This window comes from Rheinheimera sp. (genome assembly GCF_037442525.1).
Classification (GTDB): Bacteria; Pseudomonadota; Gammaproteobacteria; order Enterobacterales; family Alteromonadaceae; genus Pararheinheimera.
Map to the genome: position 1 here is coordinate 1 of NZ_JBBIQD010000013.1, position 97,714 is coordinate 97,714.

The 97,714-nt window shown below is 50.8% G+C and carries 87 protein-coding genes and 1 tRNA gene; 49 read left to right on the plus strand and 39 right to left on the minus strand.

Translation table 11 applies throughout. The annotated features are described in order from the left end of the window. Positions 1-629: 629 nt before the first annotated feature. From WKJ03_RS15510 to WKJ03_RS15520, 3 genes are all read right to left on the minus strand, one after another. A complete protein-coding gene (locus WKJ03_RS15510) occupies positions 630-851 on the minus strand; it encodes a hypothetical protein (RefSeq protein WP_337843145.1) in 222 nt (73 codons plus the stop codon). Positions 852-1,179: 328 nt separating this feature from the next. Then, positions 1,180-1,530 (minus strand): hypothetical protein, encoded by a 351-nt coding sequence (locus tag WKJ03_RS15515; RefSeq protein WP_337843146.1) that lies wholly within the window; start codon positions 1,528-1,530, stop codon positions 1,180-1,182. Positions 1,531-1,539: 9 nt separating this feature from the next. Next, complete coding sequence (locus WKJ03_RS15520) at positions 1,540-2,739, minus strand: phage/plasmid replication protein (protein ID WP_337843147.1); 1,200 nt, start codon at positions 2,737-2,739, stop codon at positions 1,540-1,542. A gap of 349 nt (positions 2,740-3,088) precedes the next feature. On the opposite strand from WKJ03_RS15520, the gene WKJ03_RS15525 reads away from it, so the two are divergent. Then, the gene (locus WKJ03_RS15525) at positions 3,089-3,439 is read left to right on the plus strand and encodes a hypothetical protein (protein ID WP_337843148.1); all 351 of its coding nucleotides are present in this window, start codon (positions 3,089-3,091) and stop codon (positions 3,437-3,439) included. Between the two features lie 23 nt (positions 3,440-3,462). Here WKJ03_RS15525 and WKJ03_RS15530 read toward each other — a convergent pair whose 3' ends face one another. Beyond that, on the minus strand, positions 3,463-3,834 hold the full coding sequence (locus WKJ03_RS15530) for a DUF3693 domain-containing protein (protein WP_337843149.1): 372 nt from the start codon (positions 3,832-3,834) through the stop codon (positions 3,463-3,465). 121 nt (positions 3,835-3,955) lie between these two features. Here WKJ03_RS15530 and WKJ03_RS15535 point away from each other — a divergent pair, with 121 nt between their 5' ends. The 8 genes from WKJ03_RS15535 (at position 3,956) to WKJ03_RS15570 (ending at position 8,411) form a co-directional block, all read left to right on the plus strand. Next, positions 3,956-4,396, plus strand: coding sequence for a hypothetical protein (locus WKJ03_RS15535; protein ID WP_337843150.1), 441 nt, complete (start codon positions 3,956-3,958; stop codon positions 4,394-4,396). Continuing rightward, the gene (locus WKJ03_RS15540) at positions 4,393-4,662 is read left to right on the plus strand and encodes a hypothetical protein (protein ID WP_337843151.1); all 270 of its coding nucleotides are present in this window, start codon (positions 4,393-4,395) and stop codon (positions 4,660-4,662) included. Before WKJ03_RS15535 ends, WKJ03_RS15540 begins: the two co-directional genes overlap by 4 nt. Further along, entirely contained in the window at positions 4,659-4,934 is a 276-nt protein-coding gene (locus WKJ03_RS15545; RefSeq protein WP_337843152.1) for a hypothetical protein, read from the plus strand. The genes WKJ03_RS15540 and WKJ03_RS15545 overlap by 4 nt, the downstream gene beginning before the upstream one ends. Before the next feature lie 202 nt (positions 4,935-5,136). Beyond that, a complete protein-coding gene (locus WKJ03_RS15550) occupies positions 5,137-6,192 on the plus strand; it encodes a phage/plasmid replication protein, II/X family (protein WP_337843153.1) in 1,056 nt (351 codons plus the stop codon). A gap of 14 nt (positions 6,193-6,206) precedes the next feature. Then, entirely contained in the window at positions 6,207-6,572 is a 366-nt protein-coding gene (locus WKJ03_RS15555; protein WP_337843155.1) for a DNA-binding protein, read from the plus strand. Positions 6,573-6,643: 71 nt separating this feature from the next. Further along, positions 6,644-7,027, plus strand: coding sequence for a hypothetical protein (locus WKJ03_RS15560; protein WP_337843156.1), 384 nt, complete (start codon positions 6,644-6,646; stop codon positions 7,025-7,027). Between the two features lie 128 nt (positions 7,028-7,155). Beyond that, the gene (locus WKJ03_RS15565; RefSeq protein ID WP_337843157.1) at positions 7,156-7,389 is read left to right on the plus strand and encodes a major coat protein; all 234 of its coding nucleotides are present in this window, start codon (positions 7,156-7,158) and stop codon (positions 7,387-7,389) included. A 17-nt stretch (positions 7,390-7,406) separates the two neighbouring features. Further along, complete coding sequence (locus WKJ03_RS15570) at positions 7,407-8,411, plus strand: hypothetical protein (protein WP_337843158.1); 1,005 nt, start codon at positions 7,407-7,409, stop codon at positions 8,409-8,411. A gap of 103 nt (positions 8,412-8,514) precedes the next feature. Here WKJ03_RS15570 and WKJ03_RS15575 read toward each other — a convergent pair whose 3' ends face one another. The 3 genes from WKJ03_RS15575 to WKJ03_RS15585 are packed head-to-tail and all read right to left on the minus strand — an operon-like array spanning position 8,515 to position 10,722. Then, the gene (locus WKJ03_RS15575; protein WP_337843159.1) at positions 8,515-9,579 is read right to left on the minus strand and encodes an ArsO family NAD(P)H-dependent flavin-containing monooxygenase; all 1,065 of its coding nucleotides are present in this window, start codon (positions 9,577-9,579) and stop codon (positions 8,515-8,517) included. 34 nt (positions 9,580-9,613) lie between these two features. Continuing rightward, the gene (gene arsH / locus WKJ03_RS15580) at positions 9,614-10,324 is read right to left on the minus strand and encodes an arsenical resistance protein ArsH (RefSeq protein WP_337843160.1); all 711 of its coding nucleotides are present in this window, start codon (positions 10,322-10,324) and stop codon (positions 9,614-9,616) included. A gap of 23 nt (positions 10,325-10,347) precedes the next feature. After that, on the minus strand, positions 10,348-10,722 hold the full coding sequence (locus tag WKJ03_RS15585; RefSeq protein WP_337843161.1) for a metalloregulator ArsR/SmtB family transcription factor: 375 nt from the start codon (positions 10,720-10,722) through the stop codon (positions 10,348-10,350). A 154-nt stretch (positions 10,723-10,876) separates the two neighbouring features. On the opposite strand from WKJ03_RS15585, the gene WKJ03_RS15590 reads away from it, so the two are divergent. The 9 genes from WKJ03_RS15590 (at position 10,877) to WKJ03_RS15630 (ending at position 18,744) form a co-directional block, all read left to right on the plus strand. Next, positions 10,877-11,302 carry an arsenate reductase ArsC gene (locus WKJ03_RS15590; protein WP_337843162.1) on the plus strand — a complete coding sequence of 142 codons (426 nt, stop codon included), beginning with the start codon at positions 10,877-10,879 and terminating at the stop codon, positions 11,300-11,302. A 17-nt stretch (positions 11,303-11,319) separates the two neighbouring features. Further along, on the plus strand, positions 11,320-11,667 hold the full coding sequence (locus WKJ03_RS15595; protein ID WP_132583480.1) for a metalloregulator ArsR/SmtB family transcription factor: 348 nt from the start codon (positions 11,320-11,322) through the stop codon (positions 11,665-11,667). A gap of 62 nt (positions 11,668-11,729) precedes the next feature. After that, positions 11,730-12,206 carry an arsenate reductase ArsC gene (locus WKJ03_RS15600; protein WP_337843163.1) on the plus strand — a complete coding sequence of 159 codons (477 nt, stop codon included), beginning with the start codon at positions 11,730-11,732 and terminating at the stop codon, positions 12,204-12,206. Positions 12,207-12,235: 29 nt separating this feature from the next. Continuing rightward, entirely contained in the window at positions 12,236-13,255 is a 1,020-nt protein-coding gene (gene arsB, locus WKJ03_RS15605; RefSeq protein WP_337843164.1) for an ACR3 family arsenite efflux transporter, read from the plus strand. Between the two features lie 34 nt (positions 13,256-13,289). Next, positions 13,290-13,775 (plus strand): tyrosine-protein phosphatase, encoded by a 486-nt coding sequence (locus WKJ03_RS15610; protein WP_337843165.1) that lies wholly within the window; start codon positions 13,290-13,292, stop codon positions 13,773-13,775. A gap of 91 nt (positions 13,776-13,866) precedes the next feature. Next, positions 13,867-14,868, plus strand: a complete 1,002-nt coding sequence (locus tag WKJ03_RS15615) for an ArsJ-associated glyceraldehyde-3-phosphate dehydrogenase (RefSeq protein ID WP_337843166.1) — start codon at positions 13,867-13,869, stop codon at positions 14,866-14,868. Positions 14,869-14,914: 46 nt separating this feature from the next. Next, positions 14,915-16,114 (plus strand): organoarsenical effux MFS transporter ArsJ, encoded by a 1,200-nt coding sequence (gene arsJ, locus WKJ03_RS15620; RefSeq protein WP_337843228.1) that lies wholly within the window; start codon positions 14,915-14,917, stop codon positions 16,112-16,114. A gap of 275 nt (positions 16,115-16,389) precedes the next feature. Then, entirely contained in the window at positions 16,390-17,874 is a 1,485-nt protein-coding gene (locus WKJ03_RS15625; protein ID WP_337843229.1) for a SulP family inorganic anion transporter, read from the plus strand. A 15-nt stretch (positions 17,875-17,889) separates the two neighbouring features. Then, positions 17,890-18,744 (plus strand): universal stress protein, encoded by an 855-nt coding sequence (locus WKJ03_RS15630; RefSeq protein ID WP_337843167.1) that lies wholly within the window; start codon positions 17,890-17,892, stop codon positions 18,742-18,744. 123 nt (positions 18,745-18,867) lie between these two features. Here the strand turns inward: WKJ03_RS15630 and WKJ03_RS15635 are convergent, their stop codons facing one another. Both WKJ03_RS15635 and WKJ03_RS15640 read right to left on the minus strand, forming a co-directional pair. Continuing rightward, positions 18,868-21,873: a Tn3 family transposase gene (locus WKJ03_RS15635; RefSeq protein ID WP_337843168.1), complete on the minus strand. Its 3,006-nt coding sequence runs from the start codon at positions 21,871-21,873 to the stop codon at positions 18,868-18,870. Between the two features lie 18 nt (positions 21,874-21,891). Next, positions 21,892-23,133: a site-specific integrase gene (locus WKJ03_RS15640; RefSeq protein WP_337843169.1), complete on the minus strand. Its 1,242-nt coding sequence runs from the start codon at positions 23,131-23,133 to the stop codon at positions 21,892-21,894. Between the two features lie 260 nt (positions 23,134-23,393). Between WKJ03_RS15640 and WKJ03_RS15645 the strand changes: the two genes are divergently transcribed. The 6 genes from WKJ03_RS15645 (at position 23,394) to tolA (ending at position 27,946) form a co-directional block, all read left to right on the plus strand. Beyond that, entirely contained in the window at positions 23,394-24,401 is a 1,008-nt protein-coding gene (locus tag WKJ03_RS15645; protein ID WP_337843170.1) for a DNA-binding protein, read from the plus strand. A gap of 25 nt (positions 24,402-24,426) precedes the next feature. Further along, entirely contained in the window at positions 24,427-24,636 is a 210-nt protein-coding gene (locus WKJ03_RS15650) for a hypothetical protein (protein WP_337843171.1), read from the plus strand. A gap of 104 nt (positions 24,637-24,740) precedes the next feature. Then, the gene (locus WKJ03_RS15655) at positions 24,741-25,709 is read left to right on the plus strand and encodes a hypothetical protein (protein ID WP_337843172.1); all 969 of its coding nucleotides are present in this window, start codon (positions 24,741-24,743) and stop codon (positions 25,707-25,709) included. Beyond that, positions 25,709-26,089, plus strand: a complete 381-nt coding sequence (locus tag WKJ03_RS15660; RefSeq protein WP_337843173.1) for a hypothetical protein — start codon at positions 25,709-25,711, stop codon at positions 26,087-26,089. The genes WKJ03_RS15655 and WKJ03_RS15660 overlap by 1 nt, the downstream gene beginning before the upstream one ends. Before the next feature lie 2 nt (positions 26,090-26,091). Continuing rightward, positions 26,092-27,321, plus strand: coding sequence for a zonular occludens toxin domain-containing protein (locus tag WKJ03_RS15665; RefSeq protein WP_337843174.1), 1,230 nt, complete (start codon positions 26,092-26,094; stop codon positions 27,319-27,321). A gap of 154 nt (positions 27,322-27,475) precedes the next feature. Next, positions 27,476-27,946 (plus strand): cell envelope integrity protein TolA, encoded by a 471-nt coding sequence (tolA, locus tag WKJ03_RS15670; RefSeq protein ID WP_337843175.1) that lies wholly within the window; start codon positions 27,476-27,478, stop codon positions 27,944-27,946. Positions 27,947-28,244: 298 nt separating this feature from the next. On the opposite strand, the gene WKJ03_RS15675 is transcribed toward tolA, so the two are convergent. Next, on the minus strand, positions 28,245-28,895 hold the full coding sequence (locus WKJ03_RS15675; protein ID WP_337843176.1) for a hypothetical protein: 651 nt from the start codon (positions 28,893-28,895) through the stop codon (positions 28,245-28,247). Between the two features lie 330 nt (positions 28,896-29,225). On the opposite strand from WKJ03_RS15675, the gene WKJ03_RS15680 reads away from it, so the two are divergent. The 3 genes from WKJ03_RS15680 to WKJ03_RS15690 all read left to right on the plus strand — a co-directional run bounded on the left by WKJ03_RS15680 (position 29,226) and on the right by WKJ03_RS15690 (position 31,341). After that, complete coding sequence (locus WKJ03_RS15680) at positions 29,226-29,513, plus strand: HigA family addiction module antitoxin (RefSeq protein WP_337843177.1); 288 nt, start codon at positions 29,226-29,228, stop codon at positions 29,511-29,513. A gap of 208 nt (positions 29,514-29,721) precedes the next feature. After that, entirely contained in the window at positions 29,722-30,324 is a 603-nt protein-coding gene (locus tag WKJ03_RS15685; protein ID WP_337843178.1) for a hypothetical protein, read from the plus strand. Positions 30,325-30,492: 168 nt separating this feature from the next. Continuing rightward, on the plus strand, positions 30,493-31,341 hold the full coding sequence (locus WKJ03_RS15690) for a hypothetical protein (RefSeq protein WP_337843179.1): 849 nt from the start codon (positions 30,493-30,495) through the stop codon (positions 31,339-31,341). A 255-nt stretch (positions 31,342-31,596) separates the two neighbouring features. Here the strand turns inward: WKJ03_RS15690 and WKJ03_RS15695 are convergent, their stop codons facing one another. The 3 genes from WKJ03_RS15695 to WKJ03_RS15705 form a co-directional block, all read right to left on the minus strand. After that, entirely contained in the window at positions 31,597-32,145 is a 549-nt protein-coding gene (locus WKJ03_RS15695) for a hypothetical protein (RefSeq protein WP_337843180.1), read from the minus strand. Between the two features lie 122 nt (positions 32,146-32,267). Further along, complete coding sequence (locus tag WKJ03_RS15700) at positions 32,268-33,953, minus strand: NAD-dependent malic enzyme (RefSeq protein ID WP_337843181.1); 1,686 nt, start codon at positions 33,951-33,953, stop codon at positions 32,268-32,270. 156 nt (positions 33,954-34,109) lie between these two features. Then, positions 34,110-34,538: an Lrp/AsnC family transcriptional regulator gene (locus WKJ03_RS15705; protein WP_337843182.1), complete on the minus strand. Its 429-nt coding sequence runs from the start codon at positions 34,536-34,538 to the stop codon at positions 34,110-34,112. 142 nt (positions 34,539-34,680) lie between these two features. On the opposite strand from WKJ03_RS15705, the gene WKJ03_RS15710 reads away from it, so the two are divergent. The 4 genes from WKJ03_RS15710 to WKJ03_RS15725 all read left to right on the plus strand — a co-directional run bounded on the left by WKJ03_RS15710 (position 34,681) and on the right by WKJ03_RS15725 (position 39,327). Beyond that, a complete protein-coding gene (locus WKJ03_RS15710) occupies positions 34,681-35,889 on the plus strand; it encodes an aspartate aminotransferase family protein (protein WP_337843183.1) in 1,209 nt (402 codons plus the stop codon). A gap of 57 nt (positions 35,890-35,946) precedes the next feature. Continuing rightward, complete coding sequence (gene astA, locus WKJ03_RS15715) at positions 35,947-36,978, plus strand: arginine N-succinyltransferase (RefSeq protein WP_337843184.1); 1,032 nt, start codon at positions 35,947-35,949, stop codon at positions 36,976-36,978. Further along, on the plus strand, positions 36,975-38,438 hold the full coding sequence (gene astD, locus WKJ03_RS15720) for a succinylglutamate-semialdehyde dehydrogenase (protein ID WP_337843185.1): 1,464 nt from the start codon (positions 36,975-36,977) through the stop codon (positions 38,436-38,438). The genes astA and astD overlap by 4 nt, the downstream gene beginning before the upstream one ends. 85 nt (positions 38,439-38,523) lie before the next feature. Beyond that, positions 38,524-39,327 carry a DUF1338 domain-containing protein gene (locus WKJ03_RS15725; RefSeq protein WP_337843186.1) on the plus strand — a complete coding sequence of 268 codons (804 nt, stop codon included), beginning with the start codon at positions 38,524-38,526 and terminating at the stop codon, positions 39,325-39,327. Positions 39,328-39,372: 45 nt separating this feature from the next. Here WKJ03_RS15725 and WKJ03_RS15730 read toward each other — a convergent pair whose 3' ends face one another. Together WKJ03_RS15730 and WKJ03_RS15735 are read right to left on the minus strand one after the other, a co-directional pair. Beyond that, positions 39,373-39,933, minus strand: a complete 561-nt coding sequence (locus WKJ03_RS15730; RefSeq protein ID WP_337843187.1) for a dienelactone hydrolase family protein — start codon at positions 39,931-39,933, stop codon at positions 39,373-39,375. After that, positions 39,930-40,784 carry an MBL fold metallo-hydrolase gene (locus WKJ03_RS15735; RefSeq protein WP_337843188.1) on the minus strand — a complete coding sequence of 285 codons (855 nt, stop codon included), beginning with the start codon at positions 40,782-40,784 and terminating at the stop codon, positions 39,930-39,932. The genes WKJ03_RS15730 and WKJ03_RS15735 overlap by 4 nt, the downstream gene beginning before the upstream one ends. A 176-nt stretch (positions 40,785-40,960) precedes the next feature. Between WKJ03_RS15735 and WKJ03_RS15740 the strand changes: the two genes are divergently transcribed. After that, complete coding sequence (locus WKJ03_RS15740) at positions 40,961-43,267, plus strand: methyl-accepting chemotaxis protein (RefSeq protein WP_337843189.1); 2,307 nt, start codon at positions 40,961-40,963, stop codon at positions 43,265-43,267. Between the two features lie 34 nt (positions 43,268-43,301). On the opposite strand, the gene WKJ03_RS15745 is transcribed toward WKJ03_RS15740, so the two are convergent. Next, a complete protein-coding gene (locus WKJ03_RS15745; RefSeq protein ID WP_337843190.1) occupies positions 43,302-44,762 on the minus strand; it encodes a M20 family peptidase in 1,461 nt (486 codons plus the stop codon). A gap of 36 nt (positions 44,763-44,798) precedes the next feature. Next, positions 44,799-46,049: an AraC family transcriptional regulator gene (locus WKJ03_RS15750; RefSeq protein WP_337843191.1), complete on the minus strand. Its 1,251-nt coding sequence runs from the start codon at positions 46,047-46,049 to the stop codon at positions 44,799-44,801. 238 nt (positions 46,050-46,287) lie between these two features. On the opposite strand from WKJ03_RS15750, the gene WKJ03_RS15755 reads away from it, so the two are divergent. Further along, positions 46,288-48,579: a TonB-dependent receptor gene (locus tag WKJ03_RS15755; protein ID WP_337843192.1), complete on the plus strand. Its 2,292-nt coding sequence runs from the start codon at positions 46,288-46,290 to the stop codon at positions 48,577-48,579. A 346-nt stretch (positions 48,580-48,925) separates the two neighbouring features. Here the strand turns inward: WKJ03_RS15755 and WKJ03_RS15760 are convergent, their stop codons facing one another. From WKJ03_RS15760 to WKJ03_RS15770, 3 genes are all read right to left on the minus strand, one after another. Next, positions 48,926-49,393, minus strand: coding sequence for a Dps family protein (locus WKJ03_RS15760; protein ID WP_337843193.1), 468 nt, complete (start codon positions 49,391-49,393; stop codon positions 48,926-48,928). Between the two features lie 177 nt (positions 49,394-49,570). Further along, complete coding sequence (locus WKJ03_RS15765; protein WP_337843194.1) at positions 49,571-51,175, minus strand: ABC-F family ATPase; 1,605 nt, start codon at positions 51,173-51,175, stop codon at positions 49,571-49,573. A 110-nt stretch (positions 51,176-51,285) separates the two neighbouring features. Beyond that, on the minus strand, positions 51,286-52,176 hold the full coding sequence (locus WKJ03_RS15770; RefSeq protein ID WP_337843195.1) for a DMT family transporter: 891 nt from the start codon (positions 52,174-52,176) through the stop codon (positions 51,286-51,288). 123 nt (positions 52,177-52,299) lie between these two features. Between WKJ03_RS15770 and WKJ03_RS15775 the strand changes: the two genes are divergently transcribed. From WKJ03_RS15775 to WKJ03_RS15800, 6 genes are all read left to right on the plus strand, one after another. After that, positions 52,300-53,751 (plus strand): PLP-dependent aminotransferase family protein, encoded by a 1,452-nt coding sequence (locus WKJ03_RS15775; protein ID WP_337843196.1) that lies wholly within the window; start codon positions 52,300-52,302, stop codon positions 53,749-53,751. 51 nt (positions 53,752-53,802) lie between these two features. After that, on the plus strand, positions 53,803-55,653 hold the full coding sequence (locus tag WKJ03_RS15780; RefSeq protein ID WP_337843197.1) for a GNAT family N-acetyltransferase: 1,851 nt from the start codon (positions 53,803-53,805) through the stop codon (positions 55,651-55,653). Continuing rightward, on the plus strand, positions 55,650-56,567 hold the full coding sequence (locus tag WKJ03_RS15785) for a histone deacetylase family protein (protein ID WP_337843198.1): 918 nt from the start codon (positions 55,650-55,652) through the stop codon (positions 56,565-56,567). The genes WKJ03_RS15780 and WKJ03_RS15785 overlap by 4 nt, the downstream gene beginning before the upstream one ends. 95 nt (positions 56,568-56,662) lie before the next feature. After that, positions 56,663-58,150 (plus strand): TrkH family potassium uptake protein, encoded by a 1,488-nt coding sequence (locus tag WKJ03_RS15790; protein ID WP_337843199.1) that lies wholly within the window; start codon positions 56,663-56,665, stop codon positions 58,148-58,150. Continuing rightward, positions 58,150-59,139 (plus strand): DUF4118 domain-containing protein, encoded by a 990-nt coding sequence (locus WKJ03_RS15795; RefSeq protein WP_337843200.1) that lies wholly within the window; start codon positions 58,150-58,152, stop codon positions 59,137-59,139. Before WKJ03_RS15790 ends, WKJ03_RS15795 begins: the two co-directional genes overlap by 1 nt. After that, positions 59,136-59,810: a response regulator transcription factor gene (locus WKJ03_RS15800; RefSeq protein WP_337843201.1), complete on the plus strand. Its 675-nt coding sequence runs from the start codon at positions 59,136-59,138 to the stop codon at positions 59,808-59,810. Before WKJ03_RS15795 ends, WKJ03_RS15800 begins: the two co-directional genes overlap by 4 nt. Before the next feature lie 817 nt (positions 59,811-60,627). Here WKJ03_RS15800 and gyrA read toward each other — a convergent pair. Continuing rightward, complete coding sequence (gyrA, locus tag WKJ03_RS15805) at positions 60,628-63,282, minus strand: DNA topoisomerase (ATP-hydrolyzing) subunit A (RefSeq protein WP_337843202.1); 2,655 nt, start codon at positions 63,280-63,282, stop codon at positions 60,628-60,630. Between the two features lie 189 nt (positions 63,283-63,471). Here gyrA and ubiG point away from each other — a divergent pair, with 189 nt between their 5' ends. From ubiG to WKJ03_RS15840, 7 genes are all read left to right on the plus strand, one after another. Then, positions 63,472-64,182: a bifunctional 2-polyprenyl-6-hydroxyphenol methylase/3-demethylubiquinol 3-O-methyltransferase UbiG gene (gene ubiG / locus WKJ03_RS15810; protein ID WP_337843203.1), complete on the plus strand. Its 711-nt coding sequence runs from the start codon at positions 63,472-63,474 to the stop codon at positions 64,180-64,182. Continuing rightward, entirely contained in the window at positions 64,176-64,841 is a 666-nt protein-coding gene (locus WKJ03_RS15815) for an HAD-IA family hydrolase (RefSeq protein ID WP_337843204.1), read from the plus strand. The genes ubiG and WKJ03_RS15815 overlap by 7 nt, the downstream gene beginning before the upstream one ends. 353 nt (positions 64,842-65,194) lie before the next feature. Next, a complete protein-coding gene (nrdA, locus tag WKJ03_RS15820; protein WP_337843205.1) occupies positions 65,195-67,483 on the plus strand; it encodes a class 1a ribonucleoside-diphosphate reductase subunit alpha in 2,289 nt (762 codons plus the stop codon). A gap of 71 nt (positions 67,484-67,554) precedes the next feature. Further along, positions 67,555-68,685: a class Ia ribonucleoside-diphosphate reductase subunit beta gene (gene nrdB / locus WKJ03_RS15825; RefSeq protein WP_337843206.1), complete on the plus strand. Its 1,131-nt coding sequence runs from the start codon at positions 67,555-67,557 to the stop codon at positions 68,683-68,685. A 1-nt stretch (position 68,686) separates the two neighbouring features. Beyond that, a complete protein-coding gene (gene yfaE / locus WKJ03_RS15830; RefSeq protein WP_337843207.1) occupies positions 68,687-68,941 on the plus strand; it encodes a class I ribonucleotide reductase maintenance protein YfaE in 255 nt (84 codons plus the stop codon). A gap of 163 nt (positions 68,942-69,104) precedes the next feature. After that, entirely contained in the window at positions 69,105-71,756 is a 2,652-nt protein-coding gene (locus WKJ03_RS15835) for a family 16 glycosylhydrolase (protein WP_337843208.1), read from the plus strand. Positions 71,757-71,826: 70 nt separating this feature from the next. Then, positions 71,827-74,778, plus strand: a complete 2,952-nt coding sequence (locus tag WKJ03_RS15840) for a TonB-dependent receptor (RefSeq protein WP_337843209.1) — start codon at positions 71,827-71,829, stop codon at positions 74,776-74,778. A gap of 55 nt (positions 74,779-74,833) precedes the next feature. Here the strand turns inward: WKJ03_RS15840 and WKJ03_RS15845 are convergent, their stop codons facing one another. From WKJ03_RS15845 to WKJ03_RS15925, 17 genes are all read right to left on the minus strand, one after another. Further along, positions 74,834-75,406 carry a YceI family protein gene (locus WKJ03_RS15845; RefSeq protein WP_337843210.1) on the minus strand — a complete coding sequence of 191 codons (573 nt, stop codon included), beginning with the start codon at positions 75,404-75,406 and terminating at the stop codon, positions 74,834-74,836. After that, positions 75,403-75,954 (minus strand): cytochrome b, encoded by a 552-nt coding sequence (locus tag WKJ03_RS15850; protein WP_337843211.1) that lies wholly within the window; start codon positions 75,952-75,954, stop codon positions 75,403-75,405. Before WKJ03_RS15850 ends, WKJ03_RS15845 begins: the two co-directional genes overlap by 4 nt. Before the next feature lie 170 nt (positions 75,955-76,124). Then, positions 76,125-77,042 carry a rhodanese-related sulfurtransferase gene (locus tag WKJ03_RS15855; protein ID WP_337843212.1) on the minus strand — a complete coding sequence of 306 codons (918 nt, stop codon included), beginning with the start codon at positions 77,040-77,042 and terminating at the stop codon, positions 76,125-76,127. A gap of 103 nt (positions 77,043-77,145) precedes the next feature. Further along, positions 77,146-77,676 (minus strand): YaeQ family protein, encoded by a 531-nt coding sequence (locus WKJ03_RS15860; RefSeq protein ID WP_337843213.1) that lies wholly within the window; start codon positions 77,674-77,676, stop codon positions 77,146-77,148. A 146-nt stretch (positions 77,677-77,822) separates the two neighbouring features. Then, on the minus strand, positions 77,823-78,005 hold the full coding sequence (gene rmf / locus WKJ03_RS15865; protein WP_337843214.1) for a ribosome modulation factor: 183 nt from the start codon (positions 78,003-78,005) through the stop codon (positions 77,823-77,825). 216 nt (positions 78,006-78,221) lie between these two features. Further along, the gene (locus WKJ03_RS15870) at positions 78,222-79,865 is read right to left on the minus strand and encodes a DUF3466 family protein (RefSeq protein WP_337843215.1); all 1,644 of its coding nucleotides are present in this window, start codon (positions 79,863-79,865) and stop codon (positions 78,222-78,224) included. Positions 79,866-79,878: 13 nt separating this feature from the next. Next, entirely contained in the window at positions 79,879-81,786 is a 1,908-nt protein-coding gene (locus WKJ03_RS15875; protein WP_337843216.1) for an ATP-binding cassette domain-containing protein, read from the minus strand. Between the two features lie 6 nt (positions 81,787-81,792). Further along, the gene (locus WKJ03_RS15880) at positions 81,793-82,017 is read right to left on the minus strand and encodes a glutaredoxin family protein (RefSeq protein WP_337843217.1); all 225 of its coding nucleotides are present in this window, start codon (positions 82,015-82,017) and stop codon (positions 81,793-81,795) included. Further along, complete coding sequence (rlmKL, locus tag WKJ03_RS15885) at positions 82,017-84,140, minus strand: bifunctional 23S rRNA (guanine(2069)-N(7))-methyltransferase RlmK/23S rRNA (guanine(2445)-N(2))-methyltransferase RlmL (RefSeq protein WP_337843218.1); 2,124 nt, start codon at positions 84,138-84,140, stop codon at positions 82,017-82,019. The genes WKJ03_RS15880 and rlmKL overlap by 1 nt, the downstream gene beginning before the upstream one ends. A 58-nt stretch (positions 84,141-84,198) precedes the next feature. Continuing rightward, complete coding sequence (locus tag WKJ03_RS15890) at positions 84,199-84,639, minus strand: YeeE/YedE family protein (protein WP_337843219.1); 441 nt, start codon at positions 84,637-84,639, stop codon at positions 84,199-84,201. Continuing rightward, positions 84,636-85,070, minus strand: a complete 435-nt coding sequence (locus WKJ03_RS15895) for a YeeE/YedE family protein (protein WP_337843220.1) — start codon at positions 85,068-85,070, stop codon at positions 84,636-84,638. Before WKJ03_RS15895 ends, WKJ03_RS15890 begins: the two co-directional genes overlap by 4 nt. Before the next feature lie 311 nt (positions 85,071-85,381). Next, positions 85,382-85,458, minus strand: a tRNA-Met gene (locus WKJ03_RS15900). A 130-nt stretch (positions 85,459-85,588) separates the two neighbouring features. Continuing rightward, positions 85,589-86,767 carry an SAM-dependent methyltransferase gene (locus WKJ03_RS15905; protein ID WP_337843221.1) on the minus strand — a complete coding sequence of 393 codons (1,179 nt, stop codon included), beginning with the start codon at positions 86,765-86,767 and terminating at the stop codon, positions 85,589-85,591. A gap of 48 nt (positions 86,768-86,815) precedes the next feature. Continuing rightward, complete coding sequence (locus WKJ03_RS15910) at positions 86,816-88,240, minus strand: DNA recombination protein RmuC (RefSeq protein ID WP_337843222.1); 1,425 nt, start codon at positions 88,238-88,240, stop codon at positions 86,816-86,818. An 18-nt stretch (positions 88,241-88,258) separates the two neighbouring features. Next, positions 88,259-88,678 carry a hypothetical protein gene (locus tag WKJ03_RS15915; protein ID WP_337843223.1) on the minus strand — a complete coding sequence of 140 codons (420 nt, stop codon included), beginning with the start codon at positions 88,676-88,678 and terminating at the stop codon, positions 88,259-88,261. A gap of 215 nt (positions 88,679-88,893) precedes the next feature. Then, positions 88,894-89,820 (minus strand): FAD-binding protein, encoded by a 927-nt coding sequence (locus WKJ03_RS15920; RefSeq protein WP_337843224.1) that lies wholly within the window; start codon positions 89,818-89,820, stop codon positions 88,894-88,896. Then, entirely contained in the window at positions 89,820-90,569 is a 750-nt protein-coding gene (locus WKJ03_RS15925) for an electron transfer flavoprotein subunit beta/FixA family protein (protein ID WP_337843225.1), read from the minus strand. The genes WKJ03_RS15920 and WKJ03_RS15925 overlap by 1 nt, the downstream gene beginning before the upstream one ends. Positions 90,570-90,781: 212 nt before the next feature. On the opposite strand from WKJ03_RS15925, the gene WKJ03_RS15930 reads away from it, so the two are divergent. Together WKJ03_RS15930 and WKJ03_RS15935 are read left to right on the plus strand one after the other, a co-directional pair. After that, positions 90,782-92,413 carry an electron transfer flavoprotein-ubiquinone oxidoreductase gene (locus WKJ03_RS15930; protein ID WP_337843230.1) on the plus strand — a complete coding sequence of 544 codons (1,632 nt, stop codon included), beginning with the start codon at positions 90,782-90,784 and terminating at the stop codon, positions 92,411-92,413. 353 nt (positions 92,414-92,766) lie between these two features. After that, entirely contained in the window at positions 92,767-94,818 is a 2,052-nt protein-coding gene (locus WKJ03_RS15935; protein WP_337843231.1) for a hypothetical protein, read from the plus strand. A 79-nt stretch (positions 94,819-94,897) separates the two neighbouring features. Here the strand turns inward: WKJ03_RS15935 and WKJ03_RS15940 are convergent, their stop codons facing one another. Next, positions 94,898-95,860, minus strand: a complete 963-nt coding sequence (locus tag WKJ03_RS15940) for an aldo/keto reductase (protein ID WP_337843226.1) — start codon at positions 95,858-95,860, stop codon at positions 94,898-94,900. A 257-nt stretch (positions 95,861-96,117) separates the two neighbouring features. Here WKJ03_RS15940 and WKJ03_RS15945 point away from each other — a divergent pair, with 257 nt between their 5' ends. Next, positions 96,118-97,530, plus strand: coding sequence for a DASS family sodium-coupled anion symporter (locus WKJ03_RS15945; RefSeq protein WP_337843227.1), 1,413 nt, complete (start codon positions 96,118-96,120; stop codon positions 97,528-97,530). Positions 97,531-97,714: the final 184 nt, after the last annotated feature.

Below are 97,714 nucleotides of genomic sequence, written 5' to 3' on the forward strand. Positions count from 1 at the left end.
ATCACCGCCATCACCCCCATCACCGCCATCACCGCCACACATAGAGCCAATGCAATCATCGTCATCATCTGGCGGGGTATCACACTCAGGGCCACCGCCACCCGTCAGGATGTCACAGTTGAGTGGGCAGTTCGCAGGGTCATTACCGGGAGCCGGGGAACCGTCAGAGCATTGAGGAGTGGGGCAACTCGACGGGAGCGCCGACGGAGGAAATTCAGAGCAGTCTTTTGATACAGGAGTGGAACCAACAACAAAGGACCAAACAGAATACCCAGACTTACAGCCCGCAGTCGTATGACAATAGGAATAATTAATCCTATTGCCGGAGTAAGACAGCAAAGTGCGCGAAGTGATGGAGCCACCAGTCAAATCCATACCGCTCAGCACCTCAAACACATACGGATAAGCCACGGAGGAATCGCAGGGGGCAGAGGTCAAAGGCAAAGCACTAGTGGGCCAATAGATAGCGCACATCTGTACACTATCAGCCTCTGAATCAAACGATAAAAAAAGCCCTAATAAAAGGGCAATTAGGGCTTTGAACTGCATGGAGTAGTCACCTTATGAGTCAAAAACAATCCAGAGACACATAAGGCTGACAATGATGTAAACATCGTCAGCCGTCATGATTAGCTAAAAATCGCAGCTTTAACCCACTTGAAAATCACGGCAGCGAAGGCGGCCGCAATCAGGGCACCGCCAACCAGCGAAATATCCCCGATGATTTCATCTTTCCAGTCACTAACAGCCTGACTGTCAACAGCCGCAAATACAGGGCTGGTGACAATACTGGCACCCACAACAACACCAGCCGCAGCCAGTTTCTGTTTGAAAATAGATAACTTTTTCATAGAGATTTACCTTTGATTGAGTAAGAAACGGACCAGCAATCGAATTCCCCAAGCTGTCAGAAGGGCCAAAATGATTGCTGGCAACATTTGGGAAAAGTCAGCCCAGGTGAGATACACACGCTGAACGACTTCGACCCAAATCAGGGGCTCAGGGCAGGTGCCGGAAATGGGTTCGACAGGGCACACCTGCTGGTACTGGGCCATTATTTTTTACCTGGGACTGGCGCAAAAAGGGAGTAACCAAAAGCCAGGCCGCAGACGAAGCAACACGCACCGAACAGCAACACGATACGGTTGATTTCGATAGATGCGACGTTGAAGTCCATGGTTAACTTGCCTTCAACTGCGCTTTAGGTTCTGGGATGGCAGCGTCAAAGACCGTGAAGGTCATTTGTTCAACGCCGCCTTTTTTAACGATTTCCATGACACCTTCAAACTCAGTCGGCTGAAGGTAGATGCGGGTAAAGGCCTCTTTAAGGCGTTTGGCCAGTGCGACGTTTGGCTTACCTGTGTCACGGACTATCAGGTTCACTTTTACGACTGGCGAACCAATGCCAACATTGTCATTGATGCCGGTGTCTCTGGTGTACGGGTTGCAGACTTCCATGTTGGCCCAGACCATATCGTTGGTAGCGCCTGCTGAAACGTTGATAGGGACGTAAGTTGCTTTGATCAGCATGATATTTCCTTAAGCGGCTTTACCGCCTTTAATGACGCCCAGAATGGGCGCGGTTGTGGCATGGCGATACCAGCTGGGCGCAGAGAAATCGTCCAGGGTGATAACGCGGTTACGTTTAATCATCGGCACAATGCTGCGCGACGGGTTGAACGGGACAGATATGTCTACACCCAGCTTCAAAAGACGGGCTCTGTGGACGTAGTACTGGCTGCTTTTTTTCATGGTGTCTAAGTCGAAGGACTGGCCCCCGTGGAGCCACTTCATCGCATAACACTCTGTTGCATTCGCGGCCTGACGCGACTTCACCACTTTCCTGTCAATGAGCTGGTCGGCAATGGTTTGATAGTCCACTGTTGATACCTCCAGCGTTTTGCACAATGTTTCCAGCGTTACCATTGTGTGGTGGTTCACCAGCTGTTCTAACGAGACAAAGCCGTAATAACACAGGTCATATCGGGACAGTTTCTTCCACTTCCATGAGTGCTCTTCACGCACTACACCAGAGGCCTGACACATTTCCTTGATATGACGGTAATACTCGCAATCGTCTTCATTAGCGCCGGTAAGGTTCCGGTTTTCTTTGTCGATAAGGTCGACGGCCTTTATATAAATCTTGGTGTAGTCCCAGCTGGAACCACGGCCACAACGGGAACCTGTCCATTCCAGGGTTGCACCGTTGGGGTATAAAAACGGCTTTTTGCCATTGGGCAGGGATAGGGTGGCGACAGCGCGCAAGAAGTCATACTCCTGCTGGTAACCAACGGCGTGATTTTTGGTGATATCTACGTGTTTAATCACGGCGCCGGTGTAATGTTTTTTCTGCTTCTGGTTTTCTTTACCCATCAGGAATTCAAAGCGGCCGGTAGTGAACGGGGGAATTCCGAGCTGATTTAACAGCCGGTTGTAAACCTGGACGCACTCTTCAATGGTGGTAAAACCAAACAAGTTTTCTGGGCGGCCAAAGCGGCTGGGATTGCCCTCGACGCGAACGCGCTGACCATCAACAGTGATTCTGATACTGGTGCTGTAGCTGGCCTGAAACTGCTCTTTGAATTTCTTCGGTCTGGCTTCGGTGGTTTCACCTGTGAGTTGGTCAAACTCCAGATACATGCGCTGACCGATGTTAATCATGTCGGGATGCACTTGCTCCATGACCAGGCGGTCAATGAACCAAGGGCAAAATTCGGTGATGCCAGGCGTTTTTTTCATGCGCCTGGACCTGTGGTTACGTGATTTTTGACGTAAGGGGCTGGTTCGGTACGTGAAAAGTTACGTACCTGGTGGCAGCAAAAGCAGCATTCATCAGCATAGAAAAACCCCTTGCAGTCAGTGCAGAACACTTTTAGCGGGTGCAGGTCTAAGGCTGCATCTGCCTGGTTCTGTGCTGAATGTAAGGGGTAGTTCGCCATAACTTCCTTGTACTTCCTGCCTAATGGGTAAAAGAGTTAACTTGTCGTTACTGACAAGTATTTTGATCAGGGGATTAGAGCTTGTCAAGCGAGACAAGTTTTAGGGTGCTAGAATCAGCGTCAAATCAAGAGGCTAGGTAAAAATGCAGATGCCAGAGAATTACAGTTACGCCCTAATTGAACTGTTCAAACAGAAGAAAGGCATAACAAAAAACCGTGATGTAGTTGCGCTACTGGACGGTATGAATGAGGGAAACCTCAGCAACATTAAAGCTGGGAATAGACACTTAACCCCAGAACAAGGTCTGTACATTGCAGAACAATGCGGACTGGACATTGGTGAAGTGTTGGTAAAACTGGATATGGAGCGGGCCAAGAGCCCAGCAGTACAAGAGGCGCTGTCTAGTCTTTTAAAGCGGATAGCGGGAGCCGTGGCAGTAATCAGTCTGAGCATGGGGCTGATAATGACACCGGTGAGTGAAGCTAAGGCTTCCGCATAATTTCAGATTTAACATAATGGGAATTATGCGATGTTTCGTGAACGCCTCAAAAACACTAGTTTTCCTGTGTTTTGATTAGGGCTGATGCTCAGGCCGACCGCGAACACTAACGCCAGTCCGTGGCCGAACAGCTTTTTTGCCAGTTCAGCCCATGCGGTTTTGCCTTGCTCGGTTTTAGCCGTTTCAGCAGATAGCCGCACCAAGACTTCTTGAATGTTCAGTTGGCACTGCTCAGCAATCCATACCGCTTGTTCTTCTGTAAGCCAATGCTTGCCAGATTTAATATCCGATAATCTGCCTTGGCTTAACTTTGGTATAGCTTTACTAGCCACCGTGTCGCTGCCGATTCCTGCAACTTTTTTATATTCCTGAACAAGCTCGTAGCTGTAGTTCATTTTTCACCCTGCCATTGACAATCACAAATTTGTGATTTTAAAATGTATCCACCAATCACATTTTTGTGATTGCCTGTAGACAAAAACCTGAATCCGTTGAGTATACACAAGGGCCGCAACCATGAACATCAACGAGTTAGAGCAACTTCACCAATCAGGCGCATTGCGTCGGGTGGCATTCCACAGAACTTTTAATCACCGTCAGCTGAAAGTGAATCAGGTCTTTGTCACTTTCGTTACCGAGCAAGCTTCTGGTAGCTATGGTGAGGTCACGTTTATGCTGGAACACTCGGCACTTACTTCGGAACTGCTGACCCGCCAACTGTTGGACAACGCTGGTGTGCCCTACTCCTTTTCTGACCTGACAGCTCCTTTGGGTCAACCGAACAACACCACCCCCGATGAACAGCACAGCGGCCCTACTCGGGGTGCTGGTGTTTCATTCATGAAGCCATGCGGGGTTTGTGGAAAACAAGATTTTGATGATTCCCGCAGCTGCATGAATCCAGCCGTTTACACAGCTGCTGGTGACTGGCATTGTTTATTGCAGGTGGCGTCATGAGTCGCCAAAAAGCCCCAGATTTGCCCGAAGTCATTTGCTTAGATGGTCGTAACCATTTTGTTTCATTGTTACGGCCAATTCTTGGTTTGCATGACGCTACCCCTACATTTCAAGCCTATGTATATACAGAAGTTATACAGCACTGTTCTCGTGCTGATATTCCTTTTCTTGAAATGACTGTGGCCGATTTATTGAATTGTACTGAGCTGGCTTCAGCTCGTTTTAAGTCTGACTTTTTCCCTCAATTGGTGGAGAAAAATTTATGAACCACATCATAGCCATTCGCCCCAATCAGCCAATAAAGCTGATCACCAAACGCGACAACCCCGCCGCTGCAAAATCCGTTGCTATTGGGTTGAATTTGCTTTCAGAAGAACAACGCCAAAACGCCATTTTTAAAGCTATTCCGTCAGGTTTTGCTTACTGCAACCTGTGCGGGAAGTGTGACAACTGGGATTCACCTGAAGGTTGCAAAAGCTACGTTAGCCCTCAGGACTGGGCCTGCACCCTTCAACCAACTGCACTGGTGGCTGAATGACTAGCCGCAACCAACCCTATGAAAGCGCCCAAAAACAGCGCGGCCTCGTCAAAGTTACCCTATGGGTTCCGGCGTCATCAGCGCCTGTTTTAAAGCTGGCCGTTAGTCTTTTAGTTGATAACCCAGATTTGTCTTTGTCCGTTTTACGGCACACCAAAACTGGTCGGTTTGTCAGCATAGAACAACCGTCACTGGTGACGCTATGAGCTTAATGATTGACTGGCAAACCTGCCTTATACCGTTACGCCATAAGCGCATTCACAACGGTCATTTGTTTAACGTCGATGCAGCTGGTGAGCTGCGCTGGGAAGTTGCACAGGCTCGTCAGCTACAAGGCTCCTACGAAAGCAGCTGTCAGGTTAAAAGCAATGACTTGGTGATGCTGCCGAACTGTAACCATGAACCGGAGTACGCAGACACTCTGTACCTGCATGGCAACCCGACCAAATTTCTACAGGGTCACAACATTGTAGGCACCTCAGACCTCAACCAGCTAACCCTTGCATGGGTGAAAGCTATTGGTAAAACCGTTGGTTTTGAAGTGGATGTTTTTACCGAAAAACGCATTTTGTCCGGCGACTACATAGTTAAGCGTTTGGACCTCAACGCAGCCTTTGAGCTGCCTTCATTTTCTGATGTACGGGCATATCTGGACGCCCAATCAGTAAAGACCAAAACCCGTCACGGCCGTTCTACGGTCAAGAAAGGAACGGTTTATTTCGGCCAGCATTCACGCCGTTGGTCCGTAAAGATGTACAGCAAATTTGAAGAAATTATTGAAGGGAAAAAGGGCCACAGAGTACCGCCCCAAATCCTGAATTCACCACTTGTTCCATGGACGGAAAACAAGGTGCGTATTGAGTTGGTGTTAAGGGCTGCCGAACTCAAGAAATTAGCCGGAACTGATGACGTAAAGGCCCTGCATCTTCTGCAAATTGGTTTGCAGAACATCTATCAAAATTACTTAGGCAGGCTAGATATGACCGCAAATATTCAACTCAAAGATGAGCAGCTTTTAAAACTGCCTCGCAAAGTCCAAGGCACGTACAGCCTTTGGTCACAGGGCCATGATGTTCGCTCAATGATGGCTGTCGCTACCTTTTACCGCCATAGGGATGAATTAAAACCCTTCGGTATTGATATTTCACTGCCGTATGACGGTGAAAGCAAAAGCTCCAACGTCGTTCCACTGCTGCGCGTTTTAGACGCCCAGCCTTGTTCAATTCCTGCTGATTTTCAGCGTTATATCGTTCATTAAGAAGGGTCGCAATCATGCAACAAATTAAATTCACTGGCTTAGCGTTAATCGGTACTTACATGGGTGTCAGACAGCGCCAAATCACTAATCGAGCAACAGGTGAGGTTTCTACCATTGCCGAAGCTGGTTTTTCTACTTTGCTGGATAACGGCTTTGGTGGCGTAACTGAAGAAATTACCATGGTCAGTCTTTCCAAGGCTCAAATGGTTGATGGCACCAGTTCAAAGCTGCAACCCTTTATTGGCAAATCAATCATGGTCCCTGTGTGGGTTCGTTCCTATCCGCTCCAGGGCGGAAAGGCTGGCCAGAACATTTACCTTTCAAACGACTGGCATTCACAGGTTGTTGTTCTTCAGGAACCAGCTGCCAAAGCCTCTTAACCCCGTTTCCTTTGCCCCTATCCGTCTGCCCCTTTTGGGGTAGATGGATAGGGCAAAGATAAGGCTAATCCATGAAATATTTAGTTTTTTTAGCACTCATCCTGTCAGGTCATGCGTTTGCTGAATGTTTTGTGCCAATTCCTCCGGAAAGCTCTTATATCCTGAATTGCCCATTTGATCCCGGCACTACTGGCGGCTATCCAAATCAGTGTTCTGGTGGCGGTCGGACATGGATAGATTTTACCGGCACTTTAGTTCCTACCATTGACCCACTTGAAACCTGTAGCGGTTACTGGATATCAACCGCTGAACAGGTCACCAGCGGTACTGGCGGTTCTGATACGTCCGCTCCTGTCGTTCAGGCAATAGAGCAATCAACTCTCGCAATCACAACCGCTTTGGCGTGTGTGTGTTTCTTCTTGGGACTCAATTCATGGGAGGCATCAGCTAAATGATTACTCCCGTCGAAACGTCTGCGTTCGTTATGGGTGCAGGTGCAATTGGGTGGTGCTTAGGTGCCACTTTCTACGCTTTCAGGCGCTTTGTCTGGAAGGCAATTAATTAAACCTTTAAGGAGTTCTATATGAACAATGCAATGAAATTACGTACAAAACTGGGTGTTGCCGCTGTGGCTATTGTTGGCGTGACAGCTCCTGCTCATGCCGCTCTGTCACAGGCCATTACTGATGCGTTTGATGCCGTCAGTTCTGATGCTGCTTCGATGGGCGATTTGGCTTGGCCTATCGTTGTTAGCATCACGCTGACCATCGTGGGCATCGGCCTGTTTAAGAAATTCATCGGCAAAGCTGCCAGCTAAGGCACAGAGGCCGCCGCATGAAATCAACGCTTCCTGCCAAGTTAGCCATCGTCTTATCGGTGGCCTCTTTTTACTCGCTTGCTGATTGTTCTTCTGTTGCTGGTAATTCAGTTTCTTCCATTTCTTTTTTTGGCTCCCAGTCATGCCCTAACACAACAGCTATGACTGTTTCTGGCGTCCAGTGCGCTTTAACAAAGGGTTCTGGCTTTAACTGTATTACAGAATCCAATGATTCTTTTGGCGGTCCTTACGTTTACACTGGTTCTGTGTATTCCGGTGATAATGGTGGTTCCTCTGGTGATGGTTCCATTAAACCCATCGGTTCCGGTGTGGAAAATAATTACGATATTGTGGGAAGTACAGCGTCTCCAGCGTCGTCAGGCAGTGTTGAGAATGCGTTCGTTCAAGCTCAGTCCCGTAATTATCAGATGTTAACGAATTTGCAGTCTAATCTCTTGTCGCGTATTACCTATGACAATTCCCAGCTTAAAAGTAAGGTTGTAAACGAATTAAGTTACACGCGCTCAGATATTCAATACCTTTCTGCTGAAGTTCGTGAAGCACGCAACGAAACCTTAGAATTGCATCAGTCAGCTATGCAATCTGTCGTTGATTCGTTGGCTTTACAAGATGAAACGCTTGGTTCTACATACGTCACTGCACAGGACACCTTGCGCGCAGTAAATAATTTAACTTCACAGACTGGCGGTTCTTTAAATGCTGTTAACCAGCAAATCGGCGGCCTTCGTTCTGACCTCGGACGTATTGAGGGTGGCATTGCACGTATTGAGGCTAATGCCGCCAGTAAATTCGACGTGTCTCAGAGTGAAAACAATATTACTTCACAAATGGGCGAGCAGTTCGGCCAGATAATGAGCGGCATTTACAGTACCTGGACACCTACCATTCAGAAAGTTGATGATGCCTATGCGGCTTTATCTGACCAGATTGCCAATGTTGCAGTTGGCCCTGATGCAGAGTTGCACGAAAAGGTTGATCAGGAGGGTCCAACGGGATTCTGAATTTTTTTCACAAAAAGTGATTTAAGTTATTGTTATAAATAAACTAAATCTGAGTAAAAACCTGTGATTTTGAGGTGTTTTGGCTACCCGAGCGTCTTTCAGCTTACTGACAAGATTGTCTTATATAGTCCACTAGCTTTGGAATATTGTCTCTGGCGCTCCGGCCTGCGCCAATCAATGTCGCTGAACCTGGACTCACCCAGTCTCCATACCCAAACAGCCAGAGTCTGGGTTCTTTTATTGCTTGTCCATCTTGGTTCAGCACTTTGCCATCGTCTTCCAGAATTCCTAATGCTGCCAAATGGCTTAGCTCAGGTTGAAAACCAGTGCACCAAATCACGGCATCAAACGCCTGTTCTGTGCCGTCCGACCATACAACACCTGTCTGTGCGAAATGGGTAAACATGGGCTTTGCTTTTAACACACCACGGTCTCGGGCTGCTTCTACGGGAGGCACCATGACGATGTCACCAATTCCTCCCACTGGCTGATCAGTCGTTTGGCCTGTGATCCTCGCCGTCGCACGTTCAAACAGCACCCTGCCATCGACCTCATCAGGCAGAAATTGAGGGGCTTCACGAGTGACCCATATTGCCGTTGTTACCTCGTCCAGTTCAGCAAAGATCTGGGCTCCAGAGTTGCCGCCGCCAACGACCAAAACGTTTTTCCCACGATAATACTCAACTCCTTTATAAGACGCTGAGTGGCACATTTCTCCTAAGAATGCCTTTGCCCCTGGTAGTTCTGGGACTACAGGATGGCTCCAGTTGCCTGTTGCACTGATCACTGTTTTTGCCAGCCAACTGTACTTGCCATCGCTCACCTTAAGACAGTTGTGTTGCGTATCCCGCAGCACAGTCTTTACGTGATGTGGCCTATAGATAGGTAACTGATAGCGTTTTTCATAACGCTCCAGATAGGCGATAACATCATTTCTGTGGGGGTAAACATCTGTTTTACTTGTCGAAAACAGGATACCAGGTAACGAGCTGTAAAGCGCCGGTGAGAACAATCTTAAGGATGGCCAGGTATGATTCCACGCGCCGCCTGCTGTCGCTTGGTTGTCCAGGATGATAAAGTCCAGACCAGCCCGGCGCAGGTAGTACCCCGCAGACAGTGCCGCTTGGCCACCGCCGATAATCACTACATCAAAGATTTTAATTGCCATAGTCAGCCCGTTTTCCCTTTGTACAAAGATGCCATCAGATAGATGCCTGGTTGACTCTTTTCATCAGCTCTTCAGCGGACTCTTTTCGTTCGGAGTATCTGTCTGTTAAGTAGTCACTGCGATCTCGTGTCAGAAGCGTGAACTTCACCAATTCTTCCATTACATCCACAATGCGGTCGTAATACGGCGATGGTTTCATCCGGTCGTTGTCATCAAACTCGTTAAATGCTTTTGCGACAGACGATTGATTAGGGATAGTCAGCATACGCATCCACCGTCCCAGTATGCGCATCTGATTGACGGTATTAAACGACTGGGAACCACCACAGACTTGCATTAACGCCAGCGTTTTACCTTGTGTAGGCCTGACCGCTCCCATCGACAAGGGGATCCAATCAATTTGCGCTTTCATGATGCTAGTCATTGCACCATGGCGCTCCGGTGAGCTCCAGACCATGCCTTCACACCACTGGGTCAGTTCCCGCAGCTCCACGACCTTTGGGTGAGATGTATCTTCAGCATCAGGCAAAGGCAACCCCCGTGGGTTAAACATCTTTGTCTCGGCCCCCATCGCCTCTAAAATTCGTGACGCTTCCTCTGCGGCTAATCGGCTAAATGATCGCTCTCTGAGTGATCCATACAGCAATAAAATACGTGGTTTGTGTGTCGCTGGCGTACCAGCAAAAACGAGCTCATTAGATGGTACGGTAAATACATCTGTTTTAATGTTCGGTAGATGATCCATAACATTCTCTTTTTCTTGAGGGTTTAACGACAACAGCCTGATGGCTCTAAAGGACAACAGAGACCATCTTTTTGAGCAGACGCTTGGTACTGGAGGCCAATGGCGGTTAGAAACTCACACAGGGGCGCTAAACGTTTTACGCCTAGTGAGTAACAAATGCGGGGGTGTTCAATTTCTCCCACCACCACTCCGGCCTCTTTCAGAATACGAAGGTGTTCGGAAACCGTAGATTGAGCCAGACCCAACTCCTGCGTAATTTCACCGCCGATACAGCTGCTTCGGCTGAGCAACAACCGAACAATCTGCACCCGCGCCGGGTGTGCAAGGGCCTTCGCTATTGTTGCCAGTTCTTCGTTGGACGCCAGTTCTGATGGCGATACTGTTTCTGTGTTTTCCATCTTCATCACTCAATATCGTTAATCGACGATTAACAGAGGCTAAGCGCCTTTTTATCCATTGTCAAATCACGATGGCAGCCCATCAGCGGCAAACAACTTATTGACATACGAAAAAACATATATATGATCCAGCGTATATCTTAAGGAGCACATGATGTCTAAACCACACCTAATCTTCATTTGTACGGAGAACTCCGCACGGTCATTGATGGCTGAAGCGATAGCAAAGCACAATTTTGGGGATCGCTTTGAAGTTGCAAGTGCAGGTACTGATCCCCAACATCCGGATATACGGGCGATGGAAGCCATCAAACGTCATGGCCTTTCTGTGGAAGGACTTCGCTCAAAATCGCTGGACGAGTTTGCGGGGCTGACTATGGACTACGCCATTATTTTGTGCAGTAAAGCAAAACAGGAATGCTCAGAAGGACTGCCTGCGAAACACATCATGGCGTGGGATTTTCCCGATCCTAAACTGGGAGCCTCTGACAAAGCCTATGACACCACCATGCATGAATTAAGTGAACGTATCAAAATGTTTGTATTGCTGTATGACAAACAACGCTCCGATAAACCGTAATGAAGTGTGAGGTCCTGATGGAACCACTAGAGTTCTTCAAACTGCTTGCCGATGAAACCCGTTTGCATTCCATGTTGTTAATTGCTCAAGAGGGCGAGTTGTGTGTCTGCGAACTCACCACAGCACTGAATGAGACACAGCCCAAAGTGTCCCGTCATCTGGCCATGTTAAGAAAATCTCATGTGCTGTTGGACCGCAGGCAAGGTCAATGGGTGTTTTACCGGCTCAACCCTGAACTGCCGCACTGGGCCAAGCAAGCCATTGTGCAGACACTTGAACAAAACCAGGTACTCATTCAACCCTTGATGAAAAGCCTGTGTTCCATGGGCGATAGACCTGAACGAGCGGCAGCCTGCTGCCCTTAGGATCTGTCTGCATAGATGTGCAACCACGAGGTGTGGTGCGTGTTGGTCAATCTGAGGTCACTATGAATATTCTGTTTTTATGTACCCACAATTCCTGTCGTAGCATTCTTGCCGAAGCACTCACCCGGCATCTGGCCCGCCAGTCCGGTCATGAAACACCCGTTGTTGTAGCAAGTGCAGGCAGTTCGCCGCGAGGCTTCATTCATCCGCTGACGTTGCAGTACTTATCACAGTGGTCAATCGCCACGGATGACCTTCAGAGTAAAAGTTGGGATGAGTTGACCGAGTTTCATCCAGATGTAGTGATCACGGTATGCGATCAAGCCGCCGGAGAATCCTGTCCTGTTTGGTTTGGCCGTGCAGTCAAAGGACATTGGGGCTTGCCCGATCCAACCCGTGCGGGTTTGACGCCAACACAAGTGGACACCGAGTTTCAGCTACTGTTGGACGTACTGACGAAACGGTGTGAGGCACTGCTGCGATTACCGCAGTTCGACCAGGCAGCCGTCGCTGCTATTGCCGACTCTTACCCGTTGTAAGCCAGACCGACTAAATTTGAGGAGTATTCATGGGCTTGTTTGAACGTTATTTATCGGTGTGGGTTGCCCTCGCGATGGCGGTTGGCGTGATTGCCGGCAATCTGGTCCCCGGTGTATTTCAGATGGTGGCGTCACTTGAATATGCACAGGTGAACTTCGTTATTGCCCTGTTTATTTGGGTTATGATTTACCCGATGATGGTGCAAATTGATTTTAGCGCCATCAAAGACGTCAGCAAAAAGCCCAAAGGTATCGTACTGACCTTAGTGGTGAACTGGCTTATCAAGCCGTTCACCATGGCATTGCTAGGCTGGTTATTTTTCCGTTACTTATTTGTCGATTGGGTCGATCCACAAACGGCAACAGAGTACATCGCAGGCATGATTTTACTGGGCGTGGCACCTTGTACTGCCATGGTCTTTGTCTGGAGTCAGCTGACCAAGGGAGATCCGAACTACACCCTGGTACAGGTCTCTGTGAACGATATCATCATGATTTTTGCTTTTGCTCCTATCAGTGCGTTGCTTTTAGGCGTCTCCGACATCACCGTGCCTTGGTCTACGCTGCTGTTATCCGTCGCACTGTATGTGCTGCTACCCCTGTTAGCTGGGGTCTGGACCAGACGCCTGTTTGCCAGAAAAAACATGGACGACTTGTCTGCATTACTTACGCAAATTAAACCCTGGTCTATCTTCGGCTTACTGGCGACCGTGGTCTTGCTCTTTGGGTTTCAGGCGCAAACCATTTTAAGTCAACCACTGGCCATTGTACTGATCGCTATCCCGTTGTTACTGCAAACCTACGGCATCTTTGCACTGACGTACCTGGCTGGCTACAAACTGCATTTACCGCACAACATCGCAGCGCCTGCTGGAATGGTCGGCGCAAGTAACTTTTTCGAGCTGGCAGTGGCCGTGGCTATTTCACTGTTTGGCCTGAACTCTGGCGCAGCATTGGCCACAGTGGTTGGTGTCTTAGTAGAAGTGCCGGTGATGTTGTCACTGGTATGGTTTGCGAACCGGACTCGCCACTGGTTTCAACTCAACTGATTAACCCTGTTTATGATCCAAGAAGGACAACACGATGTCACATCCCTATGACGAATTAGCGCTTGAAGGCGCAGCAGCCCTGATCTTCACCCCGTGCCCAGGCACCAAAGGCGAATCGCTCAATGCATCACTGCACACGTTAAAACAGGCCGGTGCATCCGCCATCATTACCTTAATGCCAACCGAAGAAATGGAACGTAATGCGGTTACAGATTTACCAGCACTCTGCGCAGAGCTTGGGTTGGCATGGTTTCAATGCCCGATTGAAGATGATCACGCGCCACTTTCAGACTTTGCAGCAGCCTGGCAGCAGTATGGCCCAGCGGTCCATCAGTTATTAAAAGACGGTAAAAAAGTCGCGATCCACTGCAAAGGCGGCTCAGGCCGGACCGGCTTAATGGCGGCTCAAATCATGGTAGAGCGTGGCGTTGAGAAAGAACGGGTCAAACAGCGAGTACAAGCACTACGACCCTTTGCATTGACGCTAAAACCTCATGAAGAGTATTTCAACGCGCTCTGAGCTATTAAATGATGCTCAGAGAAAAATAAATAGTACGTATGAACATCCGCCATGGCGAGAAAAGCCGCCAGTCGGTGATGAAGGAATGGATATGAAAATTAAGATCGGTATTAACGGGTTTGGTCGTATTGGCCGTTTAGCCTTGCGTGCGGCATTTGACTGGCCTGAGTTTGAGTTTGTGCAGATCAACGACCCTGCTGGGGATGCGGTAACATTTGCGCATCTGCTGAACTTTGACTCTGTGCATGGCCGCTGGCACCACGAGGCGACAGCAGATGGCAACACAGTCGTGATCCACGCACAACGTATTGCTGTGACACACAACAAAGCCATTGCAGACACGGACTGGTCGGGTTGTGATCTTGTGATAGAGGCCTCCGGCAAGATGAAAACCAAAGCACAGCTTCAGGCTTATCTGGATCAGGGGGTTAAACGGGTTGTGGTGAGTGCTCCTGTGAAAGAAGCCGGAGTCTTAAACGTCGTGATGGGTGTCAATCACCAGCTGTTTGATGCAAAGGCACATCCAATAGTTACAGCGGCCAGCTGTACCACCAACTGTTTAGCGCCGGTTGTGAAAGTCATTCATGAGCAGCTTGGTATTAAACATGGTTCGATCACGACCATTCACGATCTGACCAACACACAATCTATTTTGGATACGCCACATAAGGATTTGCGCCGTGCCCGTGCCTGTGGCAGCAGTTTAATTCCAACCACCACAGGCTCTGCCACCGCCATCACAGAGATATTCCCTGAACTCAAAGGCCGATTAAATGGCCATGCTGTCCGTGTGCCGCTGGCCAATGCTTCGTTGACTGACTGCGTATTTGAAGTAGAACGCGCCACCACCGCAGAGGAAGTCAATCAACTGCTGAAAACGGCGTCAGAAAACGAACTGAACGGCATTTTAGGCTATGAAGAACGACCACTGGTGTCTGTCGATTACAAAACCGATCCACGCTCAAGCATCATTGATGCCTTGTCCACGATGGTTGTGAACGGTACTCAGGTCAAAATTTATGCCTGGTATGACAACGAATGGGGGTATGCGAACCGTACTGTGGAATTAGCCCGGATGGTCGGTAAAGCATAAGGAGTATGGCGTGACTCATCAACCTCTGACAAAACCTGTGAACACACTGAGTACTGAGTTAAAGCAATACTTTGTTGTCACGGGCAATTACTGGGCCTTTACGCTGACCGATGGTGCACTGCGAATGTTGATCGTGCTGCATTTCTATCAGTTGGGGTATACGCCACTGGCCATCGCCTCATTGTTTTTGTTCTACGAGTTTTTTGGGGTGGTGACTAACTTGGTCGGAGGTTGGTTAGGCGCCCGGCTGGGCCTGAATAAAACCATGAATATTGGTTTATTTTTGCAGGTGTTTGCGCTGGCCATGTTACTGGTGCCCAGTGAGCTGTTGACCGTTGTCTGGGTGATGGCGGCACAGGCGATGTCCGGCATTGCCAAAGATCTGAACAAAATGAGTGCAAAAAGCTCACTGAAACTGCTTCTTCCGGACAGTGCTCAGGGCGCGTTATACAAGTGGGTGGCTATCCTGACCGGCTCTAAAAATGCACTCAAAGGCGTTGGCTTTTTTCTGGGGGGTGTCTTATTGACCTGGCTGGGCTTTCAGGGCGCGATTGCCGCAATGGCCGCTATGCTGGCGTTGGTCTGGCTGCTGAGTGTGCTGCTACTTAAAAAAGATCTTGGCAAAAGCTCATTCAAACCCAAATTCAAAGATCTGCTGTCAAAAAGCGCCACCATTAATCAACTCTCGGCTGCCCGATTGTTCTTATTTGGTGCGCGTGATGTCTGGTTTGTAATTGCGCTGCCGCTTTATTTGTCTTCCCAGTTCAGCTGGACTCATGCAGAGGTCGGTTCGTTTTTAGCGCTGTGGGTGATTGGCTATGGCGCTGTACAAGCCTTCGCTCCCTCTATCACAGGAAAAAAATCGGGCAAAGTGCCCAATGCAAGCACGGCGCTGCTCTGGGCGGGTTTACTGTGCAGCATCCCTTTACTGATAAGCATAGGGATGGCCTACACCCTTTATCCACTGTGGAGCCTGATCGGCGGTTTGATGCTCTTCGGAGCGATTTTTGCGGTGAACTCGTCTTTGCACAGCTACCTGATAGTCAGTTCTGCCGGACGGGATGGCGTCTCACTGGATGTCGGTTTTTATTACATGGCCAACGCGATGGGTCGTTTAATCGGCACGGTCTTATCGGGCTGGGTGTATCAGGCGCAAGGCCTACAAGCCTGTTTGTGGGTATCGAGCGCATTCCTTGGCTTGACGGTTATGATCACTTTACTGTTAAAAACATCGGATAAGATGTAATTCGAGATAGCGAACATACTTTGCTCGCTACATGGATCTGGCTGCGCACTTTTAAACTTTTACTGGCCTTTAGCTGCCTAAACCGCTAGAATGCCGCCCGAATTTTGAACAAAAGCAAAAAACAAGCCAAGAGGATGAGCCGGTGTAATTAGCGAACAACACAAAACAGATTTGCAAAATAAAGTTAGGTTTGAACCATGCGTGCAAACTTTAAATGCAATACCTGTGGTGTTTTGCTGGTTCATATCGGATTTCTAAAACTTAATGGATGTTTTATGCTTAATACTTTTAAGCAGCATTGGCTTTCCAATATCAAAGGAGATGTCTTAGCTGCCATCGTTGTTGCTTTAGCCCTCATTCCTGAGGCTATCGCTTTCTCTATCATTGCAGGTGTGGACCCTAAAGTGGGTTTGTATGCCTCCTTCGCTATCTGTGTTCTTATTTCCTTGACTGGTGCTCGACCCGGCATGATTTCAGCCGCAACTGGTGCTATGGCGCTGTTGATGGTTGTTCTGGTCAAAGAGCATGGCTTGCAGTATTTGCTGGCGGCAACGCTGCTGACGGGTATCATCCAAATTGTATTTGGTTTCCTGAAGTTAGGTAATCTTATGCGGTTTGTGTCCAGATCAGTGGTCACAGGTTTTGTGAATGCGCTAGCCATTCTTATCTTCCTCGCTCAGTTACCTGAACTCTCCGGTGAATACGGCTCCGTCACTGTGTATGGCTTAACCGCTTTAGGTCTGGCTATTATCTATTTGTTTCCCTATCTGACGAAAGCAGTCCCATCGCCACTGGTTTGTATCGTGGTGGTGACATCGGTTGCTCTCTATTTTGGTTTGGATGTACGTACCGTCTCGGATATGGGCGAATTACCGGATAGCCTGCCGATTTTCTTATGGCCTGAAGTACCACTGAACTTTGAAACGCTGAAGATTATCTTTCCTACGTCTATGGCATTGGCCGTTGTGGGTATTCTTGAGTCGCTGATGACCGCAACCATCGTGGATGATCTAACCGATACCAAAAGTAACAAAAACAAAGAATGTGTGGGTCAGGGAATAGCCAACATTGGCTCTGGTTTAATTGGTGGTATGGCTGGTTGCGCCATGATTGGCCAGTCAATTATCAACGTCAAATCAGGTGGCCGCACTCGTCTGTCCGCACTGCTAGCTGGCGTCCTCTTGCTGGTGATGGTGGTGTTTCTGGATGCATGGGTTGGCATGATCCCGATGGCAGCTCTGGTTGCCGTCATGATCATGGTATCCATTGGCACGTTCAGTTGGAGTTCGGTGAAGGATTTGAAAAAGAATCCGGTCAGTTCAAGCATCGTCATGGCTGCGACAGTAATAGTTGTTGTCGCCACTCATAACCTGGCGTGGGGTGTGTTGGTTGGCGTGATCTTAAGTGCAATATTCTTTGCTAATAAAGTCGGACAAATCCTTTATGTGGGGTCAGAACTGAGCAGCAACGAAAAACACAGAACCTACAAAGTTGTGGGTCAGGTATTTTTCAGTTCCGCAGAGCAATTTGTTGACTCCTTTGATTTCAAGGAAGCCATTGAATCGGTGCAAATTGATTTGAGTCGCGCCCACTTCTGGGACATTACCGCTATCAGTTCATTAGACAAGGTCGTGATTAAGTTCCGTCGTGAAGGTACAGATGTTGAGTTGCTTGGCCTCAATGAAGCCAGTGCCACTCTGGTGGACAAGTTTGCAGTACACAATCAGCCTGATGCAATAGAACGGCTGATGGGACACTAACGGGGAGTACATAAAATGACTAAAAAAGTAATAGCCGGTATTGACTCATCACCTTACGCAGAAGCCGTATGTGACTATGCAAGCTGGGCAGCACAACGCCTTAACGTGACCATGTCAGTGCTGCATGTGCTGAGCAAAACACAACAACAGGACACCAGCGATTTCAGTGGCAGTATTGGGCTCGGTGCTCAGGAAGCCTTGATGGAAAAGCTGGCTCAACTGGATGCCGAGCGCGGCAAGCTGGCGTTGGAGCGTGGTCGTATTATGTTGGATGCAGCTCGCGCCCGAGCTATCGCCGCAGGGGTTGAACAGGTTGAAGAGCGCTTACGCCATGGCGACTTTGTAGAAACTGCAATAGAACTGGAAGAAGAAACCCGTTTACTGGTAATGGGAAAACGCGGAGCCAGCAGCGCTGACGCTCATGGCCGATTAGGTTTACAGGTTGAACCTTTGATCCGGAACGTTCATAAACCAGTGCTCTTGACCCAACAGAAGTACAAGGAGCCTCAGAAGGTGATGCTGGCTTATGATGGCAGCGCGACGGCTCTTAAAGGCTTAGAAATGCTCGCCGGAAGCCCTTTAGTCAAAGGTTTACCTGTGCATTTGGTGATGGCAGGCGCTGATGTAGATGCAACAAGAATACAGATGGAGCAAGCGGCCAGCATTTTGCGCAAGTCAGGCTTCAACACCACCATAGCTATTGTTGCAGGTGAACCAGAAACGGTGCTGCATCAGTATCAGCTGCAACATGATATTGATCTGATGGTGATGGGCGCATATGGTCACTCCCGCATCCGGCAATTTATCGTGGGTAGCACGACTACGGCGATGTTAAGCCATGCCAAGTGTTCATTATTGATCCTGCGTTAACACCTCAAGGGTCAGACAACTGGCCCTTGTTTATTCAGATGCTATGGATTTATTGAAGGCGAATTTCTGCATCGCCCGATGCTCTACCTCTAACATCTTCAAAGTAACAAACAAATATGACCATCATGGTTTTATTTTTTCATTGGGGATCTCTAATTGATAAACCATCGGTTCGATCGGTCGATTTACGTCAATATTGTAGTCACCAAACCGATTGATATATGACGTCCAGTAAGGCGCGAGGCACCCAAGTTGCTCCTGTGTGATTTCGTGGCCTTCTGCTGTGAGCTGTTTTAAGATCTGTGTCATTTTCGCGGTGGTGTACAAAATCACCATATTGGCCACCAGTTGGTTGTATTTCACTATTTTTTGCTGCTCATAGCGGATGTTTTCAGCGATGATCCGCTCACCGCCAAAGAACAGCCATTTCTTGTACTGATGAAATTCTTCCGTCTTGTTGGTTTCAGCATGAATAGTCTGACGCATGATGGGGTCATCGATGTAGTTCAGCAAGAAGATAGTCCGGATCACCTTCCCAAGCTCTTTGAAAGCAAAATACAGTTTGTTTTTGCGGCTGTACGTGCCTAAACGTTTGAGCAGTGTCGAGGGGGTGATCCGTCCCAGCTTGATAGAGACCATCACCCGGAGCATATCGGGCAAGTATTTACGAATAAGCTCAAAATCAATACTGCCGCTAAACAGTGAGTCAATGTGCTGATATTTGGCGTTCTTGTCAGGTCTGAAGAACCGCAAGTCGTGAATATTGCGAATGCGGGGCATCAACTTGATCCCAAGGAGATGCGACAATCCAAATACGGTGTAGCTTTGCGCGTGAGTGTCGCCATGCAGTGTATCAGGCTGAATGTCTGACTCATTTTTTTGCAGAACATCAAGGATATAGACCCCTTCATAGGTGCCACATGGAATAAAGTGGCTGAACAAGGCAATGTACGTATCCGAGACATGGTAATAGCCGATCCCGCCATACCCGCCGTAGCGGATGTGATACTGAGACATCATGTTTTGTTCGTACAGATCCCATTTGGTGCCATCGGCGGAAGCATGACTGCCGTCCCCCCAGAATTTGGGCAAATCAAACTGATTGTACGCATTGATCACTTTGGTGATGGCCTTTTCCAGTTTGACTTCGCTGACCTGTTTGATATTCAGCCAGGCCACCTGGCGTGGACTTAGTCCTTTAATCGATCGGGCGGTCTGGGTTGGCCCAAGGTTACAGCCATAGCAAAATAAAGTCGTAATAAAGCGGTACTGCGGGTTATCCAATCGGCTTTTGTTGCCGGAGTGCGGGTAAATAATTTTATGCAGATCCAGCCAGTGCTCTGTATCTGTCAGGATATCGACGATACTGGTGGTCTCTAATTTTCCGGTGATCAGCTCCTTCAGTGCTTCCACTTCGTTATCCGGCCGTTCTTTTTTGCCTTTTTTCAGGCTCAGTCGTCCGGATTTGAGCGTTGCACTGTCGTTGGCTGGAAACCGGGCATCCACCCGTTGAGCAGTTTCGGTCAGCAAGGTTTTTAACTGTTCAATAAATTCATCCGGCTTATTCACCGGGAGTTCTATTTCCTGGGCGTACCGATCAATTTCCTGCAGGTACTCTTCGACGCTGACAAATTCTTCACGGTGGTCGTAATATTCCTGGCCATGAAGCACATGCAGATCCCCAGACTCCAATTCCTGCTTGATCAGTGTCCATATCGCCAGCTCCAGATACTTTCTGTGGTATTTCACATCGTCGCTGTCGTTCGTTGGCGTGACTTTAATAAGCTTCGCCCATTGGGCAGGAAACAGCGGTGTCGGATCGGCGTCGCAGTACTCCAACACCTGCTCTGCGGAAATAAACTCTTTATGACTGTTTCGAAGGGCCAGAAGCAGACGAAGTAATTGTAACGAGCTGTCATCACTGGTAGCGCTTTGCAGTTGCAGCACATCCAGGCAGCGGTACATCAATCCTCGTTTCAACCGGTACGAGGTCAGCATAAAGGGATAAAAGTTGTTTCCTGAGTACGCCAGGTATTCATCACACCGCGACATCACCAACGTACTGCCGGGTTTCAGTGCTTCCCCGACCGCATCCAAGCGCTCGGTCTCAGAGCTATCCATTTCATACGCCACCGTCACGGCCCGGAGTGTCTGGATCAGATCCGTGACTTTTTTCTGTTGCTTCAGGATGTACTCATCCAGATTTTTTTGGGCCAGGCTCTCCATCTGGCGCAACATCCGGATGAGCATATTGGTCACATCGTCTAAAGCTTTGCCTTTTTGGCCTCGGATCAACAGCACAGCCAGCGCATAGCGCTTGGTGGGTTTGAGTTCCCGCATCTCCCGTACATCCAACGCCTGCGCTTCCGTCAGAAATTGCTTCAGTTTGACCGCAGGGATATGCACGTCCGGCATTTTTTCGGACAAATCCAACAGCCAGGCGACATGCTGCAGGTAAAAGTTAATTTCCTTGGCACCGGGTTTCTTTGGCTCCCGCTTGAGCTGCTGCCAGGCACTGTAACTTTGCTCGGTGTCTTTTTGCAGTAGCGTATCGATGTGCAACCGAGCCTCGGTGCTGAGACCTTCGGCAATGGTCTTAAAGTAAGCGGTGTTTACCTGATTGCGCATGAGCCGGGCAATGCGTTGCAGCTCAGAAAAACCAGGCAGTTCGTAGCAAAAGCGAACCAGCTCTTCCAGCATCACGTTGATAATGTCGGAGACATTGTCTTTGGTTTGCGCTGCTTTTCGTGCCACGTCCATCAACCATGGTTCATCTTCATCGGTGTACCGCCGCACACCCCGATTGGCCCGAATGTCATCCAGTTGCTTATACCGGCTGGCGGCGGTGCTGTACGTGGACCACTCCGCTTCAGTGGGCAGGCTGTGGACCCCGGCAAATTTCATCAAAAAGCGGATCAGTGGCAGTGGGAACTCTTTGGGCACCACAAAGTAACCCATCCGCTGGAAAAGCTTCAGGTGAATGAGAAAGCCGAGTCGGTGCAAAGGCTTGCGATACGCGCTGGCCCAGCTCAGTTCAAGATCGGTCGGTCGATAATGCTTTTCGAGTAAACGAGCGCTGTACTGCGTATCTAAGATGGGATACGCCGTATCCTGATAACCACCTTGCATCCGATGCGAACTCCTTCATTAATCCCAATAACGTCCTGACGCTGGCTCCGTCAGGGTGATCTCAATCATGCACTGGTGATCCTGAGCCATGCGATAGAGGCTCGCCAGGAGGTCATCAATACGTTCATCCAGTTCCGCATCGTGAGCAACCTGAAATGTCAGACGGTAACGATGATCCACTTCATCAATGCACTCCGCTTTGAGTGGTTTGAGGCAAAAGCGGTCTATTTTTTGGCGGACTTTCACCGGATCACGGCTATTTTTGTGGTACCGCTGCAAGCTGTAGCGAAGTTCCAGCTCGTGTGTACTCAACGTCTGCACAGGTGCTGGCTCCACCTCTGTGGGAGTAGTAGGTAAAAACGGCACCGGGCTATCCATGTAACGCATGGCGGAATTCAGATCTTTCCAGCCCACGTATTCCATCAATGCCTTGAGCGACCAGCCACTTTGACCGGCCCATGTGGCAAAGCCGCGGCGTAAGGAATGGGCGCTGTAGAGTCCTGCATCGGCGACTCCGGCCGCGATGAAGTTTTTGCGCAGCAGTGGCACAATATTTTTTGCGGTCAATGCCGCGTTGCCCAGATGGCCCCAGCGGTTGATACTGCGAAATACCGGCCCCTCGGTCAGACCAGCCACCGCCAGATAACGCTCGAGGGCCTGTACAGGACACAGCTGGGCTAAGGCCGGTAATCGATAGACTTCTCCTCGGTTGGTGCGATCTGTTTTGCTTCGACGAAGATAGATCTGCAGTCCTTCCCCTTTGACTAGCAGAAGATGCTCCACTTCCATCCGGCACAACTCATCGCCCCGAAAGCCACGCCAGAATCCAACCAAGATAAAGGCCCGGTCCCGGCAGCAGCGCAGCAACTCCGGTTGCTCATTCCCTTTAATGGCCAGGGCTTCGCGCTGATCCAGACTCCGGACGATCTGAGCCAGCGCCTCCAGTTGCAGAGGTTTGGCTTGTTTTTCACGGACGGGATGCAATTCACGGATCCCTTTGAGCACCTTTTTCACCATCGGCGCTTTGGTCGGATCGACAAAGCCTTGCTCACGGTGCCAGGCCGATAAGCCAGACAGTCGCTGCTTGAGTGTGTTGAAGGTTAACGAGGGTGCGTAGTGGGCCAGGTAGCGGCAGATCTCCGCGCTGGTTGTCGGCAGTAGCCCCCCGAACTGGGTTTCAAAATGTTCAACCGCCGCTTGATAACTGCGTCGGGTGTTGTCCCTTGTCGCGGCCTGCAGATACTGATCAATGGTGTTCACTACGTGAGTCGATCCCCATAACGGTGCCGTTGCTTGTTTTTCGTACGCCCACTATACGGGCTCGCTTTGATGCTTCGCAAGGGATTCTGTACGGAGTCCAAAAAATACGTATGGCGTAGGCCTACAGTTGACGCGGCTTACAGCTTAACAAGTAATAATCCATAATTATTACTTGTTATAAATGATGAAATTTTGACTATTTTTATTTTTGATTTAGTATGTATATACATATTACGTATTAGTACGAAATGGAGTTAATCATGGCCAGAACCGGGATCACCAAAGACGATGTAAAAGACGCCAGACAACGGCTGATAGACGAAGGTCAGTCGGTTACGTTGGATTCGTTGCGTATTGAGCTGGGCAATACAGGTTCCCGGTCAACCATACAGCGCTGGCTCCGAGAACTGGAGAATGACGATTCGACCTTGTTGCAGGATGAACAGCTTCTGACGGAGACGATCCAGACGACGGTGCTGCAATTGGCCAGACGACTGCAGGAAGAGGCTTTGGCTAAAGTGGAACAAGCAGAGGCTATGCATAAAACTGCCCAAGCGAATTGGCAGATGCTGGCTGACAACCTGCGTACACAAATTCAGGATTTGACGGCGCAAACCGAAGACCTGCAGCGAAAGCTCTCATCGTCCGAAGATAGCAATAAAAAGCTTCAGGAAGCCAGACAGCAAGATGCACTCACCATGGCGGAACTTTCTGGTGAAAATGTCCATCTGAAGAGTCTGCTCGCCACCAAGGATCAGCACATTAGCTCTCTGGAAGACAAACATCAGCATGCCAGACAAGCACTGGAGCATTACCGTGCTTCTGTCCAAACGCAACGTGAGCAGGACGTACAGCGCCATGAACACCAGATCCAGCAAGTGCAGGCGGAGCTTCGCCTGGCGCAACAAACTGTGATGGTGAAACAGCAAGAAGCCAGCACTCTTCAGGCGCAGATACAACAATTAACCGCCACGCTGCAGCATGTAGAGACTACCTCCGCGCAGTTAAAGGAGCAGCTGGGTAGTATTCAGACCGAGCGCCGTCAATTGGAGCGTCAGCTGGAGCATCGGGATACACTGTATGCTGAGCTGCAAAAGGCATTTGATGCGAAATGCCACGATGTACAGCAATTACAGGCCCATGTTTCGAGCGTGAAAACACAGGAAACGACCTGGTTGCAGGAAAAAGCTGCATTAACCGCGTCCTTGGCCACTCAGCAGCAACTTTGGCAGCAGTTGTCACGTAGCGCTACGGCACCTGCATCCTGATCATTATTACTTTGGAGTTATATTTATGGCCCTGACGGATGAACAATCACAAGAACTAATGGACGCCATCATCGAGAAATGTGAAACCATGGAGCTATCGCCGGAGGAAATCATCGACGGTTTAGGACGGGCGCTCATGAGCGCCACTATGGCCTTTGAAAAACAGTCAGCATCCATAACAGTCGAAGGCATAGGCTACTGCGATGTTGTTTTAGAAACCGCAAGTTCACAGTGAGTATGAAGCCAAGACACCGAGTAAAAAGATGGGTTAAATCAATTTATATATTTAATAATATCAATACCTTAAATCACTTTTTGTGAAAAAAATTCAGAATCCCGTTGGACCCTCATCAGCTTCTGGCGAACTCTGGTGGCGGTACAGAGCCATCGCAGCCGGATACTGTTCTTCATGGCAAGGTCGATACCGTAAAAAATTCCGTTGATGAAACAAAGGGCTCTGTGGATGCGGTAAAAACTGCTGTAGAAGCGTCCACAGACCAGTTAAGTCAGTATCTGACAGGCATTCAGGATGCGATTGAAAATCAGGGTACAGGCGGTACGGGTGGTCCTGTGTCAGATTCTGGTACTCATGACAGGTTAGATGCCATCAAAACCGCTGTTGATAACGCCAAGGCAGCCACCGACTCTGTGGCAAGTGCTGTCAATGAGACTAAAACCGAATTAGCAGACTCCCTGCAAAACCTCCAAGCCAGTAACGAGGCCAGCGCCACAGAAGCGCAGAACCGCTTGAATGATATAAAAACAGCTGTCAGCGAAACCAAAAGCGCTGTTGATGCCGTTAAAACTGCAACAGATAGCGTTACAACTGCTGTTAATGGTGTCGGAGACAAAATTGATGGCATCGGCACCAAACTGGATGGTATTGGCGAAGCTCTTAATGGCGATCCTGACGCCGTTGCAGGTGCTGGACAAGGCGCATTAGACGGTTTGAACGATCAGCTTGATGAAATGGATGCTGATGACCATTGGACCAAGGTCTTTAACGATTTGATAGACGAGGCCAATAACGCTGTTAACGATACCGACTTTGGCGGTTATTCCAGTCCCGGCGATTTTTTGGAAAAATCAGGTCTGACTAAGCCGTCAGAAATAACCAAGATGGCTGATTTATCAGGTGCTGCCTGCGAGCCTTTGGAGTTTAATATTCACGGTAAAACCTATACTTATAACCTCTGCACGACCATCACCGAAATCAGAAATATTCTTTACTGGCTTTTTGCTATCTCTACGGCCTTTTTTGTTTATGTCCACTTCATGAGAATTCTGACCAGAGAGAGGTTAACTTAATGCCTTTTGTGCCCTTGATTTCCGCTATTACTGGCTTTTTCGCGTCCATGTTCATGGCTGTCTGGAATAAGTTGATTCGCTGGTATCTCACTGGCGGTCTGAAAATTTTCCTGATTTATGTCGCCGCTTGCACTGTGTTTTACAACTTAATTTCATGGCTTGTTAGTCAAATTAATGGTGCACTCGGTGATTTGTTATACGGCGTTCAGGTGCCTGATTATGCTCACCCCATTATGGCCGCACTACCGTCCAATACAGGTGCCTGCATCCAGATTTGTCTTGCAACTTATCTTGCCGGAGCTGCGTACAATCTCAGCAAAGAGGTAGCCAGATTTAAGCTCCGCATGACTGAAAAAGCAGCTGGTTTTAGTAAGGCGTAAAAATGCCCGTTTATGTCATCACCGGAAAGCTTGGCGCAGGTAAATCACTCGCCGCTGTAGGCAGAATTCAGGAGTATTTGCTTCAGGGCCGCAAGGTGGCCACCAATCTGAATTTATACCCTGAAAACCTGATGGACTATTGGAAGAAAAACACAGAGCTTTACCGCATTCCCAATAAACCTACAGTGCATGACCTGAACGCCCTGCCCCTTGGTCACGATGAAGATAAGCCCAACGACAGCCGCAACGGCGCTTTAGTGCTTGATGAATGCGGTACGTGGTTTAACAGCCGGAGCTGGAATGATAAAGACCGTGGTGCACTCATTGAGTGGTGCCGCAATGCCCGCAAAAAGCGCTGGGATATTTATTTCATCATTCAAGATGTGTCTGTAATGGATTCACAGGCAAGAGAGTCGTTTGCTGAACACGTTGTTTACTGCCGTCGTCTCGACAGGTTCAACATTCCGGTTCTTAGCTGGTTTGGTCAGAAAATTAAAATGCCAAAGATGCACTTGGCCGTAGTGAAATATGGTGACGGTGCTTATGCACCCACGGTAGATCGCTGGTGGTACAACGGCGCGAACCTTTATAACTGCTATGACACCGAACAGAGTTTTTCCGGCAATGATGAAATACAGGCATTGACTCGCTACCTACCCGCTTACTTTACGCATGGCCGCTATATAACCCGATGGGAGAAATTTAAAAATGACCTCAAAACTCAAAACTACGGTAAACGTCACTTTTTTTTAGCTGGGGCATTCGTGGCCGCTTTTGCTGTGAATGCCCTTGTTTTGGTTGATGCTCAGGAGCCTAAAAAAGGGCTTTGGACCTGCAACGCTGCTTACAAGAAACTCTTTGGTAGCTGTGATGCTGAGCCTATAGCGCCGTATGAGTATTATTATCCCAAGTCTGAGCTTGCCGGCAGTGAGGCACCGCCGAACGATGCAGGCAAAGCGTCTAAGACTGAGGGCAGTAAAAAAGGCCCAGACCCTGAACCAGAGTTTTATTACTCAGCTTCTGTTTTTGTCACTGGTAAAGGGTTTGAATACTATTGGGTGGATGCCGCTAATAATCCGGTAGAAATTGGACCGCATAAGGTGATGGCTCAGCTTACTGAATGCAGCTTTTTGGTTAAGATGGCGTCTGGCAAAGAATTGGTCGTCAGATGTGCCCCAAACCAGCCACAAGACACGAGGACAGCATTTAGCCCGATAGAGACTAAGTTTTAAAACAGAAGGCGACAGAAACGCATTGGGGCCGCTTACGGCCCCTTTGTGTTTTGGCGCAATTGCCACTGAGTTTATTGGAGCCGCGTAATCACCTTGTTTTCTTATTGGGTAATCTTCAGAATGGACTGAATTCTACGGACAGGACGCCACATTGATGTTATTCACCTCTTTGCTTTTTGCAGCAGCCGTTACCTCCACAGAACCACGTTTACGGATTGAAAAAATTGACCCAGATGGCAAAGTCACAGTAAGGGAAATTCCGAAAAAATCGCCTCCAAAGCCGTACACGGCCCCGCAAATGCAAGCAGAGACAGAAGTCATGCGCAAAGCCATACCTGGGCAGGCTCTCACCGAAAAGCAGCGTTATTTGGCAATGATAGTTGCCCAAATCCAGCAACATTGGTTCGTGGATGATGCTATGCGCGGTAAGGAATGCAGGGTTAATATGAAACTATCGCCGCAGGGGTATATTCAATCAGTGTCCGTTTTAGATGGTGATGTGCGACTTTGTAACTCAGCCATTAAAGCAATTGCATCAAGTGGTCCATTTCCAATGTCAAAAGACCCCGAAGTCTATGAAGCACTTAAAGATTTAACTCCTATCCTGAAACCAGAACTGCGCTGATAGATAATTTATTTTTCCCGTCAGCCCGAAGGGCAAAAGTGTAGTAATACTGCACTTTTTTCTCATTTTGATAAGATTTCACTACGTCCGCTTTTCTTTTTTGCCTTTCGCTCAAAACGCTTGCCCAAATAAGCAAAAAGGCCCATTATCTTTTCAGAATAATGAGCCTATGTTATTGATATTTAACGTAATTATGCAATTAAGCGCACTCAAGTATTAGTATCTAGTTCAGCCAATTCAGCACCGGCAATGCTTAAGGCGCATCAAGGCAATTACCGGTTAGCTCTTATACACCAGGTTAATTTGCAAGTATGTGTTTGCAGGCGGCGTATCGCTGTTCAAGTGGGATCTGTTGATAAAATTCACTTTCAACACCTGCAGCCAGGATACGTTTTTTATGACCTGTATTTGGGTCTTGAATGTAAGAACTGATGGTATGAGGACTGGCTTTATTTTCGTACCATGAAATATCAAATGCACATAAGTTTGGGAAAAAATACATGCTGTTATACGCAGGTACATTGGCGTGTATCCACCATGCTAATGATGTCCAATCACCAGTTTTTTCGAAATAGTCCAAATAGCGTGGGATCACAATGCAAGCCGTTGCTCCCATAAAACCTTGCTCATCGCGGCGATCCCAGATATGAGCAGCATAGTTGCTTTGATTGGTTGCGCAATTTGCGCCAAGCTCGTTTCCGAGCTGATTGACAGTGCAGCTACGAAAAGCCGAGCGTATATGAATACGGCCCCAAGCAGCTTGCAGTGGCTCAAGCACCTGTTCACAGAGCTGCCGACCAGCCTCGATGGCCAACTCCAAATCATCAGGAACATTGTTAATGCCATGCATCGCAGCCGTTTCCAAATACAAAAAATCGCGTAAGAAAAAATGTTTTGATAAACGAGTTCTGGCGAGGTTGTCCAAATGGGTGACTTTTGACTGTGACATAGTAACGGCCTTGTTATTGCTTTGTAGCGCAGAACATTAATCAGTTGGGCCTGTAACGGTACAATAAGTACCATATCAGAAATTTTATTGTTATGTGCCCTATCCTTCATATTTTATGGCTATCCACAGCAACGATATGTTATTGATATAGCGACAATTTAGTGCTGAGTTACAGCTTTGTGAATGTGCGGCCATATCAAACCCTTTGCTAATGCAGATTACCCTAAAATGTTGCGCCATGCGCACCGGTTCCGTTATAGATAACTGCAGCAGGAAGTTCGAACTGATTGATGGCGATGTGTATATCGTGAACTACGAGGATTATCACTGATGGCAACTATGTTTAATCCACCGCACCCTGGGGAGCTGATTGAAGAATCGCGGGAAGCCTTGGGGATTAGCACTCGCCGACTGGCACAAGCGCTGGACGTGAACCCCTCTACCCTGAACCGACTGATTAACGGTCAGTCCGATATGTCACCTGAAATGGCAATCCGCCTTTCTGCGGTGCTGGGGAGTTCAGAACGGGTCTGGATGGGAATGCAAGACGCCTATGACCTGTGGCACGCAAGGCAGAATGTGGACCTGAGCAAGTTACAGAAGCTCAGTATCGCCTGATAAAAATGCAGTTTGGCTGCAACGGGAAAAGGGACCCGATGCAGCCAAACCAGCTCTTGTGGCCCAGCAAGGCCACGGAAGCGAAGCGACCTACCAAGGGGCGACCGCCCCGCCGAAGGCGGGGCCTTCACTCTGCCGAACCGCTCTTTTCGAAAAGGGAAACTTTCATGTAGCATGTAGCAAAGAATTTCTAAAGGGAGTTCGATTTATGAACGAGCTATTCACTCAAGTTACTCAACGGGTTAAAACCCCTATTTCTGGCTATTTTTTTGTTTCTTTTGTCGCAATTAATTGGGACCCGTTATTTTATTTGTTTATGTATGATGTGCCCGTCCCTCTTCGAATAGAGTATATGCATGCGCACACAAATTTTCATTCAGCATTTTCATATCCTTTGTTGATTTCAATCATCTACTCTACCCTATACCCTTGGCTATTCCTCTTGATTCAATGGGCAACAAACTATTCATCTGAGTTAAATGAAAAAATATTAATTAATTCCGAGCTCAATAATTTGGAAAGTAGGCGAAGACTAGAAGAGTTGAGAGCTGATATTTTAAGGCAAAAAGAGAATGCAATCCTCGAGATGGCTTCAGTCGATAAGGCAGTAAATGAAATCAATGATGAAGATTCAAAAAATCAAGTTAAAGACCAGCTTGCAGACGTAAGGAATGAAGAAGGTTTCGCAAGCAAGAAAAATCTTTTGGTGCCTGAAATACCAAGGGTTTTTCAGAATAAAGCTATCAAATTTTTATCAACATTGCAAAGTCGAAAAATGGCCTTTATGAAAGTGAAGCCAATGTTATATTAGGATTTGGCGAGGTAAAAAATGAATACATCATTAAAGAGTTGGAAAGAAATAAATACTTATCGACAATAAGGCCGCTAGGTGATTTAAAAGAAAAGCTCAAGCTCACAACAAAATCTCAAAGAGTTTTGGTTTTCAATAATTTAATTGACTAAAAACAGGCAAAGTTAAATGAACCAAATATTATCAATACTTTTAAATTATTCACCATTAATTTTACTTAGTGCTGACACAGCCCATTCATTACCAACCGAAACGATATCTTACCCATTCTTAAAAGAATTAATTTTGAAAATGCTTGATTGGCAATTTCTTTTTTTTATTTTTTGCATTTATTTATATAATTCCTTACAGGCACCTTTAAAATCTTTGCTTGACAGATCAAACTTTGAAATAAGTTGGGGCGATAAAAAAATAAAAATTGGGGAATTGGAAGACAACATTGATAAAGAAATCATTCCAATGACTGAAAGACTTGATCTTCTTGAGTCCCAGCTTAAAAATGCACTGCTTGTCATAGATAACATTAATAAGCCTGCCGCTAGATCTCCAAAACCTAAAGAACCCAACACAACGGGCGGCACGCCCGAGGTACCCAACACAAAAGCATCTAAGGTACCCAACACAAAAGCGTCGATTTCATCTTCATCTGCCCCAACAATAGACCTTAAATTAACGCCTGGACTTAGCAAGAATGAAGGGTTCGTTATTGTACCTCCTGCATCACCAGCCAAGCCTAAATCTGTTGTTGCATCCGCTACATCACCAGCCAAGCCTAAATCTGATGCATCTCGTGTTATTGAGGTTCTTGCTGATCCTCGTTACCGTTATCGGACACTTGAAGGCATATCTGTTGCGAGCGGAATTAAAGAGGATAAAGTCTTAAAAATCTTATCCGAATCCCCAGGGGTCATGGTCAATAAATCTAAGAATGGTCAATCAATCTTCTCACTTGATCGTACATACCAGCGGAGACGATTTTTTTCTTCTATTAGAAAATTTCAAAATCACAAAAGTTAGCCCCGCAGGGTGCGCGCATAGTAATAGCGCACTCTTGTTTCAATTTGAAACAGAACTCAAATTTGACCACTGCTTTTAAAGCACAAAGCCCCGTATCTCTACAGGGCTTTTGTTTTTTACACCAAACTTTGAAATCAATTGACGCTAAGCCATTGATATTTAACTAAATATGTAAATTAAGCGCACTTGCTATAACAGATCTCTCAGGCATATCCTTCTGCAGGATTTGCCTGGGGAGCTGTGTTTATTGGCCCTTTAAAGCGTATAAACGCCGCAATGAATTTGGCTGTTTTTGTCGTCCAGTACCTGAATATTGTCGTAATCCAGGCCAGGTTCGGCGGCGCGGATCAGACCGGTGAAGCGGTCGGCGGCCAGGCCAATTTTTTGGCCTTGTTCGCTTAATTGATCGATGTCTGGCTGGTACTGCGCCACCAGTTTTTCAATGTCGCTGGCGATCAGTTGTTGCTGGGCGATTTTGCTTTGGTCGATCACTATTTTGCCGTCTTTGTGTTCCACCACGGGTTCACCCAGTTGTTTCATCGCAAGTTCGTGCTTTTTCATGGCTGCCTCAAAATCTTTCATTGGCAGTTCGAAGTCTTTCATATCGTCGCTCATCGCTTCTAACTGCTGATGCGCGGCCAGCTCTTCCTGGGTCATGGCGCGTTGCTTCACGACTTTGCAATCTTTGATAAAAGCCAGCTGGTTGCTTTGGGCTACTGTATTGTCGGCGTTGGCGCTGCTGCAGCCTGTCAGTGCTGCGGCTGTGGTCAGCACAAAAGTGAAGATAACTGGGTACTTGTTCATGGGGTCGCTCCGGTTTAGCTGCTGAGATAACTTTAAGTCGTTGCCAGCGGTCAAATAGTTGGGAGCCATCCAAAAAAAAGCCGGAATAATCCGGCTTCTTATTGATTTCTATTGAAAATTAATTAACGACTGATGCGCTTATAGCTGCGGTACTCTGGCTTCCAGAAGTTCTTTTCAATACGCTGTTGCAGCTCTTCATCACTGATTTCCAGCGCCAGCCCCTGCGCCATGGCCACTTTGGCCACTTCAAAGGCAATTTGTTTGGACAAGGCTGAAAGCTCAGACAATGGTGGCAGTAAGCCACCCTGCCCTGTATTGGCCAGCGGCGATGCGGCCGCCAGTGTTTCGCTGGCGGCACGCAGCATTTCATCACTGATTAAGCGGGCTTTTACGGCAATTACACCCAAACCAATACCAGGGAATATATAGCTGTTGTTGCACTGCGCAATTGGGTAGGTTTTGCCTTTGTAGGTCACAGGTTTAAACGGGCTGCCGGTGGCAATAATTACTTTGCCTTCTGTCCATTTAATCACCTGCTCTGGTGTGGCTTCCACCTGACGTGACGGGTTACTTAATGGGAAAATAATCGGCAATTCGCAGTGCTTTTTCATTGCGCTGATCACGGCTTCGGTAAACAAACCCGGCACACCGGACACACCAATCAGAATATCTGGTTTGGCACAGTTCATCACATCACGCAGTGACGCGTAGTCGCCACTGTAGCTCCAATCAGCCACGGCAGATTTGTGCTGCACCAACGCTTGCTGGAAGTCACGCAGGTCCGGCATGCCTTCGGTCAGCAGACCAAAGCGGTCCACCATATAAATCTGGCTACGTGCTGTCGCTTCATCCAGGCCTTCGACCACCATTTGCTGGATCACTTGCTCGGCAATACCGCAACCGGCGGAGCCTGCGCCAACAAACACCACTTTTTGGCTGGACAAGGCCACGCCTTTGCTGCGACAGGCGGCCAGCAGCGAGCCCACAGTCACAGAGGCTGTGCCCTGAATATCGTCGTTAAAGCAACAGTATGTGTCGCGGTAACGTTTTAAAATAGGCATGGCGTTTGGCTGAGCGAAGTCTTCAAACTGCACCATGGCTTCTGGCCAGCGGCGTTTCACTGCTTTCATAAAGGCGTCGATAAACTGCTCGTATTCTTCGCCGGTGATCCGCTTATGCTTAGAGCCCATATACACAGGGTCATTCAGCAGTTTTTCGTTGTTGGTGCCCACATCCAGCGTCACTGGCAAGGTATAAGCCGGGCTGATGCCACCACAGGCGGTGTAGAGCGACAGCTTACCGATGGAAATACCCATACCACCGACCCCCTGGTCGCCCAGGCCCAGCACCCGCTCACCGTCGGTCACCACTATCACTTTCACTTTGGATTTGGTCACACTACGCAGAATATCGTCCATGTATTCACGTTCGTTGTACGACACAAAAATGCCGCGGGCGCTTCGGTAAATCGCAGAAAACTTCTCACAGGCATCCCCCACTGTCGGGGTGTAAATAATGGGCAGCATCTCTTCCAGGTGTTGCTGCACCAGGCGGTAAAACAGTGTTTCGTTTTTATCCTGAATATTACGCAGGTAAATATGCTTGTTGATTGGCTCGGCAAAACTGGAGTACTGCATATAGGCGCGTTCCATCTGCTGCTCAATGGTTTCATAACGCGGAGGTAACAACCCAATCAGGTTAAAGGCAATACGCTCTTCTTTGGTGAAGGCACTGCCTTTGTTCAGTAACGGCGTTTCTAATAAAGCCGGGCCAGCATAATAAGTATACAAAGAGGGCTTGTTGCTCATGTTCACTACTCGTGATGGCGCAGTAGAGACTGCGGACGGAAATTGGCGGCGATCATAACAGCTCAGCCAGCCTGAGCAAGCCGATGGCGGCTAAACTGTGGTTATTTGACGACTTTTTATCTCTGGTCAGAGCTGTTAGGGCTGTCCAGCCTCAGCTTAACGCTTAAATTTAGTTTCCAGAATCACCGCCGAGTCGGTGCGTTCCACGCCTTCCAGATTACCAATGTCATCCAGCAGCTGGCTCAGCTGAGCGGTGTTTTGCGCCTGTAATACTGCAATCAGGTCGTATTCACCGCTGATGGCGTAAAGTTCCGAAATTTGCGGTATTTGTTTCAGTTCCACGTTGGTTTTGGTGGTCAGCTTCTGCTTCACTTTGATCGACACATGGGCCGATACCAGCGAACTTAAGTAGGCACTGCCGTATTGCAGCACATAGCCCTGGATCACGCCGATTTGCTCCAGCCGCTGCATACGGTTTTGCACTGTACTGCGCGACAGGTTCAGCACCCGCGCCAGGTCCGAGATGCTGGCACGGGCGTTGCTGCGCAGGATAGAAAGTAAACGTTCATCTTCTTCAGTAATCATTTTGATAATTTACTCCGTTAATTTGCTAAGTTTGCCCGGCAATTATGCCAAGAATGATACTGCACTCTGGTAAGTTCGGCCAATATAATGAAAGGAACTGGTCAAAATGCGGCCCCTGCCGCCTGTACTTAAGGACTACAAAATGCAAGTCAGCAGAAGTTTGTTTGATGAAGTGATGGTGCCGAACTATGCACCGGCCCCCATGATCCCAGTCAAAGGCCTGGGGTCACGTTTATGGGACCAGAGTGGTCGCGAATACATCGACTTTGCCGGTGGTATTGCGGTGAACTGCCTGGGCCATTGCCATCCGGCGCTGGTGTCTGCATTAAAAGAACAGGCGGACAAGCTGTGGCATTTGTCCAACACCATGACCAACGAACCGGCGTTATTGCTGGCCAAAGCGCTGGTGGACGCCACTTTTGCTGAAAAAGTCTATTTCGCCAACTCAGGTGCCGAAGCCAACGAAGCGGCACTGAAACTGGCACGGCGCTTTGCCAAAAACGAATTTGGCGAGCATAAAAGCCAAATCATCGCCTTTAAACAAGGCTTCCATGGCCGTACTTTCTTCACTGTGACAGTGGGCGGGCAACCCGCCTACTCCGACGGCTTTGGTCCTAAACCTGCCGACATAGTGCATGCAGAATACAACAACCTGGACAGCGTCAAAGCGCTGATCAACGACAATACCTGTGCTGTGATGCTGGAGCCGCTGCAAGGTGAAGGTGGCATTATCAAGCCAACAGCTGAGTTTATTCAGGGGGTGCGTGCACTTTGTGATCAGCATAAAGCCCTGCTGATTTTTGATGAAGTGCAGTCGGGTGTTGGCCGTACCGGCGAGCTCTATGCCTACATGGGCCTGGGCGTCACGCCAGACATTCTGACCACAGCCAAAGCGCTGGGTGGTGGCTTCCCTATTGGTGCCATGCTGACCACTACGGCTATTGCCAAACACCTGGTGGTCGGCACCCATGGTTCTACTTACGGCGGCAACCCACTGGCCTGTGCTGTAGGTTTAGCGGCATTTAACACTGTAAACACCCCGGAAGTGCTGCAAGGCGTCAAAGAACGTGAGCAGGTCTTCCGTGAGCATCTTATGGCGCTGAATGCCAAATACAATATTTTTACAGAGATCCGTGGTCAGGGCCTGCTGCTGGGTTTTGCGCTGAATGAGCAGTACCAGGGCAAGGCCCGTGATTTTATGCTGGCGGCGGCGGATGAAGGCTTGCTGATGCTGGTCGCTGGCACCAATGTGGTGCGGATGGCTCCGTCACTGGTGATCCCGTTGGAAGATATTCACCAGGGCATGGCGTTGCTGGACAAAGCCATTGCCAAACTGGTTGCCAAGGCCTGAGTTGACTATTGATAACAAGGCGGATTATCCCCGCCTTTGCAGGAACTAAACGCGCTTATGTTAGTGATCCGCCCTATCCGACAATCGGATTATCCTGTGCTGATGCAGATTGCTGAAGAATCTGGCGCGGGTTTTACCTCATTGCCGGTCAATGAGCAGAAGCTGAAAGCCAAAATTGCCCGGTCAGAGCAAAGCTTTGCGGCCGCCATCGACAGTCCTGGCGATCAGGGCTATCTGTTTGTGCTGGAAGACACCAGCACGGGTGAAATAGTCGGCACCTCCGGCATTGAAGCTTCGGTTGGCTTACAAACGCCTCTGTACCATTTCCACAAAAGCACTGTGGTGCACCATTCTAACGAGCTGAATGTGTTCAAACAGGTGGAAATTCTGACCATGTGTAACGATTACACCGGGGTCAGCGAAATTTGCACTTTGTACCTGCGTGACCATTACCGGCAGGGCCTGAATGGCCGTTTTCTGTCGAAAGTGCGGTTTTTATTTATGGCTGAGCATATGCAGCGGTTCTCCAAACTGGTGATCGCCGAGATGCGCGGCGTGGCCGATGAAACAGGCTTGCCGCCGTTCTGGAAATGGCTGCAGTCCTATTTTTTCAGCATCGATTTTCCAACCGCCGATTACCTGATTGGTGTCGGCAATAAAGGCTTTATTGCCGATTTAATGCCACGCCATCCTATTTACGTCAGCTTATTGCCGGAAACGGCGCAACAGGTGATAGGTGAAGTGCATCAGCAGACTAAACCTGCACTGAAACTGCTGGAAAACGAAGGTTTTTTCCATCGCGGTTATGTGGATTTATTTGACGCCGGCCCGACCGTGGAATGCCAGCTTCGTCAGGTACAGTCGGTGCAACAAAGCCAAAAAGCAAAAGTTCGGGTACAGCCTGTCACAGGCGGACATACGCTGGCTATTTGCAACAGCGCCACCGAAAACTTCCGTGCTGTATTTAGCAAAGATGCGGCACTTAATGACGCGCAGGAACTGCTGCTCAGCCCGGAACTGGCCGAAGCCCTGCAGGTTCAAACCGGCGATGACGTGCGTTTCCTGCCACTGGATAAGGTAACAGAATGATGACAGCCCCTATTCAATACATAGCTGGCCAGTGGCTCAGTGGCGAAGGTCAGGCCTTCCACTCTGTTAACCCGGCCACCGATACGGTAATTTGGCAAGGCCAGGCCGCTTCTGAGTTGCAGGTTGACCAGGCACTGACCGCCGCCCGTCAGGCGTTTTATCTCTGGTCGGCGCAATCGCTGGAGCAACGCCTCACTGTGGTCGAGCGTTTTGCTCAGTTGCTGCAGGACAACACTGAACGCATGGCCCGCGCTATTGCCGAAGAAACCGGTAAAGCCCTGTGGGAAAGCCGCACTGAAGTGGCCGCCATGATTGGCAAAATTGCCATCTCCAAACGCGCCCACAGCGAGCGGACCGGCACTGTCGAAAACCCAATGCCAGGCGCCAAAGCTTTTATCCGCCACAAACCTCATGGCGTGGTAGCGGTGTTTGGTCCCTATAACTTCCCTGGCCACCTGCCGAATGGTCATATAGTGCCAGCGCTGATCGCAGGTAACGTGGTGGTATTTAAACCGTCGGAACTCACCCCTATGGTGGCAGAACTGACAGTCAAACTGTGGGAACAGGCCGGCATTCCGGCGGGCGTCATTACGTTGCTGCAAGGCGAAGTGGCGACCGGCAAAGCGCTGGCAAGCCACCCGCAGCTGGACGGTTTGTTTTTCACCGGCAGCTCCAACACAGGGCACCTGCTGCACCAACAGTTTGCCGGCCAGCCCGGTAAAATTCTGGCGCTGGAAATGGGCGGTAATAACCCACTGCTGGTCAATGAAGTGGCCAATACCAAAGCTGCAGTGCATGACATCATTCAGTCGGCCTTTTTAAGCTCAGGCCAGCGCTGTACCTGTGCCCGTAAATTGTTTTTACCCAAGACGCCCAATGGCGACCAAATTCTGGCTGAACTGATTGCCGCGACCAACAGCATTGTGGTGGGCGACCCAATGGCTGAATCTCAGCCGTTTTATGGCAGTATGATTTCCGAAAAGGCCGCCGCTGCTATGGTCAAAGCTCAACAGCAACTGGTGGAGCTTGGGGGCAAAGTGCTGGTGGAACTGAGCGCCGATGGTGCTTTTGTCCGCCCTGGCATTGTGGATGTGACGGCTGTAGACGGTATTGCCGATGAAGAACATTTCGGCCCCCTGCTGAAACTGTACCGTTACGACAGTTTTGAACAGGCCATTGAGCTGGCCAATGCCACCCGATATGGTTTGTCGGCTGGCTTGCTGGCCGACTCGGCTGAGCATTACCAGCTGTTTTTCAGCCGTATCCGTGCTGGTATTGTGAATTGGAATAAACCTATTACCGGTGCCTCCAGTGCCGCACCTTTTGGTGGTATTGGTGCCAGCGGCAACCACAGAGCCAGCGCCTATTATGCGGCGGATTATTGCGCTTACCCAGTAGCTTCGGTGGAGGCCGACTCAGTCGCACTACCGGCCAGTTTAAGCCCCGGTTTATCGCTGTAATTTTGGATTTGGATCAATAAAACGCGCCGGCAGTTAAGTAACACTGCTGGCGACAAAAAACAACCATGTTACCCGGACTACTACTATGCATACCAACGTAAAAGACCTGTTTGACAACCTGTGGCAGAACTACCTCGAAGTGACCCCATCGGCGAAGAAAATCCATCAAATTTTGGGTTCAACTCAACAAGACGATGTGATTAACGACCATATTGCACTGCGTACTTTTAACATCGAAAAAGTGGGCCTGGACAAACTGGCGGCTCACCTGTTGGCGCTGGGCTACACCGAAGGTGGTGAATACCACTTCGAAGCCAAGAAGCTGTATGCCAAACACTATGAGCACCAGGATCCAAGCTTACCTAAAGTGTTTATCTCTGAACTGCTGCTGGAAAAATGCTCACCAGAGCTGCAGGCCATAGTGCGTCAGCTGGTGGATCAGATCCCGGCAGAGGCTGTGACTGCCGATAACTTCCTGTATTCAGGCCGTCACTGGCAAATCGACCAGGCCAGTTACGAAACCCTGCTGGCCGAAAGTGAATACGCAGCCTGGATGTCAGTCTGGGGTTACCGTGCCAACCATTTCACCGTCAGCGTCAATGCGCTGAGCAACTTCGAAACTCTGGAGTCGGTGAATCAGGCGCTGAAGGACGCCGGCTTTGCGCTGAACACCTCAGGTGGTGAAATCAAAGGCACGCCAGAGGTGTTGCTGGAGCAATCCTCTACCCTGGCCGACGAAGCACCAGTGCAGTTTACTGACGGCAGCCGCAAGATTCCGAGCTGCTTCTACGAATTTGCCCGTCGTTACCCTATGGCCAACGGCCAGCTGTATGGCGGTTTTGTTGCGGCCTCTGCCGATAAGATCTTCGAAAGCACCAATGTGCGTTAAATCCTGGCTTGCCTGAACACAGCCCTGGTCCAGTACCGGGGCTTTTTATTGGTCGGCTTCACCTAACCAGCTTCTGGCAAAGGACCAAAACTCAGTAGCCGCCTGAGCCTGATAATTGGCAGACAATGGGTTTACAAAGCCATGGGGCTGCCCGACAGTGCGGACGCTGAGATTGGCTTTCCCCTGCAGTTGGGCCAGCAGCTGGGGCATGGAGAAATGCGGTTCCTGCTGGCAAAATAACAGGCTCACCGGGCACTTAGGCTGTAATTCAGCGTAATCGCGGATCTGCCCACCATACAGGCCTAAAACAGCTTTGATCGGGAGTTGTTTTTCTGCCGCACAAACCCAGGCCGCGCTGGCACCAGCACTAAACCCCAATAACGTCACGTCGGTGGAACTTTGCTGCAGCAACAAATGCAGTTTGTGGTGATAAGCGGCCATGCCTCCTGCAGCCAAAAAAGCCTGATAAGCGGCCTGTTCATCGGCAAACGCCGGCATCTGGCACGCATAAGGCTGAATCACCTGATAAGCCTCAGTCAGCGAGTCCAGCGATTGCCGCAGCGCTGGCTGATCGCCGAAAATATCGGTCAGCACCCACAAGCTCATACCAAGTTGACCGGCAGTTTCAGATAGACTTTCCCTTCCTCAGGCGGTGGAAACTGCCCTGCTCTCATATTCACCTGCACCGAAGGCAACATCAGCTTGGGCATACTCAGGGTTTTATCGCGGTTTTGCCGCATTTCCACAAACTGTGCCTGGGTGGTGCCTTGTTTTAAATGAATATTCTGCGCTTTTTGTGCAGCCACAGTGGTTTCATAACTGAATTCAGTGCGGCCCGGCGCTTTGTAGTCGTGGCATAGAAACATCCGCGTGCTGTCAGGCAAAGCATACAGCCTCTGCACAGACTGGTACAAAGTGGCGGCATCACCGCCGGGGAAATCACAACGGGCCGAACCATAATCCGGCATAAAAAGCGTATCACCGACAAAAACCGCATCGGCCACCAGATAACTGACACAAGCCGGCGTATGGCCTGGGGTAAATAACACCTGAATTCTCAGCTCCCCCAAAGGCAACAGCTGGTTGTCGTCCAGCAGCAGATCAAAGCAACGGCCGTCCGGCGTCACATCAGTGGCATTAAACAGCGGTACAAAAATCTGCTGCACTTCACTGATGCGTTTGCCTATGGCAATACGGCCACCCAGTTTTGCTTTGAGGTAAGGCGAAGCCGACAAGTGATCGGCATGCACATGAGTTTCCAGCAACAACTGCAGCTGAAGCTGCAATGCCTGCACCCGTTCAATCCAGTGATCCGCCATCTTGTGTGCAGTGCGACCTGAAGGTGAATCAAACTCCAGCACAGGGTCAATAATAGCGGCCTGTCGGCTGCTACTGTCCCAAATCAGGTAACTATAGGTATTGCTGTCCGGGTCAAACGCATGCTCAAGCATCAACATAGGTAAGGTCCTCCACCGAGTTTTCTGCAGAGTAGCAAAAATCAAATATACCTGAAAAGCATAAGGTTATACCCTATGGCTATTTATAGACTTCGAAACTCCATCACGCTGTCATAAAAATTTAACAGTACCACTCCAAAATGCGGTCGCCTTTCCAAAAACTGTGCCGGAGTAGTATGAATATCGCACGTAAATTAACCCTTGGGGCTGGGGTGCTGGTGGTGTCGGCTGTCATGGTGTCGGCCACTCTGAGTGGGATTCTGGCCTTATCAGAAAGCTCCACAGCACTGAAAAAAGCAACAGAACAGCAGTTTCTTGCCTTAACTTCAGGCCGCCATAGTTTATTGACGCAGGAATTGGACAGCCAGAAACAATTACTCAGTGCCATGGCCAACAACCGTCTGACTCAGGACGCTCTGTACGCCTTTAAAAACCCCTTTGTGTCTTACCGTTATGAAGTACAGGCGCCATCATTGGAGGTGCTGAAACAACAGGTTGGCGACTGGTATCGGCAACAGTATCAGCCGTATTACCAGCAGCAAACTCAGGGGCAGCCTTTTGCACTGGACACCTACCTGGAACAGAGCAAGCTGGAAAACCTGTTGCTGCAGCAGTATTACGTGGTCACCAACGACAAACCGCTGGGGCAACAGTATTTATTGGACGACCGCAGTGATGGCTCTGTATACGGCCAGCAGCACCGCAAGTACCACCACAGTTTTCTGGAAATTCAGCAACGCTACGGCTACCAGGATTTAATGCTGGTGGATGCCGCCAATCTCAATGTGATTTACAACGTCACGAAAGGGCCGCTGTTTGCCAGCAATTTACAACAAGGGCCTTTTGCCAAAACAGAGTTGGCATCATTGCTCAGCCGCATGCAAAAAACACCCAAAGCAGGCCTGCAGATCTCAGCCATTTCGGCCTACCCTGGGTCTTTGCTGCAGCAGGTGTTGTGGCTGGCGGTGCCTGTGATGGCGCCGGGCAGTCAGGATCAGTTGTCCGGATTTCTGGTGGCGCAGTACCCGGTCAGCCGTTTTACCCAACTGATGACAGCAGGTCAGAAGTGGGCTGAACTGGGTTTGGGCCAAAGCGGTGACCTGTATTTAATCAACGACGAGCGCAAACTGGTCACCGAGCTGCGGCCCTATCTGGAAAACCCAACCGAATTTTTGCAACAAAATCCGCAATTCCAGGCCGGACCTTATGGTCTGGGCGGCATCAATAAGCTGGATTCGGCCGAAGCTGAACTGGCACTGCAAGGTCAGTCTGGCATTGCAGAGGTGACAGATTACCGTGGCAAAGCGGTGCTGAAAAGCTGGACTCCATTGCAGATTGGCACAGATCAGTATGCCTTGTTGGTGCAGCAGGACAGTGATGAAAGTTATGCGGCTGTGTCAGATATCCGCTGGTCCCTGATCCTCAGCAGCACCCTGGCGGTACTTGTGTTGGGGTTAGTCGTGATGTGGCTGGTGTATGTGGCGGCCCGTCGTTTTGCCAGCCCACTGCAGCGGCTGCACCAACAGATTGACGATGCAGCACAGCAGCACGATTTAACAGTGCAGTTTGCCCACCGCTCTGGCGATGAAATTGGCGCCATCAGCAGCGCCATGACCAGCCTGTTCCGCTCGTTCCGCGATTTAATCAGCCGGATCAGCAGTGCCACCGAACAAACAGCGTCAGCCGCCAGCCAGAACCTGCAAATCAGCCAGCTGTGCAAAGAAGCAGCGGAGCGACAAGGTGCAGATATGCAGTTGCTGGAGCAACAAAGTGAACAGCTGGACCGCCAGCTGCAGCAGTCTGCTGATGTGCTGCGTCTGTCCGCTCAGCAAGCCAGCCACGCCGCAGCACAGGCTGAACAAGGCTATGAAGACATAGAACAGGTGGCACTGAACATTCGCCAGCTGTCGGGTCAGGTCAGCAATTCCAGCCAGAGTATGTCGGCGTTGCGTGACGCAGCGACCGCCATTGTGTCGGTGCTGGACACCATCAAAGGCATTTCAGAGCAAACCAACCTGCTGGCGCTGAACGCCGCCATTGAAGCGGCCCGCGCCGGTGAACATGGCCGTGGTTTTGCGGTGGTGGCCGACGAAGTGCGGCATTTATCCGGCAGCACCCAACATGCAACAGCGGAAATTCAGCAGATGTTACGCCGCCTGATGAGCACTGTGGATGAAACCGCACTGGATTTGGCCAAAGAGCGGGAAAGTGCCGAACAATGCCTGCAAGGGTCGGAAAAAGCGCTGGGCGCCCTGTCGCAAATTCGCAGCCTGATTGGCTCCGTCGGGCAACAGAGTGCAGAGGTAGCCAGCAATGGCGAAGCACAGTACCAGGCCAATCAACGCCTGCGCGCCAAACTGACGGCGGTCAAACAAGCCGCTGAGCATACGGTCGCCTCGATGAACGAGTTGTACCACACCGCCACCTCGCAGGAGCGTCTGGCCGTGCAAATGCTGGAAAGCACCCGCACCTTCCGGGTTTAAATCAGCGGGGGCAGCGACGCCCCTTCGCTTTAGTTTATTCAGTGGTGGCCAGTAACAATTCGGCGTAAAACTGCACGGCTTTCACCAGATTGTCCTGGCTAATCCGCTCGTCTGTCCCATGAAAGCCGGTCAGATCCTGAGGCGTGACCACCATAGGCGCGTAACGGTAATTGGCCTGTGCAATGTCACTGTAAAAGCGGCTGTCGGTTGCGCCCAGAGTCAATCCGGGTACTGTCAGTACATCCCCATGGACTTTGCGGCTGACCTGCTCCAATAACCTGAACGCCTTGTTATCTGCAGCACTGACCGGGGACGCTTCCATGCCCCGCTCTGCCACCAGCCGGATACGTGGGTCCGCAATCACCCGCTCCAGATGCGCTATCACGGCTTCAACAGTGTCACGCGGATGAATACGCAAATTCACTGTCGCCCTGGCTTCAATCGGCAGTACATTGGATTTGACGCTGCCCGACAGCATGGTTGGTGCATAGGTGGTGCGCAGCATGGCATTCCCCGCAGGCATCTTTGCTAATTCGGCTTCAATCAAAGGGCCAAACAACCAGCTGTTAGCAACCAACAGACGCTGGGTAAAGCCCATGGCCGGAGCCAGACGCTGGTAAAACTGCAGCGGTAAGCCGTCCAGACTGGCTGGCAACTGGTGCTCCTTCAGCCTCAGTAAGGCCTGAGCCAGAATAGTCACTGCCGTCTCTCCTGGAGGCATAGAACTGTGGCCACCGGCAGCGGACGCCACCAGCTCGACATTCATGTAGCCTTTTTCGGCAATATTGATACTGGCGACTTTCTGACTGATCCCTGGCACCATGCCGTCGAGCACAAATGAGCCTTCGTCCAGGGTCCAACCCAACTGAATGCCTTGTTGCTTAAACCAATTCGCCACCGCTTGCGAGCCTTTGGTACTGCCAATTTCTTCATCATGGGTCAGCGCCAGGTACAGATCATGTCCTGGCTGCTGTTCCTGCCGCAGCAACCAGCTGACAGCTTCCAGCATGGCAATGGCAGAACCTTTGTCATCCATAGTACCGCGGCCCCAGATATAGCCTTCCGCAAGGGTGCCGGCAAATGGAGCATAGCTCCAGTTTTTTTCTGTCCCAGGGATCACAGGCACAACGTCGTAATGGGCTGACCAGAGCACCGGGGGACGGGCGCGGTCACGTCCTTTCAGATAAAACAGCAGCGTGTAGTCATTCAGGCGGGTCAGGCTGGCCTGTTGATGCAACTCTGGGTAGGTCTGTGCTAAAAAGGCGACAAAACCGTCAAAGGCGGCTTTATCCACCACGCCATGATCAAAGGAGATGGTCTTAAACTGCACCGCTTTGGACAGATTTGCAGCTAACTGAGCGGGATCTGGCTGAACCTTGCTGGCCTCTGGCACAGGCCAATCCGGCAAGGTCAAGGTTAAAGTACGGTACAACAACACCGCAACGAGCAGGCTCAGGCCCAAAAGTGCTGTGGTAAAAATTTGTTTGAGTGTCATAACAACCCTTGTCTATTGAGAATTAACAGCCGATTTTTAGCTCTGTGACCACTGCTGATCTTCCGGCTTTGCAAAATCATATGAGGCAGTCCCCTGCTGACGTTGTTCGCGAAACTGTTTAGGCGTCTGCTTTAAACGCTTTTTAAATTGGGCAAAGAAGGTAGAGTTGGAATTAAAACCAGACTGAAAACCAACGTCAGTCACCGACCAGTGGTCGTATTTCCTGTTCAGCAACAGACGCGCTGCTTCATCCACCCGATAGTTGTTAATAAAGTCATAGAAGCTCAGTCCGGCATGACCATTGATGGTCTCAGAGACATGGTGAGGAGTCTGCTCCAGCTGCTGCGCCAGCTCTGCTATTTTTAATCCGGCTTCCAGGTACGGCTTCTGGCTTTGCATCAGCTCCAGCAATTGCTGCCATAACTGCTCGGCCGCAGCTTTGGTCAGGCTGCTGGTCTGGTATTTACGATCCTGGCCCTGTAGTGGCATGGGCGCCCGTTGAGCCGTGCCCGACGAGTTCGCTTGCTGCGCCGTACCAAGCTGCAATGGCAGCTGGCGCAGGCCGAAGTAACTCAGCATAAATAAAGACACCAACGGCGCAAACGCCTGAATGCCAGCACCACTGATATACAAAGGAAAACCGGCCAGCACCAACAGCTCGGAGCCAAAGGACAACAACACGGCCGCGATAAACACCTGACACAACAGCCGTAACCACTGCAGCTGAATATGCTCAAGTGCGGAGTGCTGCTGCTTCAAACGCTGGTGGTGTTCGTGCAGTTGCTGCAGCGACAGGCCGCTGTAGGTGCCAATAGACAACCAGGCACTGAGCCGGTGCAGCCAGCGGTCGGCATAACTCTGGCTGCAACTGCTGTCTTCCATGCAGGACCACAAGCTGGGATCCGTTTGCGCCAAAGGCCACTGCAGCCACCATAACAGCGCCAATGCGAGCGCCGGCAGCAAATGCCAGCCCCAAAACCGAGGTAATGCCTGCTCTGGTTTGACCATCTTCAGCGTAAAAAAATACAACAAAGGCCCAAGCCACATCTGCAGCGACACCAGGGTATAAAGCTGCTGACGCCACTCCGGCTTTTCATACTGCACCAGATAAAACAATGCCAGTACGGCACAGACCGACGACAAAGCACCAAACCAGGCAAGTGCCTCCCTGTTATGCCGCCATAAGGACCAAAGCACGGCAAACAACATCAGACAAAGCAGCAATAACGCCAGCAGCATCAGGCTGACGGTATGCAGCTGCAACGGCTGATACAGCCATTGGATCATACAAATCTCCCTATTCCTTGTTTCATCAACTGGTCGGTCCTCACCGACTATAGGGTATTTATTTGCAAAGCCGCAATAGGCAAACCAAGCCTTATCCACGACTAAATGGCCCTGTTTTTCCGGATTTGCAAAGCCGGATGCGGTTTCCCCCCTGGTCTGGTTAAACAGAAACACCCCATAGCGGGTCATTCCAACCGCCATCCGAAGCGGCAACACAAAACTACCAGAGGAAGAAAGAATGCAACATCAGATGTTAAACGCCGGCCGATGGTCCCTGGCTCTGCTGCCACTCAGTCTGGCAGTCCACCAGGCGGTGGCTCAGGACAATCAGACTGAGCTGGAGGTCGAACGTATTATGGTCACAGCGCAAAAGCGTGGTGAAAATATGCAGGAAGTGCCCCTGGCACTCTCTGTGCTCAGCGGTAAAGAACTGGAACGGGGTAACTTGCAGAATCTGCAGGATTTACAATTCTCAGTACCGAACCTGTCGATGAGTGTGATGTCGGCTTTTACCACCACTGTGAATCTGCGTGGTATTCCTTCCAACCCTAACGGCGTATTTAACTCGGGCGCCAGCCCTGGTCTTGGTATTTATATTGACGGTGTGGTGTATTCCAGGCCTACAGGTTTTAACCAGGAGCTGAGCAATATTGAGCAGGTGGAAGTGCTGCGTGGTCCGCAAGGCACCTTATTTGGTCAGAACACCAACCTGGGGGTGGTCAGCATTACCACCAAAAAACCCAGTGGCGACACCGAAGCCAAGCTAAAGCTGGATGCCGGCAATTATGGCCTGAAAAAAGCCAATGCGTATGTCAGTGGCGGCCTGGTGGAAGGAGTACTGGCGGCCAGCCTTTCCGGTTTTACAGTAACGCGTGACGGCTACCAGTACAATCAGGCGGAAAATAACCGTTTTTTTGACGATGACCGTGACGGTGGCAGGGTTCAACTCAGATTCACCCCGACAAGCCCGCTGACGTTGGATATCAGTGCCGACTGGCTGAAAGATACCAGCACACCACCAGCCCGAAAACTGACCGACTATGCCGCAGGACTTGGTTACATTGGGGTGCTGAGCCAGCAGCAGGCAATTGCTGATCAGTTGGTGGACGGCGCTGACCAGGTTAAAGCCAATAAAGAAGACGCCTATGGCCTTCGCGACAATTGGGGCACAGACGCAACCTTAAATTATCGCTTTGACAGCGGCCATGAGTTTAAATCCATCAGCGCCCGCAAAGTTTATGATTCCTTATTGGCCAATGACGCGGACGGCACGTCGCTGCGACTGTCCAGCAGCATCGAATCGGAAAATAACCAGCAGTTCACTCAGGAATTTCAGCTGATTTCACCGACAGACAGCAGTTTTCGTTATGTGGCAGGCCTGTATTACCTGGATAACGACGCCGTCAACCTGCAGCGTTTTTTCAGCCCGACGGGCATCCAGGGCATTCCCACCGGCTTAACCGCCCCCTACCCGACCAGTTTCGCGTTACCGGCCAATTCGGGTGTCGAGATTGACGGCCAGGTGCAAACCCAGAGTTCAGCGTTTTTTACCAACCTGACCCAGGACCTGACGGAGCAACTGACCGCCTTTACCGGCCTGCGCTACTCCACCTTAGACAAAGACATGCAGTTTAGTCAGGGAGGCTACGAAACCAGCTTGCCCGGCTTTTATCTGCTGAACTATGTCGATATTCCACTGACCCGACAAAGCCAGAGCGATGACTTTTTATCCTGGACCACAGGGCTGAATTACAGCCTGAATGCTGATTTGCATTTTTACGGCAAAGTGGCCAAAGGCTTTAAAGAAGGTGGCTATAGCTTCCGGCCTCAGTCGGCCGCAGCTATCGGTGGTGATATTCATAATCCGCAGATTGGTTTTGGCCGTGAACAGGTGCTGAGTTATGAATTTGGCGCCAAGACGGACTTGTGGCAGCGGCGGGCCCGGCTGAACCTGGCAGCCTTTTACCTGGATTATCAGGATATTCAGACCCTGGTGGTGGACGACAATGGTGTCAACCAAATCGTCAACGGCCCCAGTGCAACCAGTCAGGGATTGGAAGCAGAGCTGACGCTAAAGCTGGCGTCGAACTGGAGCGTGAAATCCAGTCTGGGTTACGCCGACGCCCACTTTGACGAGTTCAGCAACTGCCATGCCGCCGACGACTGTTCGGGCAATCAGCTGCCGGGATCTGCCAAATGGACTGTGACGCTGGCGTCCCAGCTCGAATTGCCGCAATTGGGCAGCTGGGCGCCTTGTTGGGCCATTGATTCCAGCTACCGCAGTGCGATGTATTCCGAGTCACGCAACCTGGCCGCCACTCAGCTGGGCGGCAACCTGCTGGTCAATAGCCAGCTGGGACTGGTGTCGGACGACGGCCGTATTGAAGTGGCACTGTGGGCGAAGAACCTGCTCGACCGCGAATACCTGGTGTATCAGACCGACAAAGCCACCTCGGATCTGAATTTCAGTACCCAGATATCCGGTCCTCCCCGTACTTTTGGCGTCTCATTCAGTTACCATTTTTACTGACAAAAAAAGGGTCGGAGTTCCGCTAATGCCAGTCAGATAAAGCCCGGCCCAAAATCGCGCCCAAGACGCCGAAACTGCCGTCTAAGGGGGCATTCGCCAGGAGTTCGGGGCAGGAAAAGCAAAGGGGGTATCCAAAGCGAGGAAAGGCAAAGAACTAAGCTGCCCCTGTGAGACATGGATGTCGAACAACACGCTTCGCTGCCCCCCAGGGATGGGTTTACGGCGTGGCAGTGTGGGCTTTGCCTTTTCCGCTGCATCTGAACCCACTCGTGATTAGAGAAGCAGTTTTTGCATAAAAACTGCTTCTCTGACTGGCACTACGGAGTCCCGGCCTTTTTAGTACGGCTTAACCTAACAGGCTGCGTAACATCCAGGCGTTTTTTTCATGCACTTGCATGCGTTGGGTCAGTAAGTCCAGCGTGGGTTCATCTGAGGCTTTATCGGCGACCGGCACTATAGAGCGTGCCGTTCTGGCCAGCGCTTCCTGGCCTTTGACCAAATCTTTGATCATATCCACTGCGGTTGGAATTCCATCCGCTTCCTGAATACTGGTCAGCTTGGCGAACTCTTTGTAAGAACCAGGTGCAAACTCACCTAAAGCGCGGATACGCTCAGCAATCAGGTCGACCGCCGCTGACAGCTCGGTGTACTGAGTTTCAAACAATAAATGCAGGGTCTGGAACATTGGGCCTGTCACGTTCCAGTGGTAATTGTGGGTTTTCAGATACAGGGTGTAGGTATCTGCCAGCAAGGTTGCCAGGCCCTGAGCAATGGCTTTGCGATCGTTTTCTTCAATACCGATATTGATATTCATCCTGTTACTCCTTTCTGGTAGGTCTGGCATTACAGTACCATAGGGAGCTTTGGCTTCTCAAACCAAAGCCTTGTTGCAATCGCCAGTGATTGCTCCTGCATAACAGGCGTACCCTACTTCCTGTACATAACAAAAAAGCCCGGAAGAATCCGGGCCTTTGCAGTGCGCTTTGTGCTGTTAACGACCTTGCTGCAATGCGTCCTGCTGCGCCAGGTAATCGTCGTAGCTGCCGACAAAGTTACGCACCTCTTTGTCAGTGATCTCCACTATACGGCTGGCCAGTGACGACACAAACTCGCGGTCATGGCTGACAAACAGCAAGGTGCCTTTAAACATATCCAGCGCCATATTCAGCGATTCAATGGACTCCATATCCAGGTGGTTGGTTGGTTCATCCATGATCAGGATATTTGGCCGTTGCAGCATCAGCTTACCAAACAGCATGCGGCCTTTTTCACCGCCCGACAGCACCTTGACCGACTTCTTGATTTCATCCTGCGAAAACAACAAACGGCCCAGAATGCCACGAATAGCCTGTTCGTCGTCCGATGGTTGTTTCCACTGGCTCATCCAGTCAAACAGGCTCATATCGGCTTCAAACTCATGCGCATGGTCCTGGGCGTAGTAGCCGATATTGACGTTTTCTGACCATTTCACTGTACCGCCGCTGACGGGCTCTTCGCCCACCAGACACTTCAGTAAGGTGGTTTTACCTATACCGTTGGTACCGAGAATGGCCACTTTTTCACCCACTTCAATCATCAGGTTCAGGTTCTTCAGCACCTGATGCTCGCCGTAGTTTTTCGCCAGATCCGTGACTTCCAGTGCCAGACGGTACAGCTGCTTTTGCTGCTCAAAACGGATAAATGGGTTCACCCGGCTGGAGGCTTTCACTTCATCCAGTTTGATCTTATCAATCTGCTTGGCGCGCGACGTCGCCTGACGGGCCTTTGAGGCATTGGCCGAGAAACGGGCGACGAAGGTTTGTAGCTCTGCTATCTGGGCTTTTTTCTTGGCGTTGTCGGACAGCAGGCGTTCACGGGCCTGGGTGGCCGCCAGCATGTATTCGTCGTAGTTGCCCGGATACACCCGCAGCTCGCCGTAATCTAAATCGGCCATATGAGTGCAAACCGAGTTTAAGAAGTGACGGTCGTGCGAAATAATGATCATGGTGCTGTTGCGTTCCGCCAGCACGTTTTCCAGCCAGCGAATGGTCAGAATGTCCAGGTTGTTGGTCGGTTCGTCCAACAACATAATGTCCGGATCGGCAAACAGTACCTGCGCCAGCAGCACCCGCAGTTTCCAGCCCGGCGCCACGGCCGACATAGGACCGTAATGCTGCTCCAGCGGAATACCTACACCCAGCAGCAATTCGCCGGCACGGGACTCGGCGCTGTAGCCGTCCATTTCGCCGTACGCCACTTCCAGATCGGCCACCCGCAGACCATCCTCTTCGCTCATATCCGGCTTGGCATAAATGGCGTCACGTTCAGCCTTCACCGCCCAGAGTTCGGCGTGGCCCATAATCACGGTGTCAATCACGCTGAATTCTTCAAAAGCGAACTGGTCCTGATGCAGTTTGGCCACACGGAAATTCGGCTCCACCGACACATTTCCTGCGCTTGGGTCCAGCTCGCGGCTCAGAATTTTCATAAAGGTGGACTTGCCACAACCATTGGCACCAATCAGGCCATAACGGTTGCCACCACCAAACTTCACAGAAATATTTTCAAACAGCGGCTTAGCGCCAAATTGCATGGTGATATTAGCGGTGGAAATCACGGTCGGCCTCACTCTGGTTAAACGCCGGCTCAGCCCGGCAAAAAGCGCGCTACTATACGCGTTTTTTCGCCGTCAGACCAGTAAAAAAGCGGCCTGCAACAGGCCACTTGTCAGGCGAAGCGCCGGCCAAGCGCAATACAGCCGACCACAGCCCCAGCCAGCATCAGTTGCGCCGCAGACACAGTTTCATGCAGTGCCACCGCCGCTAAAAACAGCGCCACAAAAGGCGTTAACAGCTGCAGCTGACTAACCTCGGCAATGCCGGCCAGCGCCAGGCCTTTGTACCAGGCAAAAAAACCAAGAAACATACTGAAAATGGACAAATACGCCAGACCCAGCCAACCCGTGGTACTGACCGCGCTCAGATCCTGCGGGAAATACCACCAGACCAGAGGCAGCAGCAGCGGTATGCCCATCACCAGTGCCCAGCAGATCACCTGCCAGCTGCCAAGTTCTTTGGCCAATACGGCGCCTTGCGCATAGCTGTAACCGCAGAGCAGGCAGGCCAGCAGCAAATACAAGTCGGCCAGATGTAAACGACCATCGCCACTGTAGAGCGCATAACCCGTCACCAGCGCAGTCCCGGTCAGCGCACAACACCAAAAGCCCAGACGTGGCCAGCGCCGCGTTAACCAGGCGCCAAAGACAGCAGTGAACAGCGGCATCACGCTGCTGACCAAAGTGCCATGGTTGGCGCCCATTTGTTGCAATGCCAGTGCTGATAGCAACGGATAGCCCATCACAGCACCAGCCAACACCCCGGTCAGCCCTTTCCATTTCTGCCGGGTTGGAATAGGCTGACGGGTCAGCCACAACAGGGCCAGAGCCAGAGCTGCCGCTATCAATGCCCTGGCCGCACCCACAAAGACCGGGTTCAGGCTCAGCACGGCCGCCCTAGTGGCAGGAATTCCCCCGGAAAACATCAGCATACCGGCCAGACCATAACACCAGCCTTTCATTTTTTCTCTGGACACAACCTGAGGTTGGGCTTGCACACTCATCACTCTCTCCTTGCGCCTGGCGGACTGGACTTTCGCTTTCCTCTGGCACTATAGTGAATCCTTCACCATGACAATCAGGACAGTTATGCAGAGATGCAGTCAAACTGTGCAGGTGGTAAACCCATGACAATTTCATTGCTGCAGTGGCAGCTGGACAAAAGCGCACGGCAAAGCTTTGTCGAGCAGCTGTTTGTGCAGGCCAAGACCGCCATAGAAACCGGCCGCTGGGCCGCCGGAGAAAAGCTGCCGTCCATCCGCAGCCTGGCGGCTGAATTGGCTGTCAGTAAATTTACCGTGTCCGATTTATACGACAGGCTGGGCGCTGCCGGGCTGGTGCAGGCGCAAGCTGGCAGCGGCGTCTTTGTGCGGGCCCCCCGCCTGATCTCGCTGCAACTGGAGGCCGAACACCAGCAAAGCGAACATGCCTCCGACGTGTTGCTGATGCGCCAGACGCTTCAGCGCGAATCGGACTGGATGAAAGTGTCGGCCGGCTGGCTGGGGCCAGACTGGCTGCCGGATACCTTGATCCGCCAGGGCCTGCGGGAGCTTGCCCGTCAGGGGCAGACGTTAACTGACTATGGCCCGGCGCAGGGCTATTTCCCCCTGCGCCAGCAACTCACAGACCGGTTAAAAGCCTTTGGCATGGAACTGAGCCCGGCCCAGTTACTGCTGACCCACAGCGCCTCGCATGCACTGGATTTATTGTTACGCCAGTTACTACGCCCAGGCGACGCGGTGCTGGTGGACGACCCCGGCTTTTACAACTTCTTTGCGTTGCTGAAGCTGCACCAAGCGGTGGTGCTGCCCATTCCCCGCACTCAGGATGGGCCGGACCTGACCGCGCTGGAACAGCAGCTGCAGCAATTCAGGCCCAGGCTTTATTTAACCAATTCGATGTTGTCGAATCCAAGCGGGGCCAGTGTAAAAAGTCACAGGGCCTATCAGGTGTTGCAACTGCTGAAGCAGCATCAGGTGCTGCTGATTGAAGATGATATTTACGCCGACTTTGAAAACACACCTGGGCCACGTTACGCCAGCCTGACTGGCCTGGTGGATAGTGTGTACCTGGGCAGTTTATCCAAAACCCTTTCGGCTGATTTACGGGTGGGCTTTATTGCAGCCGCACCGGCGCTGATCGCCAGCCTGACGGACCTCAAACTGATCACCGGTATGTCGACCTCTGGCAGTATTGAGCGGCTGATGTACCTGGCATTGACAGGCGGCGGCTATAAGCGTCACCTTGAACAGCTGCGGCGGCGCTTGTCCGAAGCCCGCGCGAAAGTCCAACACGAATTGCAGGCACTTGGCTGCAGCCTGCCATTAAAACCTGAAGGTGGATTTTTAATCTGGGTTCGTTTGCCCGATGGGATCAGCAGTGCTGTGCTGTCAGAGCGGCTCTTTGCACATCAGGTGCTGCTGGCACCGGGTCGGCAATTCAGCAGTCAGCCAGACGCCGACCAGTTTACCCGACTGAATGTCACCCAGTGCCTGAACCGGGAATTTTGGTTGTTGCTTGGCAAGGAACTGCAAAGCCTTGCGCTGGATCAGCCGCCTGTGCAACAAAGCCGACTATAGTCGCACAGACAAAACCCCTGTGGCACGTTAGTCTGATCAGACTGAGGATATATGGCGAAAAAAACCAGCTCCCTGCCCTGGCAGGATTTATTACAATCAGGCCACCGGATTTTTATTGGCTCCCATGCGGCAGCGCCGCAGGCGTTGCTGGCCGATCTGATGACCCATGCCAAAGGTTTGCATGACATTGAACTGGTGCAAATGATGGTGCTGGGTGACAACCCCTGGGTAGAACCGGGCCTGCAGGATTTATTTAAGGTCAATGCGCTCTTTATCGGCGGTGAACAGGTACGTCAGGCCGTCGCCGAAGGCCGCGCCGATTACACCCCCTGTTTTATGTCGGAAATTCCGTCTTTGTTTAAACAGGAAGTATTGCCTTTGGACGCGGCCCTGGTGATGGTCAGCCCACCGGATGAGCTGGGGTATTGCTCGCTTGGTGTATCGGTCGATGTGGTGTCTGCCGCAGTGCGTTCAGCCAAAAAAGTCATAGCGCAAATCAACCCGCTGATGCCACGCACCAGCGGGTATACCTTTATTCATCAAAGCCAAATTCATGCCTGTATTGAAGCCAAACAGGCGCTGCCTCAGCTGGACGCGCCCAAACTGGATGCCGTCACTGAGCGTATTGGTCAGTACGTGTCGATGCTGGTGGAAGATGGTGCAACTTTGCAGCTGGGCATTGGAAAAATTCCGGAAGCCGTGCTGCGTTACCTGGGTAACCACAAGGATTTAGGCATTCACAGCGAAGTAATTTCTGACGGCGTGATGGAACTGGTGCTCAAAGGTGTGATCAATAACAGTAAAAAGAGCTTTCACCCGGGCAAAACCGTCACCAGCTTTTGTATGGGCAGCCAGGCGCTGTATGACTTTGTGCATAACAATCCACATGTGGAGTTTTACCCCAGTGAATACGTCAACTCGCCAACCCATATTGCCCGCAACGACCAGATGGTCGCCATCAACAGCGCCATTGAAGTGGACCTGACCGGCCAGGTGGTGTCCGACTCCATTGGCCATAAGTTTTACAGCGGTATTGGTGGCCAGGTCGATTTCAGCCGCGGAGCCTCCATGAGTAAAGGCGGCAAGCCGATTATCGCCCTGCCATCCACTGCTAAAAACGGCACTGTGTCACGCATAGTGCCACAGATCAGTGAAGGTGCCGGTGTGGTGACCTCCCGCGGTCATGTGCATTATGTGGTGACTGAATTCGGCGTGGCTTCCTTAAGGGGAAAAAGCATCCGCGAACGCGCACTGGAGCTTATCCGGGTGGCGCACCCGAAATTTCGCAAAGCCTTGCTGGAGCAGGTACGGCAACACTATTGGGTGCCGCATTATCAGAAGGACTACCCAAAAGACGTGCCTGAGCTCGGTGATCTGGGGGTAAAAACCTTAAAAATTGCCGGTGAAGAGTTTGACCTGCGGCCACTAAACCCGGCGGATGAGCGTCGTTTACAGGAGTTTTTTTATTCGCATACCAAAGAGACCCTGCTGCTGCGTTACAACCATCACCCGAAACAAATGAGCCGGGAGAAGTCCTGCACCCTGGTCAGCGTGGATCAGTCCCGCGACCTGGCGCTTTGTATCGTTAAACAAAAAGGCTCCATTCTGGAGATCCAGGCGGTCGGCCGTTATTACCTGAACGATGCCGACCAAAGCTGTGAAGTGGCCTTTGTCACCCGGGAAAAACACCAGGGCAAAGGCATGGCCAAACGCCTGCTGCAGGAAATGATTGATATTGCGCGAAAACGTGCGCTGAGCCGGATGCTGGCTTACGTGCGTTCAGACAATAAACCTATGCAAAAAGTCTTTGAAAAAGCCGGATTTAAACGCCTGCGCAGTGGTGACCCGGACGAAGTTTTCCTTGAACTGCCATTACAGGCTGCAGAGAAACACCCCCAATGAGTATTTGTATTTTCAGCCATGGCCGTTGCCTGCAGTACGATGTTGGTCATGACCACCCTGAATCCGCATCGCGACTGCACGCGGTGCAGGACCAGTTACTAAGTTCAGGCCTGGCTTATGTGCTGGAGCAACGGGACGGCAACGCAGCCAGCCGCGACGATCTGTATCTGGCCCATGACCGCGCTTATGTCGATTCTTTGTTTGAACTTGTGCCGGAGCACGGCCATATCTGGCTGGATGACGACACCCAGCTGAACGCCAAGATGCTCAGGGCTGCACTGTATTCAGCCGGCTCTGGCATCAGCGCTATCGATTATCTGATGCAAGATGCCGATCGCAAAGCCTTTTGTCTGGTGCGCCCGCCGGGCCATCATGCCGAGCGTGCTGCCGCCAAAGGCTTTTGCCTGTTTAACAATATTGCCATTGCCGCCGCTTATGCGCTTGAGCGCTATAAGGTACAGCGTATTCTGATTGTTGATTTTGATGTGCATCACGGCAATGGCACTGAAGATATCTTCCAACGCGAAGCCAGGGTGCGGTTTTTTTCTTCTTTCCAGCATCCTTATTACCCTTATACCGATCCGATCAGCAGGTCCGGGTCCATTATCAAAATGCCGCTGGATGCCGGCACCAGTGGCGCTTTGTACCGTCAGCGCTGGCTGGATGAATGGTTGCCACTGATGCACCAGTTTCAGCCAGAACTGGTGCTGGTGTCGGCCGGTTTTGACGCCCATATCGAGGATGAAATGGGCCAGATGAAACTGACGGATCAGGATTATTTCTGGCTGGGCCAGCAACTGGCGCAACTGGCAGCCCGGCACAGCCAGGGCCGGCTGCTGTCAATGCTCGAAGGCGGTTACGAGCACAGTCCGCTGGCCCGTTCTGTGGTGCAATACCTGAAAGGTCAGCTATAAGCAGATGTTCTTTATACAATCTTTATAACAGCCCTGCGGCCAGTTATATAGACTGGCAGCAGAAGATGAGGTCCTCCTGCTGCCGGTGCTTTTTTATGTCAGTTCCCGCTCTTGTGTTTGCCCAATCCGTTTCAGGTTCAGGTTACCGGATGATTTGCAAAGTGCTCGGGCATTTGTTGCTGCTGTTGTCTGCGGTTCAGTTGATGGCCATGCTGGTGGCCGTGTATTACGCCGAAGCAGCGCTGTGGGTATTTTTAGGCAGCGGCCTGTTTACCTTCAGCTGCGGTTATTTACTGAAATACAAAGGCCGCCATGCGGAGCAGATCAAAAACCGGCAGCTATTTTTACTCACCACCTTAAGCTGGCTGTCACTCTGCCTGTTTTCTGCGTTACCTCTTTACCTGTTAGTGCCCGGATGCACCCTGACCGATGCGGTATTTGAAACCGTCTCTGCAGTGACCACCACAGGCTCCACTGTATTATCTGGTTTGGATACGATGCCCAAAGCCGTGTTGTTCTGGCGCGCTGTACTGAACTGGATAGGTGGTATTGGCATTATTGTGATGGCCATTGCCATTTTGCCAGCATTGAAAATTGGCGGTATGCGGCTGTTTAAAACCGAAAATTCCGACACGTCGGACAAAATTCTGCCCCGCAGTTCCTCGTTATCAGCGGCCATAGGCCTGGTGTACCTGTCACTGACCGGCCTGACCTGCCTGAGTTATTTTGCCGCGGGGATGACGGGCTTCGATGCCATTACCCATGCCATGACGACAGTCGCCACTGGTGGTTTTGCCAACTATGACGCTTCCTTTGGCACTTACAAAGACACACCTTTACTGCTGTGGCTAAGCAGCGGTTTTATGCTGCTGGCTGCCATGCCTTTTGTGCTTTTTGTCAGTTGGGTGAAGGGCGATCGCAGTGCTCTGTGGCGAGACCCCCAGGTACGCAGTTTTTTGTTGATTGTGCTGACATCAGCCTCAGTACTCTGTTGCTATCAGGTCTGGCACAATCAACGCGACTGGTTTGAGGCGGCCACCCACAGCCTGTTTAATGTGGTGTCGGTGATCACCACTTGTGGCTATGCGTCGGAAGACTACACACTGTGGGGCAATATGGCCATTATGCTGTTTTTTTACCTGACCTTTGCCGGCGCTTGTTCAGGTTCCACTTCCGGTGGGTTAAAAATTTTCCGTATTCAGCTTTGTGCTTTGCTGCTGTACAAACAGCTGAAACTGCTGGTGCACCCCAAAGCCGTCTGGAACCCCAGTTATGGCGGACGTAAAATTGATGACCAACTGCTGGGTAATGTGTTGGCCTTTTGTTTTGTGTATTTCGCCACTATTGGTTTTATCGCTATGATGCTGGCATTTTGTGAACTGGATTTGGTCACAGCCGTCACAGGGGCGGCCACCGCTGTTGCCAATGTTGGCCCAGGTCTTGGCAGCATCATTGGCCCGGCCGGTAATTTTTCCAGCTTGCCGGATGCCGCTAAATGGTGGCTGAGCCTTGGTATGCTGTTGGGGCGGCTGGAAATTCTGACCTTGCTGATTTTATTCACTCCGGCGTACTGGCGGTATTGATGCGTGTTACTTTTGGGTTCTGGATTCTGGCTTTGTGTTGCCCTGTGCTGATTGGCCTGGTGCTGTTGCCGCTTCGCAGCCTGATCAGTCCGACCGATGTAGCTATGCTGCAGCTGCTCTGGCTGGTTTACCTGGCCCAGCGTAGCGGCTACAAGCCAGCACTGCTGAGCACTCTGACCGCCGTGCTGGTGGTGAACTGGTGTTTTGTACCGCCCTACTACACCCTGGCTGTGCATGATGCCAGTTTTGTCATCAGTTTTTTGGTGATGGCCTTTTTTGGCGTCATGGTCAGTTATTGGGCCGACCAGGCCAGAGCCAGACGGCAACGGGTGCGGCATTTACGCCGTCAGGCACAAAAATCCGCAGTGCAGGCCCGGCTGGAACAACAGAAAGCCATGTTATTGCGCTCTTTGTCACATGATTTGCGCACACCGCTGGCGACCATTATGGGCGCGTCCAGTATGCTGGCCGACACCGAACTCCGCCTGAACCCACAGCAGCGTCAGCAACAGGCGCAGAATATTTACCAGCAAAGCCTGTTGTTAAGCCAGCATTTCGAAAAAGTACTGGAACTGTCAAAAACCCAGCTGACGGGTCCGTTGAGCACCAGTTCATTCAGTTCAGACGATTTGGTCGCCGCCGCCCTGGCCCGCCGCGCTGAGGATTTAACCGCCCTGGCCGATCAGCTTCAGCTGTCCGGCGCTATTGAACTGACCGGAGATATGGAGTTGTTGGAGATTCTGCTGGCTAATCTGCTGGAAAATGCCTGGAAGTACGGCCAGGCCCCTTTTCAGCTGCAGTTTTTAAAACAACCCCAGGGTTACCAACTGACCTTGAGCAATGCACTGGCGGACCGGCCACAACAGGCCGACAGTGGTTACAATCTGGGCCTGGCCATTTGCCAGAGCATTGCCAGGCTGCATCGTGGCCAGTTCGAATTTCGCCTGCAGGACGGCCTGGCGACCGCAGTACTGGAGTGGCCGCAATGAACACCAGAATTTTGTTGCTGGAAGACGACAGTGCCTTGCAGAGCTTCTTGCAGACTTTGCTTGAAAGCCAGGGCTATCAAACAGACATTCTGGCTCATGGCCAGGCAGGTCTGCATTGGTTAAGCCAGCAGCACTGCGATCTGCTGTTGCTGGATTTAGGCCTGGCCGATATGGACGGCATCAGCCTGTTGCAGCAACTGCGCAGCTGGTCCGATTTACCGGTCATAGTGATTTCGGCACGCGGCAAAGAGCAGGACAAAGTCAGAGCACTGGACTACGGTGCCAATGACTATGTCACCAAACCTTTCAGCTCGGCTGAACTGCTGGCCCGCATTCGCGCTTGTTTACGGGTGCCCAGGGGGCAAAGTCAGCAGTTTCAGTTTGGCGATATTGTGCTGAACCCGGTGCAGCATCAAGTCAGCAAAGGCGGCCAAGCCGTGCATCTGACCAAAACCGAATATGAACTGTTGTTGATGTTATGCCGTCACGCCAATCAGGCACTGACCCATAACCAGATCCTGAAGCAGATTTGGGGAGAGACCTATCAGGACAGGCCGGAATATGTTCGGGTGCATATGGCGCAGCTACGGCAAAAGTTGGAGCACCAACCGGCCACCCCGCAATTTATTCGCACCGAACCCGGTGTCGGCTACCGGCTTTGTATTGACTAAGCCGCGCAGTCAACACCAAACCACAGAAAACCCAGATCACAGACAACAAAAAAACCGGAGTAAAACTCCTAATGCCAGTCAGATAAGCAGTTTTTATGCAAAAACTGCTTATCTATTCACTAGATGGATATGATGCCGCGGAAAAGGCAAAGCCCACGCAGACACGCCGTGAATACGCTCCTTGTAGGCTCGGCTTTGGCATCCATGCCAAAGACGGTCTGCTTAGTTCTTTACCTTCCCTCGCTTTGGATACCGCCTTTGCTTTTCCTGCCTCGAACTCGTGGTGAATGTCCCCCTTAGACGGCAGTCCCGGCACTTCGCTGAGCTTCGTGCGTTCATTCGGTGTCAAGCCAAACCCTTGGCTTGTCGAAAGCCCGAATGAACCCAGACAAAATTGGGTGGCCAAGGTTTTAAGCCGGGAAGTGTGTGAGTGAAGCGCGGTAGCGCTGAGCGAGTTGTCCCGGCGCTTTGGACGCGCGATTTTGGGCCGGGCTTTATACGGACTATGTCCTTCCCTTCGGGCCAGCTAAAGCTGTTCAGCGCAAGCGCTGTCGCAGCCGGATGGGGTCGGTTTTAGAATTGGCTCCTGCCAATTCCCCTTCGGGCCGCCCTTCTGCTGTTAAAGCAGGCGTCCTGCCTGCTTTTGCTTTGTGGTCCTTTCTTTTATCGATATAAAAGAAAGGACCTCGCCAAAGGCGAAACAACCATGTTCAAGGCAAAGAAAATGTCGACTCTGCAGCATAAAAAACAATGCCAGTCAGCTTCACTGACTGGCATTAAAGTAAAACTCCGGTTCTTTTATCAAACTGCGTCGATGTTATTCGTCGTCAGCCGGCACTTCATCTGCGTCTGATTCAGCATCAGCAGCATCATCCGCATCCACCACTAAGGCAGCGGCTTCCGCCCGCGCTTCAGCTTCGGCGGCTTCCAGTTCTTCCTGATCCTGGATCTCGTCAATGCGCTGTACGCCCACAACTTTTTCACCTTCGATGGTACGGATCAGAATCACACCAGCGGTGTTACGACCCACCAGTGATACTTCTTTCACCCGGGTACGGACCAGCGTGCCTTTGTCTGAAATCAGCATGATTTCATCCAGCGCACTGACCTGCACAGCCCCCACCACCAGGCCGTTCCGTTCAGACACTTTAATAGAGACCACACCCTGAGTGGCACGGCTCTTCTGCGGGTACTGATCCAGCGGCGTGCGTTTGCCATAGCCATTTTCAGTCACGGTCAGAATAGCGCCATCGGCTTTGGGCACTATCAGGGAGACGACCGAACCACCTTCACGCAGTCTGATCCCACGCACACCTGTTGCGGTGCGGCCCATGCCTCGTACCTGCTCTTCGTGGAAACGTACCACTTTACCGTCGTCGGAGAACAACATGATCTGGCTGTTGCCGTCGGTGATATCCACACCGATCAGCTGGTCGCCTTCGTTCAGGTTCACCGCGATAATGCCGTTTGAACGTGGACGCGAGTATTCGGTCAGCGCTGTTTTCTTCACTGTCCCATTGGCCGTCGCCATAAAGACGTATTTGCCTTCTTCGTATTCACGCACCGGCAGAATGGCGGTAATACGCTCGTTTTCTTCCAGCGGCAGCAGGTTCACAATAGGCTTACCACGGGCCTGACGGGATGCCAGCGGCAGCTGGTACACTTTCAGCCAGTACAGGCGGCCACGGTCAGAGAAACACAGAATAGTGTCGTGGGTAGAGGCAATCAGCAGCTGGTCAACGAAGTCTTCGTCTTTTACTGTCGTCGCGGCTTTACCACGGCCACCACGGCGCTGCGCTTCATAATCGGACAGCGGCTGGTACTTGGCATAGCCTAAGTGCGACAGGGTTACCACTACGTCTTCTTCGGCAATTAAGTCTTCCATATTGATATCCAGCGCATCGGCCTGAATATCGGTGCGGCGGGCATCGCCATATTGGGCTTTGGCCGCCTCCAGCTCTTCGCAGATCACTTCCATCAGACGCTCAGAACTGGCCAGAATGTGCAGTAATTCAGCAATCAGCGCCAGCAGCTCTTTGTACTCGTCGAGGATTTTCTCGTGCTCAAGGCCGGTCAGTTTGTGCAGACGTAAATCCAGAATGGCTTGCGCCTGTTGTTCCGTCAGGTAGTAATAACCGTCACGGATACCGAAGTGCTCTTCCAGCCATTCAGGGCGGGCTGCGCTTTCACCGGCACGTTCCAGCATCTCCTGCACATTGCCCAGCACCCAACCACGCGCCACTAAACCTGCTTTGGCGTCAGCCGGGCTGGCCGAGGTTTTAATCAGCTCGATAATTTCGTCGATATTCGACAGCGCAATGGCCAGACCTTCCAGAATATGGGCACGGTCACGGGCTTTACGCAGGTCGTACACTGTGCGGCGGGTCACCACTTCACGGCGGTGCAGCACGAAACATTCCAGAATTTCTTTTAAACCCAGCAACTTCGGCTGGCCCTGGTCCAGCGCCACCATATTGATACCAAACACCGTCTGCATTTGGGTATTGGCGAACAGATGGTTCAGCAGCACGTCACTGGATTCACCACGTTTGACTTCGATGACGATACGCATACCGTCTTTGTCCGACTCGTCACGCAGCGCACTGATGCCTTCAATACGTTTTTCTTTGACCAGCTCGGCGATTTTTTCAATCAGACGGGCTTTATTCACCTGGTAAGGAATTTCAGTGACGATAATAGATTCACGGCCGGTTTTATCGTCGGTCTCCACATGGGTTTTCGCGCGGATATACACCTTGCCACGACCAGTGCGGTACGCCTCTTCAATACCACGACGGCCATTGATAATAGCGGCAGTCGGGAAATCCGGGCCTGGAATATATTCCATCAGTTCAGGAATAGTGATGTCCGGGTTGGCAATAATGGCCAGACAGGCATTGATCACTTCAGTAATGTTGTGTGGCGGAATATTGGTCGCCATACCCACAGCAATACCACTGGAACCATTGATCAATAAATTCGGGATCTTGGTTGGCAGTACTGCAGGAATTTGTTCGGTGCCGTCGTAGTTCGGCACAAAATCAACGGTTTCTTTGTCCAGATCAGCCAGCAATTCCTGGGTGATTTTGGCCATCCGCACTTCGGTGTAACGCATGGCTGCGGCAGAGTCGCCGTCCACCGAACCAAAGTTGCCCTGACCGTCCACCAGCATATAACGCAGAGAAAAAGGCTGAGCCATCCGCACTATGGTGTCGTACACAGCGCTGTCGCCATGCGGGTGGTATTTACCTATCACGTCACCGACCACACGGGCGGATTTTTTATAAGCTTTGTTCCAGTCGTTGCCGAGTTCCTTCATCGCGAACAAGACACGACGGTGTACCGGCTTTAAGCCATCACGCACATCAGGCAAGGCCCGCCCTACGATGACGCTCATCGCGTAATCGAGGTAAGAGTTCTTTAATTCCTCTTCAATATTAATGGGAACAATTTCTTTGGCCAAGTTAGTCATAAACAGCTTTTTTCCCTTAAATCAATAAGATAACCTGCGTTTCTTACTGTCATTAGTCGCAGGACAAAGGCGGATTCTACCACCGGAACGAGCACCTTGCCATGGTGAACCGCTTTTGTACAGCGCGACTGACGATTGCTCAAACAACAGGAGTCCTTATAATGACAAAAAATTTTTCTGAGACTGGTTATGACTTCTGCATCTAACGTCGACTCCACCGAAATTGCCAAATTCAATGACATCGCGTCCCGCTGGTGGGACCCACAAGGCGAGTTTAAACCGCTGCATCAGTTAAACCCGACCCGATTGAGCTACATTGCCGATCAGGTACAGGGGCTGTTTGGCAAAACCACCATTGATGTGGGTTGTGGCGGCGGCATTCTGGCCGAGTCGATGGCGAGGGCCGGTGCTGTGGTGACCGGTATCGATATGGCCGATGAAGCTTTAACTGTGGCCCGCCTGCATGCTTTAGAAGCTCAGGTGCAAATCAGCTATCAGCAAAGCACAGCGGAAGCTTTTGCCGAAGCGCACCCTGCAGCATTTGACCTGGTCACCTGCATGGAAATGCTGGAGCATGTGCCTGATCCGGAATCTGTGATCCGCGCCTGTGCAGCTCTGGCCAAGCCAGGCGCTACCCTGGTGTTCTCAACACTGAATAAAACCTGGAAGGCCTACGCGCTCGCCATAGTGGCGGCTGAGCGGCTGTTAAAGTTGGTACCCCAAGGTACTCACGAATTTAACAAATTTATCCGCCCGTCAGATTTAATGCGCGCCATCGAAAACGCCGGGCTGGAACTGGTGGATGCCACAGGCTTGCATTACAACCCAATCAACCAAAGCTTTAAAACAGGTCCAGGCCTGGATGTGAACTACTTTGTAGTGGCACGCAAGCCATGCTAAAGCCAAACCAGGCGGTGCTGTTCGATTTAGACGGCACCTTAGTGGATACAGCACGCGACCTTGGCGCCGCGCTCAACCATGTGCTTCAACTACATGGCAAACCTGTCACTCATTATGAGCAGTACCGGCCTGTCGCCTCCCATGGTGTGCGCGGTTTGCTGGAATTGGGCTTTGGTCAATCATTGCCGGATTACCCCTATGATTTGCTGCGCCAGCAGTTTCTTGATTACTACCAAGAGCATAATGGCGACACCAGTGTGCTGTTTCCAAGCGGCGCTGAGCTATTGGCTTTTTTGCGAACTGAGCAGATCCCCTGGGGCATAGTTACCAATAAACCGTATCGTTTTGCCGCGCAGATTTGCCGCGCTTTGCAGTTGACTGACTGCCGTATTCTGATTGGTGGTGATTCACTGCCTGTGCGTAAACCTGACCCCATCCCACTCTGGGTAGCGGCCCATCAGTTGGGCATGGCGCCAGCCTATTGCTGGTATCTGGGCGATGCTGAACGCGATATAGAAGCAGGTAGACGGGCGGGTATGCACACTGTACTGGCTGGCTTTGGTTACCTGGCCGAAACCGATCAACCCGAATTATGGCAAGCAGACTGCCAAATCGACAGCTTGCTGCAACTGACAGATTTCCTTCATAAAACTGTTTAATTTTCCAGCAAAATGGCCAGTGACTAAACACTGGCTTTTTTCTGTCCAGATAAAAAATCGACGAACAAAAGCTGAAGTTTTTTTCTTAAGATCTATTGCATCCTGAAGGTAGGTTTCGGTTACGCATTTTCAGCGTTAGCAACCACTAACATGCCTGTTTTTTCGCCTCTGCAAAGGGCTTGCAATCGGGGTGCAACCCCTCTATCTTGTGATCCGTTCACCTGTAAACCCAAGATGTTGTGTCACACCGTGCGCTAACACCATAGGCATAGAATTGGGTTGAATTGATCGTTCTTTTCTTCAGAAAAAGCGGTAGAAAAAAAGATAACAATACAGAAGGAATCTTGGCTCAAATGACTCAACCATTATACGTAACCAAAAGAGACGGTCAGCGCGAAGCGTTAGATCTGGACAAAATACATCGTGTCATCGACTGGGCGGCGGAAGGCTTATCCAACGTTTCAGTGTCTCAGGTTGAGTTAAGGTCACATATTCAGTTTTACGACGGCATCAAAACCTCAGACATTCACGAGACCATTATTAAGGCCGCTGCCGATCTGATTTCCAAAGAAACCCCGGATTACCAGTATATGGCCGCCCGTCTGGCCATATTCCATTTGCGCAAAAAAGCCTACGGTCAGTTTGAACCGCCAAAACTGTACGACCATGTGGTAAAAATGGTCGAAGCCAAACGCTACGACGCTCACATTCTGGCCGACTACACGCCGGAAGAATTGACGCAGCTGGACAGCTTTATCCATCACGAACGGGATATGGATTTCAGCTATGCGGCCGTAAAGCAGCTGGAAGGCAAATACCTGGTACAAAACCGCGTCACCGGCGAAATTTACGAAAGTGCGCAGTTCCTCTACATGCTGGTTGCGGCCTGTTTATTTGCCAATTACCCAAAAGCCACCCGTCTGGACTTTATCCGTCGCTTCTACGATGCGGTGTCCACCTTTAAGATATCTCTGCCGACGCCCATTATGTCCGGCGTACGTACTCCAACCCGTCAGTTCAGCTCCTGTGTACTGATTGAATGCGGTGACAGCCTGGATTCCATTAATGCCACCAGCAGTGCCATTGTAAAATACGTGTCTCAGCGCGCTGGTATTGGGATTAACGCGGGCCGTATCCGTGCCTTGGGCAGCCCAATCCGTAACGGCGAAGCCTTCCACACAGGTTGTATTCCGTTTTACAAACATTTCCAGACCGCGGTGAAAAGCTGCTCGCAAGGCGGAGTACGTGGAGGCGCAGCCACCCTGTTCTACCCGCTGTGGCATCTGGAAGTTGAATCTCTGCTGGTGCTGAAAAACAACCGCGGTGTGGAAGAAAACCGGGTGCGTCACCTGGACTACGGTGTGCAGTTTAACCGCCTGATGTACACCCGGATGATCAAAGACGACATGATCACCCTGTTCAGCCCATCCGATGTACCAGGCCTGTACGACGCCTTCTTTGAAGATCAGGAAAAATTCGAAGAGCTGTATGTCAAATACGAAAACGATGGCAGCATCCGCAAAAAACGTATTAAAGCGCTGGAGCTGTTTACACTCTTTATGCAGGAGCGTGCCAGCACAGGCCGTATCTACCTGCAGAATGTGGATCACTGCAACACGCACAGCCCCTTTAATCCAAAATACGCACCGGTGCGTCAGAGTAACCTCTGCCTGGAAATTGCGCTGCCGACCAAACCGCTGGAAGATGTGAACGACCCGAATGGTGAAATTGCACTTTGTACCCTGTCAGCCTTTAACCTGGGCGCCATTTCGAACCTGGATGAACTGGAAGAACTGGCTGAGCTGGCGGTGCGTGCGCTCGACAGCCTGCTGGACTACCAGGACTACCCTATTCCGGCTGCTTACCATGCCAGCATGGGTCGCCGTACTTTGGGTATTGGTGTGATTAACTACGCCTACTACCTGGCGAAAAATGGTGTGAAGTACTCAGACGGGTCCGCCAATGGCCTGACGCACCGTACCTTTGAAGCCATTCAGTATTACCTGATGAAAGCGTCTAACAAGCTGGCCCGTGAATTTGGTGCTTGCCCGAAATTTAACGAAACCACTTACGCCGAAGGTATCCTGCCGATTGATACCTACAAAAAAGACCTGGACAAAGTCTGTGCTGAACCACTGCAGTATGACTGGGAACAGCTGCGTAAAGATGTTGTACAGTATGGTCTGCGTAACTCCACCCTGTCGGCGCTGATGCCGTCAGAGACCTCATCGCAAATTTCCAATGCGACCAACGGCATTGAACCGCCACGTGGCCATATCAGCATCAAGGCCAGTAAAGACGGTATCCTGAAGCAAGTGGTGCCCGAGTATGAGCGACTGAAAGACAGCTACGAGCTACTGTGGGATATGCCAGGTAACGACGGTTACCTGAGCCTGGTGGCCATTATGCAGAAATTCATCGACCAGACCATTTCTGCCAACACCAACTATGATCCGGGTAAGTTCGACGGCGGCAAAGTTCCAATGAAGCTGCTACTGAAAGATTTGCTGACGGCGTACAAGCTCGGTGTTAAAACCATGTACTACCACAACACCCGTGACGGTGCGTCCGATGTGCAGGAAGATTTAAAACCTGCGGCAGTTGAAGACGATGGCTGCGCCGGTGGCGCCTGCAAAATATAATAATTAAACCGGGGCCTGACAGGCCCCGCTGTTGTTTCTGTTGTGGCACGAATACTAAGAGAATTGCGTAAATGACTTACACCACCTTTAACCGGACCAATAACGACCAGTTAAAAGAACCGATGTTTTTTGGTAACCCTGTCAATGTGTCGCGTTACGACCAGCAAAAGTACGGCATCTTTGAAAAACTGATCGAAAAGCAGCTGAGTTTTTTCTGGCGTCCGGAAGAAGTGGATGTCAGCAAAGACCGTATCGACTTTCAGCATTTGCCTGAGCACGAAAAACATATTTTTATCAGCAACCTGAAATACCAGACCCTGCTGGACTCTGTGCAAGGCCGTTCGCCAAACGTCGCTTTGTTACCTATCGTCTCCTTGCCTGAGCTGGAAACCTGGATTGAAACCTGGGCCTTCAGTGAAACCATTCACAGCCGCAGCTACACCCATATTGTGCGTAACATCAGCAACGAACCGCACAAGGTGTTTGACGACATTCTGGAAAACGAACGCATTATTGAGCGCGCGGACGAAGTCACCAAGTACTACGACGACCTGATCGAAGCCATTAATGTCTACCACCTGCACGGTATTGGTAGCCACCAGATTGAGGGCAAAACCCATCACATCAGCCTGCGTGAGTTAAAACGTAAACTCTACCTCTGTGTGATGTCAGTGAATGTGCTGGAAGCCATTCGTTTTTATGTCAGCTTTGCCTGCAGCTTTGCTTTTGCTGAGCGTGAGCTGATGGAAGGCAATGCGAAAATCATTAAACTGATTGCCCGCGACGAAGCGCTGCACCTGACCGGTACTCAGCATATGCTGAATATTATGGCCGCCGGTGAAGACGACCCGGAAATGGCCGAAGTGGCCAAAGAATGCGAAGAAGAAGCCTACGCCATTTTCCGCCGCGCCGCCGAGCAGGAAAAACAATGGGCAGAATTTCTGTTTAAAGACGGTTCTATGATTGGCCTGAATAAAGACATTTTGTGCCAGTATGTGGAATACATTACCAATATCCGTATGGCGGCCATTGGTATGAAGCCGGTGTTCCCAACCACCCAAAACCCTATTCCCTGGATCAATGCCTGGCTGGTGTCTGACAACGTTCAGGTCGCGCCACAGGAATCCGAAATCAGCTCTTATCTGGTTGGCCAGATCGACAACGAAGTCGATAGCTCCGACTTCGGCGATTTCGACCTCTGATATGCCCAAGGTACTGGTCAATGGCCAGCTCTGCGTTGAATTCAGCGCGGAGCATGGCAGCCTGCTCGACGCTCTGGAAGCCGGCCAGCAGCAGGTGAATTACCAGTGCCGTGAAGGCTACTGCGGTGCCTGCCGCTGCAAGCTGTTAAGCGGCACTGTGACCTACCTGAATGAACCTTTAGCTTTTGTGCGTAAAGGGGAGTTCTTGCCCTGTTGCAGTGTCCCTGCCGGCGATATTGAAATCGAAGTTCCCTGAACCTCAAGTTGCTCACCTGAATCCAGAAAAAATAATTTTTGCTTTTTTATTGACCAACTCTTGATCTGCAAATACGCTCTTGAAAGCGCTTACAAAGGCGTAGGCAGCACAAAGTGTTCACTCTGAGCTGACCTGATAACTAAATAACAACAGGGCAAGAGTTATGATAAGACGGACTATTTGGGTTGATGCGTTCTGCATCAGCCTCGTATCTTTTGGGTTAATCAGCTGTGGCGGCGGCGCTGAAACCCAGACCAATCCTGAAAAAGTAAATCCTTCTGAACCTGTATCAGCCTGGACTTTAGTCTGGAGCGATGAGTTCAGTGGTTCAGCCATAGATGCCAACAAGTGGAACTTTGAAGTGAACTGTGCTGGCGGTGGCAACAATGAAAAGCAATGTTACACCGCCAATAAAGAAAACGCTTTCATCAGTGATGGGATGCTACATATTGTCGCCAAACCTGCCGCTGAAGGCGCAGAAAAACCTTACACCTCAGCCCGTCTCACCACCAAAAATAAGGCTGATTTTAAGTATGGTCGGATGGAAATGCGGGCCAAACTGCCTTTTGGTCAGGGTTCCTGGCCTGCATTCTGGATGATGCCGACCGAGTCTGTGTATGGTGACTGGCCCCGTTCAGGCGAAATTGACATTATGGAAGCGGTCAACCTGAAAGTGAAAGACAGCGCCGGGCTGGTGGAGTCCAATGTGCACGGCACCTTGCACTATGGCAAAGCCTGGCCGGCCAACCAAAGCTCCGGCAAAAGCTATCAATTGCCGGGCGGCGCCAACCCGGCGGATGACTTCCATACCTATGCCGTTGAATGGCAACAGGGCGAACTGCGCTGGTATGTGGATAACTACCTGTTTGCCACCCAACGTCAGTCGGAAGTCCGTTTTAACAGCAAAGGTGAAGCCGTCGGCCTGAAGCACAAAGGCTGGTTTACTGAGTACTTCAGTCAAACCGATGGTGCACTGAAAACTTTCTGGAGCATCGCGCCGTTCGACCAGGAGTTTTTCCTGATCCTGAACCTGGCGGTAGGTGGTAACTGGCCGGAAAACGTCAATAACAAAGGCATTGACGCCAGCGCTTTTAGCAACGGCCAACGTTTTATCGTCGATTATGTCCGCGTTTACCAATGCGCCTCAAACCCGGACACAGGCAAAGGCTGTGAAACCATCCGCCCGGGGTACGATAAGTTGGATGATGGCCTGGTGGAAGGCAAAGCACCAGTACCAGTCCCGCCCTCAGATGGTGTGGCGAAAAACCTGACCATTTTCGACGGCACACCCAACCCAAACTGGGCTGCCTGGGACTGCTGTGGTGGCACGACACCCTCTGTTGTGACAGACGCTCAGCAAGGGCCTGTGATGGAGTTCAAAGTTGCCGCTGCTCCCACTGTCAACGGCTTTACCACCAGGGCTGAATTTATTACCGACCCTGCCGGTGTGCCTTCCCCCTTTGATGCATCCCCTTTACTGGAAACCGGCACCTTGAGTTTTATGATGCAAATGGTGTCAGCCCCCAATAACCCGGCGGCGGCCTGGAAACTGAAAGTCGAAAGCAACAATGCAGCCACTGCGGTTGAACTCGATTTATTCGCCAGTGCCGAGGGGGTCTCCCCTGCGGCAGGTGTATGGCAACGTTATACCTTTCCATTAAAACAGCTGGCAGAAGCCGGGTTGGATCTCTCCGCCATTGATGTGGTGATGATCTTCCCTGCCTGGGGCAATGGTGAAGGCGCTGTGTACCGGATTGATGATCTGGCCATAATGGGCCCGGCCAGTACCAAACCCAAATTGGTGTTGTTTGCTGACCAGGAAAATACAGACTGGCCTATGTGGGACTGCTGCGGTGGCTCTGACCCTACAGAACAAATGGACGACGCCAGTCATGGGGTGACTGCGGAGTTTCGCATTGGCGCTACACCTACAGTGATGGGTTTCATCACCAGAGCCGCCAATGGGGGTACAGATAAACCTTTTGACGCAACCCCCTTGCTGGACGGTGGCGTACTGCGTTTTGAGATGAAGGTGGTCAACGCACCGGCAACGGCAGGCGCGGCATGGTTTGTCAAACTGGAATCCAACAATGCCGCTGAAGCCATTGATTTTAATCTGACCGAAAGTATCGAAGGTCAGGCTCCTGTCACAGGCCAGTGGCAAACCTACAGCTTCCCTGTGGCCAAACTGGCCGAAAAAGGCCTGGACATCAGTGCCATTGATGTAGTGATGATTTTTCCTGCCTGGGGTTCAGGAGAAGGCGCCGTCTACCGTATTGATAATGCGCAGATTTACGACCCGACGGCTGACGCAGAACCAGGCCTGACCCTATTTGCTGACCAGGTTGCAGAACAGTGGAGCATCTGGGATTGCTGCGGTGGCTCCACCCCAACAGTGGAACAAGACGACACGGACCATGGGGCGACGGCGCAGTTTATCGTCGGTGCAGCTCCCACTGTGATGGGACTGCTGGCCGATGACGACGTTTATTACGACGCAAGTGCCCTGCTGTCCGGCGGTATGGTCCGTTTTGACATGAAAGTCATCTCTATGCCCAATGACTCTTCTGCTCAGTGGTTGTTCAAAATTGAAGGCTTTGATGCAGCATCCGCTGTTGAACTCAAACTCAGTGACAGCCTGGAAGGGAAAAACCCGACACCAGGCCAATGGCAGACCTACAGCTACCGGCTGCAAGATTTAGCAGACAAAGGCCTGGACGTCAGTGCAATAGACGTACTGATGGTGTTTCCAGCCTGGGGCGCCGGCAATGGTGCTGTCTACCGGCTCGATAACGTCAAAATCAGCCAACAATAACAATGAATAAGACCCGCATACAGGCGCAGAAATGACGCGCCTGTGCTGCGCATAAGCAACAGGTTTAATTATGAAAATCAGACAATTTACACCCAGCCAAACGGCTCTGGCCGTCGCCATAGTTCTGGCATCCGGCACCAGCTCAGTGTTGTATGCACAGGAGCAGCCAAACGCCCCCGAGGCTCAGGACAAAAAAGTAGAAGTGATTCAGGTCAAAGGCATTCGTGGCAGCTTGATCCGCTCCATGGACATCAAACGTGAATCCAATGGTGTGGTCGATGCCATTTCGGCCGAAGAAATGGGCAAATTTCCCGACACCAATCTGGCTGAGTCTTTGCAGCGCATTACCGGCGTGTCGGTCAGCCGTGCCAATGGTGAAGGCAGTCAGATCACTGTACGTGGTTTCGGGCCGGATTTTAACCTGATCACCTTAAACGGCCGGCAGATGCCCGGCACAGGTTATACCCGATCATTCAATCTGGAAAACCTGTCCTCTGAAGGCGTCAGTGCCCTGGAGATCCAAAAAACAGCCCGGGCTGAAAACCCCAGTGGCGGCCTGGGGGCAACAGTCAACATAGTCACCACCAAACCACTGGCCAATCCGGGTCAGCATGGCTCAGTCTCCGCTAAAGGTATTTATGACAGCTCCAATGTCAAAGGCGACGATGTCACCCCCGAACTGGCCGCCGTGTACAGCAACACTTTTGACGATGAACGTTACGGTATAGCCTTTTCATTTTCGCATCAGCAGCGGGATTTTCAGAAACAACAGGCCAATATTCAGGGCTGGCAGGCCAATGTGGCCTTGCCCGATCTGGACCCTGAATTTGTTGTCGACCACAGGCCCACAGGGGCTAATGGTGAAAAAACAGGCCACTACTATTTCCCGAAGGACATGAACTACGGTATTGAAGATATTGAACGCGAGCGAACCAATGGTCAGCTGACCTTGCAGTTTGCTCCAACTGATAACTTTGTCGCCACTCTGGATTACACCGCCACGAATGCGGTCACTGGGGTTGAAAGTATAGGCTGGGGCATTTGGAACGAGTTTGGTGGCAATATCAATGCGTACGAGCTGGATGCAAATGGCACAGCCGTCTATGCCGATATTGGCGGCAATGACGGTTCCTTCACCGCCAACCGGGGCACAACGGAAATTGACGCCAAGTCCATTGGCCTGAATCTGGACTGGACCCTGAACGACGACTGGCAGTTTGCGCTGGATTACCATGACTCAGACAACAAAGCCGACAATGGGGCTGATAAAGGTCTGGGCAGTCAGGGGCAAATCATTCTTGGTTCAGACCAATTGATCACCAAGTACTACGATTACCGCACCGGCGAGGTGCCCCAGGCCTGGATCCTGTGGAAAAATGGCAGCAATGAGTTAAGCCCGGGTGAAATTGATTCCAACTTCAGTCAGTTCACCCATTCCCCCGGCGAAACCACTATTGAGCAGTTGCAACTGAAGGGTCAGTGGACCAACAACGATTTCAACATTCCGCTGGTGAACCTGAAATTCGGTGTTGCGCGCACGGAACAAAGCATGGGGGGCCATTCGGGCTGGAGCGGTTTGCGAGGTGGCCCAGGCTTTAACCCCGCCTACCCGCAGATTTTTCCTGACAGTATGTTCACGCTGCACAGCACAGCCGGTTTTCTGGATCAGTTTTCTATGGGCAGCCTGAATCCACATTACTACTACAGCTACGATTTTGACGAAGCGCTGTCCCGCCAGCTGGCCTTTCTGACAGAAGAGGTCATGGGCGCTGATGTCTATTCGATTGACCCTTATATTGACGGTATCGACAGCGAAAGCTATGTGGAAGAAATCACTAGCAGTATTTACCTGCAATCCCAATGGGATACTGAAGTTGCCGCCATTCCGCTGCAGTTCAATATAGGACTCCGTTACGAAGAAACCGACGTGACAAGTACAGTACGCCAACGTGTAGAAACCCAGGTGAACTGGGAAAGTCCATCGGAATGGATCACTCACTATCAACAAGGTGGCACCGACAACTTCCTCGAACAACAAGGCCGGCATGATTTGTTACTGCCGATGTTTGATCTGAAAGCCGACCTTTCCGATGATCTGGTGGCGCGGTTTTCCTGGGGTAAAACCATTACCAGAGCCCCACTTGGTTTGCTGGCCGGTGGCCGCACTCTGAGCGGCAGCCCGAAGCCAGGTTCGCGCAGCGGCAGTCAGGGCAATACCAATTTGTTGCCTTTTGAATCCACCAACCTCGATTTCACACTGGAATACTACTATGCCGAAGGCAGCTATGCGGCGATAGGCTACTTTCGCAAAGACGTCGATAATTTTATTCAAACCACCATTACAGAAACCACCATAGAGGGTTTGCATGACATTCTGAATGGCCCACGCTACCAGCAGGCGGTCAGGGATATTGAGGCCCGCGGTGAGCAAGCCACCAGTACCGCCATCTTCGAACAGATGCTGGCCAACGGTGCCGGCAATGCGGAGGGTAAAATTGAACCTACCGCAGCAGACCCGTTGATCGTCTGGCAAATCAGCCAGCCAGCCAACACAGATGCCAAATCGGTCGATGGTTATGAGTTGGCTATTCAGCATCTGCTTGGTGAGACCGGCTTTGGCATGGGTGCCAACGCGACTTTTGTGGACGGCGACGTGGAGTTTGATGTGTACAGCCTGCAACAACAAGCGCCTTTAACCGGCCTGAGCGATTCGGCCAACCTGCAGGTATTTTATGAGCAGGATGGCTTGTCCGTAAAAATTACGTACGCCTGGCGTGATGAGTACCTGATAGGCGTAGGTCAGTCACAAGGTTCAGCAGATGCGCCACCGCAGTTTGCTGAAACTTATGGTCAGTGGGATTTAAGTGTGAACTACGAGCTGACACCAGAGCTGACCGTCTTTGTTGAAGGGATCAACCTGAATAACGAAACCGAACGGGGTTATGGCCGCTTTAAAGAGCAGTTCCTGTTTGCCCGTCAGTACGGACCGCGCTATTCAGTGGGGGCACGTTACCGTTTCTAACGGATGGGAAGTGAACTGCAGAGCCCCGCTTGCGGGGCTCTGTTATTTTTAACTGTTACTTACGAACGCCTTCAACCACCAGATCCAGATAAATAGTTTCGGATGCCGGGCCTAAAATGTTTTTAATGCCAAAGTCGGACAGCTTGATTTCGGTGGTGCCGTGGAAACCAGCGCGGTAACCACCCCATGGGTCGTTGCCTTCCCCTGTTTTGCTGGCGGCAATGGTGATTTCTTTGGTTACACCATGAAAGGTAAAATTGCCCACCAGGTCAAACTTACCCTCTGCTTTGGGCACCACTTTGGTGCTGCTGAAGCTGGCTTTCGGGTAATTGTCTACGTGCAGGAAATCAGCGCTGCGTAAATGCTTGTCACGTTCGGCGTGGTTGGAGTCAACGCTGGCCGTATCGATTTCCAGCTGAATTTTAGCATCAGCCAGTTTGGCCGCATCATAACTGAAGGTACCTTTAAAGCTATTAAAACGACCATGAAGCCAACTGTAACCTAAATGGCTGACTTTAAAATTCACAAAGGCATGAGCGCCGCTGGTGTCAATTTCATAATCTGCGGCCTGTAAAGCCGGGGCCATCATCACGGCAGACAACAAAGTTGCCAGAATTAACTTTTTCATTGGTTTATTTCCTCATTTAAGTTTGAGCTGAGCATACGTTTTAACGTCAGGTCTTTATCTACAAAATGGTGTTTAAGAGCCGCCAGCGCGTGCAGCACAACCAGTGCAATCAGGCTGTAAGCAGCCCACTGATGTACCAGACCAGCCCGATCGGCTTGCTGGTCAAACAGTTGTCCTAATGAGGGCAATTCGAACCAGCCAAATACTTCAATGCCGCGTCCATCCGCTGTTGAAATCAGATAGCCGCTGCAGACAATCAGTACCAGCAACAGATACAAAGCAGCATGAGCAAGATGACTCGCTGTTTTGACCGCCTTGCTGTGACCGGAGACTGGCTCTACAGGCCCATTGTTCAACCGCAGCAACAAACGCCAGAGCACCAGCAGTGCCAGTACCAGCCCGACGCTTTTGTGCCAGAATGGCGCAGTTTTGTACCAAGGGCTGTAATAGGTCAGCTCCACCATCCAGAAACCGGATGCAAAGAGGCCAATCACCATCAGGGCCACTATCCAGTGCAGGCTGATTTGCAGCCGGCTATAGCTTTTCATAACAGAGCTTCCGTTAGTTCAGTGAACTCAGCTTATCGTTTCGTTTTTCGAATTAAAATCGCTAAAAATAGCTAATTTAATTTAATTTTTTAGAAAAATTTGACCCAATGACTAGTTTTACAAACAAAAAAAGGAGCCTTACCGGCTCCTTAGTCTGCTGAGGTTACTGCTCAGAATTGAGCTTTGCCATCGCGGATATGTTGTTCACCACGGCCTTTCGCCAGCTCAATCTGCTTCTGACGTTCTGTAAACGAAGCGCGTTGTTCGTCGGTAATTTTGTCATGGCAATGCGGACACCCCAAGCCTTTCACATACAGCGGAGATTGCAGATCCTGCGGTGACAATGGCATACGACAGGCATAACACTGATCATAACTGCCTTGCTCCAGACCATGTTTTACCGCAACGCGTTGGTCAAAGACAAAACACTCGCCCTGCCACAAACTGTTCTCTTCCGGCATTTCTTCCAGATACTTCAGAATGCCACCGTCGAGATGGTACACCTGTTCAAAGCCCTGCTCTTTCAGATAAGCCGTTGATTTTTCACAGCGGATCCCGCCTGTGCAGAACATCGCCACTTTTTTGTGTTTGGTTTTGTCCAGATTGGCCGCCGCCCACTGTGGAAATTCGCGAAAGCTGGTGGTATTTGGATTAACGGCATTCTTAAAGGTGCCTATGGCCACTTCATAGTCATTGCGGGTATCCACCAAAATGGTATCCGGATCGGAAATCAGCTGATTCCAGGCTTCGCCTTTGACGTAGGTCCCCACTATGTGAGCCGGGTCGACACCCTCCACCCCCATAGTGACTATTTCTTTTTTCAGTTTGACTTTAGTGCGGTAAAAGGCCTGAGTCTCAGCAAAAGACTCTTTGTACGACATGCCAGCAAAGCGGCTGTCATTGGCAAACCAGTCACGCATCGCGTCTATGCCTTCACGCGGGCCACAAATGGTGCCATTAATGCCCTCTTCGGCCAACAACAAAGTGCCTTTCACCTTATTCAGAACCAGGTGTTGGTATAAGGAGTCACGCAGCTCCTGATAGTCAGGCAAACGAACGAATTTATACAAAGCGGCAACAACAAACATCAGATTTTCCTTCTGCAAAAACCGGATCGCAAATCCGGGGCAAAAAAGCGGCCGCCATTATAACCAAGCCGGCTTCAGACGCAAGCCGGACGACGTATTGCTGTCAGTGCAACAGCTCCGGGGGAAACTGCAGTTCAAGGCTATGCTGGCCATCGGTGATCAATAACAACTCCCCTTCACGCCACACATCCAAATGCATATGACCTTTGAGCATATCGCAAAATGCCAGCAACAATTCATGCGCCAGCACAGTGCAGCTCAGATTCGGAAAATGCTGACGATAGGCCCCTTTGGTTTTTCGGTAATCCAGTTCGTCCAGCATCAGCAATACATGTTTTGCCTGATGGCTGGCGCGCTGCACCAGCTTTTCATCCAGCGCATCCACAGCACACCAGAGCTGCAGTTGGCTGTATTGGTCTTCAACAAACAGATCCGGACTTTTACCCCGGCCATCTTGCCGTGCAATTTCAGGGGAGAGCTCAAACAACGACAAATAAGCCAGCATGCGGCGGGCAAAATGTTCTGCGCTTTCGTCCCGGAACGGGGCCAGATAACAGGTAGTTTTGCGGTAATAATGGCTTTGCTCTGAACTGTAATTCAGATCAAGACGTACCACTTTAGTCGCCAGTTGCATACAACCTCCGCTCTGGCTTTATGTCTTTCTGAGTGTAGTTCAGAACGCCAGATCGCGGAAATTGCTGCATAACGAATGCCAATACAGCTGGTAGAAACGACAAAGGCCCCGCAATGCAGGGCCTTTGTTTCCTTTAATTCGGTGGATTATTGGCCTTTGGCAAAAAGACCTATTGATTTGTCTTCCATCGCTTCGCGATAACCTCCGAGCCATTGGCACCTGGCATCGAGGTTCTGGTAGGGGCAAATGTCTTTAGAACGACCAGTGACAGCAGCGCGATAACCCTGGGCGTGGGCTCTTTCTAAACGATCTCTTTTCTGTCTTTTCATAATAGAGTCTTCCTCGATCTGATCTGATACAAGCAACTGGCGTTGCTAAGTTATAGATAGTCGAGCAAAGAAAAAGGTTCCAGCGCATTAATTAGGTTGATGGGGTTGACAAAAGATAACAACCTGAACTGCATTGCAATTTGATGGCAAAATTTTTAAATATTTTTTATGGAAAGAGCAAAAAAAGAGGCGGGTTCATACCCGCCCCGCTTGTGATCAGGCTTTGCGTCGTCGCCACCAGGCCAGAGGCGCCAGCAGCAGCATGAACCAGGATAAAGTGCCGCTCTTACGCTCATAGCTTTCGCCATCGTCGCTGCCGGAGCTACAGTCATCCACAGTGCCGTTTGCTACAGGTTTCAGCACTACAGTACGGGCTACACTCTCCATTACCGGATTCCCTGCGCTGTCACGTACCACTTCACCTAAAGAATCGCGGCCTTCGACTGATTTTACCACTGTCACAACAATTTCATTGTTTTCGTTGATGTCGCGGGCATCAACCACGTTGTAACTGTGGTTACAAGGCAACAGTGTATTTAAATCGGTAAAGCTGCCGGTGTTGGTATCATACAAAAAGCCGACCTGGCGCCGGGTAGCGGTATCGGATAAAAATACTTCAGCAGCTCCTACAACCAAACCATTGTCATTAATGGCGGTGGGCGTAGTGCCTGAACTGACGAAAAAACCATCCGGATACTTGACCGTGTTTGTGTTGTAGTCAAATACAAACATCTTGCTGCGAGTGGTGCCATTAATGCTTTTATAGGCGGTTCCAACGACAATATTTTCGTTGTTAATATCAACAGCCGAACTGCTGATCCATTCCAGCGGGTCCACTACAGGTGACACTTCGCCCTCATGGAATACAGTCGCATGCACCTGGTTATAAATGTCCCGGGATTTGTCGGTGTAAGAGGAATAACCGACAGCAACACCATTATTATTGACCGATAAAGCACGGCTGAGGTACGTCAGGCTGACGCCTTCTTCATTAATTTCTGGCCCTAAGAAGCCGTACTGAACAGGAGCACCAACCTGACCAGAACTGTTCAGTTGCCAGACCAACGCCCGTTCAGTATAACTGCCAGCATAGTTCGCCTGACAAATAGCGACAGGGCGGGTGGCACCAGTACAACTTTCTTCAATCTGCTCAATCACACTCTCGCTCATCCCCACACTGCCAGAACCGGCAATGTAATTATTTCCACTGATTTTCTGAGCAAAGGAGAAGCCGCCACCATGGTCAGTATAGGGGATAGGCAGCGCCTGCCGGCTGCCGCCGTTCACCAGATAGGCTTGCTGGTAAGGGTTTTGAGGCACCCACAAAGTCACAGTTTCAGGAGACGGATTGTCATCTGTTGCAGTTGGCGTGAAGTCCTGTTTCTGATACACAGGCCCCGTCAATGCTATCGCATTGCCAAAATTGTTAATGTCGTACAGGTATTCCCGGCTGGTCGGCACTGCGCCCTGATCACGGATTTTAACCTGTTGCCCTGTAGTGAAATCAAATGCCTGCACATCACCAACACGCTGAACTTCATAATTGGGTGGCGACATAAAGAAGTTCAGTAACTTTGACTGCAAAGCCGCATTGATATTACCAGTCTTGATGTTTTCAATTTCTTCGGTCGTAAAGGAACTGGTGACAGTGTCTGATTCCAAATCCAGTGCGTCCAGATCAAAAGGCTGGTTATACACGTAATTCGCTGAACCGACGATGTCGCCATTGTCGTTTAATGCATTACCAAACTGAGAGCGGACTGTGGTGATTTCAGGCAATTCCTGCACCTGATAAACAGCCGCATTGGCTGAAGCGGCAAAGGCCGAAAGTACAGCTAAAACAACGGGTGATAATCTCATTCGGGTCCCCTGACTACGAATTCATGGCTTCTAATTGTTCCCAACGCTCATAAGCGTGCGCGAGCTTCGACTCAGCCTCGTGCAATTGGTTCAATGTGGCCTGTGTACTGGTGGCATCTTGCCGGAAAAACTCAGGATCGTTCACTTGCTGCTGTAAGCTGGTAATTTGTGCATCCAGCTCTTCAATCAAGGCAGGTAACTGCTCGAGTTCACGTTTTTCTTTGTATGATAACTTCTTAGCGCCAGCGGATGAAGTCTGAATTGGTTTTTCTTCCTGCTGTTTTGTTAATTTCTGTGGCGCTTCCGTCAATTTTTGTTGGTTCGACTGGCGTTGTTGGTACGCCAGCACATCTTCATAATCACCGGCGATATCGACAATACGGCCCTGGCCGGCAAAATACAAAGAACTGGTCACTGTATTGTTGACAAATTCCCGGTCGTGACTGACCAGCAGCACAGTGCCCTGGTATTGCTGCAGAATATCCTCCAGCAGTTCCAGTGTTTCCACATCCAGATCGTTGGTCGGTTCATCGAGGATCAGCAAATTACTTGGTTTTGCAAATAAACGCGCCAGCAATAAGCGGTTTTTTTCACCGCCAGACAAGGCCCTGACCGGGGTGCGGGCTCGCTCAGGCGCAAATAAAAAGTCCTGCAGGTAACTCAGCACATGCCGACTCTGGCCGTTTTGGCTGATTTCCTGTTTGCCGTCGGCAACGTTGTCCTGCACCGTCGCATCCAGGTTCAGCTGCATCCGGTGCTGGTCGAAATAAGCCACTTCCAGATTGGTGCCGCGTTTAATGTCACCACTGCTGGCCTGATAATCACCTAACAAGGTTTTAATCAGGGTCGACTTGCCAACACCATTAGGGCCAATCAACGCAATACGGTCACCACGCATCACCAGTAAGTCGAGGTCCTTAATCACCACCTGACCGTCGAAGCTGACATTCAGCGCTTTGGTTTCAAACACCAGCTTGCCGGATTTTTGCGCCTGTTCAATGGAGAAATCCACTTTGCCTTGCTGTTCCACCCGGGCCGCCCGTTGCTTACGCAGCTCTTTCAGCGCGCGGACCCGTCCTTCATTGCGGGTCCGACGGGCTTTAATGCCTTGGCGGATCCAGACTTCTTCTTCAGCCAGCTTTTTGTCAAACAGCGCGTTGTGCTGCTGTTCTACGTCCAGCGCCTTTTGTTTGCGCTCCAGATACTCGGCATAGTTGCCAGGATGGGAGGTCAGCATGCCGCGGTCTAAATCGATAATGCGGGTGGCTAGCGCACGAATAAAAGCCCGGTCATGCGAGATAAAAATAATGGCGCCTTTAAATTGCTTTAAAAACTGTTCCAGCCATTGAATGGCCGCGACGTCCAGGTGGTTGGTAGGTTCGTCCAATAACAGCACATTGGGTTCGGCCACCAAAGCTTTGGCCAGTGCGGCTTTACGTAACCAGCCACCGGATAAACTGGCCAAAGTCGCGTCCGGTTCCAGTTCAAACTGCAGGCATAAATCCTGAATACGGCCTTCCAGTGCCCAGGCATTGCGCGCATCCAGCTCATGCTGCAAGTTGCCAAACTCTCGCTGTTCAGCGGCTGAGGCATCGGCTAAACAGTCGGCCAACTGGTAAAAACGTTGCAGTTTGGCCGGTAAATCACCGGCGCCCTCCCGGATAAAATCCGCCACTTTGACGTCAATACGGGCTGGTGGGTCTTGCTCAAGACGCGCCACCAGCACATTGTTTTGCCGCACTATCTGGCCATCGTCCAGATTTTGATGCCCGGTCAGCAATTTCAAAAAGGATGATTTACCGGCACCATTGCGGCCAACCAGACAGACCCGCTCTTCAGTAAACAGGCTGAAATCCACATGGTCCAGAATGGGGTGAGTCCCAAAGGCCAGACAGGCCTGCTGAAAACGTATCAGTTCCATAACACTCTACTTCGTTTGCCGGACAAAACTTTGCAGCTCTGCCAGTGTAAAAGGCCAAAATAATTCCCGCTCTGCGTCCACCAGTACCGGAATATGCACCCGATAACGCTCAAACAATGCCGGATGGTCCACTATATCCAGCACCTGGCACTGTTGCAGCACTCCTGCCTGCTGTAACAAGGCCTGGGCTTCGTCACACAAATGGCAACCCCAGGTACTCATCAGTTGCATCAGGCATCTGCCCTGGTCAGTTCAAAACAGACATGGATATTGGGGTTGCGCTTAAAATCTTCCGGCAAACTGGCTGCGCTGATGTCTTTACAGGACCAACCTGCCTGCTGCAGCGCTTCGCTGTCTAACTTAAAGCGGCGCTTGTTGTTGGAGAAGATCACTTTGGCCCCAGGGGCCAGCACACGCCCAATCAGCGTCAGCAACTTTAAGTGGTCACGCTGCACATCCCAGGTATCTTCCATCCGTTTCGAGTTGGAAAAGGTGGGCGGGTCGACAAACACCAGGTCAAACTGGTTTTTGCAGCTTTTCAGCCAGTCCAGCACATTGTCCTGCACAAACTGGTACTGTTTGCCAGTCAGATCATTCAGTTCAAAATTGCGTTTTGCCCAGTCCAGATAGGTATTGGACATATCCACTGTGGTCACTGTTTTGGCACCGCCTAAAGCGGCGTGCACAGAAGCTGAACCCGTGTACGCAAACAGGTTCAGCACCCGTTTACCGGCCGACTGGCGCTGGATCGACAGCCTTGTAGTGCGGTGGTCCAAAAACAACCCTGTGTCCAGATAATCACGCAGGTTGACATAAAATTTGGCGTTGTATTCGTTGACCACTTTGTGTTGGCCTGTGCGGTTCAGTGCCTGGTACTGGTCTTTACCTTTTTGCTTTTCACGCACTTTGAGGATCAGCTTGTCGCTTGGGATCTCCAGAATACGCGGCGTCAGGTTCACCACGTCAAACAGGCGTTTTTGTGCGATTTGCTCGTCGACATTGGCAGGCGCAGCGTACTCGTGCACCACCACTTCGCCGTCGTACCAGTCAACCGCCACGTTGTATTCCGGAATATCCGCATCATAAAGCCGGTAACAGCTCAGGCCTTCGCGTTTGGCCCACTTTTCCAGCTGCTTCAGGTTTTTCTTTAAACGGTTAGCAAAGGACTCGCTTTCAGCAAAAAACAGCGCTGGTGCAGAACTGCTGCTTTGCACTTGTTTTTCTGTCAGATCAAATAAAGTGAAATCACAATCCAGCGGACCATTGCTGAATTTATAGGTTTTGGTACGGGATAATTTCAAAGCCCGCAATAAATCGGGGCTTGACGTAATAATGGCCAGTCGCCAGCTCTGGTAAAATTTCTTCAGCCCCAAAGCAAAATCAGCGTATACCGGAATAAGCGCTGGCATTTCACTTAACCGTTCACCATAAGGCGGGTTGGTCAGCACCACGCCAGGCTGCCCGGCGACCGCTTCAGTCAGTTGGGTCGCATCGGCAAGGCGAAACTCAATAAAATCGGCCACCCCGGCGGTTTCGGCATTTTTGCGGGCTTTTTGCAAGGTGCGCTCGTCATTGTCACTGCCAATAAACAGACAAGCATCGGCAATGGCTTTGCGAGCACCAAAGGCTTCGGCACGCACTTGTTGCCACAAGGTTTCCTGATGACCAGGCCAGCGTTCGAAAGCGAACTCGATGCGTTTTAACCCCGGCGCCATATGACGGGCCATTAACACGGCCTCAATTAATAAGGTGCCGCTACCACAAAAGGGATCATACAGGGGTTGGTCAAAATTCCAGCCGGATCTTTTGATCAGTGCCGCCGCCAGGTGTTCTTTCAGAGGTGCCTGGCCCTGTTCTTTGCGGTAACCACGCTGGTGCAGTGAGGGGCCGGAAAAGTCCTGCAGAAAATGGAAAAATTGTTTTTCCAGCCTTACCTGAAAACGTAAGTCCGGGTCTGCGCGGTCCACGTCCGGGCGTTTTTCATACTGTTGGCGGAACTGGTCGACAATCACGTCTTTGACACGTTGTGCGCCATATTGTGTATTGTCGATGGTTGGGTGTTTGCCGACACACTCGACGGCAAAACTCTGATTCAGCCGCATTTGGCTGGGCCAGTTCAAATGACTGGCGACCTGATACAAATCGGCGTCAGCCGTCACAGGCTGAGAAGACAAGTGCCGTAAAATCCGGGTCGCCAGGCGGGACCATAAGCACAACTGATAGGCGCTCTTCAGTTCCGCATTAAAGCGAACCACACCTATCCCCAGCTTAATGATTTCGCCGCCCCATTGACGGACTTCGTCCGCCAACAACTCTTCGACCCCTTTCGAGGTTAACGCCCAGAATTCCAACATAAAATCTGCCTGTGTCAAAAACGGCGCACAGTATAGCAGAACAGTTTCAAACTGAGGCCTATGTTTTAGGTTCCAGCATGTTCTTCAGCGGTGCGGCTGCGTACATCCCTATCAGCATACAGGCCACAAATACCACAGCTTCGGTATAACCAGCCCCCACCAGCACCAGGGCCGGACCAGGGCAAATACCTGCCAACCCCCAACCAATACCAAACAAGGTACTGCCGATCAGCAAGGCTGGTGTGATTTGGCTGGCTTGTGGCCATTGGAACCCTGTCTCAATTAACGGTTTGGAGCGCCGACGGCTGACTGCAAACGCCAGCATGGCCAGTGGAATTGCTGCCGCCATAACCAATGCCAATGACGGGTCCCAGGCCCCTGTGATATCCAAAAAAGCCAGCACCTTAGCCGGATTCGCCATTCCAGCCAGAATCAATCCGCAGCCGAACACTAAGCCAGCAACAAAAGCGGCGCCAACAGATTTCAATGAATGTTTCATGGCGCCACTCCTGCATTGCCCAAAACCAGCACAGTCAGCATGGCCATCCCCATAAAGATCAGCGTGGCGACCACGGAACGTTTAGACAGACGGGCCATACCGCAGATCCCATGTCCGCTGGTACAGCCCGAGCCTAACTGCACGCCAATGCCAACCACCAAACCAGCCACGGCCAGCCCTCCAGGCGAGGCCTGCAAGCGGATTTCTGGCAAAGGTGCAACCAGCTGCCAGCAGACAGGCGCAGCGACCAGGCCCGCAACAAAGGCCAGTCGCCACCACTGCAACTGAGACAGGTTCGTCATCAAACCGGCACAAATGCCGGAAATACCGGCAATCCGACCATTCGCAAGCCAAAGTAAGGCAACAGCACCACCTATTAGCGCGCCACCCGTGAGTGACGTCCAAGGGGTAAAGGAGCTCCAGTCGATCATTTGCATCACCTCATATTCATTTATGGAATTAGCATATTCACAAATGGAATATTAAGCAAATTTGTCGGATCGGGAATGATGCAGACTTTATGAATTTTTCAGCAAAATTTGGCTTACAGGACAAAATAAAGAGAAAAAACCAGCATAAGCTGGTTGATTTGTTGGTTGCGGGAGCCGGATTTAAACCGACTTCCTTCGCCCGGGTTTAGAATGAGGAGCCCGACGAGCTGACAGGCGGTACCAGCCCAAAAATTTCTGCCGAATAGCAAATTTCAGACACAAAAAAACCAGCATAAAGCTGGTTGATTTGTTGGTTGCGGGAGCCGGATTTGAACCGACGACCTTCGGGTTATGAGCCCGACGAGCTACCAGGCTGCTCCATCCCGCGTCCGTGTTTGCGGGGCGCATAGTAGAGCTTTCATTCCATTCGTGCAAGGCTTAATTTCCAAAGTTGCACTGACTGCTGAATAATTAAACTATCAGCCAGTTTTTGCAGCACATTATGGCGGTAGCCCCCTTTAGCTTTGCTGTAACAAGCTTTCCAGACAGTGCTCTTCAATGCCATAAAATGATTTAATTTGCTGAATTTGCTCAAGGACCTGTCCAGCCGGCTTGGCGCCCTGCTTTTTCACCGCCAGGATCATTTTGTTTTTGCTGGTATGCTCCAGCGAAATAAATTCAAACACCTGCGTGTCGTAGCCATTGGCTTCCAGCAGCAGGGCCCGCAAACTGTCGGTCAGCATTTCTGCCTGCTCTCCGGCGTGAATACCATGTTTCAGCATAGGTGCCAAAACCGCCGGGCTTTTTAACTGAGGCCGGATTTGTTTGTGGCAGCAAGGTGAACACAGGATCACCGAAGCCCCAGCACGTATCCCCATATGAATGGCATAGTCGGTGGCGGTATCACAGGCATGCAAAGCAATCATCACATCCAGCCCGGTTTGCTGGTAGTGTTTCACATCGCCCTGTTCAAAACGGATCCCCGTCAGCTGTAACTGCTGCGCGGTCTGATTGCATAAATCCACCAGCTCCTGGCGCAGTTCCACACCTATCACATCGACATTGGCGTGCAATTCTTCCGTCAGGTAATGATGTAATGCGAAGGTCAGGTAGGCTTTACCCGAACCGAAATCAGCCACTTGCAAAGGAGCACGTTTCAGCAGTTCAGTCTGCTTTAATGCAGCAGCGAAGACTTCGATGAATTTATTGATTTGCTTCCATTTACGTGACATCGCCGGGATCACCTGATGTCTGGCATCTGTGACCCCCAACTTTTGCAGGAAGGCCGCTTGTTGGTTGATGTAACGCTGCTTTTCTTTATTGTGGCCTGCCACTTCGGCCGTCTTGCCCTGCCCGGCTTTTTTGTGTTCAGACAGCAGGACTTTACCTTTTTTGCTGATCCCTAACTGCAAATCTGCAGCAATACCAGTGAAATGCGCCGCTTTGAAATCGGTACTTAATAAAGTCGCAATGAATGCCAAGCCTTCTTCATAACTGTAATTTTTGGTGATATCGCGGGTCTGATAACGGTATAAAAAACTCAGTACCGGGCTTTTTAACTGCACAGGCCGCACTTCAACGCGCTGCAATGCGGCGTCATCGCCCTGGTATTTACTCAGCACCAGCTTTTGCCATTGTTGCGCCTGTAACGCCTGATGTAACCGGTTTGTGAAGTCGTTTAATTGAAAATCCGCCACAACTGCCCCCTGCTTTCAAAGCGCGTCAGTATAAAGCTCTGTCCGGCCTTACTCCAGCCTGTCGGCCAGCTTTGGCGCTATCTCCAGCTCCAGCTCAGCCTTTTCAGTAAAATACTCCGGTAATTCCGCCTGGATGGCCGGAGTCAGCATCTTGAATTCATTGACCTGCTTGACCAGATTCGCTTTGCCATTGACCAATTGCCCTTCGGCCGCTTCATAGGCATCCTGCGCACGCTGCAGGTTTTCGCGAATTCTCATAAAGCTTTGCAGGAAAGTCCGCAACTTGTTAAACAGGTTGTCGGCTCGTTTGGCCAGCTCTGCACTGTGTTTATGCTGCTCTTCAAAACGCCATAACTGCCGCACTATATTCAGACTGGTTAGTAAAGTGGTTGGGGTGGCCACCAGAATATTCTGATTCAGCGCCTGCTGAAAAATTCGTTCATCCGCCCTTAAGGCTTCGACAAAAGCCGATTCGACCGGCACAAACATAAACACCAGGTCCGGTGAATTTATGCCCGGCAATTTCTGGTAATTGCGCTCGGCCAATTCCTGAATGCGGGCCGAAATCGCTGCGATATGCTGTTTGAGCGCCAGAGCGCGTTCTGCCTCGTCCTCCGAATTAATGTACTGGGTATAGGCATTCAGCGATACCTTGGCATCAATAATCAGGTGTTTATTCTGTGGCAGGTATACCACCACGTCAGGTCGTTGCCGCTCCCCTTCCTGGTTCTGCCGGCTGACTTCCCGTTGATAATCGACACCAGGGCGCAGGCCTGAGCGTTCCAGCACATTTTCCAGCACCAGTTCGCCCCAGTTGCCTTGGGCCTTTTTTTGCCCTTTCAGTGCTGTTGCCAATTGGTGGGCTTCCAGCGTCATTTGCTGATTCAGCTGCTTTAATTGCCCCAGTTCATGCTGCAACAAGGTTTGTTGCTGGCTTTCTTTGAGGTGTAAATCTTCTACTTTGGTTTTAAAGGCATCCAGCTGCTGCTGGAACGGGGTCAGCAACTGACCCAAGAGTTGCTGTTGCTGCCCCTGAAAGCTTTGTTGTTTTTCGTCAAAAATACGCTGCGCCAGTTGGGAGAATTCCAGGCTCAGTTGCTGTTTGTTTGCCTGCAATAACGCCTGTTGTTCTGCAAAGGCCTGTTGTTTTTCCCGCAAACTGGCTGTTAAAGCGCTGTGCTCCTGCAACAACTGCTGATAGTTCTGCTGCTGGACCGCACTTTGTTGTTTCAACTCCTGCCACAGTTGTTGCAGTTGCTGGTATTGGCTATGCACCCGGCTGAAGTCGGTTTCTTTTTGCTGGAGTTGTTGACGCAGGTTTTGATGATCGGACTCCAGCGCTGCAAACTGCTGAAGTTGCAGTGCTTGCAGCGCCAGCTGTTGCCGCTGCATAAGCAGGCGCCATGACAAAAGCAGGCTTAGCAGAAAAAAAACGGCGGCCACACAGGCCGCTGCTATCCAATACTCATTCATTCAACTTACTCCATGGGCTCAGCGGACATCCCCCTGATCCAATACACAACGTGACTGCTGGCAACTGGCAGCAGGCGCCATCAGCATCTGACAGGTCGACACCAGTCCCAGTTTGTCATTTTGTTTACGTTTTAACTGCTGATAACGTTCAGCCGTATATTGCAGCATCTTTTCATCCGTTTGCGCGGAGGAATACAGCAGATAGGCTTCCGGGCCACCACAAGGCCGCGCCCCAACCGGGATCACTTTGCATTGATTGTCGTAGCTGCAACTTTTATCTTCTGTCAGTTTATCCAGCCGCAACTGCAACTGGCGGGTATCCAGCTGCAGTTGCGCCAGAGGCCCATCAAGTTGGGTTTTTAATGCATCCGGGTTTTCAGGGACTGTGCTGCATGCAGATAAACCAAACAGCATCGCAACCAAAGCGGCTTTATACATAAAGAACATCCTTCTTCGCCAGTATTTTTTGCTTTATTATCAGTGACATCAGACTGACATAAAGTTGCATGGGCTGAAAAGAAATTTTTTGTAAATAAATGATTTACTGATTGTTCATCAGTAGATGTTATCGCATCGCTGACACAGCATACAGCCCCCTCCCGCCATTTCGGCATGTTCATAAAAAAGGCCGGAAATTTCCGGCCTTGAGGGTTTTACAGTTTGGCTTCCAGCTCAGGAAGCGCGGTAAAGAGGTCGGCCACCAGGCCATAATCCGCCACCTGAAAAATTGGCGCTTCGGGGTCTTTGTTGATGGCCACAATAACTTTGGAGTCTTTCATACCGGCCAGATGCTGAATGGCACCGGAAATACCGACGGCAATATAAAGCTCTGGCGCCACAATTTTACCTGTCTGCCCCACCTGCATATCATTCGGCACAAAACCAGCATCCACTGCAGCACGCGAGGCACCAATGGCGGCATTGAGCTTGTCAGCAATACCGTCGAGCAGTTTGAAGTTCTCGCCGTTTTGCATACCCCGGCCGCCGGAAATAATCACCCGAGCCGCGGTCAGCTCCGGGCGCTCAGATGTGGTCAGCTCTTCGCTGATAAAACATGACACACCGGCATCTTTGGCGATGGCCACAGATTCAACAGGGGCATTGTTCCCTCCGGGGGCGGCATCAAAAGCCGCAGAGCGCACCGTCAGCACTTTAATGGCATCGGTACTTTGCACAGTCGCAATGGCATTACCGGCATAAATAGGCCGGACAAAGGTGTCAGCGCTTTGCACCGCAATAATGTCGGAGATTTGCGCCACATCCAGCAAAGCAGCTACCCGTGGCAGAAAGTTTTTCCCTGTGGTGGTGGCGCTGGCCAGAATATGGCTGTAACCAGCACCCAGCTCGGCCACCAGCAGACTGACGTTTTCCGCCAGTTGATGTTCATAACAACTATGCTCAGCCAGCAGTACTTTGCTGACCCCCTGCAATGCAGCGGCTTGTCCGGCGACAGCAGCGCAGTTCAAACCTGCAACCAGCAGATGGATGTCACCGCCAATCTGGCGTGCTGCACTGACGGTTTTGGCGGTATCGGCTTTTAACTGCTGATTGTTATGTTCTGCAATGATTAAAATAGCCATCAGATCACCTTCGCTTCTTGTTTTAACTTCGCCACTAACTCGTCGACAGAGCTGACCATCATACCGGCGCTGCGGCTTTGTGGTGCTGTCACTTTCACTGTGGTGACCTTGCTGTCAAGCGTCACGCCTAAACTGTCAGCCGCTTTAACATCCAAGGGTTTTTTCTTCGCTTTCATAATGTTGGGCAATGAGGCATAACGGGGTTCATTCAGACGTAAATCCGTCGACACCACGGCGGGCAGCTTCAGCTCAACCTGCTGCAACCCCCCGTCTATTTCACGGGTCACCTGCACTTTGCCATCCAGAACCTGCACTTTTGAGGCAAAAGTGCCCTGGCCCATGCCCGTTAGAGCCGCCAGCATCTGAGCCGTTTGGTTGTTGTCTGAATCGATCGCCTGTTTCCCCAGGATCACCAGGGATGGCTGCTCCTCTTGCACCACTTTGGCCAGCAGCTTGGCAACCTGCAGCGAATCCAGCGACAACTCTGTGTCCAGCTGAATGGCCCGGTCAGCCCCCAAGGCCAACGCAGTGCGCAATTGCTCCTGCACTGCCGCAGGACCTATTGATACCACTACAACTTCAGTGGCAATGCCTGCTTCTTTTAACCGGACCGCTTCTTCTACCGCAATTTCACAAAACGGATTCAGTGCCATTTTCACATTGGCTAAATCCACTCCGCTTTGATCGGCCTTTACCCGTACTTTTACGTTGTAATCAATGACCCGTTTCACCGGAACTAAAATTTTCATATAAACCTCATTGGCCGCAGCGTCAGAACGTCAAGTTGACGTAAAGGTAAAGCTCTACCCTTTCCCGCCGCCCAATCTACTTACTGTTGACGTTAACGTCAACCTGAAATACCCTTAGGCAATTAAATCTTCCAATACAATAACAAAGTGCTTGGCAGCGCCTGTGCAGAGGCCTGCGCATACAGGGGTGGGTCGTGATTGAACGTGAATCGATGGACGTCGATGTCGTCATTGTGGGCGCAGGCCCTTCCGGACTGAGTTGTGCTATTCGCCTGATGCAGCAGGCTCAGGCCGCCGGCACAGAATTGCAGGTGGTGGTGGTTGAAAAAGGCTCCGAAGTCGGTGCCCATATTTTATCCGGCGCTGTGCTGGAAACCCGGGCGCTGAACGAGCTGTTTCCTGAATGGCAGTCGATGCAAGCCCCTGTCACAACCGCGGTCAGTGCAGATCATATCTATGTGCTGAACAATGCTGAAAAAGCCACCCGCATGCCCAACTGGCTGGTGCCGAACACCATGCACAATGACGGCAATTATATTGTGTCTATGGGCAACGTGTGCCGCTGGCTGGCGCAACAGGCTGAAACACTGGGGGTCGAAGTTTTCCCTGGTTTCCCTGCGGCTGAACTCATCATCGAAGAGAATGTTGTCAAAGGCATTATTACCGGTGATATGGGGATAGCAGCAGACGGTCAGCCGAAAGACAGCTTTACCCCAGGTATGGAGCTGCGGGCCCGTTACACTGTGTTTGCCGAAGGCTGCCGCGGCCATTTAGGTAAACAACTGATCCAACACTTTCAGTTGGACGAAGGCAAAACACCCCAACATTATGCGCTGGGTTTTAAAGAAATCTGGGATATCCCGGCTGAGCAACATCAGGCCGGACTGGTCGTGCACAGTGCCGGCTGGCCTTTGGATGCGCAAACGGGCGGCGGTGGCTACCTGTATCATGCCGAAAACCAGCAAGTGGTGGTCGGACTGATTGTCGATCTGAACTACAGCAACCCACATCTGAGCCCCTTTGAAGAGTTTCAGCGTTACAAACAGCACCCTGTGCTGAAACAGTATCTACAAGGCGGCAAGCGGGTTAGCTACGGCGCCCGTGCTATTGCGAAAGGCGGCTATAACAGCTTGCCCAAAATGAGTTTTCCTGGTGGCTTACTTATCGGCTGTGACGCCGGCACCTTAAATTTCGCCAAAATCAAAGGCAACCATACCGCGATGAAATCCGGCATGCTGGCCGCGGAAACGCTGTTCGCCGCCATGCAAGCTGGCCGTGGCCATGATGACCTCACCGAATTTGCCGACGCTTTTGAACAAAGCTGGTTATTTGACGAATTGTACCGAAGCCGTAATTTCGGCCCCGCGCTGCATAAATTTGGCACTCTGCTCGGCGGCGCCTTTAATACCCTGGATCAGAACCTTTTTGGTGGCAAATTACCTTTGACCATCAAAGACTGGACCAAAGATCACAGCAGCCTGAAACTGGCCAGTGAATGCGATCCGATCCATTACGCCAAGCCAGACGGAGTGCTGAGTTTTGATCGTTTGTCTTCAGTGTATCTGTCCAATACCAACCATGAAGAAGATCAACCTTGCCACTTGAAGCTAAAAGACAGCAGCATCCCTGTGCAGGTGAATCTGGCCCTGTATGATGAACCGGCGCAGCGCTACTGCCCGGCCGGGGTTTATGAAATGATCGGCATGGAACGGGGTGAGCCACAATTGCAGATCAATGCGCAAAACTGCATCCATTGCAAAACCTGTGATATTAAAGACCCCAAACAAAATATCCACTGGGTGACACCAGAAGGTGCCGGAGGCCCGAACTACCCCAATATGTAATATCAGGTTCAGGGAGACGGGATCAGAAGCAAAAGGCCTAACAAAAAACTCACTTCTGATCCCGCTATTTTTACAAAGGCACTGCCTGCTGTTTTACCTCACTGAACGACCAGTAAAAAGTTCCCTTTGTTTCCAGATTTTTCTGTACTGTCTGTCTCACCAATTGTAATAATAGCCGCACAAGACTATGGTTAAGTCAGTGCGCGTTCATACTAAAAGTTAAGCCCGGAAGGTTCTGCATGAGTACAAAAGTTATAAAAAGCAACGCAGGTAAAGATGATGTCAGTGTCGCAATCCGGCCTTTTGTCTCCTCAGACACCGAAGCCGACCTGAACTTTGGTTCTGGCCGTTATATGTATTTCACCGAGCGCGACATCAATAAAATTCTGGCCAATCTGGATGCACTGCGTAACAGCGTGTTTCCGGTACAAAATCAGGAAGTCGAAGGCGTCAGCCGTAAACAACAGTTTCCTTCCGTTTGTTTAATTGGCCTTGGCCGTTGTGGTTCCAATATTGCGCTGGAAGTGGCGTCTTTGGTGTACAACGCCCGCACCTTTTATATGAGCGAATTCAGCCAGGAAGAAAAAGCGCAAAAAGAGCAGGAATACCGCCCTGTGCGTTGGATCAAAAAAGGCCTGAACCTCGACAAATCCAACCAGGTAAAACCTGTGTTTCTGATTGAACCTTTGGTGATGCTGGGTGACCTGGATAAAGACATCGAGGGTCGAATCCGTTTTTCTAACCGCGGCGAAAAAACCACATTTCTGCAAGATTACAACAAAATGAAAATCATGGACTTGTCTGAAGTCCATGCCGGTGGTGCCGGTAACGCGCCTATTTTGGGCCAGTACCTGGCCAAGATCATCCTGAACAAAGACACCCACAAGTTCTCCAACGCCGACTGGAAGTTCATCCACTCTTACCTGATTGATTCCTGTGGTATCAAAGCCAACCAATCCAGGTTGTACTTTTATATTTTTTCTGCCGGTGGTGGTACGGGTTCTGGTATGGCGTCGGAGTTTGGTCTGGCTCAGCAATACGCTTATATGGCAAAAACCTTTGATACCAGGCCCGAGCTGGAAAATGAAGCGAACTCTGGTCATTCCTTTGTTTTCGAACCTATCTTTACCAGCGGTATTTGTATTCTTCCGAATATCACCGACCATGGTGTCGAGATGTCTGAAGCGCTGCATATCAACTCAGGTCGCCTGCTTTGTAAATACCTGTCTGAAGAGTGGGATTTCTCCTACAACCTGGAAAACGAAGACAGTAATGAATCCAGCGTGATGCAACGTATCCGGCCGTGGAACGCCATGATGCTGATTTCCAACGACATTATGCGTTACGCTGAAGAAACGGATGACGGTGAAATTCAACATATTGATGTCAACGCGATGGAGAAATACGCCAACCAGTATATTTCCCAGCAGATCTTTAATATTCTGACCGCCCAGGCAGTGACCACAGACTACGACGAAAACTATTTCCGCCGTGCTGGTATTGATATTGGTGAAACCATTCGACTGGACGCCAACGACCTCTTTATGAGTCTGGCCGGCCCTGTTGCTGTCGCGTACGCTGAATCAGTGGTGCCGACTCAACCTGCTGCTGTGGATAAGCTGAAGCTGTTTGACAAAGCCACCAGTGGCCTGAATATTGATGATTTGTTCTTCCGCTCTATAGACCTGCCGCATTTTAATAAAATCACCCAGGCTATTGAAGGGATCAGTTTGTTACCCATTGAATCGGGTCGTTACCGCGAAGCGCTTGCGTCTTATGTGAAAAATGGCTACGACCCGAAAGATTTAAAGGACCTGCATTTCTTTAAAAACTGCTCCTCTGTGGTGTCGATTATATCCTTGCCCAAGGACTACAAACTGTCGTACATGGACCTGAACCGTTTGAAGAGCCATCTGAATGCGCTGTTTCCGAACACCACATTAAAACGTTATGCACTGGTGATAGGCGCTTCCGCCAATATCTCGTTAACAACGCTGATCGTGAAAAGTCCGTGCCTTAGTGATGATTTCCTGACGCTGATCGTGTCCTTTATCAAGCGCTGTTTTGCCAAAGACGATTACCGTTTCGATGATTCACTGGACAAAGCCATGCTGGACTTTATCCGCGCCGACGAGTTTGACGAAGAGCGGCTGGACTCTATGTTGTTTGAGTACGAAAACCCGGCGAAGATTCTCGATACCAACTGGTATGCAATCAAACCTATGTATGAGAAAAAGTACCGGGAACTGATCCGTGACAAAAATAAGTTTGTGTCTATTAATGACATTCGGCTGTCCCGTGACAGCGTGAAAAAAGCCATTCATTATCTGCGCGAAATTTACCGGCATAAGATCAGTAAAACCAAAGTGATTTCACTGAACACCCTGCAAAAAACAGTGGAATAACGACGGGTCACCCTTTAACGAAAAAGCCAGCGATGCTGGCTTTTTTTACTCCCCGCAGGGATCAATGCCGTGTACAAGCTTAAGGCAGCGCCTGACCTCGCGCACTGACATAAAGCTGATACCAGTGCTCACGGCTGAGCTCAATGTGCAAGGCCTCTCGGCAGGCGCGGATCCGCTGTGCGGAGGTGGTGCCAATCACGGGCTGAATGCCTGCCGGGTGGCGTAATAAAAACGCCAGTACTATGGCTTCGCTACTGCACTGATAACTGGCAGCCAACTGCTGTACCAATACGGCAGTGGCTTTATCAGCTTCAGTCCCCTGCTCTCGCCCGCCGCTGTAAAGTCCTTGCGCCAGGCTGCCCCAGGATTGGATCTGCACTTTATGCTGCAGGCAGTACTCCACGGTACCGTAAGAGAAGAAACTGGCGGCACCTTCAGCCATACCGGTCAACACATTCTGCTCCAGCCATTGATGCTGCTTCAGGCTCATTTGCAACTGATTGACCACCAAAGGCATAGGGCAGGCATGCTGCAACAGTTGCAGCTGCGGCCAGCCAAAATTGGACACACCAAAGTGTCTGACCTTGCCCTGCTGTTTCAGTTCATCCAGTACCGCCGCTACTTCGTCCACCCGCATTAAGGGGTCAGGCCTGTGCAGCAACAGTAAATCCAGATAATCGGTTTGCAAACGCCGCAACGAGCCCTCTACCGACTGACGGATGTAGCTGGCACTGAAATCGTAACGCCCGACCGACTCGGCATCAGCAAAACGGATGGCACATTTGGATTGCAATAACAGCTTGTCACGCAGTCCGGCATGCTGTTGTAAATAGTCACCAAAAACCTGTTCTGCCTTGCCTCTGGTGTAAATATCTGCATGGTCAAAAAAGCGATAGCCAGCGTCAATAGCGGCGTCTAAAGCCTGGTAATTTTTTTGTCGCTGCTCAGCACTGGTGTCAGTTTCATTCCAGCCACCGCCCAGCCCCATACAACCAAACACCAGAGCATCTGCACTGGGGAAATAGTCTGAAATCGGCTGCATTCTGTTGTCCTTTGATCAAGAAAACCAGAAGCATACCACGACTGAATACGAAATTAACCTGCACGCGCAGGCCGCTTGTCGTTGCACCCGACCTAGTAGTCAGCTGCGCAACAGCTCATCATCTGGCATGCTAAAAGAGTTGACGCTTTCGTCACTGCTGGCCAGACTGGCCTTTATTCAGCAAAGAATTTTCCGCCTCAGGCGGTAAAGTTTTTCTTCACTCTGAATACCCATTGCTCACCGAATTAAGGAACCTTATGACTCTTCGACAACAGCTACTGCTTTTTACTGGCCCCTGCCTGCTGTTACTGACGGTTATTTTACCTGCACCCTCTGCAGGTATGAGCCAGGCAGCCTGGCTGACTTGTGGCCTGATGGCCTGGATGGTGCTTTGGTGGATCAGCGAAGTGGTGCCTATTCCTGTTACCTCGTTGCTGCCGATGATATTTATTCCTCTGCTCAGCATAGACAGTCTGTCCGCGGCCACATCCCCTTACGCCAACCCTATTATTTATCTGTTTTTTGGCGGCTTTTTTCTGTCAATCGCGATGGAAAAAACAGGCTTGCACCGCCGTATCGCTCTCTCTGCGCTTTCGGTGGTCGGTGCCAGGCCAGGCCGTCAGGTTGCGGCGCTCATGGGAGTCACCGCCTTTTTATCGATGTGGATGTCCAACACAGCCACAGCAGTCATGATGCTGCCTATTGGCTTGTCTATCATTGCGATGGCCGGTGTCAGCGAACAAAGTAAATTTGCCAAAGCTGTGCTGCTGGCCATAGCCTACAGTGCCAGTATTGGCGGCATAGCTACGCTGATTGGTACCCCGCCCAACGCATTACTCGCGGCTTACTTACAAAAGGCTTATCAAATTCAAATCAGCTTTGCCGACTGGATGCTATTGGGTGTGCCCATGGCGTTGATCATGCTGGTACTCTGTTGGCTCTGGCTGACCCGCTTTCATTTTCGTCTGGGGTCGACGACCAGCGGCGATGCGTCGCAGTTTAAACAAGAGTTGGCTCAGCTTGGCGCCCTGCCCGCTGAGCAAAAATGGGTGTTGTTGGTCTTTGCATTGGCGGCTTTTAGCTGGATCTTTCAGCAATGGCTGGTCAGCGCCACAGGTTTGGCGATCAGCGATACCTTAATTGCGTTATCCGCTGCAGTCTTGTTGTTTCTATTGCCTGGCAAAGCGGGTAAAAACTTGCTGGAATGGCAGGATGCTCAGCAGGTTCCCTGGGGCGTTTTGCTGCTGTTTGGCGCCGGGTTGTCGATGGCCGAGCAAATCCAGAAAACCGGAGTGGCAGAATTACTGGCCCAACAATTACAGGGTTTACAGGGGGTTGAGCCCGTATTGCTGTTGCTGGCTGTCACCTCGTTGATCATCTTTCTGACCGAAGTGACCAGCAACACTGCCACAGCAGCCGCCTTTTTGCCGCTGCTCGGACCCGTAGCTGTCTCTATGGATTTATCCCCTTTGTATCTGGCTTTACCCGCCGCGCTCGCGGCCAGTTTCGCCTTTATGCTGCCGGTCGCCACACCGCCTAATGCCATCGTATTTGCCAGCGGCAAACTCGAAATCAGAGACATGGCCCGTGCCGGTCTGGTGCTGAATCTGCTGGGTATTCTGGTTATTGGGCTGTTCAGCCATTACCTGACTCCACTGATCTTCAGATAAACCAAGCCATGCCAATACAGAAAAGCCGGAGTTCATCATCCGGCTTTTCTAATCAACATAAATTTTTGAAATAAAAAAACAGCCATTTGGCTGTTGATGCATTTTGAATGCTGATGTCTTGTTTCTAGATTGGAGCGGGCAACGAGGCTCGAACTCGTGACCTCGACCTTGGCAAGGTCGCGCT

What these genes read in the sequence shown, in the direction of transcription:
- WKJ03_RS15510 (WP_337843145.1), bottom strand. Translation starts at nt 851, where the DNA reads ATGAAAAAGTTATCTATTTTCAAACAGAAACTGGCTGCGGCTGGTGTT.
- WKJ03_RS15515 (WP_337843146.1), bottom strand. Translation starts at nt 1,530, where the DNA reads ATGCTGATCAAAGCAACTTACGTCCCTATCAACGTTTCAGCAGGCGCT.
- WKJ03_RS15520 (WP_337843147.1), bottom strand. Translation starts at nt 2,739, where the DNA reads ATGAAAAAAACGCCTGGCATCACCGAATTTTGCCCTTGGTTCATTGAC.
- WKJ03_RS15525 (WP_337843148.1), top strand. Translation starts at nt 3,089, where the DNA reads ATGCCAGAGAATTACAGTTACGCCCTAATTGAACTGTTCAAACAGAAG.
- WKJ03_RS15530 (WP_337843149.1), bottom strand. Translation starts at nt 3,834, where the DNA reads ATGAACTACAGCTACGAGCTTGTTCAGGAATATAAAAAAGTTGCAGGA.
- WKJ03_RS15535 (WP_337843150.1), top strand. Translation starts at nt 3,956, where the DNA reads ATGAACATCAACGAGTTAGAGCAACTTCACCAATCAGGCGCATTGCGT.
- WKJ03_RS15540 (WP_337843151.1), top strand. Translation starts at nt 4,393, where the DNA reads ATGAGTCGCCAAAAAGCCCCAGATTTGCCCGAAGTCATTTGCTTAGAT.
- WKJ03_RS15545 (WP_337843152.1), top strand. Translation starts at nt 4,659, where the DNA reads ATGAACCACATCATAGCCATTCGCCCCAATCAGCCAATAAAGCTGATC.
- WKJ03_RS15550 (WP_337843153.1), top strand. Translation starts at nt 5,137, where the DNA reads ATGAGCTTAATGATTGACTGGCAAACCTGCCTTATACCGTTACGCCAT.
- WKJ03_RS15555 (WP_337843155.1), top strand. Translation starts at nt 6,207, where the DNA reads ATGCAACAAATTAAATTCACTGGCTTAGCGTTAATCGGTACTTACATG.
- WKJ03_RS15560 (WP_337843156.1), top strand. Translation starts at nt 6,644, where the DNA reads ATGAAATATTTAGTTTTTTTAGCACTCATCCTGTCAGGTCATGCGTTT.
- WKJ03_RS15565 (WP_337843157.1), top strand. Translation starts at nt 7,156, where the DNA reads ATGAACAATGCAATGAAATTACGTACAAAACTGGGTGTTGCCGCTGTG.
- WKJ03_RS15570 (WP_337843158.1), top strand. Translation starts at nt 7,407, where the DNA reads ATGAAATCAACGCTTCCTGCCAAGTTAGCCATCGTCTTATCGGTGGCC.
- WKJ03_RS15575 (WP_337843159.1), bottom strand. Translation starts at nt 9,579, where the DNA reads ATGGCAATTAAAATCTTTGATGTAGTGATTATCGGCGGTGGCCAAGCG.
- arsH (WP_337843160.1), bottom strand. Translation starts at nt 10,324, where the DNA reads ATGGATCATCTACCGAACATTAAAACAGATGTATTTACCGTACCATCT.
- WKJ03_RS15585 (WP_337843161.1), bottom strand. Translation starts at nt 10,722, where the DNA reads ATGGAAAACACAGAAACAGTATCGCCATCAGAACTGGCGTCCAACGAA.
- WKJ03_RS15590 (WP_337843162.1), top strand. Translation starts at nt 10,877, where the DNA reads ATGTCTAAACCACACCTAATCTTCATTTGTACGGAGAACTCCGCACGG.
- WKJ03_RS15595 (WP_132583480.1), top strand. Translation starts at nt 11,320, where the DNA reads ATGGAACCACTAGAGTTCTTCAAACTGCTTGCCGATGAAACCCGTTTG.
- WKJ03_RS15600 (WP_337843163.1), top strand. Translation starts at nt 11,730, where the DNA reads ATGAATATTCTGTTTTTATGTACCCACAATTCCTGTCGTAGCATTCTT.
- arsB (WP_337843164.1), top strand. Translation starts at nt 12,236, where the DNA reads ATGGGCTTGTTTGAACGTTATTTATCGGTGTGGGTTGCCCTCGCGATG.
- WKJ03_RS15610 (WP_337843165.1), top strand. Translation starts at nt 13,290, where the DNA reads ATGTCACATCCCTATGACGAATTAGCGCTTGAAGGCGCAGCAGCCCTG.
- WKJ03_RS15615 (WP_337843166.1), top strand. Translation starts at nt 13,867, where the DNA reads ATGAAAATTAAGATCGGTATTAACGGGTTTGGTCGTATTGGCCGTTTA.
- WKJ03_RS15625 (WP_337843229.1), top strand. Translation starts at nt 16,390, where the DNA reads ATGCTTAATACTTTTAAGCAGCATTGGCTTTCCAATATCAAAGGAGAT.
- WKJ03_RS15630 (WP_337843167.1), top strand. Translation starts at nt 17,890, where the DNA reads ATGACTAAAAAAGTAATAGCCGGTATTGACTCATCACCTTACGCAGAA.
- WKJ03_RS15635 (WP_337843168.1), bottom strand. Translation starts at nt 21,873, where the DNA reads ATGCAAGGTGGTTATCAGGATACGGCGTATCCCATCTTAGATACGCAG.
- WKJ03_RS15645 (WP_337843170.1), top strand. Translation starts at nt 23,394, where the DNA reads ATGGCCAGAACCGGGATCACCAAAGACGATGTAAAAGACGCCAGACAA.
- WKJ03_RS15650 (WP_337843171.1), top strand. Translation starts at nt 24,427, where the DNA reads ATGGCCCTGACGGATGAACAATCACAAGAACTAATGGACGCCATCATC.
- WKJ03_RS15660 (WP_337843173.1), top strand. Translation starts at nt 25,709, where the DNA reads ATGCCTTTTGTGCCCTTGATTTCCGCTATTACTGGCTTTTTCGCGTCC.
- WKJ03_RS15665 (WP_337843174.1), top strand. Translation starts at nt 26,092, where the DNA reads ATGCCCGTTTATGTCATCACCGGAAAGCTTGGCGCAGGTAAATCACTC.
- tolA (WP_337843175.1), top strand. Translation starts at nt 27,476, where the DNA reads ATGTTATTCACCTCTTTGCTTTTTGCAGCAGCCGTTACCTCCACAGAA.
- WKJ03_RS15675 (WP_337843176.1), bottom strand. Translation starts at nt 28,895, where the DNA reads ATGTCACAGTCAAAAGTCACCCATTTGGACAACCTCGCCAGAACTCGT.
- WKJ03_RS15680 (WP_337843177.1), top strand. Translation starts at nt 29,226, where the DNA reads ATGGCAACTATGTTTAATCCACCGCACCCTGGGGAGCTGATTGAAGAA.
- WKJ03_RS15685 (WP_337843178.1), top strand. Translation starts at nt 29,722, where the DNA reads ATGAACGAGCTATTCACTCAAGTTACTCAACGGGTTAAAACCCCTATT.
- WKJ03_RS15690 (WP_337843179.1), top strand. Translation starts at nt 30,493, where the DNA reads ATGAACCAAATATTATCAATACTTTTAAATTATTCACCATTAATTTTA.
- WKJ03_RS15695 (WP_337843180.1), bottom strand. Translation starts at nt 32,145, where the DNA reads ATGAACAAGTACCCAGTTATCTTCACTTTTGTGCTGACCACAGCCGCA.
- WKJ03_RS15700 (WP_337843181.1), bottom strand. Translation starts at nt 33,953, where the DNA reads ATGAGCAACAAGCCCTCTTTGTATACTTATTATGCTGGCCCGGCTTTA.
- WKJ03_RS15705 (WP_337843182.1), bottom strand. Translation starts at nt 34,538, where the DNA reads ATGATTACTGAAGAAGATGAACGTTTACTTTCTATCCTGCGCAGCAAC.
- WKJ03_RS15710 (WP_337843183.1), top strand. Translation starts at nt 34,681, where the DNA reads ATGCAAGTCAGCAGAAGTTTGTTTGATGAAGTGATGGTGCCGAACTAT.
- astA (WP_337843184.1), top strand. Translation starts at nt 35,947, where the DNA reads ATGTTAGTGATCCGCCCTATCCGACAATCGGATTATCCTGTGCTGATG.
- astD (WP_337843185.1), top strand. Translation starts at nt 36,975, where the DNA reads ATGATGACAGCCCCTATTCAATACATAGCTGGCCAGTGGCTCAGTGGC.
- WKJ03_RS15725 (WP_337843186.1), top strand. Translation starts at nt 38,524, where the DNA reads ATGCATACCAACGTAAAAGACCTGTTTGACAACCTGTGGCAGAACTAC.
- WKJ03_RS15730 (WP_337843187.1), bottom strand. Translation starts at nt 39,933, where the DNA reads ATGAGCTTGTGGGTGCTGACCGATATTTTCGGCGATCAGCCAGCGCTG.
- WKJ03_RS15735 (WP_337843188.1), bottom strand. Translation starts at nt 40,784, where the DNA reads ATGTTGATGCTTGAGCATGCGTTTGACCCGGACAGCAATACCTATAGT.
- WKJ03_RS15740 (WP_337843189.1), top strand. Translation starts at nt 40,961, where the DNA reads ATGAATATCGCACGTAAATTAACCCTTGGGGCTGGGGTGCTGGTGGTG.
- WKJ03_RS15745 (WP_337843190.1), bottom strand. Translation starts at nt 44,762, where the DNA reads ATGACACTCAAACAAATTTTTACCACAGCACTTTTGGGCCTGAGCCTG.
- WKJ03_RS15750 (WP_337843191.1), bottom strand. Translation starts at nt 46,049, where the DNA reads ATGATCCAATGGCTGTATCAGCCGTTGCAGCTGCATACCGTCAGCCTG.
- WKJ03_RS15755 (WP_337843192.1), top strand. Translation starts at nt 46,288, where the DNA reads ATGCAACATCAGATGTTAAACGCCGGCCGATGGTCCCTGGCTCTGCTG.
- WKJ03_RS15760 (WP_337843193.1), bottom strand. Translation starts at nt 49,393, where the DNA reads ATGAATATCAATATCGGTATTGAAGAAAACGATCGCAAAGCCATTGCT.
- WKJ03_RS15770 (WP_337843195.1), bottom strand. Translation starts at nt 52,176, where the DNA reads ATGAGTGTGCAAGCCCAACCTCAGGTTGTGTCCAGAGAAAAAATGAAA.
- WKJ03_RS15775 (WP_337843196.1), top strand. Translation starts at nt 52,300, where the DNA reads ATGACAATTTCATTGCTGCAGTGGCAGCTGGACAAAAGCGCACGGCAA.
- WKJ03_RS15780 (WP_337843197.1), top strand. Translation starts at nt 53,803, where the DNA reads ATGGCGAAAAAAACCAGCTCCCTGCCCTGGCAGGATTTATTACAATCA.
- WKJ03_RS15785 (WP_337843198.1), top strand. Translation starts at nt 55,650, where the DNA reads ATGAGTATTTGTATTTTCAGCCATGGCCGTTGCCTGCAGTACGATGTT.
- WKJ03_RS15790 (WP_337843199.1), top strand. Translation starts at nt 56,663, where the DNA reads ATGTCAGTTCCCGCTCTTGTGTTTGCCCAATCCGTTTCAGGTTCAGGT.
- WKJ03_RS15795 (WP_337843200.1), top strand. Translation starts at nt 58,150, where the DNA reads ATGCGTGTTACTTTTGGGTTCTGGATTCTGGCTTTGTGTTGCCCTGTG.
- WKJ03_RS15800 (WP_337843201.1), top strand. Translation starts at nt 59,136, where the DNA reads ATGAACACCAGAATTTTGTTGCTGGAAGACGACAGTGCCTTGCAGAGC.
- gyrA (WP_337843202.1), bottom strand. Translation starts at nt 63,282, where the DNA reads ATGACTAACTTGGCCAAAGAAATTGTTCCCATTAATATTGAAGAGGAA.
- ubiG (WP_337843203.1), top strand. Translation starts at nt 63,472, where the DNA reads ATGACTTCTGCATCTAACGTCGACTCCACCGAAATTGCCAAATTCAAT.
- WKJ03_RS15815 (WP_337843204.1), top strand. Translation starts at nt 64,176, where the DNA reads ATGCTAAAGCCAAACCAGGCGGTGCTGTTCGATTTAGACGGCACCTTA.
- nrdA (WP_337843205.1), top strand. Translation starts at nt 65,195, where the DNA reads ATGACTCAACCATTATACGTAACCAAAAGAGACGGTCAGCGCGAAGCG.
- nrdB (WP_337843206.1), top strand. Translation starts at nt 67,555, where the DNA reads ATGACTTACACCACCTTTAACCGGACCAATAACGACCAGTTAAAAGAA.
- yfaE (WP_337843207.1), top strand. Translation starts at nt 68,687, where the DNA reads ATGCCCAAGGTACTGGTCAATGGCCAGCTCTGCGTTGAATTCAGCGCG.
- WKJ03_RS15835 (WP_337843208.1), top strand. Translation starts at nt 69,105, where the DNA reads ATGATAAGACGGACTATTTGGGTTGATGCGTTCTGCATCAGCCTCGTA.
- WKJ03_RS15840 (WP_337843209.1), top strand. Translation starts at nt 71,827, where the DNA reads ATGAAAATCAGACAATTTACACCCAGCCAAACGGCTCTGGCCGTCGCC.
- WKJ03_RS15845 (WP_337843210.1), bottom strand. Translation starts at nt 75,406, where the DNA reads ATGAAAAAGTTAATTCTGGCAACTTTGTTGTCTGCCGTGATGATGGCC.
- WKJ03_RS15850 (WP_337843211.1), bottom strand. Translation starts at nt 75,954, where the DNA reads ATGAAAAGCTATAGCCGGCTGCAAATCAGCCTGCACTGGATAGTGGCC.
- WKJ03_RS15855 (WP_337843212.1), bottom strand. Translation starts at nt 77,042, where the DNA reads ATGTTTGTTGTTGCCGCTTTGTATAAATTCGTTCGTTTGCCTGACTAT.
- WKJ03_RS15860 (WP_337843213.1), bottom strand. Translation starts at nt 77,676, where the DNA reads ATGCAACTGGCGACTAAAGTGGTACGTCTTGATCTGAATTACAGTTCA.
- rmf (WP_337843214.1), bottom strand. Translation starts at nt 78,005, where the DNA reads ATGAAAAGACAGAAAAGAGATCGTTTAGAAAGAGCCCACGCCCAGGGT.
- WKJ03_RS15870 (WP_337843215.1), bottom strand. Translation starts at nt 79,865, where the DNA reads ATGAGATTATCACCCGTTGTTTTAGCTGTACTTTCGGCCTTTGCCGCT.
- WKJ03_RS15875 (WP_337843216.1), bottom strand. Translation starts at nt 81,786, where the DNA reads ATGGAACTGATACGTTTTCAGCAGGCCTGTCTGGCCTTTGGGACTCAC.
- WKJ03_RS15880 (WP_337843217.1), bottom strand. Translation starts at nt 82,017, where the DNA reads ATGCAACTGATGAGTACCTGGGGTTGCCATTTGTGTGACGAAGCCCAG.
- rlmKL (WP_337843218.1), bottom strand. Translation starts at nt 84,140, where the DNA reads ATGTTGGAATTCTGGGCGTTAACCTCGAAAGGGGTCGAAGAGTTGTTG.
- WKJ03_RS15890 (WP_337843219.1), bottom strand. Translation starts at nt 84,639, where the DNA reads ATGAAACATTCATTGAAATCTGTTGGCGCCGCTTTTGTTGCTGGCTTA.
- WKJ03_RS15895 (WP_337843220.1), bottom strand. Translation starts at nt 85,070, where the DNA reads ATGATCGACTGGAGCTCCTTTACCCCTTGGACGTCACTCACGGGTGGC.
- WKJ03_RS15910 (WP_337843222.1), bottom strand. Translation starts at nt 88,240, where the DNA reads ATGAATGAGTATTGGATAGCAGCGGCCTGTGTGGCCGCCGTTTTTTTT.
- WKJ03_RS15915 (WP_337843223.1), bottom strand. Translation starts at nt 88,678, where the DNA reads ATGTATAAAGCCGCTTTGGTTGCGATGCTGTTTGGTTTATCTGCATGC.
- WKJ03_RS15920 (WP_337843224.1), bottom strand. Translation starts at nt 89,820, where the DNA reads ATGGCTATTTTAATCATTGCAGAACATAACAATCAGCAGTTAAAAGCC.
- WKJ03_RS15925 (WP_337843225.1), bottom strand. Translation starts at nt 90,569, where the DNA reads ATGAAAATTTTAGTTCCGGTGAAACGGGTCATTGATTACAACGTAAAA.
- WKJ03_RS15930 (WP_337843230.1), top strand. Translation starts at nt 90,782, where the DNA reads ATGGACGTCGATGTCGTCATTGTGGGCGCAGGCCCTTCCGGACTGAGT.
- WKJ03_RS15935 (WP_337843231.1), top strand. Translation starts at nt 92,767, where the DNA reads ATGTATTTCACCGAGCGCGACATCAATAAAATTCTGGCCAATCTGGAT.
- WKJ03_RS15940 (WP_337843226.1), bottom strand. Translation starts at nt 95,860, where the DNA reads ATGCAGCCGATTTCAGACTATTTCCCCAGTGCAGATGCTCTGGTGTTT.
- WKJ03_RS15945 (WP_337843227.1), top strand. Translation starts at nt 96,118, where the DNA reads ATGACTCTTCGACAACAGCTACTGCTTTTTACTGGCCCCTGCCTGCTG.